Source organism: Flavobacterium artemisiae (genome assembly GCF_042678225.1).
Classification (GTDB): domain Bacteria; phylum Bacteroidota; class Bacteroidia; order Flavobacteriales; family Flavobacteriaceae; genus Flavobacterium; species Flavobacterium artemisiae.
The window spans coordinates 115,344-230,686 of sequence record NZ_JBHUDZ010000001.1 but is presented as its reverse complement, the minus strand read 5'-3'; the positions used below and the strand labels follow the sequence as shown (position 1 = coordinate 230,686).

The window sequence follows — 115,343 nt, the reverse complement described above, 5'->3', positions numbered from 1 at the left end:
TTGCTGGGTGAAAATGATGCGATTATTTCGGACAGTTTAAATCATGCTTCTATTATTGATGGAGTTCGTTTGTGTAAAGCGGCTCGTTATCGTTACGAAAACAACAATATGGAAGATTTAGAACAGCAATTAATTAAAGCTGTTGAGGCAGGAACCCGTTTCAAATTGATTGTTACAGATGGCGTATTTTCTATGGACGGTCTTGTAGCGCCATTAGATAAAATTTGTGACTTAGCTGATAAATATGATGCTATGGTTATGGTTGACGAATGTCACGCGGCGGGTTTTATTGGTGCAACAGGAAAAGGAACTCTTGAAGCAAAAGGTGTTTTAGGAAGAGTAGATATTATTACTGGAACATTAGGAAAAGCATTAGGCGGAGCGATGGGTGGATATACTACGGCTAAAAAAGAAATTATCGAAATTTTACGTCAGCGATCTAGACCTTATTTGTTTTCAAATTCGCTGGCTCCAGCAATCGTTGGTGCATCGATAAAAGTCTTTGAATTGTTAGAAAAAGATACTGCACTTCGTGATAAATTAGAGTGGAATACCAACTATTTTAAAGAGGGTATGAAAAAAGCAGGATTTGATATAATTGATGGCGATTCTGCTATTGTTCCTGTTATGCTATATGATGCTAAATTGTCTCAAACTATGGCAAACGAACTTTTGAAAGAAGGAATTTATGTTATTGGCTTCTTTTTTCCAGTAGTTCCAAAAGATAAGGCTAGAATTCGTGTACAACTATCTGCGGCGCACACTAAGGAACATCTAGACAAAGCGATAAATGCGTTCACAGTTGTCGGTAAAATGTTAAAAGTTATATAATTACCACTTTGGTCAAATTTTTGTAGGTTTTTTTTAACATTTCATTTTGTATTTAAAAATTTTGGTGTTACTTTTGCTTGTAATTAACTAAATTGTAATTAAAAAAATTAAGTATGAAACATCTTAACAAACTTTTAGTTGCTGTTTTGATGGCGATGGGTTTAAATGCTCACGCGCAAGATAGCAACAATCCATGGGCGATCTCTTTTGGGGTTAATGCTGTGGATACAAGAACAAGTTCTGGAGCAGGTAGTGGTTTCTTTGACCAACACTTCTCACAGCCTTTCGCTGTAAAAGACAACTGGAATATCCTTCCTTCTTTATCTTACATTGGTGTGTCTAGATATGTAGGTAGCGGTTTTTCTGTTGGTTTACAAGGTTCTGTAAACAAAATTGATAAATTGGTTACTTTCGCTCCAAATGCTGCAGGGCATGACGGAAGAGGTAACATTGTTACTAATCCTGGTGACTTAATGTACTACGGAATTGATGCTACTATCAAATACAGCTTCCAAGAATTAATCAAATCTAAAGTGATTGATCCTTCGTTATCTGTTGGTGGTGGATACACATTCTTCGGAGATAACAGTTTTGGAACTGTTAACCCAGGTGCTGGTATTACTTTCTGGTTTACAGATGCTATTGGTCTTGAGTTAGCTACAAGATACAAATGGGCTGTAGCTGCTAATGATGAAAAACCTCTTGACAGATCAGTTTTCCAACACACTGCAGGTTTAGTTTTCAAATTCGGAGGTAAAGATACTGACGGAGACGGAATCTATGACAAAGATGATGCTTGTCCAGATGTTGCTGGTTTAAAACAATTCAACGGATGTCCTGATACTGACGGTGACGGAATCGTTGATGCTTCTGACGCTTGTCCAGATGTATTTGGTTTAGCTGCATTAAACGGATGTCCTGATACTGACGGAGACGGAATCGCTGATAAAGATGATGCTTGTCCAGATGTTGCTGGTTTAGCTGCTTTAAAAGGTTGTCCTGATACTGATGGTGACGGAATCGCTGATAAAGAAGATAAATGTCCTACAGTTGCTGGTCCAAGAGAAAATGGTGGTTGTCCTGTTTTAGACGCTGATAAAGATGGTGTTGCAGATAAAGATGATGACTGTCCTACAGTTTACGGTCCTGCAAGTAACAGAGGATGTCCTGAAGTAACTGCTGAAGCATTAGAAGATCTTAAAGTTCAAGCTAGAGCGGTTTACTTTAACTCAGGAAAAGCTACTTTCAAAACTGGTGACAAAGAAACTCCAGCTAGATTAGATGCTATTAAAGAAATCCTTAAAAACTATCCAAACGCGAAATTCTCTATCGAAGGACACACAGATAGTACTGGTTCTGCTAAAATCAACCAAAAACTTTCTGAAGATAGAGCTGCTGCTGTAATGAACGCTTTAATTGAAAGAGGTGTTAATCCAGAAAACTTAGAGTCTAAAGGATTTGGAGCTTCTCAACCAGTTGCAAGTAACAAAACTGCTGCAGGTAAAGCACAAAACAGAAGAACAGAAATTAGACACATTGGTTCTAAATACCAAGGTAAAATCTAATTTACTTTCTAAATAAATACTAAAAGCCATTCTTAATTGAATGGCTTTTTTTATTTTTATCGTATGATAAATACTTCTTTCCTAGAAAAAATTGCTGCAGTTGTAATTCAAGATTATGGACAAAAATTAATTGAAACAACTATTGTACTTCCTAATAAAAGAGCGAAGGTTTTCTTGATTGAAGCTTTGAAAAAAGCAACTGACAAAACAATACTTTCCCCAGAAATTATTAGTATAGAAGATTTTGTGCAAGATGTTGCTGCTATCCGTTCAATAGACTCAATCGAGCTTTTGTTTGAGTTTTATGAAGTGTATTTGTCAGTTACAGAAAAACAACATCAACAGTCTTTTGAATTGTTTGCCAATTGGGCAAAAACTTTGCTGCAGGATTTTAATGAAATTGACAGGTATCTTTTAGAACCTTCTCATGTTTTGTCTTATTTAAAAGATATTGAAGATATTAAAAAATGGGGATTAGAGGTTGATCAAAAAACAAAACTGCTAGAAAATTATATAGACTTTTGGAAGCTTCTTCCGATGTATTATGATTCGCTGCATGCTCATTTATTGCATAAGTCGATTGGATACCAAGGTTTGATTTACAGAGAAGCCGTAAATAATCTTAATCACTTTTCAAATTCTTCAGGGAATCGCCATTTTGTTTTTGCAGGATTCAATGCTTTAAATGCGGCAGAGGAGAAAATTGTGCAGCATTTAATGGCTCTTGGACAAGCTAAAATTTTCTGGGATGCCGATCAGACTTTATTAAACGATCCGTATCATGATGCAGGGTTGTTTTTAAGGCGTTTTAAGGAAAGTTGGAGGTATTATAAATCAAATCACTTTGAATGGATTTTTGATGAGTTTTCGCAGTCTAAAAACATTCAGGTTATTGGAACGCCTAAAACAATCGGTCAAGCAAAATTAGCGGGAAGTATTTTAGAAAATATTATACAAGATAATCCACAGACATCGCTTGATAGAGTTGCAGTCGTTTTAGGAGAAGAAAATCTTTTGGTTCCTTTATTGTACGCACTTCCAGCTTCTGTTGGAGCTTTAAATATTACCATGGGATATTTAGGTAAAAATAATCCCTCTCAAATTCTGATTGCCAAACTTTTTAAAATGCATACCAATGCTCTTTCCCGAAAAGGAGGCAGCTATGTTTTTTATTATAAAGATGTTTTGGATATTTTGACGCATCCTTTAATCGAACCGTATGCCAATGTTTCTGCCTTAGTTCGAATTATCAAAGAGAATAATTACACTTTTATTACGCATAGTAAAATCTTAGAACTAAATCCGAAGCATTCTGATTTGTTTACGCTGCTTTTTCAGAAATGGGAATGTTCATCGATAGAAGTGCTTCAAAATATTTCGAGTCTTTTGTTGATGATAAAACAGAATTTCAGCAATGATAATGAGCAGGAAAAAATTGCAAAAGCATTTGTTTACGGAGTTTTTAAAGTCGTTAATAAACTAATTAATTATTATACAAAACATCAGCATATTGATAATATAAATACGCTTCATGCGGTTTATAAACAGATAATTGATCTGGCTGAAGTTTCTTTTGAAGGTGAACCATTGCGCGGACTTCAGATTATGGGAGTTTTAGAAAGTCGTGTTCTGGATTTTGATACCGTAATCGTTACTTCTATGAACGAGGGAATTTTTCCGGCAGGAAAATCCCAAAATTCTTTTATTCCTTATGATGTTAAGAAAGAGCTGGGGCTTCCTACTTTTAAAGAAAAAGACGCCATTTATACCTATCACTTTTATCATTTATTGCAAAGAGCAAAAAATATTTTTCTGATTTATAATACAGAAAATGATGGTTTGGGAGCAGGCGAAAGAAGTCGTTTTATAACACAGCTTGAAGTTGAAAAACAACGAAATCACAATCTTACTTTTGACATTTATAATCCGATACTTCCAGCTTCTGCTTATACACCTATTGTTGTGGACAAGTCTGATGCTGTGATGCAGCGTTTAAAAGAAATTGCTGTAAATGGTTTTTCGCCTTCGGCTTTAACGAGTTATATCCGAAATCCGATTACATTTTATTTTCAGAAGATTCTTCGGATTCGTGATGTCGAAGAAGTGGAAGAAAATATTGCGCTCAATACTTTAGGAACGATTATTCATGAAACATTAAAAGCATTGTATGATCCGTTTGTGGGCAAATTTATTTCTGAAACCGATATTTTAAATTGTTTTAAGCTGTTGGATGAAGAAGTTTTAAAACAGTTTAAAGTAGTCTATAAAGAAGGTGAAATAAAAAAAGGAAGAAATCTTTTGGCTTTTGAAGTGGCAAAACGAAATGTTTCTAATTTTTTAAAAATGGAATTGGAAGCAATTAAAAATGGCGAAGCAATTCAGATTATTGCATTAGAAAAAACATTCGAAAGACAATTGGAGCATCCTAGTCTGCCTTTTCCCGTCTTAATAAAAGGAAATGTGGATAGAATTGAAAAGAGAGATGGAAAAATTAGAATTATTGATTATAAAACCGGAAAAGTAGAAAAGTATAATGTTGTTCTTAAATCTTGGCAGGGCTTAACAAAAGAGATTAAAAACGATAAAATTATTCAGGTTCTGGCTTATGCATTTATGTATGAAGAACATGCAGGAAATCTTCCGATTGAAGTTGGAATTATTTCATTTAAAAACCTAAAATCTGGTTTTCTGCCTTTCGGATTTAAAGAAGAAAAAGAATTAAATTCGGTTGTAACGAGTCAGATTTTAAATCAATATCTGGAAGAGATTGTTTTGCTTTTACGCGAAATTTTTGATACTGCGATTCCGTTTGAAGAAAAATTGGATTAGGTTTTAGGTGTTGAATTTTACAATTTTAAGCTGTCATTTTTCATTTTAAAAGCAGAAACTATTTCATTTATAGTTATTTGGAGTTTTTTCGATTGTTGTTTTTTTAAACGATAAACAAAATCTACAATTTTTGAAGAGCAAAATTTTTAAGTTTTTTTAATGCCAAATAAAAAGAGATAAATTCTTGTAGAAAATTTCGCTAAGATTAGTGGTAAACTTTTCTTTCTTATTTGTTTTTAAATTTATTTTTCAACTAAAATTTCGAAAGGTCTTTTATGAAATTTTTAGTTTTTTAAATTTTTCAAGAATGAAAATTTGCAAGAAAAGTAGATGGAAATTTTGAATGATATTTAAACGATTATCGTGAAGGATAAAAAGAATTTAATTTTATATTTTTAGATATAAGTTGCAGTATATCAGTAAAAAATCCCGATTTTAAAAAGGAAAAGTCGGGCTTTTTTATACTAAGTATTAACTAAATATTTTTTTGAAAAAACCTTTCTTAGTTTTTTCGTCTGAGATCGTATTATTGATCGCTCCATGTTCAATACGAAATCTTCTAAATTTCATTAGTTTGACATTTAAGTCAAATCTTAATTCCTCAACAGTTTTCATTTGGATGATTTTTTTGCAAAGCTATAGAAAATCTTTTGTGAAATGCAACAAACTGCAAATGTTAATTTTAAAATTGAGTTTTATGAAACGAAATGTTAGGATTTTGATGGTATTTGTTTTTTATGTTAATTTTTTTTGAATATTTTATTCAAAAAAATACGTTTAATTATACTCTAAATAAAAGTGATTCAATGTGTTGAGGCGGTATGTTTTTTTAACAAGTGTTTATCGAACAATTGTTTTTTAATAAAATAACTTTGAACCTCCAAAACATGACAATAATAGAATATGATTGATTTACAAACACTAGTACAAGAGACTGGCGCTGAATCTGGATTGATCTTTAATATTGACGGAATCTTAAACGAATCTGTTAATTTAGAGTATGACGGAAATGTAGCAGCCATGATCGGAATGATTTTGAAGATGTGTCTAGAGATGTCTGAAGATGTTAATAATGGTGATCTTAAACAAGTTATGATCAAAAATAACGATGGTATAGTAGTGGCAAGCAAGGATCAGGATGATAATTGTATAGCCTTGCTTTCTAAAGATATTAGTAAAATGGGACTTTTGCTCCGTAAGATGGACACCATTTTCAATAATTAATTAAACCAATAAAAAAAAACATGTCAGATTTTTTACAAAATTTTCAAAACGATCTTAAAGAAAATATCAACGGCTTTATTGCTGTTTCAGTTACTGAAGTTGAAACAGGAATGGCATATTGTTCCCTAACTGTTAATCCTGATTTTGATCCGGAATTGGCATCAGCGTACAATTTAGAAGTTGTAAAAGCTAAATTAAACGCACTTAGAGCTTTAGGGTTAAACCAAAAAATAAACGATATTTTAATTTCTCTAACAGATCAAATTCACATTATTGATCTTTCTGAGGACGGAAGATATTTTATCTATTTAGCGGTTGATGCTACCAAAGCAAATCTTGGTTTGACAAGAGCAACTTTATCTAAATACAAAAAAGATATTATTTCAAAGTTATAACAATATTTTGCCCCCAAGAATGAGAAAAAGGCTATTTTAACCTCGGTTAGAAATGGCCTTTTTTGATTTGAAATAGTAATATTTTTTATTCGAAGAAATCTAATAGAATAGTTTTCAAAGCTTCTTTGTTTTCGATATGACTCATATGTCCGTCATCAAAAGAAACTAATTCTGCAGTTGTATCTTCAATCTGGGCAAGACTTTCTTCATAATTTAAAACCGGATCTTTTTTACCCAGAATTAATAACACTGGAAAAAGATTTGCTTTTAATAAAGCTTCGCGGTCTTTTCTAATTTTCATTCCTTCCAATGAAGCTATAATTCCTTGTAAAGGTGTTTTTAAGGCTTCTGTTTTTATTTTTTCAATTTCATCAATTAAAATAGTTCTGTTCTTTTCACTAAATAAATTAGCGATCGCAAGACTTACAAAATTGATATAGTTTTGTTTTACAGCTTTGATCGCTCGAGTTCTATTCAATTTTTTTTCATCACTGTCTTCTTTTGATGTCGAATTTAATAAAACTAACTTTTGAATTTTATCAGGATATAATTCGGCGAAAGCCAAAGCTACATAACCGCCCATCGAGTGGCCGACAATAGTTGCTTTCGGAATCTCTAAATAAGATAAAACTTCATTTACTACAGTCGCATTTTCTTCCATTTCGTGAACATAACCTAAACAATCTGTTTCGCCATGGCCTAATAAATCAATTGTAATTACCTGGTATTTCTCAGAAAAAAGATCAACATATTCTTTCCACATTTTTTTATTTTCTAAGAAACCATGCAGTAAAACAATTGCATTTCCTTGTCCTGAATCTGTAAAAGAGATATTGGCGCTTTTATATAGAATATTTTTCAAAATAATAGTTTTATATGTAAAAGGCAAAGGTAATAATTGATTTAACCATATCAGAAATATTAGTTCATTTCAGTTAAAAATCTAATCAATAGAGTTCAGATTAAATGAACTTGTATCATTTATACGGTTTAAAAAACGGTCATTTCTGAAATAAGATTTTGTTTTTTTATTGTAAAAACGATTTTCTTATTTTAAATTAGTCTTAATTACGTGTTTAATTGCTTTTAATTCTATATTTTTGTCGCGTTAATAATTTATCAGAATGGCATTAGTTAGTGATTTGACCACCAAAGTATTATTTGAAACAGAAAAAGGATACAGTTATCAGTGTGATTTGACAAACAGTATTATTATCAATTTTGTTGATACCATGTCTAGTTATAAAATCCAGGATTTTTTGCTTTTTCAAAGAAAGGTTAATAACGTTGATATTCTTAATATGCTTTATGACTTGTCTGATAAGTCAGATGCACAATTGATTGAAACTACTAAAAGAAATTTTTCTAGAAATCTTACTATCTGTGAAATAGTGCAGTTGAGAGAATTATTAAACGGAACAAAATTCACTCTTAGTCTGCATTCTATGCTTTGCAATATAGTAAACGTAGAGCTTATTTAGATTCTTACTTAGATTAAATCCAAATTTTCAGACACTTAGGGCTCTTCCGTCTAATTTTAGTAATTTTGTAGTATTAAAATTTAAGACTATGAAAGATTTACTAAGAACAAGCACTTCATTAACTGAAGGTGTAGAAAATATATTGAATTTACAAGCAAAATTAGAAAGCGATGCTTCAAACAAATATTTAGCTATGGCTGCATGGTTAGATAGAAACGGTTATGCAAATACAGCAGGATATTTGTATAAGCAAGCTGAAGAAGAAAGAGAGCATTTCTTAAAGATTTTCAAATTCATTACGGATATGGGAGGAATTGCAATTACTCCATCTGTTGCTGAAGTACAACAGGAATTTGCTTCTTTTAGAGAAGTATTTGAAATTGCTTTGCAAAACGAAATTGCAGTTACTCAAGCAATTAATAAAGTAGTTGCAAAATGTAGAGCTGAAAACGACTACGCTACAGAAGATTTCATGATGTGGTATGTAGCTGAGCAAAGAGAAGAAGAGAAAAATGCAAGAAGAGCTTTAGAACTTTTTGAACTAATCAATGAAAACGAAGCTACAGGCAAATTCGAATTAGATGTGCAGATAGCAAAAATCGGATAATTAAACCGAGTTTATAAAAATAAAAAGCCCTTAATAGTAATATTAAGGGCTTTTTTATTGGTTTCAGATTGGTAAACTTTTTTCAAACTTAAGTATCCGTGTTCTATAAATCAGCTTCAGAGAAGCGAAATATTGATAGAATTTTATATGTTATTGGTATAAAAGCTCCAGCGGAGCGACATATTTTTTTCACAAAGTTATGATGTTTCACTCCGCTGGAGCTCTTTTGCATTCGCAAGATTAAATTTCTATAAATATTTTACCCCGCTGGGGCTTAAAAAAGAATACTGATATAAAAAAAGCTGTCCAAAAATAGTGGACAGCCTTTGTTATTTATTCATTCATCAAAGTTTCGATCTCGTCAGCTTCAACAGGAATGTTTCTCATTAAGTTGAATGGTTCTCCTTTTTCCTGAACCACAACATTGTCTTCTAAACGGATTCCGAATTTTTCTGCTGGAATATAGATTCCTGGTTCAACCGTAAAAACCATATTAGGTTTCATTGGTTCATGAAGTAATCCGTAATCGTGCGTGTCAAGTCCCATGTGGTGAGAAGTTCCGTGCATGAAATACTTTTTGTAAGCAGGCCATTCTGGATTTTCGTTCTGAACATCGGCTTTGTCTAATAAACCTAAACCAAGAAGTTCCGAAGTCATGATTTTACCCACTTCAACATGATATTGTTTCCAAAGTGTTCCTGGCGTAAGCATTTTTGTAGCTTCGTTTTTCACTCTTAAAACCGCATTATAAACCGCTTTTTGACGATCAGAAAAACGTCCTGAAACTGGAATTGTTCTCGTCATATCGCTAGAATAATTGGCATATTCGGCAGCAACGTCCAATAAAATCAAATCTCCAGCCTTACATTGCTGATTGTTTTCGATATAATGTAAAACATTTGCATTGTTTCCAGAAGCAATAATTGGAGTATAAGCAAAACCTTTAGAACGGTTACGGATAAATTCGTGAGCTAACTCAGCTTCAACTTCATACTCCGTAACATTTGGTTTTACGAATCCTAATAATCTGCGGAAACCTTTTTCTGTAATATCACAAGCATGCTGAATCAAATCGATTTCTTCGCTTTCTTTTACAGAACGTAATCTTTGTAAAATTGGGTTGCTTTTTGCAACATTGTGTGCTGGATAACGTTCTTTCCACCATTTTACAAAACGAGCTTCACGTGTTTCTGTTTCAACAGTTGCACGGTAATGTTCGTTCGTATTGATGTACATTGTATCAGCGTATGTCATCATTTCGTTCAAAACTTTATGAAAATCTTGTAACCAATAAACAGTTCTAATTCCAGAAACTTGAAATGCACGTTCTTTAGTCAATTTTTCACCTTCCCAAACTGCAATATGATCGTTTGTTTCTCTCAAGAAAAGGATTTCTCTCTGGCTTTCGTAAGGCGCATCTGGAAACAAAAGCAAAATACTTTCTTCCTGATCTACACCGCTCAGATAAAAAATATCTCTGTGTTGTGCAAAAGGCAAAGTACTGTCGGCACTAATTGGGTAAATGTCATTTGAATTGAAAACGGCAACAGAATTAGGTTTCATTTCTGCCATGAACTTTCTGCGGTTTTTTACAAAAAGACCACTGTTTATTTGATGATATTTCATAATTATTTCATTTTTGAACTTCGAATTTCAAAATTACATATTTTAAATATATCGCGGAAAATTGATTTATTAAAGTTTTCTTATTTGTTCGGATTTTCCTCTCGCAGATTTTGCACGTTGAGCAGATAATTTTTATTTTCAAAATCTTGCCATTTTTGAGGAACGAGGAAAACTTCCAGGGAATAAGGAATTTCTACATCAAAAATAAAAATATAGAAACTTTGATCAAACATTTAAAAAAAAGAGAGAGTCTGGCTTTGACTCTCTCTCGCTTGAAATGATAAATTTTGTAGATATATTATGGTAAATATTCCATGCAAATACTATCATCTGCTCTTTTGTATAAATACCATCCACATATATTTCTCCCATAATAAGAAACTTCGTCGCCCCCGCACATAGGATACGGTACACATTTTACAGCGCCCCCGTTAATTGATTTCAATTCTTCTTTTGTCAGTTTTTGTTTTAATAGTTCTTGGAAATTTTTCATAGTGGTGTTTTTTGATTTTCCTACTCTTAAGTTTTTCGGATACGACTTTGATAAAAATACAAAATATTTCCTAAATAAATACTTACAAAAGTGAACATTGTAAGTGTTATTATTTTTTTATGGCTCAATTGAGGAATTGGGTTTAAAAAAATCTTGGGCGAGATATTAACGAAGAATCTTTGTAAGAAACTCCGAAAAAAAATCGTCAATCTTTGTCAAATTACTAGTGTGATTTCTCCTTACGTCGAAATGACAAACTATACGGACATAAAAAAACGAAGCCTTATTGGCTTCGTTTTTTCTTTTTTATATAATAAATTTTATTTCTCTTTAAGCAACTTCTCCAAAAGCGCCACTTTCTCTTTTTCAGCTTGAATTAACTGTTGGTAAAGTTTTTTGTTCTCTTCGTATGATTCAATAAGTTTATCTAGAGGATTAAAAGTACATCCCAAATTGACTGCGGAAGATGAAGAATCATTATAAGTGTTCCCAATTATATTAAAAACAGCTTCATCAGAAAAGTTTTTAATAGCTTCGGCAGAAACACCCAAAACTTCTGCAATTGCATTTAATTTTTCGTCATCAACAGTTTCGCTTCCTTCAATATTAGAAATAGTTTGCTGACTAACGCCAATGGCAATTGCAAGCGCTTCCTGCTTCATATCTCTAAGCTCTCTGATTCGGCTAATATTTCTGCCGACATGTTTTGTTTTTAATACTGTGCTCATAATTCAAAGATATTTAAAAATCTTTTATGTTTTTAGTTTCTGTACAAAACAAGATTATTCTTATGAGATACATTTTTCTAAAAAAATGATTCTATAAAAATACAATTTTTCTGACTATTGAATTGGTTTTGAATTTAGAATTGTGTAATCTTGATGAACTAATCCTTTTTATTAATGAAACTCAAAACTATACTCTTATTTTTAGTTTTAATAATTTTTGTTGGCTGTCAAAAAGAATCTTTTGCTTCGATACATTTAAAAGTGAATTTTGAAGATCCGACAAACAAAGAACTTCCTAGAATATACTGGATTTCAATTTTTAAAGATGAGAAACTTTTTAAAAGATACGGCCGATTTGAAAAACCCTACATTGAAAAAGAAATCGTAATTGATAGCTTATCTAATGGAAACTACAAATTTGTGTACGAGAATTTTCTAAATCAACAAATGCAGAAAACTATTGAAATATCTGAAAGCAAGATTTATGCGATTTCAATTCATCCAGATTATTCTAAGTATACCGACTTTATTAATGAGTCGTTCGTTAAGAATTTAAAGGAAAATGAGAAAGTCGAATTCAGTTTTGAAAGTCTAGGCTGTTTTCATTCTGCAGAAAATAAAGTTGAAATACTTAGAAAAGAAGAAAAATATTATTTTATAACCAGAGGAATAACAAAAAAACTCAGTGCAGAGGAATTAGATGTGATTATTAAAATGGAATGTGAATTAAATCTTTTGCAACGTGGAGGCTGTACAACAAAAGATCATTACACTATAAAATTTGAAAATAAGAAAAAAGAATATTTTGATAGAACTTGTGCTTGGCATGGCTGGGAAAATATGTTTAAGCAAATTAATTTGAAGGAAAAATAATTAATACTAGTAATACACAATTCAATGATTCATATAGAAAAAATCATCAAAAATTACATCGAAGGTTACAACGAATTCAATATCGAAAAAATGATAGCCGATTTTAACCAAGATATCATTTTCGAAAATGTAACAAATGGAGAAGTAAACATGTCTTTAAATGGAATAAAGGAATTTAAAGAACAAGCTGAGCAAGCTAAAAGTTATTTCTCAAGCCGAACACAAACGATTACTGCTTTCAATCATTCTGAATCTCAAACAGAAATAGAAATCGATTATCAGGCTGTTCTGGCAATGGATTTCCCTAACGGAATGAAAAAAGGAGATGAATTAAATTTAAAAGGGAAATCTGTTTTTGAATTTTCTGGTAACAAAATCTCAAAATTAACTGATTTAAGTTAGGTGAGAATACAGATAAAATGAAAGGACTATTAATTGAATGCAAAGGAATAGAAACCGATTATTTTTATATTCCTCCTTTTAATGTGAGAGAAGGTGATTTTGTCGTGATTCGATTGGATAACCATGCTGTTTCAACATATGTAGAAGAAAAACTAATCGCGATTTTTACGGGAAAAGAAAAACATGAAAATGTTACAATATACAAACCGTATACTTTTGTAAAACATTTTAGAGAATCAAGGTTTAAAGACAGGTTTTTCCCCGCAACTGTAGGCGAGTATTTATCTAAAAATGCTAATCCAAAAAGTGAATTTGCCAGCAAAATTTATGAAATTAATTGGATTAATAAAAAAACACACATTAATAGATTAGAAGGAAATAACCGGAAATTGATTTCATTGTATTCTGTATTGTCAAAAACAAATAATATTATTTTTGATTTGGCCGCACAAGACTGGGAAGGAATGGAACACGCAGCTAAAATTGTAAAAGACGAAATCGAAGATAATGGATCGGCAATATTGTTTGATTGGACGGATGATTTAAAAAACTTTAGTACAAAATACATTAAAATTGAGTGGCTGATAGATTTGGATGAGTTGAGGAAGATATTGAATTACTAAGCTGATCTATACATAAAATAAAGCATAATTTGTTGATTGTAAATGAACACCGAAAGCATAAAAGTATTAAGAAATAAAATTTCAATTCCTTTAAACAAAGCAATTGAACTTCTTAAAAAGAATAATGGTGATGTCTTACTTGCTGAAGAGAATTTTCACAATGAAAATATTATCGAAATTTGTAAAACGACCGATTGTGATAGAGAAACAGCAACAAAAGAATATCAAATTTGTAATTATGATGTGGTTAAAGCGGTTGAAAGAATTAATCAAAAACCGGTTAGAATTGGAACAGGGAAATTTTTAGATTCAAAAATCGGTTTTATTTTATGGCCTGAAAATGAAAATGGAGAGTTCTATAAAACCGAAAAAAGAAATGATGCTTTTATTGCAACAGAAGATTTTGATTTGGTCTTAGAAATTTTTGAATCTGTTTTTCCAATGCAAAATCCGTGGAATAATACAATCGAAGATCAATTTGACAGCACTGGAAATAATTTTTTCGATATCAAAACTGGTTTGCTCATTCTGCAAAAAATAAGCGAAATAAAAAGTAACGATTCGGAAGAAAATCGTTTTCTGGGAGATCTTATTGAATGGTTTAAAGATAAATTAAGTTATGCGGATTATATTGTAGTTTATGGTAATTTGTAAGTGATGCAATCAAATATCAAAATAAGAAAAGTAGAAAAGCAAGATTTAGATTTTGTCTACAAATCAATATGTGAACTCGAAAATGATGTTTTTGATTTTGAAGTTTTCGAAACGATTTTCAATGAAAATATTTCAAACCCAAAAAATGTATATTTAATTGCTGAAAGTGAAAATGAAAGTTTGGGTTTTATTACATTTCATATTCAAAATTTACTGCATCATTGTGGTTTAGTCGGCGAAATTCAGGAATTTTTTATTGATAAAAATCATCGAGGAAAAGGCGTTGGCAGAAAACTAGTTGCTGAAATTTTAAAATATGCTGAAGAAAATAATCTAAAAAGCATAGAAGTAACAACAAACAAAAAGCGAGTAGAAAACGTAGCTATTTATGAAAATCTAGGTTTTACTTTGAGTCATAATAAGTTTACGATTTCCAAGTAAAATTTACATAGCAAAAGACTAATGTAGAAAAACTGCTATTTGTTAATAGCAGTTTACTAAAATGTTCAGTATGTTTTATGACGCTCCATATTCCATACATGTACTATTTGTCGCTGTTTTGTATAGGTACCAGCCACATGAGTTTATGGTGTAAAAAGTAACTTCTTGACCATTACATAAAGGAAATGGAATGCAGTCTGCACTACCACCATTAATTGATTTTAATTCTTCTTTTGATAATTTTTTTAGATTTTTGATAAAAGATAGTTTTTGGGTTTTCATACTATATAGGTTTTTGAGATACTACTTTGATAAAAATACAAATTATTTTAAATAAATACTTACAAATTGTTATTGTTTTAATATTGGATATAGATAATTGTTGAAAAAGAGATGAAAGAATTAAATCCCAAAATAAAATATCATCTAATAGTAGGTTTGCTTATAGGTCTATGGCTTTTTGTTTTCGCTTTTATCATAAAACCTTTTGACGACGGAACTTTAAATTTTAAATCTTGGCTTTTGATCAGTTTAGGATTTAGTTTGATTGCGTTTGTATGTTATGGAGTTCTTTCGGTTCTTCAAAAAACGATTTACGACAAAGTTTCAAATTGGAGTGTCACTTTAGAAATATCTAGTATTCTCTTTTTTTACCTTATTTATTTGATTGGAGTTTATGCTTATTACAAAAGTTCAATTCTAAACGGAGGATATAGTTTTACAGAGTTTTTTGGTATGATTTTTATAAAAGTCGCGCTGATTTTAACTCCGGTAATTATCCTTGCAAGAAGATATTTATTGAAATTAATTCCGATAAAAGATGATTTTATAATATTTAGAGGAGAGAATAAATTAGATGTTTTAAAAATTAACAAGGCCGATATGGTTTGCATTTCAAACGCTCAAAATTATGTTGAGATTTTTTATATCGAAAATGATAAACTTCGGTCAAAATTAATTCGTTCCTCACTCAAAAAAGTTCAGAAAGATTTTGAGTTTTTAGTACAAATTCATCGTTCGCATTTGATAAATCCGTCGCATTTTAAATCTTGGAGAAACTCAAATACGATTATTTTGACGCAAATGGAACTTCCAGTTTCTAAAAACTATAAAGAAGCGCTGTTGGCTTTGTAAATTTCGTACCTAAAACCATGCATTTTGTACCAAAGCCAATAAAATAAAGCTTTTAGAAAAGGTTTCATTTTAGTTTTGCTTCATCAATTTTAAAACAAATTATGAAAACAAAACATTTTTGCCTGATCGGATTACTATTTTTTCTTACTAGTTATTTATTCTTTTCGAAACTTTTGCCAAGTTTAAACGAATCGATAGATTTTGCACATTGGTTTAATTTAATTGGGGCTTGTTTTTTGCTTTCTTTTAATGATGTCTTTCCCAAAAAAAGCATAAATAAAATTGCTTCTGTATTAACTATTTTAGGTGTTATTGCACATATCGGACTCTGTACAATCGATTTTATAATGTCAAGTTACGGAAATAACGAAATCGCAAAAGAGGCATTAAGTCATCAAATTACAATTTCACCATTTATTTTTTATCCGTTTATAGTTGTTGGTCCGTCTTTACTTTTTCTAGGTTTGGCACTGCATGCATTTGCTTTTATCAAAACCGAAACGGTAAAATCTTTGATGGTAATTTTGGGTTCGGTTGCTGTTGGATTTTCTTTTTTTGCTTTGAAAAATGGAATTTTAATGCTTTTGAGTTGTGCAGTTTTTTGTTTAGGATTAGGATTGTTTCTTCTTAATCAGGAAAAAGAAAACAAATAAGCACAAAGTTTGTCATTCCGAGGAACGAGGAATCTTCGTTGGTAATTCCGCAAACAGAATCGATAATCTTTGGCGAGCTACTTGTGAAGATTGCTTCGCCAGTTCGCTATCGCTCGTGTCCTCGTTCCTCGGAATGACAAAAATGATGTCAAGACCTTAGGGAAAAGTTTGTATGTGATTGAAATTACAAAAGAAAGAACTAATATTGTAAAGAAATGCTTCATAAACTGAATAAGATTTGAAAAACCATTTAAAATACCTGCTTTCTCTTTTCGCAGCCTTGCTTGTAATGGCAGGCGATGGTGTTTTGTATTCTCGATCTAATTCTCCAGAATATTATCAATCTTCTTTTGTTGTTTCACGAAAAGAAATAGATCTTAAAAATCTTCGCGTTTACGTTTTTAATCAAGTTAAAAGAGAGGGGAAAACTTTATTCCCGATAGTTTTAACGTATTTCAAGATTAACGAAATTTTTAGTCTTCAAATTCCAATTATTCTAAAAGTCTGTAAAAATCTTCGTCAAAATATAACTTCATTTATAAATCAATTGGTTTTTGTAAATGAAATAACTACTTCTGGTAACTTCAAGAAAAGTTTATACATCGCTTAAGAAAGTTCTTTCTAAGCATTGTGCTGTTATGGCACAAGATGATTCATAATGTCTAATCATTTATCATTTTAAAATGTATAAACAAACTTATAAAAAAGGTTTAGAGCAATCTAAGCCACGACTTCATTGGTTAAAACGAAAATTAATTTTAATTATGACCGCTTTCATGCTCGGAATGGCAAACGGAATGCATACTGAAGATACCAGAATTAAAGGCAATCAAAATTATACCGAACAGCATAAAAAGGATTGATGTTTTCTTAACCGCAAAGCACGCAAAGGTTTTTTATTTAAGTTATTAAATAAAAACGCAAAGTTCGCAAAGCTTTATCAATAAAAACTTTGAGAACCTTGCGTAAATCTTTGCGTTCTTTGCGGTTAAATATTAAGTAATTTAATCAACCCATTTATAATAACGCGCCCCAATCAAAACAGGAATCTCTTTTTCGATTCTATCTAAAATCCATTCTTGTTTAGGAGTTCTCACGCTTTGTTTTTGTTCTTTTTTATGAAGACTTTCATACGTATTGAAATCAATTTCTACGCTTTCCGCTAAATTTTCAAAAAGCTTCACATTTGCTAAAGCTGATTTCCATTCTGGCTGAATCGTTCCTTCAAAAACTTTCGATTTAGATCCGCTTCCGTAAGCTAGAAAACCGAATTTTTCTCCAGCTACTTCTTTATTTGTATCGTGGAAATGAGCCAAAGTAGATAATAATCCCATGAAAATGGAACCTGTATAAAGATTTCCAATTAAAGATGAAGCCAATTCAGCAGGCTGTAATTTCTCGGTTACAAAACTTCTGTAATCATCAGATTTTGCTACTTCTTTAATTTTAGTCTGATAATCTGCAGGCGCAATATCATCGGCAATAATTTTTTCTGCACTATCTAAAGCATAAATTTCAGACAACATTCTTCTTCCCTGGAAAGAATATGGCAAGTGCATCACAATGCTGTGCCAAGTATTGTATAAAGTTTCGGTAGTGTTTTTTAATTTTTTGAATGAAAAGTAAGCATTACGCGTACGATCCATATAACATTGATTCGAATATTGACCGTCAAAAACCGGTTGGTCTTTGTGGATTTCGATTTCAGCTTCTAAATTGTCAAACCAAGAATCGTTGTTTGTATTTTTAGTAATTTCTTCTTTAGAAATAGTTCGGTATGGTTTGAAGAAATCAAAAACACCTTTTGTGCTTGTTGCCCAATTGTCATCAAAAGCAATGATTTTCGGGTTTGCAGTAATTAACATTGCAACAGCTCCAGCACCTTGTGTATATTCGCCACCTGAATTTAAATCATACTTTGCAAAATCAGAAGTAACTACAATCGCTTTTTTCGTCGGATTCAATTTTACAAAATCCAAACAATTTTGCATCGCGTCAACACCGCCGATACAAGCAAAAGTGAAATCGACAACATCACATTCTGCCAGTGAATCTTCGCCAAATTTTTGCTCCATTAAACTTATTAAATAAGAAGCAATTGGTTTCGAGCTGTCAATACCGCTTTCAGTACCAACATAAATTCGGCTTATTTCTTTTAGGTTTATTTTGTTATCGCTGATAAGCTTTGTTAAGGCGTTTGCTCCAAAAACTACAGCATCTTGGTGGACGTCTGGGAAGGTCATTTTTAGTAATCCAAGACCTTTTTCTAATTTTTCTGGTTCAATATTTCTGGCAGTCGCCAAAGTTTTTATGGGTAAATGTATGTTTGCTACATCAAATGAAATAGCATCAATTCCTGTTTTCATTCTTAATTTTTTGAGCCGATAAAGGTAAAACTATGTTATGGACTGACAATTTTTTGCTTTAATAAAATTTATAGGGCGAGACACTTTTGAAGAAAACAAATCAAAACTTTGAATAAAATAACAATATGATAAATTTTTGGTAATCTACTTAGAATTGAGTTTTCTCAGAAATGCTTAAAAAGCAGGTTTTTAAAAATCCTATAATGAATTATTTTTTATTTGTTTTCTTTTTGTACGTAAAAATACGTAGAATGGCTCTATTTTAAAATCATTATAAATAACAGCGAAATGGTTGTAGTTCTTTTGTAATTGAGTTATTTTTGTCTAATTTTTTAAAACAAACTACTTAAACACTTATGGCACAATCTGCACAGTTGAATGCTTCCATCTTAAAGAAAGTAGCTATGGCTCTTTCGGGAATATTCTTAATCACGTTTTTAGCGCTGCATGTTTCCTTAAATTTTATTTCTATTCTAAGTGAAGACGTTTTCAACGAAGCTTCTCACTTTATGGGATACAATCCGCTGATTCAGTATGTAATGCAGCCAGTTTTGGCATTTGGGGTGATTTTCCACTTCGTAATGGGATTTGTACTTACAGCACAAAACAGCGCGGCAAGACCAATTGCATACGCTAAATACAACGGAGCTGCAAACGCTTCTTGGAGTTCTAGAAATATGATTATTTCTGGATTGGTTATTTTAGCTTTCTTAGGATTGCACTTTTATGATTTCTGGTTTCCTGAAGTTAGCTACAAATATATAGCAGGAACGGCGCCGGATGCTACAAGATATTATGGTGAGTTAGTTCACAAATTTCATGACCCAATCCGTACAGGATTGTATTGTGTTTCTTTTATCCTTTTAGGGTTTCACTTATGGCACGGGTTTGCATCTTCTCTTCAATCAATGGGAATGCACAACAAATACTCTAGATTTTTGGCAAAAGTTGGTTACGGATTCGCAGTTGTTGTTCCGGCCGCTTTCGTAATTATCGCATTATTTCATCATTTCAACCAATAATTAATATCAATTATAATGGCATTAGATTCAAAAATTCCAAATGGTCCTATAGCGGATAAATGGACAAATTATAAAGATCATATTAATTTAGTAAACCCGGCTAATAAACGTAATTTAGATATTATCGTTGTTGGTACAGGTTTGGCTGGAGGTTCGGCTGCGGCTACTCTAGCAGAGTTAGGATATAACGTAAAAGCATTTTGCTTCCAAGATTCACCACGTCGTGCGCACTCTATTGCGGCACAAGGGGGTATCAACGCAGCAAAAAACTATAAAGGAGACGGTGACTCAGTTTACAGATTGTTTTACGATACTGTAAAAGGAGGTGACTACCGTGCACGTGAGGCAAACGTTCACCGTTTGGCTGAAGTTTCTGCAAATATTATTGACCAATGTGTGGCACAAGGGGTTCCATTGGCTCGTGAATATGGCGGACTTCTAGATAACCGTTCTTTTGGAGGAACTTTGGTTTCTCGTACATTTTACGCACAAGGACAAACTGGACAGCAATTATTGTTAGGAGCTTATTCTGCAATGAACCGTCAGATTGGTCGTGGAAAAATCAAAATGTACAACCGTCACGAAATGCTAGACATTGTAATCGTGAACGGAAAAGCGAGAGGTATTATCGCTCGTAACTTAATCACAGGAGAAATCGAAAGACATTCTGCTCACGCAGTAGTAATTGGTTCTGGAGGATACGGAAACGTGTTTTTCCTTTCAACTAATGCTATGGGAAGTAACGCAACAGCAGCTTGGAAAATTCATAAAAAAGGAGCGTTTTTCGCAAATCCTTGCTACACACAAATTCACCCAACTTGTATTCCGGTTTCAGGAGATCACCAGTCTAAATTGACTTTGATGTCTGAATCGTTACGTAATGACGGACGTATTTGGGTTCCTGCAAAATTAGAAGATGCTCAGGCTATTCGTGAAGGAAAGAAAAAAGCAACAGATTTATCTGAAGCGGATAGAGATTATTTCTTAGAAAGAAGATATCCTGCTTTTGGTAACTTAGTACCTCGTGACGTTGCGTCTCGTGCGGCTAAAGAAAGATGTGACGCTGGTTTTGGAGTTAACAAAACTGGAGAAGCAGTTTATTTAGATTTCGCAGCAGCAATCAAACGTTACGGAACTGAAGATGCTTATGTAAAAGGTTTAGACGATAAAGATACTGCTCTTGTAACTAAATTAGGAGCTGCAATCGTGAAAAGTAAATACGGAAACTTATTCCAAATGTACTACAAAATCGTTGATGAGGATCCTTATACAACTCCAATGATGATTTACCCAGCGGTTCACTACACAATGGGTGGAACTTGGGTTGATTATAACTTAATGACTACAATTCCTGGATGTTTCTCAATTGGAGAATCTAACTTCTCTGATCACGGAGCAAACAGACTTGGAGCTTCTGCTTTAATGCAAGGTTTAGCTGATGGATATTTCGTATTGCCTTATACTATCGGAGATTATTTAGCTCCGGATATTAAAATGGGTGAAATCTCTACAGACTTACCAGAATTCGTTGAAGCTGAAAAAGCGGTTGTAGATCAAATTAATAAATTTATCAATAACAACGGTAAACATTCTGTAGATTATTTCCACAAAAAACTTGGAAAAATCATGTGGAATAAAGTAGGTATGGCTCGTAACGCTAAAGGTTTAACTGAAGCTATCGAAGAAATTGCTGCTTTACGTGAAGAGTTTTATAAAGATGTAAAAGTGCCAGGAAGCGCTAACGAATTTAATCAGGAATTAGAAAAAGCGACTCGTGTTGCCGATTTCTTAGAATTAGGAGAATTGTTCGCGAAAGATGCTTTACACCGTAACGAATCTTGTGGAGGTCACTTCCGTGAGGAATACCAGACAGAAGAAGGAGAAGCACTTCGTGATGACGATAACTTTGCATACGTTGCAGCTTGGGAGTACAAAGGAAAACCAAGTGATGCTGTATTACACAAAGAACCTCTTAATTACGAAAACATTAAATTAGTTCAAAGAAGCTACAAATAGTATTTTGAATACTGATTCATAATACTTAAAACTGATACAAAATGAAACTTACATTAAAAATATGGCGTCAGAAAAACGCCCAAGATAAAGGAGGGATTGTAGAATATCCTATCGATGGAATCGAACCAGATATGTCTTTCCTTGAAATGCTTGATGTTCTTAACGAACAATTAATCAACAAAGGAGACGAGCCTGTAGCATTTGACCACGATTGTCGTGAAGGAATCTGCGGAATGTGTTCTTTATTCATCAACGGTGAAGCACACGGACCAGACAGAGGTGTTACAACTTGTCAATTACACATGCGTATGTTCAAAGATGGTGATACGATTTTTATCGAGCCATTTAGAGCAAAAGCTTTCCCTGTAATTAAAGATTTAGTTGTTGATAGATCTTCTTTTGACAGAATTCAACATGCAGGAGGATTTATCTCTGTAAACACTTCAGGAAATACAATTGATGCAAATACAATTCCAGTTCCTAAAGACGACGCAGATAAATCATTTGATGCTGCAGCTTGTATTGGTTGCGGGGCTTGTGTTGCAACTTGTAAAAACTCTTCAGCAATGTTATTCGTTTCTGCAAAAGTTTCTCAATATGCATTATTACCACAAGGTAAAGTTGAAGCGACTGACCGTGTATTAAACATGGTTCACCAAATGGATTTAGAAGGTTTTGGTAACTGTACAAATACAGGAGCTTGTGAAATCGAATGTCCAAAAGGAATTTCTCTTGAAAATATCGCGCGTATGAACCGTGAATATTTAGCAGCAAGTTTGAAAGGATAATCAAAATCCAATCATCATATTAAAAAACGCATTCATTAATTTGGATGCGTTTTTTGTTTTAATTATTTTTTTGTTGGAAAATATTAAACACCTTATAAATCAAATATTCGATAACAGGTGTAGAATGTTCTTTTGTACATAAAAAAACTTATTGTGAAACAATAATGTCTTTTAAGGGAAGATGGGTTGGTTTAAGTTGTTCTAAATTTAAGGAATAACTTAAACAGCCAAAATTATGATTAATAGTAAATTCTCAGAACAGGTTCATATTTCAATAAGTTCCTTCGATAAAAACGTTATTTATTATGATTTGAAGCTTTCGCAGAAAATGGCCGATCATCATTATTTTTCCTTTACCTGGCAATATACAGGGAAAGCTATCATTGATCCTGAAGATCAGGAAAAAGCAATCAGCAGATATATAGGCAGTGAAGTAATTTTTACCTTCAAAGTCAACGGAATCAAACTGATGTAAAAGGAATTATTGAAGGATTAAAATCTATTGATCTTCACGGCAGCCCGGCTGGGCTTCATGTTTTTGGAATTAGTCATACAGTTCTTTTGCGTGATAATAATAAATCCAGAATTTTTCTTGAGAAAAACCTCCAGCAGATTGCATTAGAAATCTTTGCTGAAACCCAGTCGGGTGAATTTTATCAACGGGAAGCCATTGTTCCCACTTATAGAAAAGAGTTCGACTATAAACCGCAATACAACGAGACAAGTTTTGATTTTCTAAAAAGACTTTCGACACGTTACGGGCAATGGTATTATTTTGATGGAATGCGCATGCAGCTTGGTCAGACAAAAGCCAGTAATATAAAACTTATTAACGGATCATCACTGCATAAATTCACAATCGAAGCCAATTTGGTTTCGCATAAAAGCTCTTTTAGAAGCTATGATTACACAACTGCCCAGAGCATTCGAAATTCATCCGAACAAACAGATACGGGCAGCCGCGACAGATTTGCAGTCGCAATGAAATTCAATCAGGGACAAGTAACCACTAGAGAATTGAAAATTGGTGCTTATACAAATAATGCGAAAAATAAGGAAGAGCTCGAGGAAATGGTAAAACTGCAGACTCAGGCGAAAGATGCAAACAGCGTTTTCTACAGCGGTGTTTCGTACTATCCGATAGGCATTGGACAGGTTTTTAAGATTCAGAACAAAACAGTCGAACACGAATTGATAGCCATTGAAGTGACACACCATTCAGAGGTAAACGGAAATTACAGCTGTGGATTCAAAGCCATTCCTGCCGATGTTGCAGTACCTCATTATACCAATCCGGAAGTTTTTGCATTTGCAGACAGCCAGCCGGCCAAAGTAATTGACAATAATGATCCTGAAAAAATGGGGCGTATCAGGGTAGAATATTATTGGAATGGCTGGGACAATGAGAGTGACTGGATGCGCGTGGTTCAGCCCTACGCAGGCTCAGCGAAAGGTATGTATTTCAGACCCGAAATTGGCGAGGAAGTGCGCATTGGTTTTGACGGTGGTAATGCTGAATGTCCGTATGTCTCGGGAACGTATTATAACGGACAAGAAATGCCTGAGTTTTTTGATTCTGAAAATAGTATAAAGGGTTGGAAGCTCCGTTTTGGGATGCTGTTTAAGTTTATTGAAAAAATTGGAATCTGGCTTTCTGATCCTAGTGGGAACGAGATTCATCTCGATCAGGAAAATAAAAATATTAATGCTACAACTCCTGAGACTTTTACGATTAGGGCTAAAAATATTGTTTTTGAGGCAAGTGAAAGTATAACGCTTAAAGCTGGAACGGATATTACTAGTAAAGCAGATAATGATATGACCCACATGGCTGGAAATAATATAGCAATAAGTGCCGAGGGAAATATTCTTGAAAAATCTGATAACCGTACTGAGATTGCCGATAAAGATTACATCAAATCTGTTGGCGGGACAGCTGGAGAAATTGCAGGTAAAATGAATATAAGCACTACCGATGATAATATAGAACTGCACAGTGCTAAAAACATAAAAGGACATTCAGGTGAAAACTCAAATTTTAATTGAATTATGGGAATAGTAAAACAAGCAAAAAACATCACTATACAAGTCGCTCGTGAAAGTACAATAATTGTAAAAGAAAACATGGACAAAACGGCTTCAAAAGTAGTGTTAAGAACTTCAGAAGGAGATATAACAATGATTGCAGCAAAACATTTAAAAGCAAAGAGCAATGGGGATTAATTTTTATGATTATGTAAGCAAGTACGACTTTGTACCTTTTGCAGAGTTGTTAAGCAGTGAAGATTTTAAAGTTATAACAACAGGTAAAACCAGTCTTATTTCTACTGCAATAAGAAAAGAGTACCATAACAAATCAGATGTTAAAATAGAATTTAAACCTCAGACTCTCAAAAAAGAAAAAACGATATTAAAGTTTAAACTTCAAAAAGCTCATCAAACGGCAAGTGATCCTGACGGCTATTTAAGATATAAACTAACTGCCGTAAACGGGCAGGTATTTGTTTCGAACCACAATAAAAATGAAGTAGAACACGATTTAGGAATAAAAAAGTATAATGATATCATTGAGATCGCATTTAGAAAAAACCTAATGAAGGCTGTACAGTATATCGATTTCTATTTTAAAGACAATTCAAATGATTGGTTTGATCTTAAAGGGGGAATGCTTGACAAATGGGAACATTGTGGAAGGGTTACTATTGGGGCTGATAAAACTGCAATGTCTTGCCATTGTAATCGCGATTTTACGGAAGAGGAAATGATTGAAATTATATATAACCTTAGAGCCAATCAAAAGATGGAAAAAAGAAAAGAAGTCTTTTTTGATGCTGGATCAGAATTTATTTCTGTTCTTAGAATTACTGAAGGTAAACTAAATGAAGAAAAAAATAGAACTAAGATTAAATTATTTACAGATGAGTTGAATAAAATGTTTAAAAAATTTAAAATAACTTCATGCAAACGAAAAATTCATTTCCTTGGTCAAATGTATTTAGAGACAATTTATTTTAGATATACTTATGAAAGCAGATCTGTTGTGCCTGGCAATTATAGAGGAGGTGTTGCTTTTCAAGGAAGAGGGATGAAACAGATTACCCATGACTCTAATTATTTAAAATATTATGACTATATAAATGAAACCAATTATTCTCAAATATATGAGAAGTATAGTTCTAAAGACTCTAAAGGCAACATAGATGAAAGTGTAGAAAGCTGTATGAAAAATAATTTAGAGGCAAGAAATAAAGGTTTAGATAATGCTTTTTACGAAGAATTAAAAATATTTGCTAAAAAATTATCTGAAGATTTATTTCATGCATTTAATTCAGCAGGCTGGTATTCTACAATTTTTCAAAAGAAAACTTTGACTGCTATGGACAAGGGATTTTCTGATGAAATAATCAAAGAAGTTACAAAAGCAATAAATGGCGGAGATAACGGATTACAGGAAAGGATTAACTTTACTATCTGGACAAAAAACTTTTTAAACTATGACAAGAAATGTTTAAACAAGTAGTATATTCTTTTATATGTCTTTTTACTATTGAGCTTTATTCACAAAGTCAATACAAAATTCCTGTTTATGAAAACAAAAGAAAAATAGGAAATATTAATGACATAACAAGTAGTTATTGTAATGACTGCTATGCAATTTATAGATATAAGATCTTCAATAAAGATCTTTTAATAAAAATTCCTGTAGAAATAAATGAATTACAAAATGGTAAAATAGCACAAAACTATTTAAAAGGTATTTGTACAATTGTGCTAACAAAAAAAAACAAAAACACTATTATAATTAAATTTAATAGCATATATAATGGTAATAGTTATTGGCTTGATATTTCTAAAATTAATGGACAATTATATATAACAAAAAAATTTAAATATTCTAATAGCGTACATCATAAAAAAGCTGACGATGGGGATGTTGAGTCTTTTTTATCCACATTGATTTGCAGTCAATCATTGAGAATCAGAATAAAAACAGAAATTAGTTTTTCAAATCTTTTTGAAAAAGAAGATAAAAAAAATATCTGTTTTGATTGTCCGATAAATTACACAATAGATGAATGTGTGAGAACTCAACAAAAAAAGAAAAAATTTGTTTGGAAATAGTGATACAATGAATTTAATGTAAAACATGCGATTTAGTGATTTTTGATCATACTCACTGTTGCGGGCACGGATTTCAAATCCGCGCTATCGGGAAGAATATTGTATATTACTACAATGGGGCAAATGGAGAACAACAAATCCTGATTATCCGACTAAATTCAAAAAGAATTATGATAAGAAAAAGAAATAAAAAAATAACATTTATAATATTAATCATTACTGTATTATTTTCATGTCAAAATAAAGCTAAAATTCAAGTTGATAAAAATGAAAATATAAAAACCAATAAAATAAATGATGATATTAAGTTAATTGAAGATTTAAATTTTGATAATTATCCTGATACATTAAAAATTAAAAATTTAGAAAATGGAAGAAGTATTCTGTCAATACTTTTATCTGGTAAAAATACTCCTATAGTTAGTAATGAAATAATTTTTCCAATAGGAGAACTTTATTCCCAAGAAAATAAAAATAGCATCACTGTTTCTTGCAAAAAAAAGACTGTAGTTTTAGTTCAAGAGTATGGATCTGCAAGTCCTGACGGTTGGTATACATGCTACATAAATTATAATAAAGAAGCTCAAAAGTTTTATGTAGATAGTATTACTAATAGTTGGAAAAATTATAATGCAAAATCAGATATTGATTTTATAAAGTCTAGAAATAAATTAATAAAAAAAGATTTAGAAAATTTTAATTCAAAACTTGAATTTTACAATTTTAACTGATTTAGTTACAATGTAAATAGAAGGGGCATTATTTCAGTAATGATAATTGATTATCAAAAAAAATGTATTAAATAAGATATAGTATAATCGTTTTTTTTATTCTTACTTTTTTAAGTTGTAATAAAAAACTTGATAGTAAAGGAAAAAAGAAAGAAGAACTATCGGAGTTTTATCAAAAAAAGCAAGGAAAATCTGCTCTCGCAAATTTATATCCAATCGCGTAAATCTTCTTCGCAACGATAACGCGGATTTGAAATGCGTGCCCAGAAAGATTGATTGTTTTAATCGAGTTTGAAAGGATAATCAGAATCCAATCATCATATTAAAAAACGCATTCATTAATTTGGATGCGTTTTTTGTTTTTCTTTTCATTCAAAAAAGGATCGCTCTTCTGTAAATTGAATGTCTAATTTTCATACAGTGTTCATTTTTTCTTGTAGCATTTTATAATTTGAAACCAAGTAATATTCTCGTTTTTTGATTTTTTATAAGTCAAAGTCTAATTTTAACTTGCAGATTTTCAGCTTGATATTTTGAGTTGGAAGAATTTTAAAAAACGAAAAAAGTTCTCAATTTATAAAGTAATCTAATGCTAAAATGTTATGAAAAAGATTTTGATAATAATGAGCTTATGGGTTTTTTTCATTTTTTTATCCTGTAAAAAACACAAGGAAGCCGACAAAGAAATAGCAGCAGTAACCGATCAAAAAAGTGATTCGACTGATATTGCTGATGATGGATGGCCAAGAGAAGCAGAAAACAACAGAACAAAACTAGTTTATTATCAACCGCAAATAGACAGCTGGGACGATCATAAAGAAATCAAAGCACGAGTAGCTTTTTCGTTGACTCCAAAAGACGGAAAACAAGTTTTGGGAGTAGCCTCTTTAGAAGCGGCTACTTTAGTTGATAAAGATTCCCGAAGTGTTTTTTTTAAAGATATTAAAGTAACAGATGTTCGTTTTCCTGCACTTGACGATAAAAAAGCTCCAGAAATGGAAAAACTTTTTAAAGAAGTGCTTCCCAAAGGAGGCGATCCCGTTTCTATAGATCGTATTTTGGCAGATTTAGACAGAACAACAAGTCCGGCAAAAGGAATCGCAGCTCAGAATAATCCGCCTCCAATTTTTTACAGTGCAAGTCCGGCAATTTTGCTCATTGTACAGGGAGAGCCTGTTTTGGTTCCTGTAGAAAAATCAGATATACAATATGTGGTGAACACCAATTGGGATTTGTTTTTTGATAAAGCAACAAGTGATTATTATCTGCTTGCCGAAAACGTTTGGCTGACTTCTAAAAAAGTTGAAGGGAAATGGACCAAAACAACCAAAGTTCCTGATGGTTTAAAAAATCTCCCATCTGGACAAAATTTTGATGAAGTAGAAAAAATGATTCCGCCCCCATCTTCAGGAAATGTACCAAATGTTTTCTTTAGTAAAACACCTGCGGAATTAATTTTAGTAAATGGTCCTCCAAAATTTGTAAAAATACCTGGAACGCAATTATTATATATTGATAATACAGAAAATGACGTTTTTGCCAATGAAGCGCAGGGACAATATTATGTGCTTTTGTCAGGAAGATGGTTTGGTTCTAAAAGTCTGAACGGACCTTGGAGTTATGCAGGAAACAGCCTGCCAGCTGATTTTGCTAAAATTCCAAAAGACTCCCCAAGAGCAAGTGTTTTAGCTTCCGTTCCTGGAACGCAGGAAGCAAAAGATGCTGTAATGTTAGCACAGGTTCCAACAACAGCAATTATCAACAAAGCCGATGCCGAGGCAAAAGCAAAAGTAACTTATGACGGAGCTCCTCAATTTAAACCAATTGACGGGACAAAAATGCAGTATGCCACGAATACACAGGAAAAAGTCATAAAAGTGGGCGATTTGTATTATATGTGTTTTCAGGCAGTTTGGTTTATGTCGACAAGTTCGAACGGGCCTTGGAAAGTGACAGATTCTGTTCCGAAAGAAATTTATACGATTCCGCCAAGTTCGCCAGTATACAATGTAACGTATGTAACCCAAAACGTAACTGATACTACTGTAGAAAGCAGTACAACGGCTGGATATTTTGGTGCGTTTATCATTGGCGCGACAGTTGGCGCGCTTTTAACTTATGGTACAGGATTTTATTATCCGCCTTACTATTATTTTGGTGGGTTATATCCATATCCTATTTATAGACCTTGGCCATGTACATACGGTGCTGGAGCGGTTTACAATCCGTGGACAGGAGGCTGGGCGGCAGGAAGAAGAGTGTACGGGCCTTATGGATCTGCTGGAACTTCTGCTTGGTATAATCCTGCGACAGGAAGATACGGACGTTCGGCAAGTGTGCAGGGTTGGTACGGTGGCAGAACGGCTGCAGCATCATACAATCCGTGGACGGGAAATTACGCCAGAACAGCACAAGGTCATAATGCGTACGCACAATGGGGACATTCGGCCGCAACAAACGGACATGATTGGGTTAACACCGGACATGTAACCACCAGACGAGGAACTGCAGTTGCTTACAACACTTCTGGTGGAAACAAAGGCGTCATTACACACAGAAGAGGTGGAGGCACAACCATTCATACCAATAATAATATGTATGCCGGACATGATGGTCATATTTATAAAAGAGATCAAAACGGTAATTGGAGTCATTATAATAATGGAAATGGCGGATGGACACAGGCCGGAACTTTGGGAGGATCGCAAAATAAAATAGATAAATCAAAACTTGATAATTTACCAAAGAATGATAGAGGGGAGGGACTAGCCAATAAACCACTTGGAGAAAACAATCGCCTTGGTGATCGAGGAGATAATTTCCCAAAAGCAGATCAAGCACTCGGTCGTCCTGATAAGCCTTTGGGACAACCAGGCGGTGAAAATGCAACCAGAGATTTAGATCATTTTGAAAATTCGAGAATGAGAGGAGAAACCAGAAATCAAGATTTTAATAATTTCAGAAACAATAACAGCAGCTTTAGAAATGGCGGTGGAGGCGGATTTGGCAGTGGTGGTTTCCGAGGTGGCGGAGGCGGAGGTTTTAGAGGTCGAAGATAATTATAAGTACACTAATAAAGGAGATTTTCTTTAGCAAAAGCGCGGATAAAAACAGATTTAAGTATTCAACTAAAAATCCGTTTTTATCCGCGTTTTCGTGATAACGAATCCGTGTCATCAGCGTCAAAATTTATAAGCTGAAATTATTACTCATAAAATAAATCGGAAGCCCTTATTTCTTGTTTTTCTTTTCCTTCTAATTGTATAAAAGCATTTAAAATAGTGCCGCCAGTCAAATCAAAATAACTGATATTGATTTTATGAAAACCTTTTTCCAGTTTAACTGCGCCATAAGCTTCATTGGCCCAATGAATTTTGTCGTTGTCTACAATTAATTCATCATCAATAAAAAGTTTTGATCCGTCGTCTGAAAGCATAGAGAAAGTATGATTTCCTGTTTCTGGAATAAAGATATAGCCGTTAAATTTTACACCGATATAACGCTCTAATTTCGTTTTCCATTTTTCAGCGCTTATTTTGCCTTCCAAAATTCCAGATTTTATTGGTTTTGCTAATTCTAAATCTTGTATTTGTTGCAATAATTTCGAAGTAAAATAGTCGTATTTCAAACCATTTTTCTTGAGTTGCATTTTTAGAGATGGTTTCAAATCAGGATTTCGAACAATGATTTTATTGATGGAACTTCTTTTACCGCTTTCGCTGATTTGAATGGTTTTAATAATTCGGAATTCACCTTTTGGAATATGGATCGTTACAGGATTTTGGTAAAGTATAGCTGTTTCATCTGGGTTGTAGCCATCAATCGTGTAGAATATTTTTCCGTTTTTGATGGTTGGTTTAAGGTCTAAAATATATTTTTCCGCAATTAATGCCGTTTCATCAGCACCAAAAGGAGTTGGGACTTTATACAATCTTTTTTGTTGTTCTAATTTTTCTAAATGATATGGAAGCTGATTTTGAACAAAATGATCGTAATTTTTGTTTTGAGGTTCTGTCCACGCAATTTCTGCCAAAGCAAACATTCGAGGATACAGCATATAATTCAGTTTTGCTTCACTTGTCAAATATTCCGACCAAAGATTGGCTTGAACACCAATAATATATTTTTGTTCTTCAACCGATAAACTGTCAATAGGAGTTGGATTATAATGGTAGACCTTTTCTAAAGTACTTAATCTTCCAACTGTTAAAGGTTCATTTGGAGAATAACCTTGATTGTAATCAAAATAAACCGTTCCTTCCGGAGTCATCACAACGGGATGTTTTAGTTTTGCGGCATGAATGCCTCCAGATTCTCCTCTCCACGACATTACCGCTGCGTTTGGAGCTAAACCGCCTTCTAGGATTTCGTCCCAGCCGTAAATTTGTCTTCCGTTTGCGTTAAGGAATTTTTCAATTCTTTTAATGAAATAACTCTGCAGTTCGTGTTCATCTTTCAAACCTAAAGCAGCAATTCTTTTTTGGCAGTTCGGACAAACTTTCCATCTTGTTTTCGGGCATTCGTCTCCTCCGACATGAATATAATTGCTCGGAAACAATGCCATTACTTCTTTTAAAACATCTTCCAGAAAAGTAAAAGTATCGTCTTTTCCGGCACAAAAAACATCTTCAAAAACGCCCCATGATTCTACCACTTTATAATTTCGATCTGGAAAACATGCCAAATTTGGATATGCGGTAATGGCGGCCGAAGCATGTCCAGGCATTTCGATTTCGGGAATTATAGTAACGTAATGTTCTTCGGCAAATTTAACAACGTCTTTAATTTCTTCCTGAGTATAAAATCCGCCGTAGGGATTTCCGTCGAAAAAAAAGGGAGATCTTTCGAATTTATTCCCGACTAAAGTCTGCGCTCTTTTTGATCCGATTTCTGTTAGTTTTGGATATTTTTTAATCTCAATTCGCCAGCCCTGATCATCAGTTAAATGCCAATGAAAAGTATTTAGCTTATAACTGGACATTTGTGTAATAAAATCTTTTATAACATTGACAGGGAAAAAATGGCGACAGACATCTAAGTGTAAACCGCGATACCCGTATCGGGGCTGGTCTCGTACGATTACGCAAGGCAATTTTATTTCTTTTTTGGAGGAATCATTCGGTAAAAATTGCAATAAAGTCTGAACAGCATAAAATAATCCTTCTTCCTGACCGCTGACTAAAATTTTATTCGATGAAATTTCGATTTTGTAAGCCTCTTTTGATGCGAATTTTTCGCTTGTATCGAATTCAATTTTGAGGTTTGATTTTTTAGAATCTGAAAATAAATTTACTGCTGACTCAAAAATTTTAGCCGACTTTAATTCTTTAGAACTAAATTTATTGTTCTTAAAAGTAACCAGAATTTTTCCGTTTATGCGAATACTGTCTCCTGTTAATTGATAAAAATTGGGTGCAGGAATAATTGATTTATTAGGTAATAAATTTTGAGAATTCCCAATTGAGAAAGAAAACAGTAAAAACAGAAAAATGATTTTTTTCATAAGAGAAAAATTTTAAAAATGATATTTTAAAACGAAACTTAAGGATAGCTAAAGAACTTTAAAACAGGATTGCAAACCTTTTTATTGCGAGAAACTGTCTTAGGTTTCGGTGGAATTTATAATGAAATGTTTATTTTTGTAAATAGAAAAAAACAATCGGCATGAGCACTGAAAATGAAGTTTTAAATTACAGTAAAGAAGAACGTAAAAATCATATTCTAAAAGAGATCAACCTGCACACGCGTGTAAGTTTTGAAACTCTTTCGGCTAAGCTTGGCGTTTCAGAAGATACTGTACGCCGTGATATCAACGAATTGGATGCCGATGCGCTTTTAATCAAAGTAAAAGGCGGGGCGATGACAAAAGGGTATCACTATTCTTCATCCAATCAAACTTATGCTGTCGAGGCTAAACAAGTTATTGCACAAAAAGCCGTTAGTCTTCTTCATGACGGAATGGTTTTAGTTGTTGATGGAGGAACCACCATTCGTGAATTTATCCGCTTAATTCCAAACGATCTTAATCTGACTGTTTTTACAATTACAGCTCTTACGGCCGTTCAGCTCTTGGACAAGCCAAATATCAAAACTATTATGATTGGCGGCAGTATTTCTTCGTACAGTCAGATGTGTGTGAGCGGCGAAGTTTTTCAGCAATTGGCCAACATAAAAGCCGATCTTTTGGTTTTAGGAACAAATGCCTTAGACGTTGTCGGCGGTTATTCAGATTCTGATTGGGAAACCGTTCAGGTTAAAAAAGCAATGATTCAGGCTTCTAAGAAAACAGCGGTTTTGACAATTTCAGAAAAATTAAATACCGTTCTGAAAATGAAAATTGCCAACTTAGCAGATATTCATTACGTTATTACCGAAGTTGAACCTACTGACGAAAAACTAAAACCATACAAAAAAGACGTTCCGAGTCTGGTTGTAATCTAATCCCAATTTTTCACTAAAAAGTTAAGCCAGTTCTGATGAAAGATTCCTTTTAAATCTTCATCCGAATAACCGTGATTTTTAAAAATCAGAATCAGTTTCTGTAAATCTGCAATCGTATCTAAATCGTATGGACATTGTTCGGTTCCAAAAGCGCCGTCAAGGTCAGAACCGATCCCGATATGTTTGGCGTTTCCGGCAATTTGACAAATATGATCCATGTGCTGAAAAGCTGTTTCTAAACTGCAATTCATTTTTTTCGGATCAGAAATTCCTCTTACCCAATTTGGAACCATCATCCAAGCATCCAAAGCGCCTCCGATAACGGCATCTCTTTCGATTAAAGCTTTTATCATTTCGTCGCTGTATTGACGGTTATGATTTACTAAAGCTCTGCAATTGTTGTGGCTTGCCCAAACCGCTCCGTTAAAATTGTCTAAAGCCTGCCAGAAAGCATCGTCGCATAAATGGGTTGCATCTAAAATCACATTAAGACGTTCCATTTCTTTTAATAATTCGATGCCGTTTGCATTCATTTTTCCTGTTGCATCGGTTCCGTTCGCATATCTTCCCGGACCGTAGTGTGCAGGACCAACGGCTCTTAATCCGTAATTGTAAGCTCTTTGTAAATAAGAAATGTCAATAAACGAATCAGCGCCTTCTAAACTCAAAATATAGCCAATTGGTTTTTTATCGTTTGAAGTTCCGTCGTTCCACAAATCGTAATGCTTTAGTAACGAATTTTTATCTGTGATCTGCTTCATTTCGCCTGCTTCTTCCATGCTTTTGTACCAAGCGAGCTGTCCCTGTGTTTGCGCCCAGGCTTGTTCTGGAGAATTCCAACCCGGAATAATACTGTCGGGTCTTATAAAACGTGCGATTTGCGTTGCCACAACTATTCCAATATTGCCTCGGCGAAGATCAGGGAAAGAAACCGTTGCGCGCTCTCGATCTGGTTTGTCGGTCATTCCTTTTTCTAAATGACGAAGCGTTGGAACATCATTTCTTAAATCGCGGTTCCACTCCATCGCATTCATGCTGAGATCTAAGTGAGCGTCTAGTATAAACATAATCTATTTATAAAGTTTAAATAACTATTTGGGCAAATTATCTAACACATAGAAACATAGATTTTGCAAACTTAAAAAAGACGTTTCACTTGTATAAATAAACATAGATTGTGCTATGTGTGGAAACTAGTTTGTTTTATTATCTTTTTCTTTGATATTAAATTCTATGTTTCTATGTGTTGAAATTAATTTTTGTTCAATTTATTCTATGGTTTTAAATCGTATTTTTTCGCCCTCTTGCACCAACAGGCCAGTTCACATAAATTTGATGTTTTTTGTTTACGGCCTGCACATTGTCGTAAAGCGCAACAGTCGGGCAGACATGATAAGGTTCGGCATAAATAATATCTCCAATTTGATATTCATTTTCGCCTTTATTTTCGACAACCAAATGTTCTTCAGAATGTGAAATTGGAATGAGATTTTCATCACTTAAAATCACTAATCGTTTATCAATCGGATTTTCTGAAGAAACGGCTTTGTAACCAATATCGATGCAAAAAGTGCTTTTTGTTGGTTTAGAAATAATAGTTCCCACAATAACCAAAGCAGGTTTAAAATCCTGTTCGGGGAGATTGGTTTGATAATTCGAATCCCAGAAAACAAAAGTTCCTGAACTGCATTCAACATTTTCCTGTTCGGCATAAAACGGAAATGTGTTAGAACCGCCGGCGACAATTTTGATATCTTCATTTATTTTAGATGTAATCAAATCAAATGCTTTTGAAGCTTCTTGTTTTCGTTCTTCAACAGTTCCTTTTATATGTCCGTCATAAATATGAATTCCTTCAAATTTGATGTTTTCTAATTTTTGAATGTCGTTAATTAAATCTGTCCAATTTTCTGAAAGCGGAAAACCAGTTCGGTTCATTCCCGTATTTAAATCCAAATAAACCGAAAGAACTAAATCATTTTTTTTAGCAATTTCATTCAAATCAGAAGCTGTTTTCAGATTGTCTGTAATAGTTGAAAAATGAATCTCGGGAAATTTTTCAATTAACGAAATCCATCTTTCTGCTTTTAATCCAACGGGTTGATAAGCTAAAAGAATATCTTCCATTTTATGATTGGCGGCCAATTCAGCTTCAGCAATTGTGGCACATTTTACTTTTTTGATATTGTAAATCTTGAACAGTTCCAGAATCTCACCGTTTTTGTGCGTTTTAATATGCGGACGAAGTTTTTTTGTATCGCCTTTTACATACGAAATGAGCTTTTCGATATTCTGCCGCACGAGATCTTCATAAACCGCCAGAAAAGGCGTGTCTATCAAAGTTTCGGAATCTATTTTCCACCAGTTCTTCTGCATAATTTTGTTTTATCTTGCTTAGTTTTTTTGCCACAGATTAAAAAGATTTGAAAGGATTCTTTTTTGCCACAAATTGCACAAATTTCCACTAATTAAATTCGTGTAATTCGTCGTGGCTACACTTTCGATTTATTTAAATTCACACAGCTATGTGTGAGAAACGAGTTTCTTTTTAACTCTCTTGTTTATAAGTCTAAAAAACCTATGTCTCTATGTGTTTAAAAAATCTAAACGGTTAGTACAATTCAAAAAGTGCTTCCACTTCAACCGGAATATTATCTGGAAGCGAACCAAAACCTACAGCGCTTCTCACACCGATTCCATTTTCCTGACCCCAGACTTCTGCAAATAATTCGCTGCAGCCGTTTATTACGTAAGGATGTTTTAAGAAATCGGATGTACAATTAACCATTCCGAGAACTTTGATAACTCTTTTTACTTTGCTTAAACTTCCAAAATTGGTAACGATAGTAGAAAGCATTGTTAAACCAACTTGTCTCGCAGCCAGTTTTCCTGCTTCGATATCCATATCTTCACCGATTCTGCCGATAATTAAAGATTTATCGTCCTGAACGGGTCCATGTCCAGATAAATACAAATATTTTCCGTCTACTAAATACGGTTTATATATTCCTAAAGGTTGTGGCGCTGGCGGAAGTGACAAACCTAAACTTTCGAATTTTTCCTGCGGATTTAAACTCATGATTTTAATGTATTAAAGCGTTTAAAATAAATATAAATACAATTCCCAGAACCGAAACCATTGATTCCATTACAGTCCAGGATTTAAAAGTGTCTTTTAGACTAATGTTGAAATATTCTTTGAACATCCAGAAACTTGGGTCGTTTACGTGCGAACACATTAAACTTCCAGCTCCTACAGAAAGTACAAAAAGGTTGGGGTCGAGATTGCTAACTTGTAGTAAAGGTAATAAAACGCTGGCAGTCATTAATCCGGCTGCTGTTGCAGAACCAACACAAACACGAATTATGGCCGCCATCATCCAAGCCAATAAATAAGGATGAATATTGATCTGATTTAAATTGGAAACAATCGTTTCATTCACACCGCTTACAATCATCACTTCTTTTAAACAGCCCGCACCGCCGACAATTAAAACAATCAGAGCGACATCTTTGATCGCTTGTGTGTAATCCTCCATAACAGATGACATACTTCGGTTCATTTTTATTCCTAAAGTATAAGTGCAAAGCAAAAGAGATAAAAGCATGATCATACTTGGATCTCCGATAATTTTGCAGGCGGCAATCAGTTTTTCATTATCTGAAATTAAAGGGAGGAGAGAAGTAATCGTTAATCCGAAAACGGGAAATAAAGCAGAAAATAAACTTAGTCCAAAACTTGGTAATTTACCTTGGTTGGTAACTTCTTCTACATTTAAAATCTCATGATTCGATTCAGTTTGAATGTTTTTAAAAAGTTTAGAAAACCATAAACCTGCAATTAAAATAGTAGGAATGGCAATTATGATTCCGTAAATCAAAACCAATCCGATATCAGCTTTTAAAATACTGCTCAACGCCATTGGTGAAGGATGCGGAGGCAGAAAACCGTGCGCGACCGAAAGTGAAGCCAGCATCGGAATCCCTAAATAGACTTTTGATAATTTGAATTGATGTGCAACAGAAAAAATCAACGGAACTAAAAGGACAAAACCAACGCTGTAAAAAAGAGGAATACCGACAATAAAACCAGTAATCATTAAACCTAAGCGAACATATTTTCTGCCTGTCCAATTCATAACGGTTTTGGCGATTACATTGGCAGCTCCAGAGGACACGGCGAGTTTTCCGATACAAGTTCCAAAAACAATAATCAAGGTAATTGATCCGAGCATTTCACCAAGACCTTTTTGCAGAACGGGAGAAATCGTTTCAATTGGTAAACCCAAAAAAAGTGCGGCCAAAAGAGACGTAATAATAAACGCGATAAACGGATTAATTTTAAACCAAGCAATCTGTAAAATCAAGAAAACAATGCATGATGTGAGTATAAGAATGCTCATGGTTTGTAGTTGGTTTTTAGTTAGTTATAATTGTGGTTGGAATTTCAAATATATAAAATTTTTCTACACTTCGCATTTTTTTTGCAAAAACTGCATTTTTTTTGCAATGATAATGTTAAAACATTTGAGATGCAGGTGAAGTATTCGCTGATGTTTTCTACCTTTATCTAAAAATAGTGGAATATGAAAATTGCTTTAATTCAATCAGATCTTGTTTGGGAAAATTCTTTGAAAAATAGAGAAAACTTCGATTTGTTAATTAATGAAATAAAAGATGAAGTACATTTAATTGTGCTTCCAGAAATGTTTTCGACAGGATTTACTATGAATGCTGTTGCGGTTGCAGAAACCATGCAGGGAGAAACTATTGATTGGATGAAACTTAAAGCAAAACAGAAAAACGCGGCCATTACAGGAAGTTTGGTTATCACAGAAAATGGCCATTTTTACAACCGAATGTTTTTTGTTTTTCCGTCGGGCGAAATTCAATATTATGATAAACGACATTCTTTTTCTCTGGCAGGAGAAGATAAAGTGTATACGCGCGGTGAAAAGAAAGTTATTATAGATTATTTAGATTGGAAAATCTGTCTGCAGGTTTGTTACGATTTACGTTTTCCGGTTTTTGCTAGAAATGTAGAGAATTATGATCTGCTTTTGTATGTTGCCAATTGGCCAAAAGTCCGCACAAATGCTTGGGATGCATTGCTGAAAGCGCGTGCCATAGAAAATTTATCGTATACAATCGGTGTAAACAGAATTGGCCTGGATGCGAATAATTACGAGCATATCGGTCACACTCAGGCGGTTGATTTTTTAGGGAATTATATCTTAGAGCCACAAGAAAAAAAAGGTGTTTTTATCATTGAATTAGATAAAAACACCCTATATGAAACTCGTAAAAAATTAGATTTTTTGAGTGATAAAGATCAGTTTGAGATTAAGCTTTAAGGAGAATCTAAAACCAGAATTTCCTTCACAGGATTTTTAGCTCGAATCGCGATTTTTTTATATATCCATTCTGTACCATTTTTAACGGCGGTAATTGTAAGTTTGCCTTTTAATTTTTCTCCATTAATGCGAACTGATAATGTAACAGCTTTGTATTCGTCAGAAAAGGAGGTATTGCCTTCTAAAATTGCTAGTTTATCTAATGGAGCAATTTTTCCAAAATAATTTACAACCTCTTGATTCGAATTCGCTTTTTTTATTGCATTTTCATACAGTTCATTTTCAGTATAAGCTTTAGCCGTGCCGATTAAACCATCTCTGGAATTAGCGTTTAATGAAATAAAAATAATTAATGCAGCAATAATGACAAGAAAGAAAAACCAAATCCAGTTTTTTTGCAGCCAAGTTTTATTTTTAATTATTTCATCAGACATAGGAGTGCTTTAAAATTAGAATTTAAAAAGCTTTTCGTTTCTTTTCGGCTTGTTTCTTCTTTTTATCATCCGTTTTTTTCTCTACTTCCGGACTAAAAGGAATACTCAAATCGATGGTTTCTACACGATCCCAATTCGCGCGAACATCAAATTCTTCCTGATTGTAGAAAACTTCTTCAGAATAACGTTTGTCCAGATAACTTCCTGAATCGTATTTTTTGTTTTTGTTATCATCATAAATAATTCGAACCGTAAATACTTCTGGCAGGACCAAATTAAATTCTAAAGTAGTTTTTCCCTCAGAATAATCGCTTGCCAAAACAACGTCACCCTTTTTATTGGTCAGTTCTACGATAATCGGAAAACGTTTTACATTTTTTAGATTTAAAATAATATTTCCGTAATCAGATAAATCTTTGGTGCTTAATTTATAAGACAAAGTATCGTTGCTTTTTTCAAAAAAGTCGGTTAATGCGCCTGGCAAAAAGGTAAAATTGTATTTTTCTAAAGGCTCTTTTTTAAAGTCAACATACAATTTCTGATCAAAAACATCATATTCTGTTGTGAAATCTACCGCAGTAGAATCTTTATTGGTCAATTTGATTTTACTTTTATCGAATTTTACTAATGGAGTTGCTGTTTCTAAAGTAAATCGGTCTCTAAAATTTAAAGTCCCGTTTTGAACCGCAGTAATATTCAGCGTATCTTTTTTCTGGTCTTTTACTTTAACAGTATATTTTTTCTTGTATTGGTCTTTTTCTACTTCTAAAGAAAGAGAATCTGTTTTGATCGGTTTATACCAAATTTGAAGCGAATCTTTTTTTGGAAACTGTGTTATAACGGTTTCTAAAACCTGGCTATTGTTTTTTAATACAATTTTCGGCGCCGATGCTTTATAGTTTTGTTTTCCTTCGTACGGAAGTAATAATCTATTTCCAGAAGCTTGAATAGGTTTGAATGTTTTGGTCGGAAGCGTTTCCTTAAACAATTCTAATTCGTAAATAGTATCAGACGGAACGGTAATATAGTTTTTTAGAAAACCAATTTTATCATCTTTCGGATTAAACCTATTGTTGCTTCCTTTGTCTTTTAAAGCAACCAAAAGATATTTTCCTTCCTTTAAATTTTCAAATTCAAAAGAGCGAAGACTATCCAGTGTATTGGTAATATATCGTGGCAATTCTTTGTAAATAGTAGAATCCTTAAAGGTTTCATTTACTTCATAAAGCATTACCGATACAAAATTGTCGACATGTTTTTCGTAAGAATCTCTAATTACTCCTTTTAATTTCAGCGAATCAATATGTGATCCTGTAGAGAATACATATTTAAATTGGTTCAAAGGATTTCCTTCATTATTGTCCGTGATACTTTGACCAAAATTAAAACTATATGTTGTATTTGGTTTTAAGGTGTCTCTAATTTCGATTTTAATAAATTTGCTTACACCCTGTGGTGTAATCAACGGTTCGTATTTCAGCGGAGGCGAAATAATTAACTGTTTATTGGTATTTTTTAATTTGATGTATTCGTCAAATGTCAAAGTAATTTCGTTTCCTTTAAAACCAGTAGTATAGTTTTTAGGATAACTCGAAATCAAAACGGGTGCAAGAGTATCTTTTAAACCGCCTGTAATACTGCCTCGTTTAGCACAGCTTACCACAGATATTAAAATAATAAATAAAATGTATTTAAAAGTGTTTTTCAACATATCGGGTTTTCAATTTTATTGCACAAAATAACGATTATATTTGCTTTAATAGAAATATTTTATCCATTTATTAGGATTTCGGGTTTCAAAGTTTATTTGCTTTCTTCAAACATTTGAATAGGAATAATTTCTTACTTTTGAAGTTAAATATAATTTTCTACGTTTTGTTAAAAAGATTTTGTTTTGGATTTGTTGTTTTTTTGCTCATTTCTTGCAGTAAAACAGAGAAACCTATGGTGTCTTTTTATTATTGGAAAACAATATTTAAACTTTCAAAAACAGAAAAAGAAGTTTTAGAAGAGAATAAAGTTCAGAAACTTTACATTAGATATTTCGACATAGGACTTCATCCAGAAACAAAATTACCAATACCGCTCGGGCCAATACGGTTTGATGAAAACACCTCAAAATATATTATTGTCCCAGTAATCTTTATTCAAAACAAAGTCATGCTGCAATCCAATTTGGATATTGATGATTTGGTTAAAAAGACATTTGGTTTGATTGAACAGATCAATTCTAAAAATAAAATTACTTCGAGCGAAATACAAATTGACTGCGATTGGAGTTTAGACAGCAAAGAAAGTTACTTAAAATTTATTGAAGTTTTTAAGAAGATTTCGAAGAAAAAACTTTCTGCCACGATTCGGCTTCATCAAGTGAAGTATTTCAAAAAGACCAAAATCCCAAATGTAGATGCTGGAGTTTTGATGTATTATAATATGGGAAGCATAGCGCCAGATTCACTGAATTCTATTTACGATCAAAAAATAGCGGCACGATATCTTAAAAGTTTAAAAAAATATCCGCTCTGTTTAAATTATGCACTTCCAATTTATTCGTGGGCAGTTCATATTAGAAACCAAAAAGTAATTGGACTGCGATCGAAAGTGTTACGAAAAGATTTAGAAACCGATTCTAATTTTAAAAAAACAAGTGCGATATTTTTTAAGGTATTACACTCAAATTATAAAAATGGCGTTTTTTATGAAGAGAACGATTTGTTGAAATTAGAAGAAATTACGCCCGCCGATTTAAAAGAAATGGCCTCAGATTTGGAAGATAATCTTGTTGAAAAACCAAAAGAAATTATATTTTACGATTTAGACGAATTCAATTTTAATAATTATGAAAAGAATATTTTTAAACAAGTTAGTTCTTGTTTTTAGTGTTGGACTGCTTTCTGCTTTCGGAATAATTTACGCTTGCGCGGATGGCGATTGGGATTATTTCGGATTGTACAATTCTAATTTTACCCCAGAAACTTTTGCTGATAAATCGTATTCGCCTTTGTTTTTGTCAGGCGATGTTTTCTACGGAATTGGTTTTGATATGGGACACAATTCGCGCTTCAATAAAAACATAAAATCAGATTGGAATGATTATTTAAAAGGAAAAGTCGATACTGCTTCTGTTAGTTATTTTTTAATTGGTGACGATAAACCGAGATATTATTCGGACGATAAAAACACGATTAAAAACAAACAGGAAATTACAGATCTTCATGTTTTTTATAAAACAAAAAAAGCCAATTCGTCTTCTCAAAAGTGGAGTAAAAAGCTTGATTTGAAAGATGAAAAAGTAAAAAACTTTGTGGAATTTTTATACTTGGCTCAAAAAATAGAAACGGTTTCTATCGGCGAAGATTATTGGAGTTATGAAAAAGCGGCAGCTAAAACTTTTAACGACGCCAAAACGATTCAGTCTATCGAAAATGTTTACAATACACTTTCAGATCCGTTTTTGAAAAACAGATATTGGTTCCTGACCATGAAGGCCCGTTTTTACAGTAATGATAAACAAAAAGCAATTGCTTTTTTTGATAAGACCGAAAGTGCTGTTCAGAAAAATACACTTTATTATCGTGCTTGGGCGTATGTGGCAGGAATTTATTATAAGCAAAAAAAATATGCTTTGTCCAATTATATCTATGCACAGGTTTTTGATAAATGTCCAGAACTTCGTGTAGTAACGGCGTATAGTTTTCGCCCTAAAAATGAAACGGATTGGACCAAATCTTTAGCAATGGCCAAAACCAATAAAGAAAAAGCAGCGCTTTGGGCGATTCATGGTTTTTATAAAGATGAAAAACAAGCGATTCAGAAAATCTATGAGTTGGATCCAAAAAGCGAGCATTTAAATTATTTGGCAACTCGACTGGTTAACAATCAGGAGCAGGCAATTAATAATTCTTTTCAGGAAGAAAATAAAAGTGGAGATTATACTAAACAGCCTGTAAAACAAACTTTAGCTCAAAATAAAACACAAAACCAAGCTAAACTTGATAAAACTGCTTTTGACTTAATTACAAAAATTGCAACGGCAGGAAATACAGACAGACCTTATTTATGGGATATGGCGCTCGGATATCTGCAGACTTTAAAAGGAGATTATGCATCGGCGGATAAAAATTTTGATAAAGCAGCAAAAACACTTCCTAAAACACAATTGGGAAATTACCAAATCCGTTTGCTTCGCTTTGTAAATAATTTAAGTAAGATTGAAAAACTTGATGAAAACAATGTAAAAACCGTTTTAGCAGACTTAAACTGGTTGTATTTTGAACTTTCTAAAAACTATAAAGGAAACGAGTTTCGTTATCAAAACGCATCTTCTTGGAGCAGATCGTATTTGTCAACTTTATATCGTGGAAAATCTAATTTTGTAATGACCGAAATATTTGGTGAATCTCGTTACAGTTATTGGAATGACGGAAATTCTTTTTATGATGATGAAAAGAATCTTCTGGATATTAAAAATTTCCTGGCAAAACAAAATAAAACAGAAATTGAAAAAATCGGCGCTGGAATTTATAGTTTGAAACTAACTGATATTAGTCGTTTTCAAGCAGTTCAGTCGACATTTAAAAATAAAATTCCGGAAGCGATTGCTTTTATGAAGGAAACAGACACGATTCAGAATTATAATTTTTTAGGAAATCCGTTTAACGGAAGTATCAAAGACTGCCACGATTGCGATCATGCGGCTTATCAAAAAAGAAAATATTCGTATATCGATTTTCTAACCACGATACAATCTATGCAGGAAAAATTGGCGCAGAAAGAAGATGTTTACACAAACAGTCTGCTTTTAGGAAACGCTTTTTACAATATTTCACATTTTGGAAACGGACGAACGTTTTATGAAATTAATATTGTCGGCTACGGTTCTAGTCCATATTCTTTTAGAGACAAAATGAGAGAAATGATTACCAATAATACTGTTTCGAAAATGTATTACCAAAAAGCATTTGAAGCTGCAACCACAAAAGAACAAAAAGCAAAATGTATTTATTTAATGGCTAAATGCGAACGAAATGACTATTACAATAAAAAATACAGTGCTGTAAACAGTTATTGGGATATACAAGATGATAAAGTTAATTTTATCGCTTGGAACGGATTTAAAGCTTTGAAAAAAGACTATTCGGATACAAAATACTACCAAGATGTAATTGCAGAATGCGGTTATTTTAATACCTACATTAATCAATAATTATTTGAAATGGTTAATAAAATAGAACATATCGGAATTGCAGTAAAAAACATGGACGATGCCAATGTATTGTTCGAAAAAATGCTTGGTGTTCCGTCTTATAAAATGGAAAGTGTAGAAAGTGAAGGTGTGTTAACTTCATTTTTTCAAACCGGAAATAATAAAATCGAACTTTTGATGGCGACAAATCCAGAAAGTCCGATCGCGAAGTTTTTGGAGAAAAAAGGTGAAGGAATTCATCACATCGCTTTTGATGTGGATGATATCAAAGCCGAAATTTCTCGTTTAAAAAACGAAGGTTTTGTGCTGATTAATGAAGTTCCGAAGAAAGGAGCCGATAATAAACTGGTCGTTTTTCTGCATCCCAAGAATACAAATGGGGTTTTGGTAGAACTTTGTCAGGAAATAAAATAGAAAAACAGTTTTTTTGTTTTTAAATAATGTGTTGAAAATCAATTTCATTTTTAGACAAACAAAGTTTTTTTAAAATTAAATAGAAATCATGTCTTAAAATATTTGGAGTGGACGAAAAATAGTAGTAATATTGCATCCTCTTAACCGGTCCTATAGCTCAGCTGGTTAGAGCACCTGACTCATAATCAGGTGGTCCCTGGTTCGAGCCCAGGTGGGACCACTTTTTAAGAATAGAAAGCCTTTACAGCAATGTAGAGGCTTTTTTGTTTCCTTATGACTGTGTCTCGTTTTATAATCAATTAGTTTTGTTTGCTTTGTAAAGCTTAATTGATTGTAATATCATCATTTGCATCTTATCATTCTTTATTGAAGCTTTTCTCGGTAAAGAAGTTTTGAGTTTTTCAGAAACTTATAAAATCTTATTGAATCTCTTTTTTATCTGTTTTACCCAATTTCTGTTGTTTTATATTTTTTGAAATTAAAGATTATTTCGAAACCTTATTTAAAAAATTGCCTTGAGCATTATGTGAAATTCGATTACTCAAATATGTTTTAAAAGATAAAATAAGTTAAAGTGATTTATTGTTCTTGAGAGTTTATTTCTATTAGTTATTTTGAGAATGTAAATTGTTTTTACACGATTTTTTATATAACCAACCCTCGGTAAATGGTTTAAAATAACGCACTCTCATATGTTAGAATTATTCTGTTAAGTTTTTTTATTTTTTTTATGAAAAACATTACAAATTAACTTGTTTATTTCGTTTCTAGTTATATATTCGCGTTAATATTGATTGTGGATCCTCTTCATCTTCCTACAAGAAGCAAATCAAAAAAAGTGCATTAGTGCAAAAAAGAGGTATTCTAAATTTATATAGAACACCTCTTTTTTTGTTTATACTAGTCAGGCATCACAGAGAGGGTTCTAAAAAAACAATTTTACAAATTAATTATTTTTATTATGGCATTTAAAGCAATTTTAGAATTCGAAGGAAACCAGTATCAAGTATTATTCTCAAAAGTTGATATGTTAAGACATACTGATGGTAAAGGAGCCGTTTCATCTGAAATTAAAGGAGGTAGATTAAACCTAAAATTAAAATCTACAGACAACACAACAGTTATTGAGCAGGCAGTAAACAGCCAGCACAAACCAGTAAGCGGAAAAGTAAAATTCTTCAAAGCTGACTCTGAGCAGGTAATGAAAGAACTTTCTTTTGAAAATGCTTTTATTGTATTCTTTAGTGAGCAGCTTGATGCTATGGCAGAAACTCCAATGACTACTGAAATCACTTTCTCAGCAGAAAAAATTACATTGGGTAATGCAACATTAGATAATAATTGGGCTAAAATTTAATTTTTCCTATTAGCAAACAAGAAGCGGTATGTGCCGCTTCTTGTTTTTTTATACAATTTATTGAACAGAACATTGATTAGTATCGCTTCTATAGTTTAGAAATGATATTTTAGCTTAAAATGGAATTGCGGTATAATAACTTTAGACTATAATCTACTTAAGTTAAAATTTAAAAAAATCCCAAATTTATAACTAAACATATTATGATCATTCCTAAAATAATAATTGGTATTGATAGAAAAGAAATTTCGCATTTCACTACTATCGAACTTCACCAAACCATTAATAACCATCATCATTTTAAAATTAGTGTTCCGCATTCTGTGATCGAACAACCAAGAGCATACACTATGCAGAGTGCTCAAAAATGGTTGGGAGGGGTTTTACATATTGTCTTTGAAAATAACAATAATTTTTTAGGAATAGTAACAAATATTCAATATGCCCAAGAATTAGGACATGTTGGAAGCCAGATTGTTATTTCGGGTTATTCTAAAACTATACTTCTTGAGTCGGGACCAAAATTCAATTCTTGGGAAGATGTTAATTTGCATGATATCATTGAAGAAGTGATAAAGACTGCGGCTGGAGAACAATTACAAAACAGCATTAAACCTGAGTTCGGCAACAATTTAGAATATCAAACCCAATATCTAGAAACCGATTTTCAATTTATACAACGCTTAGCCAAACAATACAATGAGTGGTTGTATTATGATGGAGAAAAACTATTTTTTGGAAAGCCTAATGCCAGTTCAGAATTTACAAAATTGATTTACAACAAGGATCTTTATAACTTAAATATTTCTGTTCAGGCAATTCCTAATCAATTTGGGGTATTTAGTTATAACGAAGATGCAGACAGACTTTATCAGGCGAAGACTGGTGACCACATAGAAGGATTCCCAAAATTAGGTAATGATGCTATAACCGCTTCTCAAAAATTATATTCTACAGCATCATTTGAATACGGCAGGACTGTTGCTGGTGACGATATGCATTTACAAACGATAATGCAAAACCGTCAGCAAAGTGTAGCCGCAGAATCTAATTTTATAACAGCTACTAGTCGAAATAGAAGCTTGCGAATAGGTATGAGCATCAGCATTGACGCTATGCAGGTGAAAGACAAATTAGCGGCATTTACAAGCGGACAAGATATTAGTAAAATTAACTACGAAACAAACGAAATAGGGGTTTATATAATCACAGAAATAAACCATAAAGCCACGGATATTGGGGAGTACGAAAATAGTTTTAAAGCACTGCCTGCCAAAATATGCAAATTGCCTGAACCAAACATTAACTTTCCTATAGCTCAAATACAACAAGCCGAAGTAATAGCTAACGAAGATCCAAAAGGACAAGGCAGAATACGTGTAAAAATGCTGTGGCAAGCTGCTAAACAACAGCGTACACCATGGTTACGTGTCATGGCACCTGATGCCGGAAGCAGTGCTGAGGTTAGCACCAATAGAGGTATGGTTTTTATTCCCGAAGTAGGGGATCAGGTTATGCTGGGTTTTCACTACAACGATCCTAACAGACCATTCGTAATAGGAAGTTTGTTTAATGGTAGAACAGGAACCGGCGGTAATACAAAAAATAACATAAAAAGCATTTATACCCGTACAGGAAGTACAATCACTTTTGATGAAGGTGAATCGAGTATTTTAGTAAAAGATCCATCAGGTAATACTTGGTTTATGGATGGAAAAGGAAATATTAATGTTACTGCACCAAAAAATATTACCATAAAGGCAGGTGAGGATTTTATTGTGAGTGCAGGGAAGAATGTAAAAATTGGAGCGGGAGAAAATATGGATTGTGATGCCGGAAAAGATATTTCTCAAACAGCAGGCAATGATTTAACTCAAACAGCAAGTGGCGATATAACTGAAAGTTCTGATAATAGAAAAGAAATGGTTGATAAGGATTTTATACGTCAGGCAGACACCTCTAATATAATAGCTTCAGGCGTTAGTATTTTTAGTAATAAAGAGAACTTAACGCTTCAAAGTGGTAAAACGGTGGAGGTTAATAGTGTTGAAAAATCTAAAATGTTTTAAAATTATGGGAATCAACAAAATTTCTAAAAATAGAAAAGTGATTGTGAATCAAGACTATAATTTAACGGTAGGTGGTGAATTAAAAAAAATATCAAATCAATTTAATATTGAAGCTACTAAGGAGAATCTGGTTTTGATTTCAAATAAAAAAATAACATCTGATGGCAACAAACATTAGTTTTGGTAATTACTCGCCTCCGCCCCCGCCCAAAGGAACAGTTGATATAAGAGTTGGTGTTTTTTTTGATGGTACACAAAATAATAGAACTAATACGAACGCCAGGTTAGGAAAAGAAGGTGATAAAGGTAATAAGGCCTATAATAAATTGTCTGATAAAGATACAGATAGTTATATGAACGATTTTTCTAATGTGGCTCGCAAAGAACTTCATTACGAAAAAGACCAATATACAACTAGTTTGTATATTGAAGGTATTGGTACAGAGAACTTTGGGGAGGATTCTGACAACAAAATGGACCACGATGGTGTTGCGTTTGGAGCAGGGAAACTAGGTATTCCAGCCAAAGTAAAAAAGGGTTGCGAAGGTTTGGCAAAAAATGCTTTAAAATTACAAGGTAAAGACGAAATAAATACTCTAACTGTTGATGTATTTGGTTTTAGCAGAGGGGCAGCTGCAGCAAGAAATTTTGTTTATGAATTGAGTAAAAAAAACAGTCAAGATGTTTGGGGCTCGCAAGTACTAAAGTATAAAGTTAAATACAAAAGACTGCAGGTACGTTTTGTCGGTTTGTATGATACAGTTTCTTCTTATGATCCTGATGCTATAAAAAATCCGAACTTCGATAATGATGTAACAGAACTGCATTTGAATGATCTGAATTTAGAGATTAATGATTTGTACAAAGCAAAACACATAATTCATTTTTGTGCAGATGATGAGCATCGTAAAAACTTTATGCTTACGCCTACAAGAGTAGCTGGCGGAAAAGATTTTTACTTGCCTGGTGTACATTCTGATGTGGGCGGTTGTTATACTGATATGATGAATGAATATAAACAAATTATGGATCTTGATAACACTTGGGGAGATGGGTATGATGATGACGAATATAACGAAATACTTGACAACGATTTAAACAATCTTATACAGCAGGGTTGGTGTAGTGAAAGTGAAGTAGTTCGTCCAGACATGTGGCATCAAACCTATCTAAACCGAAAAGGCATACGTAACACTTATAGTTTTGTAACTCTGCATCTCATGGTAGAAAAACTAAATACTGAATACGCAGGCACTATTAATGTCGAAAGTTTAAATAAATATTTTGAAATACCAAAACCTACAAAACCCGATGAATTAGATTTACATAAAGTAAAGGATCGTTTAGCAGGATATATAAACGGCAGTTTACCTAAAATGGAATACTACACCAGCAAACAAATAGAAATACTTAGAAAACAAGAAAGAGAAAAAAAAATAACTACAGCAGTTTTTAACCAAATAGTATCTGACCACAATATTTTGATAAAATTAAGGCGTAAATACTTGCACTGGAATTCTCTCTTTGGAGATACTGTAGGAGCATATTTGCCCAACTATAAAATTTCAGGTAAAACGATTGTTAGAACCCGAAAAAAAGCAAAGAACTCATGAAACACATATTTCTCTATTTATTATTTACTACACTATTAACCTCCTGCCAAAAGAAAATGAAAAAATACGAATGGTTACCCGAGTCTAATGCTCCAGAATTATACCCAACTTATATTCACAATGGTCACTTTTATTTAGAGGATGGCAGCAGTGTTTACATTCCTACTTCAGGAATAAATTATAACGGCTGGGGCTATACTGGTTCTACTCATATACAAGGCGAGGACTTAAAAGCACTGCCAGTAAAAATGGATATTACTTGGGCATCCTATATAGAAAAGAAATTTTATACAGGCAGTTGGGATATGCCTATTGATACCCTAAAAAAACTCTTTGAAAAAGGCACTACTGCCTGGCGAGATGGCAGAATTTCTAATTATTCCGACATAAGAGTAGGTTGTGCACCAGGAGGAGTAGTGGTGGTTTGGGTGTATGGTGATGACCAGCAGATAGAAGTTGCTCGTTTTCAGGCTGCAGAAACACATGTGCCATTAATTGAAGTCGTACCCACAAACCCAAATCTAACTCTTGACGAATATTTTGATGTATCTAAATCAGTACCAGAAGCTTATGAAAATATTAAAAAAAATGGGATTCAATACGACGTTTGGGATATTTATAGAAAGAAGTACAATTGGCGTGCCCGAGTTGAAATTCCAAATCACAAAATCGTTAATGTAGGTTTTAATATGTTTAACGGAGAAGAAGAAACTTTGTTTAATGAAACAGTGAAAGAAAATGCTTTTAGGCCCAGAGCAATTCCCAAAGAATTAGGATTTATTTTTGAGGATAATAAAAAAGTGCAAACTGTTTTTGAAGTCAAAGATTTTGATGAAGAAGAAATCTTTCATTTATTCAACCAAGCTGATACTTTAAAACCTATAGAAATTGTTTTGCGTATGAGCGAAGATTTTAGCAATCGTAGTTTAGTTTTTAAAAATGGTGACAAAGAAATTCCTATCAGGAAAATAGATTTCGACAATATGTGGAAGTATGAAAATTAATAAAATAGAGTAAGCAAATTAGATAGAATTTATGATGCAACAACGGTATTTAAAGACAGTCACATTATTTTTTGGAATAAGTTTAATTTGCTTACTGGTAATAATCATTCCTTCAATAATTATGAAGCTTCTAAATTGGAACAATAGTCTATTCATTGACTTGGTAGCCCGATTTAGTCTATTATTCAGTCCGTTTATAATAGCAGTAATAATAATTGACAGAATTTGTGTGAGGATATTTGGAGAAAAAAAAACTAACAGAATTGAGATGTATATATTGGGAACTATACTTTTATTATTCTCCTTTTATGGAATGCTGACCTTTTTTTCAGAATTGTAGCCTAATTTTTTAACCTGCAAAACAATAAAATCCTATCAGAAAATAGATTTTGAGAATATGTGGAAGTATGAAAATTAAAAAAATGATAATCAAAAATTGAAGAACAATTAATAAAAGCGCAAATACGATACACAAAAAATGAAACCAATCTATCTAACAAAGTATCCTATAAGAGAGGGAGATACATTAGAGAGTGTTGCCGAAAAATTAAATATTGGGACAGAATATTTAAAAGAGGTACACAATGCAAAGGCTGGATTCTGGGATAAAATAAGAAGCAGGTTTCCTAAACACCTGACTGAGATTTATGTTTATTCGGATGTACTGGTTGAACAACCACCAGAACAAGATAGAAAAAAAGAAATAGTGAGAAACCTATTTCCTATTGCATTTTATACCACAAAAACATACGGTTATACCTTTGAAAATTATGAGGGAGATCATCTAAAAAATAAAATTCATTATGAGGTAGATGCGGTTTATATAAAAAATGACTTTAATTTTAAAATTATACAAATAAATCGCAAACAAGTCTATGTAAATAATAAAATGCCTGATGTAGCAGTAGAACAACTCTTAGATAAAATTGCCCAAAACATGTTTCCTATTGCGCTGCGAATTAGCGATACCGGAGAAATAAAAGCAATTGCAAACTTTGAAGAAATCAAACAACGGTGGCTTATTAATAAAGATGAACTAACAGATTATTATAAAAAAGAGTATTCAGATACAATTATAAAAAAAGCAGATTTGTATTTTAATAGCGAAAGAGAATTGATGGTAATGCTGTTAAATAATTGGTTTTTTAATCTGTTTTTTAAACGTATATATAGAAATTTTCCTGAGAAAAAAGAAATTCAATACGCAACTAAATTACCTTTTTTGTCGAAGAGATTAGTAGAATATCAAATAACGCAAACCCTGCAAGACCATTATACTAAAAGTGGTAAAGTGATAATCAATCATACAGGAAAAATAATAGACCATCGAACTATTGATGAAGTTTTGCAAAACAAAACAGTATTAGAAAAAGACCGTCCTAATATTGAATTCGTACAATCTGAAGGAAATGTACAATATAAACTCAATAGTTCTGATAATAGCATATTTTCAATTACAGGAACTTTCATTACCAAAATGAGCAACAAAAAAATCAATAAAATTCAGGTAGAAATATATCAACAATAAGTTTGTCTGAATTTAAAAAATAAAAGTATGGCAGAAAAACACGTAGTTGTTCATGGAGCAACTTGCGAGTGCAAGTTTAGCGAAACACCTAAAACCGATATTCTACAGGTAAAAACACATTCCAAACATTTTGGGAATGATAAAGATGGATCCAAAAAACTCATTGCTACCACCAAAGAAATTGGGCAGACTCTGAAGGCAAATACTTTTGGTAATTGCAAAAAGCAGCCCATGGGCTCTAGCTACAAGCCTTGTCAGGCTGTAATTACAGAGTGGAGTGGTTTTTATCAGGAAGTTACCCTCTCTAACCAAGGTCAAATACTGATTGAAGACAGCAAAGCCACCTGCCCAATAGGAGGCAGTGATTGCATAAGCATAAAAAACCACGGACAAGTTGCTGAATTAAGTAAACAAAATATAAAAAATACTAGTCCTGAAGTTGTAACTGAGTTATTTCCTGGGTTTGATTTAGATGATTCGGAAAATGATATTTTAAAAATACCTAATAATTTATAACCGAATTAGATGGAAAAGCAAGTACACATCATACCAAAAAAGGTTGAGGAAGGACAAAAATATGATCGTAAGCTAAACAGTTTAGTATTAAAAAAAGCAGAATCTTTTAATATAGTTATAAAAGAAATCGAGGATTTTAAAAAACAAAAGCCTATAGCTCCTAAAAAAATAACCAAATTATCTAAGGAGGAATATAGTAATCTAAGTAAAACAGCAAGATGGAATTATGATGTTGATGCTAAACAATATGATATTGATTTAAAAAAATACAATGAAAAATTAAAGGTATATAATGAAAATTTAAAAAAATTCGACGATTTAAACTGGACCTGGCAATTAGTATATAACGAATTAGATCCCAATAAAATAACACATTATGCTAATTTTAAAAAAGGTATTCATGAGCTTATCTCATTTCCTAAATTATTAGAAGGAGGGGGTATTGCTTGGCTCGAAGCCTGGCATGAAAATGAAAAGCCAAAAGGAATACCTCCCTTCGGGATGTATGTACAGGCAGAAGGGGTTGCCCAAATTGTTCGTGCAGAATGGACTGATTTAAGATACAACACAATTGATAAGGGTACAACAGTAGCTTTTGGATCTAAGGTTATATTACATATCTATACTGCCGGACTCTATGGCCAGGAAGTTGAGGTGCATTTGGCAGATAAAGATATATTTACGCCTAATGATAAACTAAAAATTGCTGGAGAAGATTTTTTTACCCGTGAAGTAAAGGTTTATAAACTAAAACCTAACGATATTAATAAAAAAGGCGTCGCGGGTATTCTAACAGTAGATAACGCTAAGGTAGATTATGCCCAAAAAATAGAAATAGAAGTAGTCCTTGATAAGGCGTGGATAAAAACGGCAGGAGAGAATTTACAAATATATGCTGTCGTAAAATCTATAAAAACAGGAACTTTTTTTGCGGAGTTTAGCAGAAGTTCTATACTCGTAAGTACAGATAAAAAAAGCATAACACTAGATCAAGAGCCAATTCCTGCTACCAATATGCCCTTGATTGTAGGGAATGTTGAGACTAATGTATCTGCTTTTCATCCTTGTAGATATGATTTAATTAAAGCTTCTTATTCAAAAACTGCTAATAGTTTAGGTAATGAATCATTAGAGATTGAATTATTCAATTCAAAAAAAGAAGAGGATAAAATTAAAACAAAATTAATTATGCCTGTAATTGCAGGTGTAAGAGAAGGAAGAAGAGAATTAAAAATAACCTTAGATTCAAAAACTGATGAATGTTATTTCGAAGATGATAAAGAGAAAACACATAAAGGCAGGGTAATTAACTTATCTCAAATTCATGATGCAATTGTAATAGAAGAAAGTACAAGGGTAAATGAACATAAAATATATGATAAAAACGAGTTTAAAATAGGTCAGGATACAGGCAAAGGAATTAGATTTGGAAAAGAAGAAGAAGGGCATGTAGATACTGATGACGATAATGAAATTTCAAATACGCACACTAAATCCAAAAACTCTATTAATGGTCCATTTGGAATAACTAGAGAATCAAAAACTACTGTCTTTAAAAACAAACAAGTTAGAGGCTTGTATCCTAATTCAGATACAGAATTAATACTTGATATTGGATTTGACTATGGAGATGAATCCATATCAAGTCTTTTAAAGCATATATGGCCTTTAAGAGAAAAAATTTTGCAGCACTATCCAATTGTATTACAAACATGTTGTTTTACAAAACAATTAGATGTAACAGTATATCCTGATGTAAAATGGATTTTGCAATTTGCTTATGATTGTGATCCTGAAGAATTTCAAGACATGCGAAAAGAAAAATATGATGAATATTTAGTTCGAGTTGAAAAATTAGATGATAAGGTCAAACCACAAAAACTAGACGAAAAAATACAACAATTGGACGCAGAAATTGCACAGGCAAAGAAGGATGCCAGCCAAGCTGTAGGTAAAAAGAAAGAGTCTTATAAAAAATTAGTTGCAAAATTAGAAAAATTAAATACAAAAAATAAAAACAGAAAAGACAGATATAAAGACAATAAAAAAAAGGAGAAAAAAGCATATAAAAATGATAGACCTGATTTATTTAGTTTTAAAGAAAATGTTGCATCAGGGCTTTCTGATTTAGTTTTATCATTACATGTAGAATATGATAGACCCGGAGAAGCTATCGAAGTATCAGGTAGCTATAAGCGATATGTAGAGTTAGCAAAACAATTGACTGAAGTTACCCAAATGATTGATCTTATTTTGGATGGCAAAAAGAAATCGCAAAAAAAATTAGATAAGAAATTTAAGCAAATTGATGAAAAAAGAGCGGAGGAACAACTAGAAGCAATAGGAGACGCTCTAAAAGGAAGATCTCTTTTTTCAAAAAATTTGATACCACCATCGTTAGCTGTAGTAGGTTCATGGTATGCTGAAAATCCTAAAGATATAAATATGAATCAAGTAGGGATAGTCGGTGAAATTCAAATTTTAGCGAAACCATTAATAGGGGCTGAAATTTCAATGGATTTTCTAGCATTGGCTCAAAGAGCACATCCAATAGCCCGTGGATTAATTACTTTAATAGATTTTTCAGCAGCAGTAGGTGTTGGTCCAAAAATAACATTAGAAATAGAAATAAGCGGACAAATAGAAATAGAAGGTAAATTAAGATATAATAGCGCAAGTAAAACTTCCAACTTAAATCAAAAATCTTTAGCTGGTGATGCTGAAGATGACAGTCCTTTAACCGTCAATGGGGTTTTTAGTTTAGAAATAAGAGGAAAAATTGAATTTTCTAAAAAAGCAAATTCTTATATTTTTGGAAGTGTTGAGCTATATGGAAATGCAGGTTTTGAGGTAAAAACAGGAATAACTCTTTCTGGTGCAATTAAGGCGGATGATAAAGGCTTTTTCATTGATCCTCTTCTTACATTTCACGGACTAACAGTTACAGGTATTGTCGAAGCAGGTTATAAAGTCGAAAATTCAGACGGAGGAGAATATTCTTCTGGAAGTACTGATGAAAGTTTTGAATTAGTACTAATGAATGAGTATGAAGGTAGTTTTGAAGATTCTGAGGGGAAAAAGATTCAATTTTATTTAAATTAAAATAATGAAAAATTTTTTAGTATTAATATTAATAGTTGCAAATATAGTTGCCTATGGGCAAGAAAAAAAAACAGATATGAAAACAAGCCAAGATATTTATTCATTAAATAAAGAAATAAAAAAATATGAAGAAGAACCTATGTATAAAATGATTCTTTCATCTAGTGAATGTTCATTTTCTATACTGGTTAATGATATTCCTTTGTATAAATTTTTTGGACGAAGCGGTGGTGTTGGAGCAACATCAATACCTATAAATTGGAATATTGAAAAATCTGGGAAGCAAAAGATAACAGTAAGAATGTATCCCAAGTATGCAGAAACTGAAACACCCAATCAAATATTAGGTTTAAATGCAGGTGTTAAATTTAGTATTGAAAAAGAAATTAACGGAGAAGATAAAACAATACTCGAATTTAAGACACCTTTTAAAGATTTTGACGGAAAAGGCAATGGAGGATTTTTATACCCAAATAAGGCTTACTATGAAGAAACTATATATGTGGATTTAAAAGTCCCATATGAACTATCTGTTTTGGATAATGCTGAAGTACTATTTACAACAGATTCTGAAAAACTAAAACAATTGGGAAAAGAAGTTTTAGCAAAATACAATGAGATAAGAGATATCTACATGACAGGTACAAAAAATGAACTTGCCAATATAAATTACAGTAAAGAAAAAAGATTAGCACAACAAATGTATCTCAATGAAGCAGAAATAAAAGATGGATGGGATAATGACTATCAATTTAGGACTGATGCAAATCTTGATTTTTTTGATTTGAAACCTATTGAAAAGTATGAAATGAAGTTTTATGCCGAAGGGAAAATTATTTGTTTAGAGAAAATAAACAATAAAAAATCAGCATTGTGGGGGGGATTTAAAAGAAAAGATAAAGATGTTGTTACAACTACGTATATATCAGTTTATTTGTACAAACCTAAGGGGAGTAATGAATTAAAAACTTATTGATGAAAAGAAGTCTTCCGATAAAAGAAATTTCTCCTTTGAAGATGATTATTTTTGCTTTTATGTTTATAATTAGCATTTATTCTTTGTATATTATGTTAACTGTATTTCAACCTAGAATTTCTGGTTATAGAATAAATGCTTTGATAATAAATGTTGATAGTGTTAAATCTCATAAAAATAACAATACATACCGCTATTTTGGCAAAATAAAATTTAAAAATAAAGAAGGCAATGAAATTATAGAGCATTATGGTTTTGATAGTAAACTAAACAATAATGATAGCATAAAACTCTATTATGATGAAAAATACGGCTTTTATGATTCTGAAAATCAAAATGTTTATTTGATAATTTCGGCAATTCCTTTTATAGTTTTAATAATGCTCGGCATGTTTTTTATAAGTGTTTTATTGATCGAGAGAAAGAATATTGAAAAAATAGAATAAAACCAGCCTGAATCTATAAAAATGATACGATCAAAAGATGAGATAAATCACCGCTAACGACTACTGGAACTTACAGAATAAATATTTTTTTAATCATATGATAATCAATGTGTTTGTTTTAGTGTAAACTCGCTAAAGTGTTGCGAGATTACAGAAATGGAGAGGCATTTTATTAGAGCAAAGTAATTTTGTAATATTATTCTATCAAAATAAAAATGTATTCTTTATTTTTGATGAACAATAGTGCAACCATGAAATTAAATCAAAAGGATAACAGCTATTTCATTACTTCAAAAAAGAGTTTTGAAGGACATGTTGTGAATCCTGTTTTTGTAAAACAAGCTTTTGATTTTGCTTATGAAATGGTTTATGGCGAAGGATTTCATCGAATTACAAGATCTGGTGGACAATTGAATCGAACGCCACTCGAGATTTTCCAAAATACTTTTCAAGGAAAATTGGCAGAGATTATATTATATGAAAACCTAAAACTCCAGAATATCGAAGTGGAAGAGCCTGATTTTAGTATTCATAGAAAAGGAATTTGGGATGAAACCGATTTAAAAGCAAACGGAAAATTTATATGTGTAAAGTCGGCTGCTTTTTTCTCGAACCTTTTTCTTTTAGAAACTAAAGATTGGAATTCTGAAGGAATGTATATTCCGAATCATGATATTTTGAAAACTGCGGTTTACGACTTTTTTGTTTTGGTGAGAATTAAGCCTGATATAAAAAATATTTTAAAAGGAGTTTTTGAAACTAAAGAAAATTTATGGCAGAAAATTCAAGAAACATTTTGGTTTTATGATATTCCGGGTTGCTGTTCAATAAAAACAATTCAGTACATTATTAAAAATCAATATATTATTCCTAAAAATGCTTTGCTGAATGGCAAAACAAAAATGGATGCAGCAAATTATTATATCCAATCTGTCGATTTATATCATTTAGATCGTTTGTATTCTGTTTTAAAATAAAAAATACAAAATATTAATTGTTTTGCGGTGTCCACATTTTTAAAAATTTAAACATTTTAGAATATTCTTCTCTTGGAGAAAAAACAATACAAACTTCTTGATTGTCTAAAGAAGATTCTGTTAGGATTACATTATCGGGTTCATTTTTTGCGTTTTCAAATTCCTTTTCGTTTACACTGCAAACCACTTTTTTGAAAATTCCATTTATCCATTGCTGCATATTTTCGGTATGTTCGAATTTTCTAAAACACGCCAGCGATGCATGCGCTGCGATAACAGGAACGAGTTTATCGGGAACATTCTGTTTTACTAAAATATACATTTTCATATTTGGAGTTGGGTTTTGTGGAAAAACGAAAATACCAAATTAGTTTTTTCTGAAAGGAAAATATTTAAAATAAAATGAAGTATCTTTAAGGTTAAAGACAAATTTAATCTTAAAGAAATGGATAATTTAACTCCCGAACAGAGGAGGAAAAATATGCAGGCGATAAAAAGCACGAATACCAAAGACGAAGTAAGGCTTGCAAAGGCTTTATGGAAATTGGGTTATCGGTATCGCAAAAACAACAAAAAGATATTTGGAAAACCAGATCTGACTTTTGCCAGTTATAAGATTGCCATTTTTATTGATAGCGAATTTTTTCACGGAAAAGATTGGGAAACCCAGCAGATCAGAATCAAATCGAACCGAGAATACTGGATTCCGAAAATTGAACGAAATATGAAACGCGATATTGAAGTCAATGAACATTTACTTTCTAAGAATTGGAAAGTTTTACGGTTTTGGAGTAAAGAAATCCAAAAAGAATTAGAATCTTGCATCGAAAAAATTAGACAAGAAATCGAACTTTCAAAATAATGTTTCTAAAAACTCAAACAAATCAAAATATCGAAAATTATACAAGCGCTTTAAAAGCAATTGGCGCGTTTTCGAATTTGTTTAGTTCTTCAGATAAACCTTTTATTCAATATAGAGTTGCAGAAAATGCTTTTTGTAAAGCGTTTGGTGCCGATAATCTGGCGCGCGCCGATGTGGCATATGATGCTGTAATTAATGGATGCGGTGTCGGAATTAAAACATTTGTATTAACCGGAAATTCTAAAATTGAAAAAGTTGCCGAGTTTAATTCACGAAGTTCTGAGCTAAGAATACTTAAAGGTTTGGATCTGGCAAACAAACTAGCCGATTTTAGAAACGAAAGAATCGCTTTTGCAGACCGACTTTATAACACTCAAAGCCGAGTGTATCATATTATTGGGCGTGATAAATTTCTAATCAAAGTTTTTGAAACCTCTTATGATTTAATTGATAAAACATCAATTGAAATTCTGGAAGAAACCAAAAGTTCATTAAAATTCAAAGATGCTTTAAACGAATACAATTTCAATTTTTCGAAAAGTGTTTTAATGAAACGCTTTGTAATTCCTGAAAACTGTATCGAAATTCCTGTTGAGATTTTAGATGAACCAATTAATGTACTTTTAGATTTATCGAAATCTGACATTAAAAAAGAAACTGCTTTTGCGAAAGAAAATCTTCAAAGTGCAATTGGTTTATTGACGGAAGAAGAATTGATTCCGTTTGTAGATTACGTAATTCTGCCTTTGTATTCTCCCGAAGCCAAAAAGAAGTCAAAAGAACCTATTGTTCCTGAAAAAAGTCAGTTGAATCAATGGAATGCCGGCGGAAGAAAAAGAGATCCAGGTGAAGTTTATATTGGCATACCTTCAAAAATAAGAAATAATGCTCCCGATTTTTTTCCAGAGAAAGATGTTGTTTTTAATCTTAAAATTCCGAACGGAAATATTCTTTCTGCAAAAGTGTGTCAAGATGGAAGCAAAGCTTTAATGACAAATCCAAACAAAGCACTTGCCGACTGGATGCTTCGAGATGTTTTAATGCTGCAAGAAAACGAACTCTTGACATATGGCAAGCTTAGAAAAATAGGTTACGACAGCGTTAAGATTACAAAATCTACAAATGATGATTATTTTATAGATTTTACAAAACTAGATGAATACGAATCTTTTATCGAAAAAATAACTGAAGCTCAGGATGGGCAGTTTAAGCTTTTTCTTTAGCCTTTTTGGTCTTTTTAGCTTCTACTTTTTCAAGTACCTTATATATTTCTGATGCTAGTCTTTGAATAACGGGCATGCTTACTGAGTTTCCAGCTTGTTTGTACAAATGAGAATTTGAAATCGCCGGAAGTTTAAAGTCGTCAGGAAAACCCTGAAATCTAAAACATTCTCTGGGAGTTAATTTTCTAAAACCAAAATCGGTTGTGATAAGTGGTACATTGTGTCCTCCAGTTCCCATATTAGCGGTTAGCGTAGGGCATACGCTGGATTTATTTTCACGAACATACTGTCGTCTAAATTGATAAATTCTATCCTTGTTTGTGATAGATTCTCTCAGCATATCATACATGTATTTATCTTCGTGATAATAAAACTTCTCGTCGACCTTTTCTTTGGTAATAAGATCTTTAATTGATTTCGTTAAGTCTTCTTTTTCAGGAAAATGAAACTCGAATTTATCATCTTTGATATAATCTTTATCAAAAGCTACAATGAAAATTCTTTCTCTGTTATGAGGAATGTTTCCAAAATCTTTAGTGTTGAGAACCGCACTGTCAAAAGTATAATTACGTTTTCTAATTTCGCTTTCGATTACTTTGATCGTATTTCCTTTATCGTGCCCTTTTAAGTTTTTTACATTTTCAAGAAAAATTACGTTAGGACGCATTTCATCTACAAAATCTAAAATTTTAAAAAAGTGATTTCCTCTGCTATCTTCAAAACCTTTTCTATAACCCGCAACCGAAAACGGCTGGCAAGGAAAACCTGCCGTTAGAATGTTTATTTTTTCAAGAGCGGTAACGTCTAAAGCCATTACGTCGCCTTCAATAAGATTATGTTTGAAATTGTTCTTATAAGTAGTGCAGGCATTTTTGTCAAATTCATTTGCCCATTCTAATTCAAATCCGGCATTTTTAAAACCCATGCATATACCGCCTACACCCGCATACAAACTTCCAACTGTTTTTTTCATCTATTTTGCCTGATTTATTGAATGACCTTTTGAGGTTCTTATTTTAATTATGCAAATATATTAATTCGTCAAGACTCTTTCGAAATGTAATTTCATAAAAGTTTTTTGGTTTTATTTAAAAAATACAGAATTGAGCTACGTATTTAATTTAGGATTGTACTTTATTTTGATTATTCCTGAAAATGTTAAATATTGTGCAAAGCTTTTTTGTTTTTAAAGTTGTATTTGTGCAAAAAACTTATACTTTTGTCGAAGAATTTCGTTAAAAAGTAGTTTTTGTCCGAAATTTCTATTAGTGTATTTATTAACTAAGTATTCTGTTTATCAGCAGGTAGAGTTTATGAAGAAATTACAAGCCCCATTTCTATTAATTGCTTTAGTATTACTAAATTTTTCTGTCGCTTTTGCGCAAGATCTGCCAGATCCAGATAGTCCTGGAGTTCCGGTAAATCCAGGAATTCCAATTAATGAAAATATTGTTTTCTTAATGATAGCGGGTACCGCTTTAGGAATTACAGTTCTGTATAAAAATAAAATAAGAAAAGCTTCAGTTTAATCTGAAGCTTTTTTTATGATCAAAAAAGTTTAATGACTATTTATTAATAGCGTAAAGTCTTGAGATGTATTTTCCGATAACATCAAATTCAAGATTGATTTTTGTTCCAACTTTAAAATCTTTGAAGTTGGTGTGTTCGTAAGTGTACGGAATAATTGATACGCTAAATTCGTTTGTTTTAGAATTTACGACTGTCAAACTCACTCCATTTACTGTGATTGAACCTTTTTCAATAGTAATATTGTTGAGGTTTTTGTCATATTCAAAAGTATAATTCCAGCTTCCGTTTGCTTCCTCGATCTTAATACAAGTTCCTGTTTGGTCTATGTGACCTTGTACTATATGACCGTCGAGACGATCCCCAAGTTTCATTCCTCTTTCTAAATTGACAATATCGCCAGTATTCCAATCGCCGATATTAGTTTTTAAAATCGTTTCGTCAATTGCAGTTACGGTGTAAAAAGAATCGTTTATTGCGACAACCGTAAGGCAGATTCCGTTATGCGAAACGCTTTGATCTATTTTTAATTCATTTGTTATTGAAGATTCAACTGTAATGTGAAGATTGTTTTGATCTTTTCGTATTTCGTGAATCCTTCCAAGGGTTTCTATAATTCCTGTGAACATTGTGGTTTTATTTTACTAAATTTGCACATCAAAATTAGTAATAAATACCCTGAGCTCATGAATAAAAAAGCAGAAAATATAATTGTTGGAATTTCGGTTGGAGATCTTAACGGTATTGGAAGCGAAGTTATTTTGAAAACATTCGAAGATTCTCGTATGCTGGAAATGTGCACGCCGGTTATTTTTGCAAATGCTAAAATACTTTCTTTTGTTAAAAAAAGTTTTACATCGACTGTACAGTTTCATGGAGTTGATAAATTGGATCAGGTGCTGCCGGGTAAAGTAAATGTCTTTAATCTTTGGAGAGAAGGAGTAGATATTAATTTTGGAAAAAATGACGAGAAAATAGGAGAGTATGCCATAAAATCTTTTACAGCTGCAACAAAAGCTTTAAAAGACGGTGATATTGATGTTTTGGTTACGGCTCCTATAAATAAATACAATATTCAGTCAGAAGATTTTAAATTTCCAGGGCATACTGATTATTTAGATCAGCAGTTAGAAGGAAATGCTTTAATGATGATGGTACAGGATAATTTGAGAGTGGGTTTAATCACAGATCATGTTCCGTTGAATGATGTGGCTTCTCATTTAACAGAAGAATTAATTACTAAGAAAATCGAAACCATTAAAAAATCTTTAATTGAAGATTTTAGCATCGTAAGACCGAAAATTGCAGTTTTAGGAATAAATCCGCATTGTGGAGACGGCGGTGTAATCGGAAAAGAAGATGATTTGATTTTAAAGCCAGTTCTGAAAAAAATATTTGATGCCGGTACAATGGTTTTTGGGCCATTTCCTGCAGATGGCTTTTTTGGAAGTGCTCAATATGAGAAATATGACGCAATTGTAGCGATGTATCATGATCAAGGTTTAATTCCGTTTAAAACATTGTCTTTTGGTAAAGGAGTGAATTATACAGCGGGTTTAAATAAAGTAAGAACTTCTCCTGACCACGGTACAGCCTATGATATTGCTGGAAAAGATATGGCAGATTACAATTCATTTAAAGAAGCAGTATATCTTGCGATCGATATTTTTCGCTCGCGTAATCAGTATGAGGAGATTAGCCAAAAACCTCTTAAAATAAAAGAAAAACAGTTATAAACAAAAAAAGGTGAATAAGATTATTAGATTTATAATAATTTTATATCTTTGCACCCCAATTCGGATATCTAGTTTTAGAACCGAATTGTTCAAATTGATGTTGAAATGAGCAAATTAAAAGAATTTTTAATTCCTTTCGTAGGATTAAAACTAGGAAAACACCATTTTGAGTATCAGATAAGTAATGAGTTCTTTGAGAACTTTGAGTATGATGAATTTCAAAATTCAGCAATCAAAGTAGATTTAGTTTTAGACAAGAAAAGCACAATGCTTGAGTTAGATTTTAAGCATAAAGGAACTGTAAATGTACCTTGCGATCTAACAGGAGAAGATTTTGATCTTCCTATAAAAGGGAAAATGAAATTAATTGTTCGTTTTGGAGATGAATTCAATAACGATAATGAAGAGCTGTTAATCTTGCCTCATGGAGAATTTGAGTTAGATGTTTCACAATATATTTATGAAATGATCGTGCTATCTGTTCCATCAAAACGAGTTCATCCAGGAGTAAAAGACGGAAGTCTTCAGACAGAAGCTTTAAATAAGCTGAATGAATTAAGAGTCAAAGAAGAAAAAGTAGAGAATAAAGAAGAAGATATTGACCCGCGTTGGGAAAAATTAAAGAAACTATTAACGGATAAATAATATAGTAAAATGGCACATCCTAAGAGAAAAACCTCGAAAACAAGAAGAGATAAAAGAAGAACTCACTACAAAGCTACTGTAGCTCAAATCGCTACATGTCCAATTACTGGAGAGGCACATTTATACCACAGAGCTTACTGGCATGAAGGTAAAATGTACTACAGAGGACAAGTTGTGATCGATAAATCTGAAGCGGTTGCTTAATACGTTTTTCTAAATTATACTAGAACTCTCACTTCGTGAGAGTTTTTTTTGTTGGTTATAATTTTTGTTTTTTAAGAAAATATAGACAAATTCGCTTCGTTTTTTTTTGTAATTTTCGAGTCTTTTAAAAATTTTTCAAATACAAAATATTTGAAAGGAAATAATAGAATATAATGAATACAATCACAGCCGCAATTACAGCTGTTGGAGGCTATGTTCCAGACTTTGTACTTTCGAACAAAGTTTTAGAAACAATGGTCGACACTAACGACGAATGGATTACCACTCGTACTGGAATTAAAGAAAGAAGAATTCTTAAAGATGCTGATAAAGGAACATCGTACCTTGCTATAAAAGCAGCACAAGATTTAATAGCCAAAGCTAATATTGATCCTCTTGAGATTGATATGGTGATAATGGCGACAGCAACGCCAGATATGATGGTGGCTTCTACAGGAGTTTATGTTGCAACAGAAATTGGAGCAACAAATGCATTCGCTTACGATTTGCAGGCTGCTTGTTCAAGTTTCTTATACGGAATGTCTACAGCGGCTGCTTATGTGCAGTCTGGACGTTACAAAAAAGTACTTTTAATAGGTGCAGATAAAATGTCTTCGATCGTAGATTATAAAGATAGAGCAACCTGTATTATTTTTGGTGATGGAGCGGGAGCGGTTCTTTTTGAACCAAATTATGAAGGCTTAGGTTTACAGGATGAATATTTAAGAAGCGATGGAGTTGGACGTGATTTCCTTAAAATTCCAGCTGGAGGTTCTTTAATCCCGCCTACTGAAGAAACAGTAAGAAACAGACAGCACAATATTATGCAAGACGGAAAAACTGTTTTCAAATATGCTGTAACAAATATGGCTGATGCCAGCGAATTGATTTTGCAAAGAAATAATTTGACAAATCAAGATGTTGACTGGTTAGTGCCGCATCAAGCTAATAAGCGTATCATTGACGCTACTGCAGGAAGATTAGAACTTGAAGAAGATAAAGTATTGGTAAATATCGAAAGATATGGTAATACAACTTCAGGAACACTTCCTTTAGTGTTAGCTGATTTTGAAGGCAAGTTCAAAAAAGGAGATAATGTTATTTTTGCTGCATTTGGTGGTGGATTCACTTGGGGATCTATTTACTTGAAATGGGCTTACGATAAGAAATAAATTAAAACTAAAAACGAATCATTATGGATTTAAAAGAAATTCAAAACCTAATCAAATTTGTTGCAAATTCGGGCGTTGCAGAAGTGAAGTTAGAAATGGATGATGTAAAAATCACGATCAGAACAACTTTAGAAACAAATGTAACTGAGGCAACTTACGTACAGCAATTACCAGCTCAGGCTGCTTTACCTCAAGCGGTAGTTCCGCAAGTTACTGCTCCAACAGTTGTAAATGTAACTCCAGAAGCACCAGCTGCTAACGATTCTAAATATATTACTATAAAATCTCCAATCATTGGTACATTTTATAGAAAACCATCTCCAGACAAACCAGTTTTCACAGAGGTGGGAAGTACTATTGCAAAAGGAGATGTTCTTTGTGTAATTGAAGCAATGAAATTATTCAACGAAATCGAATCAGAAGTTTCAGGTAAAATCGTAAAAATTCTAGTTGACGATATGTCTCCAGTAGAATTTGACCAACCTTTATTCTTAGTTGATCCATCATAAATAAATTTAGATTTTAGATTTTAGATTTTAGAATGGCTCGCATCGAATATTGTTAACCATCTAAAATTATCTAATTATCGAATTGTCTAATTATCTAATTAAAATAAGATGTTTAAAAAAATATTAATTGCGAATAGAGGAGAAATTGCACTTCGTGTAATTCGTACCTGTAAGGAAATGGGAATTAAAACTGTTGCGGTTTATTCTACAGCCGATGCAGAAAGTTTACACGTTAAGTTTGCAGATGAAGCGGTTTGTATTGGACCTCCTCCAAGTAACTTATCGTATTTGAAAATGTCAAATATTATTGCTGCTGCAGAAATTACAAATGCAGACGCAATACATCCAGGTTATGGATTTCTTTCTGAGAATGCTAAATTCTCAAAAATTTGTCAAGAGCATGGAATCAAATTTATTGGTGCCGCTCCTGAAATGATCGACCGTATGGGAGATAAAGCTTCTGCAAAAGCTACAATGAAAGCAGCAGGAGTTCCTTGTGTACCAGGTTCAGACGGATTACTTGATTCTTATGAGCATGCACAAAAAACAGCTGCAGAAATTGGTTATCCAGTTATGATGAAAGCTACTGCTGGTGGTGGAGGAAAAGGAATGCGTGCTATCTGGAAAGAAGATGAGCTTTTAAAAGCTTGGGAAAGTGCGCGTCAAGAAGCGGCTGCAGCATTTGGAAATGACGGAATGTACATGGAGAAACTTATTGAAGAACCACGTCATATCGAAATTCAAGTAGTTGGAGATGCATACGGAAAAGCTTGTCACCTTTCTGAAAGAGATTGTTCTGTACAACGTCGTCACCAAAAACTTACTGAAGAAACACCTTCACCTTTCATGACAGACGAACTTCGTACAAGAATGGGAGAAGCTGCTGTAAAAGCTGCTGAATTTATTAAATATGAAGGTGCTGGAACTGTAGAATTTTTAGTTGACAAACACAGAAATTTCTATTTCATGGAAATGAACACTCGTATCCAAGTAGAGCACCCAATTACAGAACAAGTTATTGATTATGATTTGATCCGTGAGCAAATTATGGTGGCAGCGGGAATTCCAATCTCTGGAAAAAACTACCTTCCAGAATTACATGCTATCGAATGTCGTATTAATGCTGAAGATCCTTACAACGATTTTCGTCCTTCACCAGGAAAAATTACTACGCTTCATATGCCAGGAGGACACGGAGTTCGTTTAGATACTCACGTATATTCTGGTTATAGTATTCCGCCAAACTACGATTCTATGATTGCTAAGTTAATTACAACAGCGCAGTCTCGTGAAGAAGCAATCAGTAAAATGAGAAGAGCTTTGGACGAATTTGTAATCGAAGGTGTGAAAACAACAATACCTTTCCACAGACAATTAATGGATGATCCAAAATATATTGCAGGAGATTATACAACTGCATTTATGGATACATTCAAAATGAATTCAATAGAGGAATAATATAAAGGCTGTCAATTTTTGGCAGCCTTTTTTCTTTTATAAGTACTTGAGAAATTCCAATCATTAAAAATTCCAAATCTCAAATCTAGAGTTTTTTAATCTTCAACGTTGGAATTTGGAATTTAAAATTTGGAATTTCACCACAAGGTTACACTTTAAGTGTATACTTATTACACACTTTATCTGCCCGTTACACACTTTTTCTTTTTTAATGTTTTAATGAGTTTTTAGTAAAAGCCTTTAAATATAGGCTTTTGCATAGTTTGGCACAGTTCTTTTCTTTTGCGGCATAATAATTTCATTACCTAAAGCGTAAACAACTATTAATCTTAAATATATACGTTATGAAAAATTTATTTTTATCAGCCGCAATTGTCTTAGGAGGTTTAACTTCATTCGCTTCAACAACACAAGTAAATAATACAATCGTAAAAACGATTTCTGTTGCAGACGAATACACAGAAATTAAATTAGAAGAATTACCAGCAGCTATTACAGAGTCTTTGAAAAAAGCTTATCCAGATGCAGTAATTACAAAAGCATATAAAAACGAACAATCACAGTACAAACTAGATGTTACTGTTGGTGACAAAGTTGGAAACCTTTTTGCTAATGCAGACGGAACTTGGATTCAAAAATAATAGTATTCAATAAAGATTCAGATGAAAATCCAGATCAAGAATACTAAAATTAAGTTAACAACATTAAAATACAACTATCATGAAAAATTTATTTCTATCAGCCGCAATCGTTTTGGGAGGTTTAACATCATTTGCTTCAACTTCGCCAATTTCAAATACAATCGTTAAAACAATTTCTATTCAAGACGAATTTACAGAAATTAAAGTAGTAGAAGTTCCTACAGCTGTAACAGACGCACTTAAAAAAGCATATCCAGACGCAGTGCTTACAAAAGCATTTAAAAATACAAAATCTGAATATAAGCTTGAAGTAACTGTTGGAGATAAAACAGGAAATCTTTTTGCTAACGCAGACGGAACTTGGATTAAAAAATAACTGAATAACTAACCCTTTAAAACTATTACTATGAAAAAGTTAATCTTATCGGCAGCAATTGTTTTAGGCAGTTTGTCGATGCACGCAGAAACCGCTGTTATTACTAATGAAATTGTAAAAACAGTTAATGATCAGGATGGATATAAAGAAGTGGATGGCGTTCCAGCTGCTGTTAAAAAATCTTTAGATGAGGCTTATCCTGGTGTAGTGCTTGAAAAAGCATGGGTAAATGATAAAAAAGAGTACAAAATTGAGGTAACCGTTCGAGGAGAAAAATCGATCGTTTACACAGATGCTACTGGTAAAATTCTTCAAAAATAATTTTAAACCACTATATTATGAAAAAGTTAATCTTATCAGCAGCGATTGTTTTAGGAACTTTGACGGTTAATGCCGCAGTTCCTCAAACAATCTCAATGACTCAATCAGTATTTGCTCAAGATGAATTTACTGAAGTTGCTTTAGATGCTGTTCCAGCAGCGGTAAAATCTACTGTAGAAAAATCGTTTCCAAACACGAAGCTTGAGAAAGCTTACAAAAACGATAAAAACCAGTACAAACTGGAAATTTCGACAGGTGATAAAAAGTATACTGTATTTACAGATGCTTCAGGTAATATCATCAAGAAATAATTAATATACAGCATTATGAAAAAGCTAATCTTATCAGCAATTGTTCTCTTAGGGGCAGTGTCGATGACAAATGCGTCGACAGTTTCTCAAGAAGTTAAGGTAACGACTATTTCTGTTCAGACAGAATATACAGAAGTTACCGCAGATGCTGTACCTGCAGCTGTAAAAACAGCTTTGCAGACTGCTTATCCAGGAGCAAAATTGGATAAAGCATTTGTAAACGAAAAAAAAGAGTACAAACTCGAAATATCAGTTGGAGACCAAAAGGCTACTGTTTACTCAGATGTCAATGGTAACTGGTTGAAAATATAATTAGGTGAATTTAGATTTATGTTTTTGGTGAAAAAGAGATTGCGACGTGCAATCTCTTTTTTTTTTGATAATTTTATGAAAAGACAAGTTTAATAGTATTATTTTAGCAAAAAAGTCAATAAAAGCAAATGCCCAAGATATTACTGATAGAAGATGACATCGCGTTTTGTAAATTATTAGAAAAATTTCTAGTCAAAAAAGCGTACGATGTAACGATTGCTTTCTCTGCTGCAGAAGCACGTGTTGCTGTTAAAAACGAATCGTTTGATTTGATTTTGACAGATCTTCGTCTGCCTGATTCTGACGGTATTGGATTGATGTCTGAATTTAAAAATTCGTATCCACATATTCCAGTAATTTTAATGACTGGTTACTCTGACGTAAATACTGCCGTAAAGGCAATAAAAAATGGTGCGGCAGATTATATCTCAAAACCTTTTAATCCAGATGAGGTTTTATTGGTTATTACCAATGCACTTCAAACACCTCAAATTCAAGAGGAGGAAGAAGTTCCTGTTAAACAAAAGAAAGCAGTTAAAAAACAAGCTTCAGGAGAGAATGAATTTGTGAAAGGAATCTCTGTAGCGTCAAAAAAACTTCTTGATCATATTCAATTAGTAAGTCCGACCGATATGTCGGTTTTGATTATCGGCGAAAGCGGAACGGGAAAAGAAATCATTGCCAAAAGTATTCATCAGCAAAGTAATAGAAAGAACAATAATTTTATTGCAGTAGATTGCGGTGCGATTCCGAAAGAATTAGCGGCTAGTGAATTCTTCGGGCATTTAAAAGGATCTTTTACTGGAGCGATAAGCGATAAAATGGGATATTTTGAAGCGGCAAATGGCGGTACTTTATTCTTGGATGAAATTGGAAACCTTTCATACGAAAATCAAATTCAGCTTTTAAGAGCACTTCAAGAGAGAAAAATTAAACCTGTTGGAAGTAATAAAGAAATAAACGTCGATATACGCATTATTACGGCTACAAACGAAGATTTGCGCGAGGCAGTAAAAAACGGCGATTTTAGAGAAGATTTATACCATAGAATCAACGAATTCTCTATTCAGTCTCCATCTTTAAAAGATCGTGATGAAGATTTAATGGTTTTTGCTGACTATTTCTTAGAAAAAGCCAATCAGCAATTAAATAAAGACATTATCGGATTTTCTCCAGAAGTGGTTTCTATTTTTCAGAATTACAGCTGGCCTGGAAATTTACGCGAACTTCAAAACTGTGTAAAACGCGCGACTCTTTTATCTCGCGGTGAATTTATTGAAAGTGACGTATTACCAGCAGAATTTTTTCAGATTCAGAAACAAACACCAGCAAGCGGCAGTTTTTCATTATCTGATAATGAAAAAGACGCTATTATTCATGCTTTGTCAAAAGCGCAGAACAATAAATCGGAAGCGGCAAAACTGCTTAAAATCACCAGAAAGACACTTTACAATAAATTGAAACAATATAATATAGAACAATAAACTTTAATTGTTTTCTAAAGTAATTCTTGTTTCAGCGATTCAAACAAAACAGCAGTTTTTGTGATCAAATCTTTGTAGACGTTCCTTAGTTCGCTCATTTTATATTCGTCTTTTTCGATTTTTTTCAAAGTATCACCAATTTCTCGCGCTTCAATTTGCTTGAACATTGGCGCAATTCTATGCGCGATAGATTTAATTTCTTCAACGTTTTTATCATTAATAGCTGTTTCTAAAAGCTCTAAATTATCAATACTACTTTCGATAAAAGATTTTATAACCTCTTTTAAGGCACTTTCGTCCTGTCCTAAAAAGTCTTTTAAGGTATCCAAAGAATACAATTGTAAAGTTTCTGACTCTTCCATTTCATTTATTTCAACATCTGGCAATTCTTCATTATCCAAAATATGCTGAATAGTTTCTAATAAAATTTTTGGAGAATATGGTTTTTGAACAACAGTCGTAAAACCAGCTTCTTTATAAATCGAAATATCCAAATCTGTTCTGCCCGTAAGTGCAATTACAGGTTGATTTTTATAAGGAATACTTTCAGATTTTTTCAATTGTTCTAAAAACATGAAACCATCAATTTCTGGCATTTGAATATCCGTAATCACAAAATCAAAAGCGGTGTTCTGAATTGTTTCTAATGCTTTGACCGCATTGCTAAATGCCAATACCTGATGATTTTCTTGTTTTAAAACGCCGCTGGTTAAATTCAGAAGATTGATGTCGTCATCGACTACTATAAATGTCTGTTTTTTAGTGTTTTTGTATAATGGTTTTTGAGTATCAATTGTAATGTCTGCAGGGGTGCTGTTATCGAATAATAAAGGAAGCTGAATTTCAAATGTACTCCCTTTTCCGAATGTACTTTCTAAACTCAATTTTCCTCCCAAAATAGAAATAATCTTTTGGCAGATCGACAATCCTAAACCGGTGCCGCCGTATTTTTTTTCGATGCCTTCGTTTGCCTGCGCAAATTCTTCAAAAACCAATTTCTGATTCCCTTTTTCAATTCCGATTCCAGAATCTTCAATCGAAATGGTAAAGAATTGTTCGTTAATCGGGTAAGCGATAATTTTTATATGTCCTTCTTCGGTAAACTTATAAGCGTTTCCGATAATATTGGTCAAAATTTGTTTTAAACGAAAAGGATCGCCTACAATTCGTTTGTTCAATTGATCATTAACATTAATTATAAGGGAAATGTTTTTGTGTTTATAAACGGTCTGAATGTTTTTGGCCACATCTTCTATAATTTCAGGAAGAAGAAATGGCACTTTTTCTACAGAAATTTTTCCAGCTTCTATTTTAGAAAAATCCAATAAATCCTGAACCAGCTGCGTAATATATTCGGATGAATTTTTTATATTTTTGATGAAATACAATTGTTTGGTATTAACATCTGAATTTCCTAAAAGTTCAGAATAACCGACAATCGTACTTAAAGGGGTTTTTAAATCGTGACTTACCGTCGAGATCAATTGTTCTCGGCTTTTCAATAAATTTTTGGTTTTGAAATTGGCAATTTCGAGCTGTTTTTTATAGAGATGTGATTTTGAATAATCGCTTACAATTAATATAGAAAAGAAAATGGTCAACAATAAGCCAATTACAGCCGAAGCCGTAACGATTTCATTAATTCTTTTTAATGATTTTTCTTTTAATGAATTGTTCTTGATAGAATTATTGATGATTTCCCTTTCAATGATTCGAAGCACTTTTCGAAGCTGATCCGAAATAGCAATTTCGTTCTGAAGCAGTTTATTTTCTTCAAAGTTTAGGGATTCTTTCTTTTTTTCGGCCTTCAGTTTTACAGAACTTAAAAGCTTTTTCGAATTCGCTAAAATAGAATCCGAGGCTTTTTTACTAAGTGTATTCGTGCTGTCGTCGGGAATATTTTGATTTAAATAATCAACATAACGTTGTAATACGCCGCGTTGATAACTTCCGAGTTGATTAGGGTTTTTTGTAAAATCCTCTAATTCAAGTTTTCGTAAATTAAACTCCATTTTGGTGATTTCGTCAATGGCGTTGTTTACAGAAGTTTCGTCATCGGCTTTGTTTTTTATTTCCCTTAATTGTTTGATGTTTTCTGATTTTTCCGAAAGCAGAAACGAAACAGTGTCCAAAAGTGTTCTTTGATATTCTGTCGAGGCAATTTGTTTTAAACTATCAATTCGAAGACGAAGAGAGTCGCTTTCGATAAGATAATTTTTGAAATCTTTTGGAGAATTGGTCTGAATGGTTTGTCTTGCCAAACCTTCTGTTTTATAAACATTAGAAAAAAGTTTGCTGACTCTTAAAATTTTCGTTTTTTCAAGTGCAATCTTATCTTCCAGTTTGTTGTAAACTACATATTCAGAATATAAAAACCATCCTACAGTTACCACCAAAGCTAATAAAGCAACATAACTGAATAAAACTTTGAGTGCGGTGTAACTTCTTTTGGTTTCCATATTTAATGTAGATATTTGGGGATTTCGGCTTTTATAAATTATTGCAATTTATCTAAAAAAATCTATTTTAGAAACAGTACAACTACGTAATTATGTTACATAATTGCTATGTTTTCAAAACAAAACAGCCGTAGATTATATAAATCTACGGCCGTTTTTTATCTTTTAAAATGAATTATAAAGTCTCGTCTAACCATTTAAAGAATTCTCCCTGCCAAACCTGAGCGTTTTGTGGATGTAAAACCCAGTGATTTTCGTCTGGAAAATACACAAAACGGCTTTTGATTCCTCTTAACTGCGCAGCCTGAAAAGCTTCTTGTCCCTGTCCGATTGGCACACGGTAATCTTTTCCGCCTTGGAAAATCAAAATTGGTTTATTCCAGTTCTGAACCAAAGTTGCTGGGTTAAACACAGTATAAGCTTTTTGAGCTACTGCATTATCTTTTTCCCAATATGCTCCGCCAAAATCCCAGTTGTTAAAGAAAACTTCTTCTGTAGTTCCTAACATACTTACAGTATTGAAAACTCCATCGTGAGCGATAAATGTTTTGAATCGGTTTTTGTGAATTCCTGCTAAATAAAATACAGAATATCCTCCGTAACTAGCGCCAACACATCCTAAACGACTTTTGTCAACATACGATTCTTTAGCAACATCATCAATTGCAGAAAGGTAATCGTCCATAACTTGTCCGCCCCAGTCTTTACTGATTTTTTCGTTCCATTCTACACCATGACCTGGCATACCGCGACGGTTTGGTGCCACAACTACATAACCTTTAGCAGCCATTAAAGAAAAATTCCAACGGAAAGAATACGATTGTGTCAATGGAGATTGAGGTCCGCCTTGACAGAATAATAAAGTTGGGTATTTTTTTGAAGCATCAAAATTTGGAGGAAGGATTACCCAAACCAGCATTTTTTTACCGTCTGTTGTAGTAACGTAACGTTTTTCTATTTTGCTTAAAGTTAATGTTTTGTACGTTTCAGTATTAACATTAGTCAATTGTTTCCAAGTGTTTTTCTTCAAATTATAAGAGAAAATTTCACCTGCATGATTCATATCAGTTCTTGTCGCGATAATATCGTCTCCAGCAAAACCAACTAAATCATTCACATCAAAATCACCATTTGTTATTTGACGAACATTGATTGCGATTTTAGTTAAACCAGGGAAATTAACAGAAAAAAGTTGTTTTGTTCCGTCAACAGGCGCTACAAAAAATACCTTTTTACCGTCTTTACTCCAGATAAAATTATCTACAGTTCCGTCCCAATTTGCTGTTAAGTTTTGTTTGATTCCTTTAAAATCAACAATAATATCGTTTTTGTCCGACTCGTAACCGTCGCGTTTCATTTGCAGCCAAGAAAGATTTCCTGTTGGCGAGAATTGCGGCGCAGTATCGTAACCTAAATTGTCTTCGGTTCTATTTATTGTTTTTTGAGTTTCTAAATTGTACTCGTAAATATTAGTGTTGGTAGAAGTTGCATAAGCCGTTCCAGCTTTTTTCTTAGACACATAAAAAATGCTTTTGCTGTCTGGAGACCAGATATAATCTTCATCTCCGCCGAATGGTTTTTGAGGCGAATCAAAAGTTTCACCTTTTAGGATGTCAATTCCTTTTGCACCGTCTTTGTTTTCTTTATAAAAAACGTGATTAAATTTACCTTCGTTCCAAGTATCCCAGTGACGGTAATCTAAACCGTCATAAATCTGAGCATCCGATTTTGTTAAGTTTGGATAAAAATCTTTTCCTAGAACTTTTTCAAGTTTTACTTCTTCATTATAAACCAAAAATTTTCCGTCTGGCGAAATATTTTTGTCAGCCAAAATATCTTTTGTGTCTTTAATTTCAACTGCATTTCCTCCTGTAACAGGAATGGTGTAAATTTTGGAAGTCGATTTGTTATCTTCAATCGAAGGAGTAGAAACTTTAAAAACTACATTTTTCGCATCTTTAGAAATACCAAGAGGTGTTACTCTTCCTAATTTCCATAACAATTCTGGCGACATTACATTCTGTCCGATAGCGTTTAAACCCATCATTATTAAAGTTGTTAATAATACTTTTTTCATAATAAAAATTCTATTTTTTGTGGGCTAAAAATACAACAATTAAATTCCAATAAATTGTTAAAATTCCAAATTCCAAACTGTCACGTTGACATCTCAAGTAACATTTTTAATTTAGAGTTTTTAAATTAAATCTGGTTTTGGAATTTTATAATTGGAATTCAAGTTAGTTTTGTAATTTAACCCAAGATTGGAATTTGGAATTTAAACATTGGAATTTATTAAAAAAATGGAACTAAGTTATTGGGAACTTAAAAATTGGTTTACGAACGTAGATTACACAATCGTCGGCAGTGGCATTGTTGGTCTGCATACGGCATTACGCTTGCGCGAAAGATTTCCGACGGCTAAAATTCTGGTTTTAGAACGCGGCATATTACCACAGGGTGCAAGTACAAAAAATGCTGGTTTTGCTTGTTTCGGAAGCCTTTCTGAAATTCTAGAAGATTTAAAAACTCATACCGAAGAAGACGTAATTGCTTTAATCGAAAAACGCTGGAAAGGATTGCAGTTGCTTCGAAAAAGATTAGGAGATCAAGCAATAGATTTTAAACCGCACGGAGGTTACGAATTGTTTTTGAAAGAAGATGAATTTGGTTTTAATGATTGCATTTCGAAAATTCCGTTTATAAATGAAGTTTTAAAACCACTTTTCAAAGCCGATGTTTTTGCTAAAGAAGTAGATCGTTTTGGGTTTGAGAATATTAATGAATATTTGATTTTTAATCCGTTTGAAGCGCAGATTGATACCGGAAATATGATGCAGGAATTATTAAAACAAGCTGTAGCGGCAGATATTTTAATCCTAAATCAACAGACGATTACGTCATATTCTGATTTAGGAAATAAAGTAGAAGTGGCGCTGCATGATTTTAGTTTTAAAACTCAAAAATTACTTTTTGCCACAAATGGTTTTGCCGAATCATTGACAAAAGGAGCCGTAAAACCAGCACGAGCTCAAGTTTTAATAACCGAACCAATTGATGGTTTGGATATTAAAGGAACTTTTCATCTGGATCGCGGTTATTACTATTTTAGAAATATCGGAAATAGAATTTTATTAGGAGGCGGCAGAAACCTTGATTTTGAAACTGAAACGACAACAGAATTTGGACAGACGAAAATTGTTCAAAATAAATTGGAAGATTTGCTGAAAAATGTAATTTTACCAAATCAGAGTTTTCAGATAGCGCACCGATGGAGCGGTATTATGGGAATCGGAAATAGTAAGAATCCTGTTGTCTCACAACTTTCTGAAAACGTATTCTGCGGCGTACGTTTGGGCGGGATGGGAGTAGCAATAGGAAGTTTAATAGGAACAGAATTAGCAGATTTAATATAATGGCAGCACCCAAAAAACCAGCACCTAAAAAACCAGTAGCAACCAAACCAAAACCTAAAACAGCTCCTAAAAAAGGAAAACGCTCTTTGGGTGAAAGAATAAAATGGTTTTTTATAAAAGCTTCTTTGTGGTTTTTCGGAATATCTATCGGATCGGTTATATTTTTTAAATATGTTCCGGTTCCGTTTACGCCTTTAATGTTAATTCGTGCCATCGAAAATAAAATGGATGGCAAAGAAGTTTATTTTGACCACGACTGGGAGCCTATTGAAAAAATTTCGATGAATTTGCAAAAAGCAGTTATTGCCAGTGAAGACGGAACTTTTCTAACGCATAACGGTTTCGATTTTAAAGCACTTCAAAAAGCCTATAAAAGCAACGAACGCGGAAGACGAATTCGAGGTGGAAGTACCATTTCGCAGCAAACAGCAAAAAATGTGTTTTTATGGCAGGGTAAAAGTTATTTCCGTAAAGGTCTGGAAGCTTATTTTACCGTTTTAATCGAAATTATCTGGGGCAAAGAACGTATTATGGAGGTTTATTTGAATAGTATCGAAATGGGCGATGGTGTTTATGGCGCGTATGCCGCAACAGAACATTGGTACAGAAGAGACGCGTCAAGTTTAACGCCGATGCAGGCGGCCGGAATTGCAGCAATTCTGCCAAATCCTCGAAAATTTAAAGCAACGGGATCTTCAAGTTATATTAATAGAAGAAAAGAAAGAATTGTTCGCGAAATGCGTTACGTTGGAAAAAAAGTAAATTACAATGGTAAAGAAAAGTAAAAAAACACTTTTTGCTTTTCTAATTTTAACAGTAACGTTGACTTTTGGACAAGGAAAAACTTCTGAAATAGGTTTTATTACCGATAATGATTTATACACATCGTCTAAAAATGATATGTATTATACAAACGGTTTAGAGTTGTTTTATCGCTATTTATCAAAAAATGATAATCCGAAGATCAATAAAAAAATAACCGAATTTCGTGTTGGGCAATATTTATACAATCCGAGATTTATAAATGAAACTGCGGTTGATATTAACGACAGGCCTTTTGCAGGCTATCTTTTTGCCGAAGCAGGAAAAAGTTTTTTCTATCAAAGTGAATCTGTTTTAAAGACCGATTTTCAAATTGGTTTTGTCGGACCAAATGCACTCGGACAAGATTTACAGGAAGGTTTTCATAAAATTATCGGCTATAAAAAAGTCTATGGCTGGGAAAACCAAATTCATAACGCGCTAGGACTTCAGGCGCATGTGATGTATTCTAAAAAATTGTTTCCTTCAAAACACAATGATTTTATAGATCTTCATTGGCAGTCAGAAGCAAATTTGGGAACTATTTTTACAGGAGTTTCAACAGGATTTATGACTAGAATTGGATTTAAAAAATTACTTCCGATTTACGATTCCAGTCTTCATGATGCATCGGTAAATGCGAATGCGCAGCCTGATATTAGAGAATTCTATTTCTATGCAATGCCAAGTGTCAATTATCAATTTTATGATGCCACGATAGAAGGAAGCATGTTTAACGATACAAGTCCGATTACTTTTGATTTGGAACCCCTTCGTTTTAATGCCGAAGCTGGATTGAAATATCGTTACAATAGTTTTAATATTTCGTATTCTTTCATATACCGTGGCAGAGAATTGAATGATCCAGGAATTGATACGAATTCTGGATATTTTTATGGTTCGATTCGATTGGGATTTTTGTTGAGGTAAATTGAAAATATGAACTCTCAAGTTATGCAGTTTGTCATTTCGAGGAACGAGAAATCTTCATAAGAAACTCCACAAAGTTTGATTTTGATTGAAGAGTTGCTCGCGAAGATTTCTCGTTCCTCGAAATGACAAAATAAAAGATAATTTCTTTTCTTACAGTTTAAAAGTTAATCCAAATTATCCAAATCCATTTCTTTACTCAATTGATCCCATTTATTATTTAGGAATTCTTTAGTTTCTTCGATAAATTTTGGATCGGCATCTTTTAAAACCTGCACTTTTGGACTTAATACCGCTTTTCCATTTTCAAAATATACATAAGCATTTACACCATTATCGCCCCAAAAGAAAGGAAAAACAATTGCTTGGTTCTCTGGGCTTTCGCTTACATATTTTTCTAAACTGATGATAAAAGCAAACATCGGAATCATTTCGACATAATTTTCGCTGAAAAACATCATTCCCCAATGCCATTCTTCTTTGGCTTCATCATAATCAGAAAAAGCCATTGCTTCAGGATAATCGATCCAGCCGTCGACAACTTCCTTATTATTTTCGTCATTATAATTACGAAGAAGTTCCTGCGTTAAAACTGATTTAGAATACATCTTTCGGCTTTCCCAAAAAATTAACCAATTTTCATTGAGCTGCGGTTCTTCGAGCGGACTGTTTAGAAATTTTTCGAGCTGTGGTTTTGTAATTTTGACTTTGCAGTATAATGAGCTTAATTCGGACATGATTTAGATTTTGTTGACTGTTATTTTTATTACAAATAAACTTTAGTATCAATTTTTTTATGGATTTACTGTGTTAAGCTTTGATAATCAGATGTTATTTATCCCAAATTTTACGAACCAATTTTATTAATGAGTTTTTACCTTTAATCTCATTTTCTTGATTTTTAATTTCTTCAAGCGAGACTGTTTTTTTATTTTCAAATTCCCATTCATCGTCGTTTGGCTGTTTTAAACCTGCTCCTCCTTTATGCGGATTTGGAATATAACCATTTGGAGGCTGAGGCAGTTTTTCTTCACATTCTTTCGAGCATAAATTGGCTAACAAAGGTAGATTATCGGTACCGACTCTTACTGTAATCCAAAGTTGGTTTGTCTCTTCATAACTTATTTCTGTTTTACAAATACTGCATTTAACGGTGGAGCTTTCGTATCTTACAGGATTATGATCCAGTAATGGAAATCCCATTCTATTTTTATAATTTCCATACAACGTTCTAGTGCTTACTCTGCTGTCTTTTAAATTTTTGCAATTTGTAATCTCGTAAGGAAACCAATGAAGATCATAAGAGGTGTACGGATCAAAATATTCAAGCGATTCCATTTCTCCAATTTCGGGTGGAATACGTTTTAATTTACTTCCATATAACCATATTTTCTTCACTTTTTTAAGTTTTGAAATGGTTCCAGGCAATGTATAAATCTGCGAATAAAGTTCGTTTCCTAATGCTTCTAAAGGGGAAAATTCTTCGAGATTTTCAGCTTCAACTTTGTCTATATATTCGCAGAGTTTGTGCCAGGCTTCAGAATTTTTGTCTTGAACATTATTTTTTATTCTTGAAATTCTATTATTCATTAAATCTTATTTTTAAAATCAAAAATTTCTAAAAAACATTTTAATGACGATTGTCACATTGAATGTAAATTTCTTCTTTTGATTTGTCTATCAATGAAATCACTGGACAGCCGAATGATTCGTAAAGAAAACCAAATACAACTGGCGGTTTATCTTTAAAAAGTTTACCTGTATACTGCTCAATGACGTTGTCAGGATTTTGATAGTTTAGAGGAGAAGGAGAAGTGCCTTCGCTTTGGCTGTATAATTTTTCAAGAATAATATCTTTTGTTTCTGCATTGAGGATAAACAGGCGACGAGCAAAAACTTCTTTCCTGCTGTCTAGATAATCTTGTATGAAATAGTGAAAATTATTGTTTTTGTAAAAATACGTACCTCCCAAAGTGGTGTTTTTCAGCAGTTTTCGATCTTCATTTTTTAAGGCTTTAGAAGGAAATTCTGCAGCGGTAGTTTTTTTCCAAGCAATAGGCGTTAAACCCTCTTTTGAAAACGGATTTTCTTTACCAACATAAACTATTGCATCGCGATAATATTCGCTGAATCCGTTAAGTAATTGTTTGTTTATAGAAAAACCAACCATGTAATCATATGGTTTATAGGGCCAGTCTTCCTGAGAAGAATAACCATTGAGTAATGCAGAAGCTTTTAAGTTTTTAATAGCAAAACGAGCGAGTTTATTTTTTCCATAATCGTAGGCAAACAAAGAGTCATTTTCTGAAATATTAATTTTAGACAGAAATTTTTTTCGCTGATTCGCTTCGAGCGTCATATACTCTGCTGATAATATTCCCCTTTCTTCGATGTTGGGTAATGCTTCGGCGTCATTTTCGTTTAGCGGATAAATGTCAGACAGCGAAATAAAAGCTATATCACTGCTGTCTTTTGGCATTATATTAAATAAATTGATGCTTTCTTTTCTTGGAGTTTCTTGATCGGTTATAGAATCGTTTTCGATATTTTCGACAGGAGCGGGAAGTGCTTCAACGCTTCCAGGCTCTTGCTTCTTATTGCAAGACAATAGTAAAAGAAATGAAAATGTAAAAATGGAAAAAGTTTTACTATTCATAAAATGGCAGTTTAAATTTTTTAATCTTTATCGATAAATGTAAGAAAATCATTGAGATAATGACTTCTGAAAAATACATTTTTTCTTTAGTCTTATAATGATAAAACTCTTAACCTTTTGATAATGTGAGGTAATGCTAAAAACTTTATTTTTAATTTAAAATTAAAGTTATGGAAATCAATTGGGGAATAATAGCAGTTGTTGCAGTGATTGTATTAGTAATTGTCATAATTACACTTCGTAAAAATCTGCGCGAGAAAAAGAAACTTGAAAATTTATTGAATAACGATTTTAAGAAAGAAGAGGAAGCAGATGTTAGTGGTGATGATCCAGCCAATGAAAAATAGGAAATTATAATTTCTGTAAAATAGATAAAAAAAACCTTGTAAATCTGTTTTACAAGGTTTTTTGTTTTGTGGAGAATACCGGATTCGAACCGGTCGCCTCTACGCTGCCAGCGTAGCGCTCTAGCCAAATGAGCTAATCCCCCAAAGTCCTAGCAAATAAAGTTAATTAATTCTCAAAAAACAAATTTCAAACGTCTTAGTCAGAATTATTTTTCAAAACCGTAACTTTACGTTTAAATCAATTTTTATGAGTTCAGAATATCAGAATGGATCTTTACAGACAACTATAAATAATACCGTTGCGACAGTGCAGTTCGGACATCCAGCGAGTAATTCTTTTCCTAGACAATTATTGAATCTATTGACTTTAGAAATTAATGAATTAAGTCGAAATGAAACAATTTCTGTAATTGTTTTACAAAGCGAAGGCTCAAAAGTATTTTGTTCTGGAGCTTCGTTTGACGAACTTTTAGAAGTAAAAAATCATGAACAAGGAATTGAATTCTTTTCTGGCTTTGCACATTTATTGAATGCAATGCGAAACTGCTCAAAAATAATTATTGGAAGAGTGCAAGGAAAAGCTGTTGGCGGCGGTGTCGGCATTATTTCGGCCTGCGATTATGTTTTTGCAACGCCCGAAAGTGCAATAAAACTCTCTGAATTGGCAATCGGAATTGGTCCGTTTGTGATTGAACCAGCGGTTTCTAGAAAAATAGGAAAACCAGCCATGACCGAAATGACACTTGCAGCAACAGAATGGAAATCGGCAGAATGGGCTTTAAAGCACAAATTGTATTCGGAGATTCACACAGCAGATAAATTAGATGAGGTTGTTGAAAATTTTGCTCAAAAACTCAGTTCGTATAATCCAGAAGCTTTGTCAGAAATGAAAAAAATAATCTGGGAAGGCACAGAAAACTGGGAATCGCTTCTTTTTGAACGCGCAGCAATTACAGGAAAATTGGTTTTGTCTGATTTTACAAAATCGGCTTTATTACAATTTAAGAAATAAGTTTTTCTGCCACAGATTATATGGATTAAAATGATTTTTAATCCATATAATCTGTGAAATCTGTGGCAAAAAAAACAAAGAATATATTTTACATATTTAAAATCTATGTGTGAAAGCGAGCTTTTTCAATAAACTTTGTAGTTGAAAATAAAAAGCTATGTTTCTATGTGTTTAAATTTTCGACATTTTTTTAGCTAACAAATATCATATTTTGACTTTAAACGTTTACGCATCTTTGTCAAAGTTTTAAACTTGACAAAGATTGTCTGATAATCAAATAAAATATTAAAATGAAACTCATTTCATTACTTCAAAAAGTCGATGTGGCAGAGAAAATAAAAGAAGCTCCAGACAGCAGTTATCAAATTGGTGTAGTCATCGGATCGTTTATTCCTTTTGTAATCTTAATCGGACTTGCTTATTGGATGTATAACCGTGCTAAAAAAAGAGATGAAAACGGTTATTAATTCGTAAATTTGCAACCTAAAAATGCAAATCGATGAGTAAAATCAGAATTACAAAACAATTTAATTTCGAAACTGGACATGCTTTGTACGGTTACGACGGAAAATGTAAAAACGTTCACGGGCACAGTTATAAATTATCGGTAACGGTTATTGGGTCGCCAATTACAGATCGATCGAATGTAAAATTCGGAATGGTAATCGATTTTTCGGACTTAAAGAAAATTGTAAAAGAAGAAATCGTCGATCAATTTGATCATGCAACTGTTTTTAATGAGACTACACCGCATATCGAATTGGCAAATGAATTGAAAAACCGCGGTCATCATGTAATTTTGGTAGATTATCAGCCAACAAGCGAAAACATGGTAATTGATTTTGCTAAAAAAATTGTGGCAAGACTGCCAGAAGGAATTTCTCTTTTTTCACTAAAACTTCAGGAAACAGAATCTTCTTTTGCAGAATGGTACGCTTCGGATAATTTGTAAAATTCCAATTTTTAAATTCCAAATTCCAATCTTCAAGGAATCTAAACCTAAAGTCTAAAACCTAAAATTCCTCCATGAAAAAAATATATTTCGCTTCTGATCAACATTTTGGTGCGCCGACTCCAGAATTGAGTTTGCCGCGCGAAAAGAAATTTGTTGCCTGGCTTGATGAGGTAAAAGAAGATGCAGAAGCTATTTTTCTTTTAGGAGATTTGTTCGATTTTTGGTTTGAATATAAAACAGTTGTTCCAAAAGGTTTTGTTCGAATTCTGGGTAAACTGGCTGAAATTCGCGACAGCAGTATTCCGATTTATTTCTTTGTTGGAAATCATGATTTATGGATGAATGATTATTTTGAAACCGAATTAAATATTCCCGTTTATCACGATAACAAAGAATTTACTTTTAACGGAAAAACTTTTTTAATTGGTCACGGTGACGGAAAAGGTCCCGGCGATAAAGGTTATAAAAGAATGAAAAAGGTGTTTACAAATCCATTTTCAAAATGGCTTTTCCGTTGGCTTCATCCAGATGTTGGAGTAAGTTTAGCGCAATATTTATCGGTTAAAAACAAATTAATCTCTGGCGATGAAGACGTGAAGTTTTTAGGCGAAGAAAACGAATGGCTGGTTTTATACGCCAAACGTAAGCTGGAAACCAAACATTACAATTACTTTATTTTCGGACATCGTCATTTACCAATGATTCTTCCGGTTGGTGAAAATTCAGAATATGTCAATCTAGGCGATTGGATCGGTTATTTTACGTACGGCGTTTTTGACGGCGAAAAATTTGAATTGAAGAAATTCGAAAAATAATTATTTTTTAGCATTCGGATAAATTCCGATTTTATGCGTTCTCAAAATATAATTTGACAATTGTTTGTTGTTTGAAAGCTGAAAACTAATCGAATTTGAAGGTCGTTTCGGCATATGACATTCAGCACAATTATCGGCTAAACGTCCAGAAACCGATTTTAAGGTTTTATCGGTATGTTTTGTTGTTTGATGACAGCTCATACAGATTTTAGAATAAGAAGCCATATTTTTAGAAGCATTCTCGTGTGGATTATGACAAGTAATGCAATCCATTTTTTCACTTTTGATAAAACATTTACTTTGCGCCATTAAGCGAAACTGGTTTCCATGAACATCAAATTGGGCAGTATCATTGATGCTTTTAGTCTCACGGTAAAAATCAGATAAATGATCGCCGGGTTTAAAGTCAAAACGTGATTTTAATTTCATTCCGTCATTTCCTGCATGACAAAGTGCACAGGCATCTAATCTTTGCTGTCTGTCCAAAGATTTGAAACTTACAATACTATTTGCTGTTTTTACATTTGGATTTTTTAAATGAAAATCGACATGTTTTTTTGCAGGCCCGTGGCAGCGCTCACAGTCAATTCCGTAAACAATTGTTTTTTTATTGATAACATCAACGACTTCCATTGACATGAAATTTTTGTCTGCCGAACTTTGATCAACAGTTCTCGAACTAATATTAGAACTATGACAAGCGTAACAGTCCTTTAAAACCATTCGGTCAAAATAAGGTTTGTCTGCTGGGAAACCGGGACTTGTTGCCCAATTATTTGCAGAATGATAAAACGAAATCGGTAATTCGTAAGTATTACCATCTTTCCAATACACAGAAGTCTGCGCATGTTTGGAGCCAAAAACAATTTCAAATTTATATCTCGCTGTTTCTTTTCCGTTTTTGTATAAAACCTGATACAAACTATCGCCATCTTTTTCCATGACAAGTTTGGTGTCTTTATCGTAAATGAAAGTATGATTTTTAGAATCAAAATCTCCTGCAACGTTTCCTAATATTGCTGGAGCAGTCGCTTTAAAATGCGAACTTTTTAAAGCCATTTCTGATTCTATTTTATGGCATTGAATGCAGCTTTCAGATCCCGCATAATCGGTGCCGCGAGGATCAATGTATTCTTCAGATTTGTTGTTGCAGCTGGCAAAACAGATTGCCAGAAAAGGTAGGACAAGTAGAAATACAGCTTTTTTCATTGCTGTAAATATACTTTTTTTTGTTTTGAATCAAAATATATTTCAATAATGAAAAAATGCTGTTAAAATATTTAGAATGTTTCTTAATTCATTCCAACTCCATAAATATATTCATCTAGCTCAATTTTAAACAAAGAGCCTTCAACTAGATCTTTAATCGATTTTAATTCCGTCATATTTACAGCCAAATCGATAGAAGTGCATGGGGTTTTCAATAAAAATTTATGACAGGAATATTTCATTTCGCAAGCTTCACAACAAGCATTTTCAATCATACTGTCTTCGATTAAATCGCAAAAATGATTTAATTCTGGAACAGTAAAATAAAAGCCGGTTTCTTTAAAAACCAATTGCACTTTGTCTGAAATAGTCGTGTTATGATCTTTCCAATAAAAAGCTATTCCAAAGTTATTATGATATATCTGCTCAATTTCTCTCATCGTAAATACTTTTATTTCAACAAATATAAATATTATTTATATTAATTCTAAATAAAAAATTCATAAAAATTTGAAAAATATTTTGAACCATATAAGTGATATAAGTTCATTATAAGTTAATTTTTTGAAATTGTTTTAAAGTAGTCACAAAAAAACTCCAGTTAAATCTGGAGTCTCTTTAAAAGATATTCATTAATTAAATGAACTTATATCACTTATATGGTTTAAAACTATTTCAACCATTTATTCATGTTTGAAAGAAATTCTTTTTGTTGGTCAACAAATAAATAATGAGAGCAATTATCAAGGAAAGCAAAATGTAGTTCGCCTGCGATATTTTTAATTGAAGTAATTTGTGCCGATGAAAAAACCCCATCGTCTTTACCGTAAATGGCAAAAATAGAAACTCCCGAAGCTTTTATTTTATTTAAGAAAGGTCTGGTGTCGATATTATTTTGTTTTTCATTTTGATAAAAAAGTAATGGAGCGTTTTTGTTTCTGATATTGGTTTTAAAAAATTCTCCAGCCTCATAATCTGCATACAATTTTTTAGATTCGGCAGTTGGATTTGGCATTTTAAAAGCGTTGTTTTCTCCCGCAAGCTCGTAGCATTTTTTGCGATATTCGGCTGTATTTTTATCTAGATTTTCAACAGTTTTGATTCTCGCTAATTGTTGAGAATCATTATTGTATTTTTTCTTCAGTGTATTTAGAATATGATCATACGTTTCCTGCTGTGAAAATAAAGCGCCTGCTAAAACCAAAGCGCTCACATTTTGCGGATATTTATTGGTATAAAGCGTACCGACCAAACCTCCAAAACTGTGACAAAGAAGAATAACTTTCTTTAAATGATATTTTTTATAAATCGCGTTTAAATCCCGAAAAGCTTCTTCATAAGTAAATGTCGCCTTTGGGTCAATAGATCTTCCTTCGCCTCTTCGGTCATAAGCAATTACATAAAATCCTTGATCGGCAAGATTTTGAGCCGTCGTTCCTTCAAATAAAGTGGCATTGCCGCTTGGACCGCCGTGAATAAAAATGAGCGGTTTATGCTTTTGATTTCCGTATGTTTTGATATAAAGATTTTGTCCTTTTGCTAAAAAGGAAAACGTTAAAAAGAAAAAGGTTATTAATAATCTCATCTAAAAAAAAATCAAAGTTTTCATCTAATCAACCATAAAGTTTGTCATTTTAAGGAAGAAACTTTACGAGTCTAAATTGAACTTATATCACTTATATGGTTTCAAAAAAAAGAATTACTCCAATTTCTGATGATCTTCCATATCTCTTTTTAGATCTAAATTTCTAAAAGTCGGAGATTTTAATGCGGTGAAAATTACAGTTAAAAGTGTAACACTTCCTCCAAAAACAACAGATGTTACTGCACCCATTAATTTGGCAGTTGCACCACTTTCGAACGCACCTAATTCATTTGATGAACCAACAAAAATGGAGTTTACAGCACCAACACGTCCGCGCATATGATCGGGAGTTTTAAGCTGTAAAATAGTCTGGCGGATAACAACTGAAATTCCGTCTGCCAGTCCGCTTAAGAATAAAGCGAAAACAGAAAGCCAGAAATAGGTTGATAATCCGAATAAGATGATCGATAAACCAAAAACAAAAATGGCGACTAAAAGTTTTTTTCCTGCATTTTCATACAAAGGAACGTAAGCAGAAACCAGCATCGTAATAAAAGCTCCAACCGCAGGCGCAGCTCTTAAAATTCCAAAACCTTCAGAACCCACTTTTAAAATATCCTGTGCAAAAACAGGTAATAATGCTACAGCGCCTCCAAAAAGTACAGCAATCATGTCAAGGGATAATGCGCCTAGAACAATTTTGTTTTTAAATACAAATGTTAGCCCTTCTGTAAGACTGTCTTTTAGAGATTCTCCAACTTTCGGATTTATGATTGGTTTTTGACTGATTTGAGATAAAGCAATTAAAGAAAGAATTGAGAATCCAAATACCAAACACATTGACCAGTGAACGCCAATCCAGTTAATTGAAAAGCCTGCAAGCGCCGGCCCCATTACAGCTCCAATCTGCCAAACCGAACTGCTCCAAGTTGCAGCGTTTGGATATACTTTTTTAGGAATAATTAAAGATAGAAGCGAGAAGATAGTTGGTCCCATGAAAGAACGTACAATGCCGCCAAAAAATACAAGAGCGTAAATCGAATACAAAATAACATGAGTAGACCAGCCTCCAATTACTTTTGGCCAAGTCAATAAGAAAAGTCCAAAACTAATTACTGAAAAACCTAAAATACATTTTACTAATAAACTCTTCTTTTCTCTTTGATCTACAATATGTCCAGCAAATAAAGACATGGAAACAGCAGGAATAATTTCCATTAAACCAATAATTCCTAACGAAAGCGGATTTTTAGTTAAACTATAAACTTCCCATTCGATTACGATAAACTGCATCGACCAAGCAAAAACCATTGCAAAACGCAGCAATAAAAAAACGTTGAATTCTCTGTAACGAAGCGCCTGATACGGATCTGGCTTATTAGATTTAATCTCTTCCATTTGTTCTAATGTCTTTCAGCATAAGCTGTGTTGAAATGTTACCGTTCCATTCATTTTCAGAAATGCAGTACGCAATTTGAAACGGATTTTGATTTTGTGCTATGTTTAATTTTTTTCCTAATCCAAACCCGATTGAAGAAATGCCTTCTGAGTTGTCCTGTTTTACAAAAAGCCTTAGATGTTCATCTTCTGAACCTAAAGTTTTGGCATAACCAGTATCTTTTACATTTGAAGTCATAAAAACGGGAGTCATATTCTGAGGTCCAAAAGGTTCAAATTGTTTTAAAATTCGAATTAATTTTGGTGTAATGTCCGAGAAATCAATTTCAGCATCAATTTCTATTTCGGGCGTTCGCATTTCAGGCAGAATAGTGCTTTCTACACATTTTTCGAAAGCATCTTTAAACGGTTTATAATTTTCTGCTTTCAACGTCATTCCGGCTGCATACATATGACCTCCGAATTGTTCCAAATGTTCTGCGCAAGCATCTAACGCATTGTAAACATCAAAACCTTTTACTGATCTTGCCGAAGCGGCATATTTATCACCACTTTTAGTAAAGACCAAAGTCGGTCGATAATAGGTTTCGATTAATCTTGAAGCTACAATTCCGATTACGCCTTTGTGCCAGTCTTCCTGAAAAACAACAGTAGAAAATCGATCTTGCTCGTTGTTATCAATAATCTGCTGGAAAGCTTCTTTTGTTATTTTTTTGTCTAGATCTTTTCTGTCCGCATTATAAAGTTCGATGTCTGAGGCAAATTGCTGTGCTTGTTCAAAATCGAATTCAGTTAAAAGTTCAACTGCATGATTTCCGTGTTTTATTCTTCCCGCAGCGTTGATTCTTGGAGAAATAATGAAAACCACATCGGTTATGTCCAGAACTTTCTTTTTTACCTGATGAACCAAAGCTTTTATTCCTGGTCTTGGTTCGCTGTTGATGACTTTTAATCCGAAATAGGCTAGAACACGATTTTCGCCAGTAATAGGAACGATATCTGCAGCAATTGCCGTAGCAACTAAATCTAAATACGGAACTAAATCTTCAATAGTTTCGTTTCTATTTCGACCCAGAGCTTGAATCAGTTTAAAACCAACCCCGCAGCCGCACAGTTCATCATACGGATAATCGCAGTCTTCTCTTTTCGGATCTAAAACGGCAACAGCGTCGGGAAGAAATTCGCCCGGACGGTGGTGGTCGCAAATAATAAAATCAATGTTTTTGGCTTTTGCGTAGGCAATATGATCAATTGATTTAATGCCGCAATCCAGAGCGATAATTAATGAGATTCCGTTATCATCTGCGTAATCTATTCCTTTATATGAGATTCCGTAACCTTCGGCGTAACGATCCGGAATATAAGTAGCAATATTTGGATAATGTGATTTTAAATACGAAGAAACCAAAGAAACCGCCGTTGTTCCGTCAACATCATAATCACCAAAAACCATAATGTTTTCTTGATTTTCGATTGCCTGTTCTATTCTTGAAACCGCTTTATCCATATCTTTCATCAAATACGGATCATGAAGATGTTCTAAAGACGGACGAAAGAAATTCTTCGCAGCATCAAAAGTTTCAATTCCACGCTGAATCAAGAGGGAAGCAACAAAATCTTCTACATTTAAAGCTTGGGCCAAATGTTTGATTTTTTCTTCAGAAGGTTTTGGTTTTAAAGTCCAGCGCATTTTTTTTATTGTAGATTGTTGATTTTAGATTTTAGATTTGAAAAACCAAAAATCGTTTAATCGGGTAGGTAATTTTTTTTGCCACAGATAAAAATGATTTAAAAGATTATTTTTTGCCACGAATTACACGAATTTCCACTAATTTAATTCGTGCTAATTGGTGAAATTCGTGGCAACTTTCATATTAATCTGTGTTAATCCTTTTAATCTGTGGCAGAATATTTGTTTTAAACTTTGTCAAAGTTTTTAAGAGTTAGATTGCAAGTTTAGAAAATCTAAAATCTACAATCTGAATTCTAAAATATATTATTTCGCTTCTAATGCATTTCCTTCGAACTTAATTCCGTCCCAGCCTAAGTTGATGAAATTTCTAATGTTCTGATGATTGGTTCCGTTTGGATCACCTAAAACTTCTTCAAAATAAAAAGCGCCAAAACAAGCTAACGTTTCTTCTTTGCTTAAGTTTTGAAGTTTTGCGAAAGAAAACAATTTGCAAGAACCTGAGTTTTCGCCTGCTGCGTTATGTTGTGTTCCGTTTTGAAAAGCAGTTGGAGTAAAGTTGTAGTTTTCTTCGATTACTGCAATAGTTTCAGGAAATGTGATTTGTGTTGGAGTTTGTTTTACTTTTTCTAAAAAGGCTTGAATGCTCATATTATAGGGTTGTTTTTTTTGCCACAGATTAAGAGGATTAAAAATGATTTTGTTTTTGCCACGAATTACACGAATTACACGAATTGAATTAGTGAAATTGGTGGAATTCGTGGCAAACTTTTTAATTAATCTGTGATAATCATTTTAATCTGTGGCTGAAATAATTATTTATTCTTCTTCGTCTTTTGAATATTTACTTTTTTTGGCTTCTTTCTCTATTGTTTTTCCAGCCACAACCACAACGATTTCTCCTCTTGGAGCGGTTTTTTCAAAATGTGCTAAAACTTCTTTTGCGGTTCCTCTCACGTTTTCTTCGTGTAATTTTGATAATTCTCGCGAAACACAAACTTGTCTGTCTTCTCCAAAATATAGAATAAATTCAGCTAAAGTTTTGACTAATTTATGTGGAGAAACATATAAAATCATCGTGCGCGTTTCTTCGGCTAAAGCCAAAAAACGGGTTTGACGTCCTTTTTTCTCTGGGAGAAAGCCTTCAAAAATAAAACGATCATTTGGTAATCCGCTGTTTACAAGAGCGGGAACAAAAGCCGTAGCGCCAGGAAGACACTCTACTTCGATTTTATTTTCTACACAAGCGCGTGTCAATAAAAATCCTGGATCTGAAATGGCAGGTGTTCCAGCATCCGAAATTAAAGCAATAGTTTCGCCAGCTTTTAATCTTGCAATTAAATTTTCGGTTGTTTTGTGTTCGTTGTGCATATGATGGCTGTGCATGTGCGTGCAAATTTCAAAATGTTTCAACAGTTTTCCGCTGGTGCGTGTGTCTTCCGCCAAAATCAAATCGACTTCTTTAAGAATCCTGATGGCACGAAAAGTCATGTCTTCAAGATTGCCGATTGGCGTTGGAACGATATATAATTTGGACATAATTTAATTTTAATATTTTAAACACGGATTGCGTGAATTGGCACAAATTCTGGTTTTTTGAAAAAATTACACCAGCATATTAATTGGTGAAAATTCTTGAAATTCGTGTTTTAAGAAAATTTCTTCTCAATAATTGCTAGAAAACGCTCTGCATAATCGTCTTTTCCTTCCCAATTATTGTAATCTGGTTTTACCATATTTTCTATAAAATCTTTTGCTTCGCTAAAAGAATCAAAAGTCAGTAATTGGTTTAATACACGACTGTAATCTTCGGCACTGTTTCCGAAAAGGTTTTTAGTGAATGCTATTCTGTCGTTTAAATCTATATGGAAGCCTCTTGCTAGTTTTTCGTTTAAAGTTGTTGCTTTTGCTTCGGCAGGTTTTTCTGTAACCGCAGTTTCAACAGTCTTTCTTTCGTTAAATTCTGAAATTGATGGAGGAGGATTAACGGCTTCAAAACTATCCACTTTTACAAACTGAGCATCAGCATAGTTGATTCCGAAATCTTCAAATAAAATAGTTGGAATAGGAGAGGCAGCTGTTTTTGGCTCTTCTTTGACTTCTTCTTTAGCGACTTCTGTAATTTCTTCTGTTTCTAATTCAAAAGCAGGTTTGAAATCTGGAATTGGTTTTAATTCGCTAAAAGTCCTAAAAGAATTTTCTTCTTCGGGTTTAATTTCTTCTTTAGACTCAATTACTGGTTCTTTTGTTTCTTCAATAATTGTTTCTTCAATTACAGCAATCGGTTCTTCTTTTATTTCAATAGCGGGTTCTTCAATAACTTCAACTTCTATTGTTGGAATTTCTTCGGTTTCTTCTATTTTATTTTCTAAAACAATTTCTTCTACAGGAACGGCTTCAATAACTTCTGGTTCTGGAGCGGTTTCAGTTAAAACAGTTTCTGGTTTTACCGCAGTTTCAACTTGAGCCGGAATTTCAATTATTTCTTCTTTATTGAAAATAGTTTCAATTTGAGATTCGATTTCGGCGTGCCCAATAGTTGGTTTCACTGCTTCAAAATTTTCATCTACAAATTTTAATACCGCCAATTTCTCGTATAATTTCTGCGTTTCAAGATACAATTGATTGATATCAGATTTGTTCTTGAGCTTTAAAATTCGGTGTGCAATGCTGATTAAATCGGCTTCCAATTTTTTTTTCATAACTATTGAAATTATCGTGAATAGGGTATTTTAGTATATTTTGTAATTGATTGTCTTTATTCTCTGCAGAATTCTAAGTGTTATTTTTTATTTCTGTTAATAAGCGATCGTGAATTCCCGATTTGATAAAAATTTTCTACTTTTGAAAAACGTAAAAGAGCAAAATTTTACACTCATTTATTACCAGTACAAAGTAATAAAAACTATTCATTTTTAAAGGTAGAAAAATACAAAATGTTTCTCGAAAATACAGTAAATCACAAAGAACAATTTGGGTGGATTGAAGTTATTTGTGGATCAATGTTTTCGGGTAAAACCGAGGAGTTAATCCGAAGACTTAAGCGCGCCCAGTTTGCCAAACAAAGAGTCGAAATCTTTAAACCCGCTATTGATACTCGTTATCATGACGAAATGGTGGTATCTCATGATGCTAACGAAATTAGATCAACTCCAGTTCCAGCAGCGGCGAATATTTTGATTCTGGCGCAAGGCTGCGACGTAATCGGAATTGACGAGGCACAGTTTTTTGATGATGAAATTATCACTGTATGTAACGATTTGGCTAATCAAGGAATTCGTGTAATTGTGGCTGGTCTGGATATGGATTTTAAAGGAAATCCGTTTGGCCCAATGCCAGGACTTATGGCGACTGCAGAGTATGTGACTAAAGTTCACGCCGTTTGTACACGAACAGGAAATCTGGCTAATTACAGCTTTAGAAAAACAGCTAATGATAAATTAGTAATGCTTGGAGAAACAGAAGAGTACGAGCCGCTTAGTCGTGCAGCGTATTTTAATGCCATGAAAAAAAATCAAGAAAAATAGATTATTAGACTAATAACACAAGTATGAGAAAACAAAACATCCTCTTATTAATTATTATTGTAGTTGCATTGGGGCTGGCTGTTTTCTTTCAGCTGTTTCTTTCTAAAAATTCAGATGAGGTAAATACAGAAGTAGTACAATTAGTTGAAAAATATAATAAAAACTGTCCGCTGGCTATTCAGGAAGGAATTCGCTTGGATAGTGTTACTCTTCATGAAGAAAGAGTCGTAAAATACAATTTGACCTTGTTAAATGTCGAAAAAGAATCGGCAGACATAACTGTTATTCGAGAAGAAATAAGAAAAAGTCTTTTAAGTACGGCAAAAGCAAATCCGGGACTTCAGGTTTTTAGAGATAATGATTATACTTTGAATTATAGTTACAGCGACAAGAAAAAGGTTTTTTTATTTGATGTCAAGATATTGCCGGACGAATATAAATAATTATACTTTTGTTGGTATTAGAATAAAACCCGACAGGTTTCAAAAACTTGTCGGGTTTTGTATAAAGTTTAGTCTGAAAAATTAAATCTTCTTTCTCATTCTAGCCACCGGAATATCCAATTGTTCACGGTATTTGGCAATAGTTCTTCTAGCAATCGGATAACCTTTTTCTTTTAAGATATCTGCCAATTGATCATCTGGAAGCGGTTTTCTTTTGTCTTCTTCCTCAATTGTATTCTTAAGAATCTTTTTGATCTCCAAAGTCGAAACATCTTCTCCCTGATCATTTTTCATTGCTTCAGAAAAGAATTCTTTGATCAGTTTTGTTCCGTATGGTGTTTCAACATATTTACTGTTGGCAACGCGCGAAATTGTCGAAATATCCAATCCAACCATATCGGCAATGTCTTTTAAGATCATTGGTTTTAGCTTGGTTTCGTCGCCGTCTAAGAAATATTCTTCCTGATAATGCATAATCGCATTCATCGTTACAAAAAGTGTTTCTTGACGTTGTCTAATCGCGTCAATAAACCATTTTGCCGAATCCAGTTTCTGTTTGATAAACTGAACCGCATCTTTTTGTGCAGTCGATTTATCGCGTGAATCTTTATAGGTCTGCATCATTTCCTGATAATCTTTAGAAACGTGCAGGGAAGGAGCATTTCTTCCGTTTAGCGTTAATTCTAACTCTCCATCAACAATTCTGATGGCAAAATCTGGAACTACATTTTCTGTAACTTTATTGTTTCCTGCGTAAGATCCGCCTGGTTTTGGATTCAGTCTTTCGATCTCGTGAATTGCTTTTTTAAGCTGTTCGTTCGAGACGCTGTATTTCTGTAAAAGTTTATCGTAATGTTTTTTAGTAAAAGCATCAAACTGATTTTCGATAATGTCAATTGCTAAATCAACATATTCGGTTGGTGTTTTGTGCTTTAATTGCAATAAAAGACATTCCTGTAAATCACGCGCTCCAACTCCCGAAGGCTCTAGTTCGTGAATTACATGAAGCATTTTTTCGACCATTGCTTCGTCAGTATAAATTCCCTGCGTAAAAGCCATGTCGTCTACAATATCCGGAATGCTTCTGCGGATATAGCCCATATCATCAATACTTCCAACAAGGAATTCAGCAATTTCTCTTTCCTGATCATTCAGGATAAAAGTATTCAGCTGATTAATCAAATCCTGATGAAAACTTATCGGAGCCGCAAAAGGAGTTTCGCGTTCTTCGTCATCGCTGTAATTATTTACCTGAGTTTTATAATCTGGTGTATCGTCGTCGCTTAGATATTCGTCAATATTAATGTCGTCCGCTTCGATTCTGTCTGATTCGTTATCATCATAATCGTCGTAGTCGTCATTGGCAAATTCATCAGCTTCGTATTCGTCTTCTTTTCCAGCTTCAAGCGCCGGATTTTCGTTCATTTCTTCCAATAAACGCTGTTCAAAAGCTTGCGTAGGCAATTGAATTAACTTCATCAGCTGGATTTGCTGTGGAGATAATTTTTGAGATAATTTTAAATTTAAAAATTGCTTAAGCATAAAAAAAGTTACTAAGATACTAAGGCGCAAAGGCACAAAGTATCTTATTATTGACGGATTAAATTCGTATTAAAATTATTTTATCTATAGTTTTAAAACCTTTGAGCCTTTGTACCTATGTACCTCAGAACCTTTGATTAAAATTCTGCACTTCCAGGAGTTCTTGGGAAAGGAATTACGTCTCTAATGTTTGTCATTCCAGTTACAAACAATACTAAACGTTCAAATCCTAAACCGAAACCGGCGTGTGTTGCAGAACCAAATCTTCTGGTGTCTAAGTACCAGTATAATTCTTCTTTGTCAATTCCTAACGCTTCCATTTTTTGAACCAGAACATCGTAACGCTCTTCTCTTTCAGAACCACCAACGATTTCTCCAATTCCAGGGAAAAGGATATCCATTGCGCGAACCGTTTCTCTTCCTGGCTCTGTATTGTCGTTCAAACGCATGTAAAACGCTTTAATGTTTGCTGGGTAATCGTATAAAATTACTGGGCATTTAAAGTGTTTTTCAACTAAATAACGCTCGTGTTCAGACTGTAAATCTGCACCCCATTCGTTGATTAGGTAACTGAATTTTTTCTTTTTATTTGGAGTGGAATCTCTTAAGATATCAATTGCTTCAGTATAAGAAACACGTTTGAAGTTGTTATCTAGAACAAAGTTTAGTTTTTCTAACAACGCCATTTCGCTTCTTTCTGCTTGTGGTTTTGATTTTTCTTCTTCTAAAAGTCTTCCTTCTAAGAAAGCTAAATCATCTTTACAGTTGTCTAAAGCGTATTTAATTACATACTGAATAAAATCTTCAGCCAAATCCATGTTGTCATCAAGGTCGTTGAAAGCAACTTCTGGTTCGATCATCCAAAATTCTGCCAAGTGACGAGAAGTATTTGAGTTTTCTGCTCTAAAAGTTGGTCCAAAAGTATAGATCTGACCCAAAGCCATAGCAAAAGTTTCACCTTCTAATTGTCCAGAAACTGTTAAGTTGGTATGCTTTTCAAAGAAATCTTGTTTGTAATCAATATTTCCTTCTTCATTTTTTGGAAGATTATCCAATGGTAAAGAAGTAACTTGGAACATTTCTCCAGCACCTTCAGCATCAGCTCCAGTAATAATTGGCGTGTTTACATAAACAAAACCTTTATCTTGAAAATATTTGTGAACCGCATAAGACAATACCGAACGCACACGCATAATCGCACCAAATGCATTCGTACGCACACGTAAATGTGCTTTTTCACGTAAAAATTCTAAACTAGGTCTGTTTCTTAATTGAATTGGATAAGCTTCTGCATCAGAATCACCAAGAATTTCTAATTTAGAAACCTGAATTTCGTATTTCTGTCCCGCACCTTTACTTTCTACCAAAGTTCCGATTACAGAAATCGAAGCACTTGGAGTAATTCTTTTTAAAGTCTCTTCTGGAGTATTTTCAAAATCAACTACACATTGTATATTATTAATTGTAGAACCGTCATTAAGCGCGATGAACTGATTATTTCTAAAAGTTCTCACCCATCCTTTTGCATTCACTTCCTGTAGCGTCGTCGTACTGTTTAATAAGTCTTTAACCTTTGTGTGTTTCATTGTTATTTAAGATTTTTAGATTGCTGATTTTACATTAAATAGAATCAGTGTTTTTTATATCGAATTGCAAATATAAACGATAATAATTAATTTTTGAAGCTGTTTCCCGCTCTCTGCTATATCTTTCTATTTTTAAAGAAAAAATAGAAAGGATGCCGCTTCGATCGGGGCTAGGATATTCGTTTTTAAAAGAGCTTTTTTGTTATCTCGGCTTTATAAATGATTCCAAATAAAGAATGTAAAATCTTTGCCAAAAATTGCTACAAATAAAATTGTCATTACAAATGAAATTAAAAAAGCTTTAAGCATTTGTCCATTTGGAAGAAGATCTAAATTTTTTAGAATTAATTTGATAATCACTCCTCCAATTAGTGTGTAAGTGAAAATACAAGCCCAATAGAGAATCGTATATCCAATATTAAAGATCTCTGAAATACCATCTTGCCCTTCGGCATGACAATTTATACTGCATAAAATTACAAAGACAGGTATTAATATTGTTTTCTTTATCACTTCTTGTCATTAAGATTTTAAAATTATTACTTTTTCAAATTCTCTAACTCGTAATTTCTAAGATTTCTTTCTATTCTTTTTTATTTCTAGAGATGATTTCATTACGAAAATGAAAACGCATCAAATAAAAAAAGCATTGCCAAAATTGTTACTACAAATGAAATAGAAAATGCCTTAAAGGTTTGGTTTTTTATTAAAAGCTTGTTTTTCTGTAAAATAAATTTCACAATCGCCCCTCCAATTATTGTAAATGTAAAAATCCAAAAGCAAATAAATAAAAGCTGTATAGCGTTTATAAATTGCCCCAAACCAGCTTGTCCTTCCGCATAACAACTTACATTAAACAGAAATAATAAGGCAAGAATTATTACACTTTTCTTCATGTTTTTAATTGGTGTAAATGCGTGAAATTAGTGGCAAAAAAAACTTATTTCTCCAAATTCTCCAATTCCTCTTTCTTAGTTTTCTTCTTCTCAAAAGTCAACACCAAAGAAGGCAATACAACTAAATTAGCAAACATTGCAAAAGCCAAAGTACAAGAAATCAATCCTCCTAAAGCAATTGTGCCGCTAAAGCTTGATAATGTAAAAGTTGCAAAACCTAAAATCAAAACCACTGAAGTATAAAAAGTACTGATTCCCGTTTCTCTTAAAGCACTGAAAACAGATTTTTTCACTTTTCCGCCACTTTGTAATAAGTCATGTCTGTATTTTGCCATAAACTGAATCGCATTATCAACCGAGATTCCGAAAGCGATACTGAAAACTAAAATCGTCGATGGTTTTAACGGAATTCCGAAATAACCCATTAATCCCGAAGTAATACAAAGCGGTAAGATATTCGTAATTACAGAAGCCATTACCATTTTGAACGAACGGAATAAATATAAAATCAGAGCGGCGATTGTCAAAATTGCGAAAATCAACGATTCGATTAAGTTGTCAACCAAATACGAAGTTCCTTTTTGAAAAACCAATGCTTTTCCGGTAACGGTAACTTCAAAACGGTCTTTCGGGAAAATTTCATCAATTTTAGAATGTAATTTTTTCTCGACTTTTGCCATTTCATCCGTTCCGATATCTTTCATGAAAGTCGTGATTCTGGCATATTGTCCAGTCGAATCTACGTAAGCTTTCATTAGATTTTCTTTGCTGTTTTTGGTCGCGTTTTTAGCATAACCCAAAATAAAGGTTTGCTCCTGTGAAGTTGGCAATTGATAATATTCAGGATTTCCGTTGTAGAAAGCCTGTTTTGCATATTTAACCAAATTCACCACCGAAACTGGTTTTGCCAATTCTGGAATTTCAGCAATTGTATTTTGTAATTCGTCCATTTTACGAATCGTCGAAGGCTTCATAACACCTTTTTTCTTTTTGGTGTCAATCATGATTTCTAACGGCATCACGCCATTGAATTCTTTTTCGTAAAATAAAATATCTTTAAAGAAAGAAGCGCTTTTTGGCATTTCGCCAATCAAACTTCCTGAAACTTTCATTTGTGAAACTCCAATTACACTGAAAACCAAAAGTAATCCGTAAATGATATAAACGAATTTTCGCTTTGATCGAACTAGATTTTCAACCACATTTAATAATGTTGAAATATAGGTTTTAGTCAAATGATATAAATGCTTTTCTTTTGGTAATGGCAGGAAACTGTAAATAATCGGCACGATGAAAAGTGTCAATAAATAAACAGAAATCACGTTGATCGAAGTCACCATTCCAAATTCGAAAAGAAGATCATTTCCTGTAATCATAAACGTCGCAAAACCAATAGCTGTCGTTAAGTTTGTCATCAAAGTCGAAACTCCGATTTTAGAAATAACACGTTGTAAAGCTTTTGCCTGATTATTATGTAATTTGATTTCCTGCTGGTATTTATTAATCAGGAAAATACAGTTTGTGATTCCGATTACGATAATCAGCGGTGGAATAATCGCCGTCAAAATCGTGATTTTATAACCAAATAATCCCAGCGTTCCGAATGACCAGATTACGCCGACAATTAAAATACAAATCGAAATAAAAGTAGCTCTAAACGAACGGAAAAAGAAAAAGAAAATCAATGAAACCGTTAATAAAGCCGCGCCGATAAAAAGACCGATTTCGCCTTTCATGTTATCCGCATTGATCGTTCTTATGTATGGCATTCCCGAAACGCGAAGATCAATTCCCGTAGTTTTTTCGAATTTATCGATTTTCGGAACTAAATTTTCAAGAATAAAAGTTTTTCTTTCAGCCGTATTTACCAATTTTTTATTCATGTAAATAGCCGAACGAACGCTGCCGCTTTCTTTGTTAAATAATAATCCTTCGTAAAAAGGTAAATTATTAAATAAATCATGCTGAACGCTTTTCAAATATGCAGGATCCAGAGTTTTACTTTGATCAATAAATGGAGCTAAAACAAATTTTTCGTTTACAGTATCTTTTTCAAGTTTTTTTAAATCATTTAAAGAAACAACCAAATCAACTTCTTTCGATTCTTTTAAGCCTGTCATCAATTCGTTCCAGGCTGCGTAATTTTTAGGTGTAAAAAAGTTTTTATCCTGAAAACCGATCACAATTAGGTTTCCTTCTTCACCAAACTTGTCAAGAAATTTTTGATATTCTTTGTTTGCAATATGATCTTTTGGAAGCAGATTTGCCTCGGTATAAGTCATAGAAAGGTTTTTCCATTGGTAACCAAGGAAAATGGTTAGCGCAGAAAGTATAACTAATATCGTAATTCTGTTTTTAAGTATAATTCGGGCCAATTTCTCCCAAAATCCTACTTGAATAGCATTTTTCATAATTTTTCTAAAATGGATGCAAATGTAGTGAAAAGTGCTCGAAATGTTAAATAAACGGCGCTATTTTACTTAATGTTAACACAAATTGAGAAGTTTTCAGTTTGTGATAATTTCTTTCTTTTTGATGATAGAACCATTACTTTTCTCATATTTGTATCGAATTTATAACGAGACAAAAAGAAAATAGTTACAATGACACAAAATAATTCGATCACTTTTATTTTCTTAGCCATAATGCTGCTTTTGGTAATCATCATCTGTTTAATGGTTTTTCAATTAATGAAAGCCAAAAAAGCCAAGGACGATGCTGAACAGAGTTTTTATGCGCTCGAAATGAAAGTAAACGATTTGCAGCTGGAAAATCTGGAATCGAAACTAAATCCGCATTTGTTTAAGAATATTTTGAATTCGATTCAGTCGCACGCGTATCAAACTTATTTTGCTTTGGATAAATTGGCCAATGTTCTGGATTATATTTTATACGAAAGCAAAAAGAAATTTGTAACGGCAAAAGAAGAAATAGATTTTGCAATGAATTTGATTGAAATCAATAAAATCAAAATAAGTCCGCTTTTTGAATTGAAGATTAAGAAAAACATCAACGAAGAAGATAAATTATACGAACAGCCTTTGCTTGCGCCGCTTATTTCTATTGACTTGATCGAAAATGCCTTTAAACATGCCGATCTTCAAAGTGCAGATGCTTTTATTTCGGTTGTTTTTGAATTTAAAGACAATGCTTTTTTTATGACGGTTTCTAATAAAATCTCTGATAAAAAAGTACTAAAAAAGGAACGAGGCGGTTTTGGTCACAATACCTTAGAACATCGTCTTAGAATTATTTACAAAAACAATTTTAAACTGGATCGTTTTATTGAAAACGACGTTTACATTGCTCACTTAAAAATTGATTTACTTGAATACAAAACTGAAATGCTTACTGCTGGATGATGAACTTCCGGGATTAACGTATCTTAAAATGCTTTGTGAGCAGATACACGAAATTGAAATTGTAAAAACATTCAATAATCCTGAGAAACTTTTAGCCGAAATTCCCGAAATCGATTTTGATCTTTTGATCTCTGATATCGAAATGCCTGGAATTGACGGACTCCATCTTGCGTCTAAACTTCAAAATAAACTGGTGATTTTTTGCACCGCTTACAAAGATTACGCAGCCGAAGCTTTTAATATTGATGCGGTAGATTATATTACAAAGCCTGTAAAATTAGAAAGACTCCAAAAAGCGATTTCAAAAGCACTTGAGCGATTTAATAAACCAGAAGCAGCTAAAAAATTTATTCAGTTAAATACAGACAGAGGAAAAACGCTGTTGTATTTTAATCAAATTATGTACATAAAAACGGCTTTGAGCGATAGCCGCGACAAAACTGTTTTGTTGGAAGACGGCAGTTTTTTGAATTTAAAAAACATTAAATTTGATACACTTTTGGAAGAATTGCCAGATGCTGATTTTTGCCGTGTAAACAAAAAAGAAATTGTTGCCGTAAAGGCCATTAAATTTTTCAATCATAACGAAATTGTACTGCATCATTTGGAGAAAAATGATAAAAATACTACGGTTTTATTAAGCGAAACCTATCGTTCTGATTTTTTGAAAAAGGTAAAAATATAACTTATTACAAACTTTTTCGGTCTTATTACATAGTTTAAAAATTAGCTTTAAAATTGCTTTTTCACGTAAAACTGACTTCTGATATTTGCCCAATAATTTAAAAAAATGGGTTATGAATAACTTTAAAAACTCCATATTCTACATTACAGTAATCGGTGGCTTTACTGCATTAATATATTGGATAATTTCTCAAGGCGCTTCACTTGAGGTAGGTCGAAATGTTGTAGTTAAACAGATAGAAAGCAATCATTGGAATGATTTCCTGCATTCTATGGTTGATAATTTACAGCATCCTTTAGCAATATTATTGGCGCAGATCGTGACTATTATTTTAGTTGCCCGATTATTTGGCTGGTTTTTTAGAAAAATCGGACAGCCGTCTGTAATTGGAGAAATGATCGCCGGAATTGTTCTTGGGCCGTCATTAGTCGGAATGTATTTTCCGGAGTTTTCAGCAGCATTATTTCCAAAAGAATCTTTAGGAAACCTTCAGTTTTTAAGCCAGATTGGTTTAATACTTTTCATGTTCGTAATCGGAATGGAATTAGACTTGAAAGTATTAAAAAATAAAGCACACGATGCAGTTGTAATTAGTCATGCAAGTATTGTAATTCCGTTTGCATTAGGTTTAGTTTTGGCTTATTTCATTTACGGTACTTTTGCCCCAGACGGTGTAGCGTTCTCTTCTTTCGGATTATTTATGGGAATTGCGATGAGTATTACGGCATTTCCGGTTTTGGCAAGAATAGTGCAGGAGCGAGGTCTTCAAAAAACAAAACTCGGAACCATTGCGATTACCTGTGCGGCGGCAGATGATATTACAGCTTGGTGTATTCTAGCGGTTGTAATTGCAATCGTAAAAGCAGGTTCATTAGCAAGTTCACTTTATGTAATTGGTCTGGCAATTTTGTATGTAATTATTATGTTGAAAATTGTTCGTCCGTTCTTAAAACGTGTTGGAGATTTAAATTCAACTCGCGAAAGTTTGAACAAACCAGTAGTTGCAATTTTCTTTATTACACTTTTAATTTCGTCTTACGCTTCAGAATTAATCGGAATCCATGCTTTATTTGGAGCTTTCCTTGCTGGAGCAATTATGCCGGAGAATAACAAATTCAGAAATATTTTTATCGAGAAAGTAGAAGACGTTTCGATTATTGTTCTTTTGCCTTTGTTCTTTGTATTTACAGGTTTAAGAACGCAGATTGGCCTTTTGAACGATCCTGAATTATGGAAATTGACAGGTTTGATTATCGCGGTAGCAGTAGTGGGGAAATTCTTCGGAAGTGCTTTGGCAGCAAAATTTGTTGGACAAAACTGGAAAGACAGTTTAGCAATTGGTGCCTTGATGAATACACGTGGTCTAATGGAATTGGTCGTTCTGAATATTGGTTACGATTTAGGAGTTTTATCTACAGAGATTTTTACAATGATGGTAATCATGGCCTTGATCACAACTTTTATGACAGGTCCGGCTTTAGACTTCATCGGATTTATATTTAAAGATAAAATTACCACTGTGCCGCAGGAAATCGGAAACAAAAGTAAATTCAAAATCCTGCTTTCATTTGCTACACCTGAAAAAGGCAAAAAGCTTTTGAAAATCGCTAATAGTCTGGTGAAAAAACAAGCAGATAATTCGATCGTTACTGCGATGCATTTATCTCTTAGTACAGAAGTACACTCGTTTGACGTAAAAGATCACGAGCGAAAAATGCTGATGCCGGTTATTGAAGAGTCTGAAAAATTGAACCAGAGTATGGTAAGTCTTTTCAAGGTCACAAATGATATTGATACCGATATTATTGACACGGCGAATCACGGCGAATACGATTTATTATTAATTGGTTTAGGTCAATCTATTTTTGACGGAACACTTCTTGGAAAAATCTTAGGTTTTACAACAAGAATCGTAAATCCGGATCGTCTTATTGATAAGTTTACGGGAAAAGAAGGTTTGTTTGAGAATTCTCCTTTTGATGAAAGAACACGTCATATTATTGCAAAAAGCAGAATGCCGGTCGGTATTTTTATTGATAAAGATTTTGAAGAAATGAATCAGATCTTTATGCCGATTTTTGATAAAGAAGATGCTTTCTTAATTGATTATGCGAAGAAATTAATCAATAACAATGGTTCTCAAATTACGGTTCTTGACGCTGGCGGACAGGTTAAAAATATGAGAGAGATTCAGGAAAGCATTCGCTCGATCGAACAAATTGCCCCAAATCATATTATGGTGATGAATGACAGAACCATTAAAAAAGAGTTTCTTGAAACTCAGAATTTAATGATCATTAGTCTTGAAAGCTGGAAAAAATTAATCGAATCACAAAGTATTTGGTTAAATAATACACCATCAGTTTTGATTCTAAAACCTTGAAAAATTTAAATTTCAAATTTAAAATCCCAAATTCCAATTGATTGTTGGAGTTTGGGATTTTTTTTCGTCGCGAATTCACGAATTTATCGCTTTTCTTCACAAAGTTTTTTACGATAAATTGCACAAACTTCTAAATATAATTACATAGTAATTCGTGAAATTCAACGGATAAATTTTCAAAGTTAAAATAGAAATTCGTGAATTCGTGGCGGAAAAAATGGGATTTAAATTAAAGTCCCAAATCAATAACATAAGAAATCTTAACGGCAATATTATCTTCAAACTTCTTTAACTGATTTGGTCCATAACGGTAAAAACCGCCTAAACCAAAACCTTTATAAATCTTGTTCAACTCAATTCCAGATTCGAAGAAACCTTTTTCAAGTGTTTTGTATTCTTGTCCAATATGCTGTTCAGGATTTTCCATGCTTCCCCATGCCATTCTAGTAACTAAAACTAAAGAAGGGCGTACTTTTTTCAATATTTTAATTCGGTCAAAACCATGTTTAATCTGAAAAATTAAATATTGGCTTGAGAAAAACTCATTAAAATACATTGTTTCAAAAGCATTTCGACCGGAAAAAGTAATACGCTGAACAACCGTTTCTTTTGTCAAGTTGTTTGGCGAAGTGTTGTACAAATGCGTAAGCGGTACATCGCCGTTTGCATAACCTGCCTGAAGCAGTAAACTTGTTTTTTGACGGTTTAAGTATTTTTTCTCGTACTCTGCTTTGAAATCTATTTTACTGAAAGTGAAATCATTTGCAAAAACATTCGGTAAAGATTGTGTATACTGAAAGGTAAATCTCGGGAAACGTTTGTCGGCTTCGTTTCTGCCTGTCGGAGTTTGCATCACATCACTAAAAGGCGTCCAAACAATAGATAACACTGCCGTTGTCATGATGTAACTTGAATAAAGTCTTCCGTTAAGATTAAATAAATAATCAAATTTAGGTTCTATATAATTTCGGGAAACCTCTAAAACAGCTTCTGTTTTCGGGATAATTTTAGTTTGAATATTACCGCGCCAGCCAGAGTATTCGTAAAAAGTACTGATGTTAATTGGTCGCGGATCGTAAATTTTAAAAACACGTTTATCTACTGCAAAAACGGTACTTGCAATTTCGCGCACATCATCGGCGTAATAACCGTTAAACCATGTATTAGTGTGTTTGTCCAATAAAACACCGCCTCCTAAACTATATTTAAAAGCGCCGTCCTTTGTACCATAAGCAGTGTAGCCTTCAATTCGGTAGTTTTTAGAAAAACGTTCGTTGGTAATACCGCCTAATCCAAGTCGGAAACCTTCGTAATTATTATAACTTATAATTTTCTTTAAATCAAGATCAACAGGTCCGATAGGATAAAATCCGTTAAGGATTTTTCGACCAATTCCCAATCGTTTTTCAATTCTATTGCTTACAGAAATACTATCAAGAAGAACATAGGTTTTTTGGCTCTTTTCGTCAAGATTTTCTTTTCGGTAAGCTTCCCAGAAACTTTCTGGTTTTTGTGCCGCGTCGTCTTTAATTTCGATGTAAAGCGAAGCATTTTTTATAGGTTCAGTAGTATTGACACGAACATCAAAACTATTACTTTCAGAAATCAGGTACGTAAAATCGGAAGCCACTTTTTTTCTTGGCTCAAAATTTTCCTCGACATCACCGTCAAACTGAATCGTTCCGCCTAGAATTTTAATGTCATCGTCATTTTTTCCTTTTACAATTTTGAAAGTAGTATTGCTTTGAAACCAGATTTTATCTTTCGGAATATATTCAAATTCATGAACCCCGCTAATGTCCAAAACACCTTTTATTCTCATAACGGCTTTAGCAACAGCAAAATTTTCTTTATCAATATATAATACACCTTCTAAACGAGAAGCTTTTCGTTTTCGTTTTGGTTTAAAATAAATCATGTAGGCATCACGGCCTTTAATGCTTACCGTGTCTAGAAGTTTATAAGCATAATTAGAAGGAGCATTGCCTGCAATCGGGTTTTCATATTTTGTTTCAAGCAATTCATATTTCGGATCATAGATAGAAATAGATTGAAGATTAAAGGCAATAACTTCGTAAATAGGCTGTTTGAATCCAGCCATTTTGGTACCTAGGATAGTTTCTTTTAATTTATTATTTCCGAACTGATATTGCGAAACTTTCTCAGTCTGAAATAAATGCTGTTTGCTTATAATTTCTTTGAATTTATAATCAGAAGAATCAATATGGATGATCTTTTTATCTAGATCTTTGTAAGCTGCCGAAGAATCGATGCGGCCGTTTATAGAATCTGGATTCGCAGTTACAATAAGTTTATTGTATGTTTTATATTCAAATGTCTTTAGTTTTTTCTGCGGATCATTCAAAGATTTGCTTGCTATTGCTTTTCTGATAATAGTAAGCGCCGGATTTTCATTAGAAACCACCACTTCCTTTAAATCATCTGTTTTCTGTAAAAGTGTTACAGCGTAGAATTTTTTGTTAGTAATTAAAGGAATAGTTTTAGTTTTAAAACCAATGTAAGATACCGTTACACTTGTCGCAGAGGTACTGATTTTAAAAATAAATTTCCCATCAATATCAGTAATAGTACTATTATTTTCTGAAGTAGTGATGGTGGCAAACGGAAGTGGTTTATTGTTTGAGTCAGTTACGATACCATTTATTTGAATTTGCGCCTGAAGGGTCAGCGTAAAAAACAAAGTCAAAAAACAAAATAGCTTCATACAGAGAGATATAGTTTCAAAAACGAAAAGGGTTTAATTTTCGTATGCAAAAATAGCAATAAAAAAATCCGTCTGGTACAATTAACCAGACGGATTTTTATTTTATAACGAATCTAACTTACACTTTCATGATTTCAGCCTCTTTTGCGACTAATAATTCATCAATTTTTTTAATATAAGCGTTTGTTAAGTTCTGAACTTCTTCTTCTGCAGATTTGCAAATGTCTTCAGAAGTACCTTCTTTTTCTAATTTTTTGATATCCGTATTTGCATCTTTACGAGAATTACGAATACCAATTTTAGCATCTTCAGCTTCAGCTTTTGCTTGTTTAGCCAAATCACGACGACGCTCTTCTGTCAATGGCGGTACGCTGATAATTACCATATCACCATTGTTCATTGGGTTAAAACCAATGTTGGCAATCATAATAGCTTTTTCAATTGCTTGCAGCATATTTTTTTCAAAAGGCTGTAAAGTAATTGTTCTAGCATCAGGAACACTGATTTTTGATACTTGAGAAAGTGGTGTTGCAGCACCATAATAGTCTACAAAAACACCTCCAAGCATTGCTGGAGAAGCTTTTCCTGCACGAATGTTTAGAAATTCTTTTTCTAAGTGTGCAATAGTACCATTCATTGACTCTTCAGTACTTTCTAAAATAAAATCTATTTCTTCAGTCATTTTTTTTAGATTTTTAGATTTTTAGAAAACTCCATTTTAATAAAAAAACAGAATCTCTAATTTACTAACGAATATAATTTAATTTTTTAAGATTGCTTTTTAATAATTATAGAAAATCAGAAAGTCTAACGCTTCTAAAATTCTAATAATCTAAGCGATCTATATATTTACTACAGTTCCGATATTTTCTCCTTCGCAGATTTTCAATAAGTTTCCGATTTTGTTCATGTCAAAAACTACAATTGGTAATTTATTTTCCTGGCTTAAAGTAAAAGCAGTAGTATCCATTACATTTAATCCTTTTTTGATTACATCGTCAAACGAAATAAAATCAAATTTTACAGCCGAAGCATTTTTTTCAGGATCAGAATCATAAACTCCATCAACACGTGTTCCTTTTAAGATCACATCAGCATTAATTTCGATACCTCTCAAAACTGCAGCAGTATCAGTTGTAAAATATGGATTTCCTGTTCCGGCACCAAAAATTACAATTCTGCCTTTTTCAAGATGACGGTCTGCTCTTCTTTTAATGTAAGGTTCCGCAATAGATTCCATTTTCAAAGCAGTCTGCAGACGTGTTTTCATGCCTTTGTCTTCAAGAGCGCCTTGTAATGCCATTCCGTTAATTACCGTCGCAAGCATTCCCATATAATCGCCTTGTACTCTGTCCATTCCTGCACTTGCACCTGCAACCCCTCTAAATATATTTCCTCCTCCGATAACAATCGCAATTTCTACCCCTTTGCTATGAATCTGTTTGATTTCATCTGCATATTCGGCTAATCTTTTCGGGTCAATACCGTATTGTAAATCACCCATTAGCGCTTCGCCGCTAAGTTTTAGAAGAATTCTTTTATATTTCATGTGTGTGTTGCGTTAATTTGTGCAAATATAGACATATTCTCATTTTTAAAAATAATGTTTGCAAAAATAATTTCTGTCTATATTTGAATGACGTTTTTTTATTTTTGTAAGAATTAATTTAAAAAGTGCTCTTGCGTATAAACGGAAATAAATAAACCTAAAAATAGTAATTGAAAATAATAAAATATGATTTGTACACTTTATTCACACCAAATTGGTTTTGATAAAATTGTGGAGACACTCAAAAGCAGTTATCCAAAAGCGAGCGTTGAAATCAGTCATCAAGCTGGATCACAAACAGCCTCTGTAGATGTAAAAGGCGGTTTGTTGAGTTCTGGAAGTAGATTTACAATACAATACCGCGAGCGAGAAGAACCATCTTATCAAATTCCGGATACTGATAATTGCGCTTTGACGGGAAATCTTAGAGGTTTGTATGGATATGTAGATTCCTTACATTCAAAAAATGAAAAAATTAAGTCTTTGTTTCTGCAAAAGATCCAGACCATAAATTCTGAGTTTTCAATCAATCAGGAAAAAGGAGAGACAAAAGATTTAAAAGAACTGATCCAAAAACTGGCAAAAGATTTTGAAGCGGTCCTTTTTGTACAGCCCAAAACAATTATCAGTAAAGCAGACCAACAGCATTTTTTAGATCAAAATTTGGATTTGCTTTTGGATAATAATGGAGATTGTGATGTTGAAAATCTAGAAGTAAAAATAAACAGCATTTATTACGATAAACAACCCGAAGTAATAACCGAGGAGCAGAAAAAATGGAAAACTGACAGCGAAAAAATTCTGCAAGAACGAGCTATTAAAATCAATAAATACCTGCCTTTTATAGAAGCAGAAGAGGATGTTGTTTTGAGAACTCCAAGAGAAATAGCCGAACGTATTTGTGTTCTGGCGATGACGAATTTAGTTGCTTTTAATACCATTTCAAGTGAAGAAGCCACGGAGTACTTGCAAAACTATAATTTATGGGATGTGGTAACGCCGAATGAAAAAGATTTTCTGGCGAATCCGACAGAGCAGAAAAAAAGCAGCGAATCTTGGAAATGTGAATGTATTTGGGTTTTGATGTTTGCACTCAATAAAATTGATGATTTAGGATTTCCAGATGTTTTGTGCAGTTTAAATGATATTGCAGAAGAAGACTATCCAGTTGGCCCGGATAAAGATCCAAATGATTTTATCAATTCTGTTTTTAATGCTAAAAGCAAAAACGAAATATTAGCCATAAACGATTTGTATTATAGATTAGACTGGGCTTGTGTAGATGCACGATTAAATGGAGAAGAAATGACGGAAGTTCATCCAGGCGTTGTCTACGAACGTCATTATGCTTTAAACTGGCTTATAAATTATGGTGAAGCCGATTGGGATGATGTAACCTGCGATACCTAGAATTTAAAATATTGGGATTAATGATTTTTGTCTTGAAGATTTATACTCTTTAATTATGACAAAAGTCATTATCCTGTGTTTGTAAAATTGCTTAAATTTATCATACCAAAAAAAACAAGTATGAAAAGCATCGTAGCCAAAGCGTTATTCAATAGCCACTCTTATATTGAATACAGAAAATTAGTGACCGATTTATTGTCTGAAGGAAAATCTACAGGAAACGAACAGTCTGAAAGTCTGACCAATTATTCTAAACTGAATGAAGCCAGAATGAACAGATTGGAGAAAACCGTAAAAATTTCGGAACCAATTATTGATAAACTTCAAAAATTGAATAATCATTATATCTGGCTAGTGCTTTCTGAAGGCTGGTGTGGTGATGCCGCACAGATACTTCCGATTTTAAATAAAATGGCACTTAATTCAAACAAAAAAATCGATTTACGAATTGCGCTTCGTGATGAAAATGACGATCTAATGAGCCAATATTTGACAAATAACGGAAGAGCAATTCCTAAAATAATTGTTATTTGTAAAGAAGCCGGAATTGTTCGTGCCGATTGGGGACCGAGACCTAAAGGAGCGACAGAACTAATGACAAATTATAAAAGAGATTTTGGTGTTATTGACGAAAAAATAAAAACAGATCTTCAGTTGTGGTATTTAGCAGATAAAGGAGTTTCGGTTCAGGAAGAACTGGTCGAGATTATGGAAAATATAAAATACAACCGATTATAATTTAAGAAAACGCTTTAATTTATTGGGGTTTTTGGCTAAGTTGTTGGAAAACAAATAATTTGGTTAATAAAATTATCTTAAAGTGTTTTTTTATTGCTCCAAGTTTTGTAACTTAGTAAATATAATCCCACATCTATTATAACTTTCTGATTTACTCTTTTTATTGGTGTCTATTTAATGTTTAATAATTAAAAAATACACTATTATGAAAAAGTTATTCGAAAGATTTTATGATTTCTTTTCTACATTATTATTTGGAGGGAAAAGTGTGCCTCACTATTAATTAAAATAAGTATGAGATAGTATTACTTATTTTTAAAAGCCTGGCACATTATTAACTCTAATAATGTGCTTTTTTTTAATCATCTAAAATTAAAAAGTGACCAAAGAAACTCCAAAACTTATACTTCCTATACTCTTGTAATCATAAAGTTTAAAGTCATAATCAGAAATTTCTATAAAAAAAGTCCTATCGTCTGAAGTGATTCCGAGTCTGCCTTTTTTGTAGACACCACTCAAATTGCCGCGTCCCAAAGCAAAACCTTTTCCATATCCTAACTGCAGTGTAATTCTGGTATTATTGGCAACTTCTGGACTTAAACCAAAATTTAAGTAAACAGGAACTGCGACCAATTTTTCATTCCATTTCCAATCCAATCCACTGTGAATTCCTAACATTATCCATTCTTTGTAATGTACGCCATAGCCTAATTTTGAGCCAACACCGTCTGGCATAAGCCAAGGGCGTCCCTCTCCGTTGTAATCGTCAGAATTGTTATAATCTTGATTTCCGGTTATCGAAGCTGTAACATCAAATTGAATGTAAGTGAAGTCTTTTTTCGTTTCTTGGGCAAAAACGGTAAATTGAGTACAGAAAAATGTAATAATCGCGAGTAAAAAATATTTCATAAAATTGGTTTCAAGTCTGCTGTTGTTTAGAAGAATAATTATTCAGCCAGCTACGAACAGGTAAAAAGATTTTATGTGAAGATATTTAAAAAAGCGAAAGTATTAAGGTACTATTATTGAAAGAATTAACAATTGATGTTAACAATCATTAAGACATACTTTCTTCAAACAAAGTAATATCAATTGCATTTTTTACATCATAATCGCCGATTTTAGTTCGGCGTAAAACAGTTAAATGCGAACCAGAATTCATTGCTTTTCCAAAATCATAAGCTAAAGAACGAATGTAAGTTCCTTTGGAGCAAACCACTCTAAAATCTACTTCAGGTAATGCAATTCGAGTAATTTCAAATTCGTGGATTGTTGTTTTTCTGCTTTCAATTTCGATGCTTTCGCCTGCGCGTGCATGTTCATACAAACGAACACCATCTTTTTTAATAGCAGAAAAAATAGGCGGTTTTTGATCGATTTCACCTAGAAATTGTTTTACCGTTTCATGAATCAAAGCTTCATCGATATGATCGGTTGGAAAAGTTTGATCAATTTCGGTTTCTAAATCGTAAGATGGAGTAGTAGCACCGATGTAAAAAGTTCCAGTATATTCTTTGGCTTGACCTTGTAATTCTGAAATTCTTTTGGTGAATTTTCCAGTACAGATTAATAAAAGTCCCGTTGCTAAAGGATCTAAAGTTCCGGCATGACCAATTTTGAACTTTTTTGGAAGTCCAACTTTATTAATCAAAAGATATTTTAATTTATTGACAGCTTGAAACGAACTCCATTTTAATGGTTTGTCAATCAATAAAACTTGTCCGTTTAAATATTCTTCAGGTGTCATTTAATCTATTTGTTTAAAGAAAAATAAGCCAATAAAAGCATTCCTGCAATAATTCTGTAGTATCCCCAAGGCTTAAAACCGTATTTTTTAATCACACCAATAAAAGATTTTATTGCTATAATGGCAACTACAAAGGCAATTACATTTCCCATCAGAAACAATTTAAGATTGTCTGGTGATTGTGTTAGTAATTCATATCCTTTAAGCTGCGAAACTTCATATGTTTTTAGCAGTAGAGAATAAGTGGTTACAGCCAGCATTGTTGGAACAGCAAGAAAAAAAGAGAATTCAGCTGCAGTTTGTCTATCTAATCCTTGTTGCATTCCTCCAATAATTGAAGCGGCAGAGCGACTTGTACCAGGCATCATTGCCAGACATTGCCAAAAACCAATTGTTACAGCTTTTTTTATTGTAATATCTTCTTCGTGAATAATTGTTGGGTTTTTAAATTGCTTATCAATAAAAAGCAAAATGATTCCCCCAAGAATTAATACAATCGCAATTGGAATAGGATTTCCGAGAATTGCATCTATTTTGTCATCAAATAATTTTCCTAAAATTAAAGCTGGAATTACTGCGCAAGCCAATTTTACATAGAAATTGATTTTACTAAAATCAAAAAACTTTTTCCAATATAAAACGACAACAGCCAAAATAGCTCCAAATTGAATGGAAACCTGAAATAATTTTACAAAATCATCTTCCTGTATTCCAAAAAAAGAACTTGTAAAAATCATGTGTGCGGTAGAAGAAACAGGAAGATATTCTGTTAAGCCTTCTACAATTGCAATAAGAATTGCTTGTAAAGTATTCATTTAGAATTTTAGATTTTAAATTTTAGATTTTAGATTATTTACTTCGCATTGCTTAGTCGCCTAAAATCTATAAACCTATTATTTTGATTTTTTGAAAATAGAATAAATCGTGATTCCGAAACCAATTAAAACAGTTGTTGGTGCCAGACGAATTCTTCTGAAGTTAAAAATAGCCTCGTTATAAACATTAGGATCTTTACTTCCTCCGCCGGCCATTAGAATGAATCCGATTGCGATAACAGCAATTCCGATCAAAAGAATTTTATAATTGATATCGTCAAAAAGAAATTCTTGTTTTACTGGTTGTTGCTGCTCTTCTTTATAATTGTTTTTCATTTTTATTTTTTTGTGGCCTGAGCAAAGTCGAAGGCATTTTTAATCTAAAATCTACAGTCTAAAATCTAAAATTAGTAAAGATCGTCGGTTCTTAAGTTCAAGAAACGCTGTGTTGCAAAATGCGTGCTTATCCAAGTAATTAAAACACCTAATCCAAAAACAGCAAGTAAAACTAAAGCAATTAAAACTTTGTCTTCAAGAATTCCTAAACCTGGGAAATTGGTTTCTACATAAATTAAAAGAGCGATTAAAGCGATAATTGCCAATCCAGCACCCAGCATTCCTAGTTTTACACTTCGCATTACAAAAGGTTTACGAATAAAAGCTTTTGTAGCGCCAACCATCTGCATGGTTTTGATGATAAAACGATTTGAATGTATAGATAAACGAAGTGAACTATTGATTAATAAAACCGCAATTACAGTAAGGAAACCGCTGATAATCAAAATCCACATACTTACTTTTCTAATGTTGTCATTTACTAGATTTACCAATTGTTTGTCA

The 115,343-nt window shown here is 33.0% G+C and carries 114 protein-coding genes and 2 tRNA genes (2 of these 116 cut by a window edge); 73 read left to right on the top strand and 43 right to left on the bottom strand.

Annotated elements, in window-relative coordinates; genetic code table 11:
• The 5 genes from kbl to ACFSC2_RS01035 form a co-directional block, all read left to right on the top strand.
• On the top strand, window positions 1–831 hold the 3' portion of the coding sequence (gene kbl / locus ACFSC2_RS01055) for a glycine C-acetyltransferase (RefSeq protein ID WP_379817397.1). Its footprint begins 363 nt before the window's first position; only the last 831 of its 1,194 coding nucleotides appear in the window; the start codon falls outside the window, past its left edge; the stop codon is at window positions 829–831.
• Window positions 832–944: 113 nt separating this feature from the next.
• On the top strand, window positions 945–2,396 hold the full coding sequence (locus ACFSC2_RS01050; protein ID WP_379817396.1) for an OmpA family protein: 1,452 nt from the start codon (window positions 945–947) through the stop codon (window positions 2,394–2,396).
• 63 nt (window positions 2,397–2,459) lie between these two features.
• On the top strand, window positions 2,460–5,225 hold the full coding sequence (locus ACFSC2_RS01045; protein WP_379817395.1) for a PD-(D/E)XK nuclease family protein: 2,766 nt from the start codon (window positions 2,460–2,462) through the stop codon (window positions 5,223–5,225).
• A gap of 903 nt (window positions 5,226–6,128) precedes the next feature.
• A complete protein-coding gene (locus ACFSC2_RS01040) occupies window positions 6,129–6,449 on the top strand; it encodes a roadblock/LC7 domain-containing protein (protein ID WP_379817394.1) in 321 nt (106 codons plus the stop codon).
• A 20-nt stretch (window positions 6,450–6,469) separates the two neighbouring features.
• Window positions 6,470–6,844: a hypothetical protein gene (locus ACFSC2_RS01035; RefSeq protein ID WP_379817393.1), complete on the top strand. Its 375-nt coding sequence runs from the start codon at window positions 6,470–6,472 to the stop codon at window positions 6,842–6,844.
• An 85-nt stretch (window positions 6,845–6,929) separates the two neighbouring features.
• On the opposite strand, the gene ACFSC2_RS01030 is transcribed toward ACFSC2_RS01035, so the two are convergent.
• Window positions 6,930–7,706, bottom strand: coding sequence for an alpha/beta fold hydrolase (locus tag ACFSC2_RS01030; RefSeq protein ID WP_379817392.1), 777 nt, complete (start codon window positions 7,704–7,706; stop codon window positions 6,930–6,932).
• A gap of 262 nt (window positions 7,707–7,968) precedes the next feature.
• Here ACFSC2_RS01030 and ACFSC2_RS01025 point away from each other — a divergent pair, with 262 nt between their 5' ends.
• Both ACFSC2_RS01025 and ACFSC2_RS01020 read left to right on the top strand, forming a co-directional pair.
• Entirely contained in the window at window positions 7,969–8,325 is a 357-nt protein-coding gene (locus ACFSC2_RS01025; RefSeq protein ID WP_379817391.1) for a hypothetical protein, read from the top strand.
• 88 nt (window positions 8,326–8,413) lie between these two features.
• A complete protein-coding gene (locus tag ACFSC2_RS01020) occupies window positions 8,414–8,932 on the top strand; it encodes a ferritin (protein ID WP_379817390.1) in 519 nt (172 codons plus the stop codon).
• A gap of 333 nt (window positions 8,933–9,265) precedes the next feature.
• Here ACFSC2_RS01020 and ACFSC2_RS01015 read toward each other — a convergent pair whose 3' ends face one another.
• From ACFSC2_RS01015 to ACFSC2_RS01005, 3 genes are all read right to left on the bottom strand, one after another.
• Window positions 9,266–10,558, bottom strand: coding sequence for an aminopeptidase P family protein (locus tag ACFSC2_RS01015; RefSeq protein ID WP_379817389.1), 1,293 nt, complete (start codon window positions 10,556–10,558; stop codon window positions 9,266–9,268).
• 298 nt (window positions 10,559–10,856) lie between these two features.
• The gene (locus ACFSC2_RS01010; protein WP_379817388.1) at window positions 10,857–11,051 is read right to left on the bottom strand and encodes a bacteriocin; all 195 of its coding nucleotides are present in this window, start codon (window positions 11,049–11,051) and stop codon (window positions 10,857–10,859) included.
• Between the two features lie 320 nt (window positions 11,052–11,371).
• Window positions 11,372–11,779 carry a helix-turn-helix domain-containing protein gene (locus ACFSC2_RS01005; RefSeq protein ID WP_379817387.1) on the bottom strand — a complete coding sequence of 136 codons (408 nt, stop codon included), beginning with the start codon at window positions 11,777–11,779 and terminating at the stop codon, window positions 11,372–11,374.
• Between the two features lie 174 nt (window positions 11,780–11,953).
• Here ACFSC2_RS01005 and ACFSC2_RS01000 point away from each other — a divergent pair, with 174 nt between their 5' ends.
• Genes ACFSC2_RS01000 through ACFSC2_RS00980 form a run of 5 tightly spaced genes read left to right on the top strand, consistent with a single transcriptional unit; the run spans window position 11,954 to window position 14,772 of the window.
• Window positions 11,954–12,652: a hypothetical protein gene (locus tag ACFSC2_RS01000; RefSeq protein ID WP_379817386.1), complete on the top strand. Its 699-nt coding sequence runs from the start codon at window positions 11,954–11,956 to the stop codon at window positions 12,650–12,652.
• A gap of 24 nt (window positions 12,653–12,676) precedes the next feature.
• Window positions 12,677–13,054, top strand: a complete 378-nt coding sequence (locus ACFSC2_RS00995; protein ID WP_379817385.1) for a nuclear transport factor 2 family protein — start codon at window positions 12,677–12,679, stop codon at window positions 13,052–13,054.
• A gap of 17 nt (window positions 13,055–13,071) precedes the next feature.
• Entirely contained in the window at window positions 13,072–13,677 is a 606-nt protein-coding gene (locus ACFSC2_RS00990) for a hypothetical protein (RefSeq protein WP_379817384.1), read from the top strand.
• Window positions 13,678–13,719: 42 nt separating this feature from the next.
• Window positions 13,720–14,331, top strand: coding sequence for a hypothetical protein (locus tag ACFSC2_RS00985; protein WP_379817383.1), 612 nt, complete (start codon window positions 13,720–13,722; stop codon window positions 14,329–14,331).
• 3 nt (window positions 14,332–14,334) lie between these two features.
• On the top strand, window positions 14,335–14,772 hold the full coding sequence (locus ACFSC2_RS00980) for a GNAT family N-acetyltransferase (protein ID WP_379817382.1): 438 nt from the start codon (window positions 14,335–14,337) through the stop codon (window positions 14,770–14,772).
• A 75-nt stretch (window positions 14,773–14,847) separates the two neighbouring features.
• Here the strand turns inward: ACFSC2_RS00980 and ACFSC2_RS00975 are convergent, their stop codons facing one another.
• Complete coding sequence (locus ACFSC2_RS00975) at window positions 14,848–15,054, bottom strand: bacteriocin-like protein (protein ID WP_379817381.1); 207 nt, start codon at window positions 15,052–15,054, stop codon at window positions 14,848–14,850.
• A gap of 111 nt (window positions 15,055–15,165) precedes the next feature.
• Here ACFSC2_RS00975 and ACFSC2_RS00970 point away from each other — a divergent pair, with 111 nt between their 5' ends.
• The 4 genes from ACFSC2_RS00970 (at window position 15,166) to ACFSC2_RS00955 (ending at window position 17,422) form a co-directional block, all read left to right on the top strand.
• Entirely contained in the window at window positions 15,166–15,906 is a 741-nt protein-coding gene (locus ACFSC2_RS00970; RefSeq protein WP_379817380.1) for a LytTR family transcriptional regulator DNA-binding domain-containing protein, read from the top strand.
• Window positions 15,907–16,007: 101 nt separating this feature from the next.
• Window positions 16,008–16,559, top strand: coding sequence for a hypothetical protein (locus tag ACFSC2_RS00965; RefSeq protein WP_379817379.1), 552 nt, complete (start codon window positions 16,008–16,010; stop codon window positions 16,557–16,559).
• Between the two features lie 238 nt (window positions 16,560–16,797).
• On the top strand, window positions 16,798–17,169 hold the full coding sequence (locus tag ACFSC2_RS00960; RefSeq protein WP_379817378.1) for a hypothetical protein: 372 nt from the start codon (window positions 16,798–16,800) through the stop codon (window positions 17,167–17,169).
• A gap of 73 nt (window positions 17,170–17,242) precedes the next feature.
• On the top strand, window positions 17,243–17,422 hold the full coding sequence (locus tag ACFSC2_RS00955) for a hypothetical protein (protein WP_379817377.1): 180 nt from the start codon (window positions 17,243–17,245) through the stop codon (window positions 17,420–17,422).
• A 141-nt stretch (window positions 17,423–17,563) separates the two neighbouring features.
• Here ACFSC2_RS00955 and ACFSC2_RS00950 read toward each other — a convergent pair whose 3' ends face one another.
• Window positions 17,564–18,925, bottom strand: a complete 1,362-nt coding sequence (locus tag ACFSC2_RS00950) for a hydroxymethylglutaryl-CoA synthase family protein (protein ID WP_379817376.1) — start codon at window positions 18,923–18,925, stop codon at window positions 17,564–17,566.
• Window positions 18,926–19,281: 356 nt separating this feature from the next.
• On the opposite strand from ACFSC2_RS00950, the gene ACFSC2_RS00945 reads away from it, so the two are divergent.
• The 10 genes from ACFSC2_RS00945 (at window position 19,282) to ACFSC2_RS00900 (ending at window position 30,663) form a co-directional block, all read left to right on the top strand.
• The gene (locus tag ACFSC2_RS00945) at window positions 19,282–19,947 is read left to right on the top strand and encodes a succinate dehydrogenase cytochrome b subunit (RefSeq protein ID WP_379817375.1); all 666 of its coding nucleotides are present in this window, start codon (window positions 19,282–19,284) and stop codon (window positions 19,945–19,947) included.
• A 15-nt stretch (window positions 19,948–19,962) separates the two neighbouring features.
• A complete protein-coding gene (locus ACFSC2_RS00940; protein WP_379817374.1) occupies window positions 19,963–21,963 on the top strand; it encodes a fumarate reductase/succinate dehydrogenase flavoprotein subunit in 2,001 nt (666 codons plus the stop codon).
• A gap of 41 nt (window positions 21,964–22,004) precedes the next feature.
• Window positions 22,005–22,751 (top strand): succinate dehydrogenase/fumarate reductase iron-sulfur subunit, encoded by a 747-nt coding sequence (locus ACFSC2_RS00935; protein ID WP_194140466.1) that lies wholly within the window; start codon window positions 22,005–22,007, stop codon window positions 22,749–22,751.
• Window positions 22,752–22,986: 235 nt separating this feature from the next.
• Window positions 22,987–23,226, top strand: a complete 240-nt coding sequence (locus ACFSC2_RS00930; protein WP_379817373.1) for a hypothetical protein — start codon at window positions 22,987–22,989, stop codon at window positions 23,224–23,226.
• A gap of 86 nt (window positions 23,227–23,312) precedes the next feature.
• Window positions 23,313–24,797, top strand: a complete 1,485-nt coding sequence (locus ACFSC2_RS00925; protein WP_379817372.1) for a type VI secretion system Vgr family protein — start codon at window positions 23,313–23,315, stop codon at window positions 24,795–24,797.
• A gap of 3 nt (window positions 24,798–24,800) precedes the next feature.
• On the top strand, window positions 24,801–24,974 hold the full coding sequence (locus ACFSC2_RS00920) for a hypothetical protein (protein WP_379817371.1): 174 nt from the start codon (window positions 24,801–24,803) through the stop codon (window positions 24,972–24,974).
• Window positions 24,964–26,271 (top strand): hypothetical protein, encoded by a 1,308-nt coding sequence (locus ACFSC2_RS00915; RefSeq protein ID WP_379817370.1) that lies wholly within the window; start codon window positions 24,964–24,966, stop codon window positions 26,269–26,271. The genes ACFSC2_RS00920 and ACFSC2_RS00915 overlap by 11 nt, the downstream gene beginning before the upstream one ends.
• Window positions 26,256–26,873, top strand: a complete 618-nt coding sequence (locus tag ACFSC2_RS00910) for a hypothetical protein (protein ID WP_379817369.1) — start codon at window positions 26,256–26,258, stop codon at window positions 26,871–26,873. Before ACFSC2_RS00915 ends, ACFSC2_RS00910 begins: the two co-directional genes overlap by 16 nt.
• 35 nt (window positions 26,874–26,908) lie before the next feature.
• Window positions 26,909–27,604 (top strand): hypothetical protein, encoded by a 696-nt coding sequence (locus ACFSC2_RS00905; protein ID WP_379817368.1) that lies wholly within the window; start codon window positions 26,909–26,911, stop codon window positions 27,602–27,604.
• 602 nt (window positions 27,605–28,206) lie between these two features.
• On the top strand, window positions 28,207–30,663 hold the full coding sequence (locus ACFSC2_RS00900) for a hypothetical protein (protein ID WP_379817367.1): 2,457 nt from the start codon (window positions 28,207–28,209) through the stop codon (window positions 30,661–30,663).
• A 146-nt stretch (window positions 30,664–30,809) separates the two neighbouring features.
• On the opposite strand, the gene ACFSC2_RS00895 is transcribed toward ACFSC2_RS00900, so the two are convergent.
• Entirely contained in the window at window positions 30,810–33,107 is a 2,298-nt protein-coding gene (locus tag ACFSC2_RS00895) for a family 20 glycosylhydrolase (protein ID WP_379817366.1), read from the bottom strand.
• 161 nt (window positions 33,108–33,268) lie between these two features.
• On the opposite strand from ACFSC2_RS00895, the gene ACFSC2_RS00890 reads away from it, so the two are divergent.
• Complete coding sequence (locus ACFSC2_RS00890) at window positions 33,269–34,045, top strand: DeoR/GlpR family DNA-binding transcription regulator (protein ID WP_379817365.1); 777 nt, start codon at window positions 33,269–33,271, stop codon at window positions 34,043–34,045.
• On the opposite strand, the gene ACFSC2_RS00885 is transcribed toward ACFSC2_RS00890, so the two are convergent.
• The 4 genes from ACFSC2_RS00885 to ACFSC2_RS00870 all read right to left on the bottom strand — a co-directional run bounded on the left by ACFSC2_RS00885 (window position 34,042) and on the right by ACFSC2_RS00870 (window position 38,448).
• Window positions 34,042–35,112: a dipeptidase gene (locus ACFSC2_RS00885; RefSeq protein WP_379817364.1), complete on the bottom strand. Its 1,071-nt coding sequence runs from the start codon at window positions 35,110–35,112 to the stop codon at window positions 34,042–34,044. The two genes, ACFSC2_RS00890 and ACFSC2_RS00885, sit on opposite strands and share 4 nt — an antisense overlap.
• 214 nt (window positions 35,113–35,326) lie before the next feature.
• Window positions 35,327–36,421, bottom strand: a complete 1,095-nt coding sequence (locus tag ACFSC2_RS00880; protein WP_379817363.1) for a D-TA family PLP-dependent enzyme — start codon at window positions 36,419–36,421, stop codon at window positions 35,327–35,329.
• 235 nt (window positions 36,422–36,656) lie between these two features.
• On the bottom strand, window positions 36,657–37,124 hold the full coding sequence (locus tag ACFSC2_RS00875) for a RidA family protein (RefSeq protein WP_091135337.1): 468 nt from the start codon (window positions 37,122–37,124) through the stop codon (window positions 36,657–36,659).
• Window positions 37,125–37,128: 4 nt separating this feature from the next.
• Window positions 37,129–38,448 (bottom strand): GntP family permease, encoded by a 1,320-nt coding sequence (locus ACFSC2_RS00870; RefSeq protein WP_379817362.1) that lies wholly within the window; start codon window positions 38,446–38,448, stop codon window positions 37,129–37,131.
• Between the two features lie 183 nt (window positions 38,449–38,631).
• On the opposite strand from ACFSC2_RS00870, the gene ACFSC2_RS00865 reads away from it, so the two are divergent.
• On the top strand, window positions 38,632–39,399 hold the full coding sequence (locus ACFSC2_RS00865; RefSeq protein WP_379817361.1) for a nitrilase family protein: 768 nt from the start codon (window positions 38,632–38,634) through the stop codon (window positions 39,397–39,399).
• Here the strand turns inward: ACFSC2_RS00865 and ACFSC2_RS00860 are convergent.
• Both ACFSC2_RS00860 and ACFSC2_RS00855 read right to left on the bottom strand, forming a co-directional pair.
• Window positions 39,396–39,833, bottom strand: a complete 438-nt coding sequence (locus ACFSC2_RS00860) for a cytochrome c oxidase assembly factor Coa1 family protein (protein ID WP_379817360.1) — start codon at window positions 39,831–39,833, stop codon at window positions 39,396–39,398. The two genes, ACFSC2_RS00865 and ACFSC2_RS00860, sit on opposite strands and share 4 nt — an antisense overlap.
• A 22-nt stretch (window positions 39,834–39,855) precedes the next feature.
• Entirely contained in the window at window positions 39,856–41,544 is a 1,689-nt protein-coding gene (locus ACFSC2_RS00855; RefSeq protein WP_379817359.1) for an Ig-like domain-containing domain, read from the bottom strand.
• A gap of 233 nt (window positions 41,545–41,777) precedes the next feature.
• Between ACFSC2_RS00855 and ACFSC2_RS00850 the strand changes: the two genes are divergently transcribed.
• From ACFSC2_RS00850 to ACFSC2_RS00780, 15 genes are all read left to right on the top strand, one after another.
• Entirely contained in the window at window positions 41,778–42,713 is a 936-nt protein-coding gene (locus tag ACFSC2_RS00850) for a hypothetical protein (RefSeq protein WP_379817358.1), read from the top strand.
• A complete protein-coding gene (locus ACFSC2_RS00845) occupies window positions 42,673–45,039 on the top strand; it encodes a hypothetical protein (RefSeq protein ID WP_379817357.1) in 2,367 nt (788 codons plus the stop codon). The genes ACFSC2_RS00850 and ACFSC2_RS00845 overlap by 41 nt, the downstream gene beginning before the upstream one ends.
• 9 nt (window positions 45,040–45,048) lie before the next feature.
• Window positions 45,049–45,453, top strand: a complete 405-nt coding sequence (gene mce, locus ACFSC2_RS00840) for a methylmalonyl-CoA epimerase (RefSeq protein WP_379817356.1) — start codon at window positions 45,049–45,051, stop codon at window positions 45,451–45,453.
• 146 nt (window positions 45,454–45,599) lie between these two features.
• Window positions 45,600–45,673: transfer RNA gene (locus tag ACFSC2_RS00835), tRNA-Ile, on the top strand.
• Window positions 45,674–46,414: 741 nt separating this feature from the next.
• Entirely contained in the window at window positions 46,415–46,810 is a 396-nt protein-coding gene (gene tssD / locus ACFSC2_RS00830; RefSeq protein WP_379818551.1) for a type VI secretion system tube protein TssD, read from the top strand.
• A gap of 203 nt (window positions 46,811–47,013) precedes the next feature.
• Window positions 47,014–48,879, top strand: coding sequence for a type VI secretion system Vgr family protein (locus ACFSC2_RS00825; protein ID WP_379817355.1), 1,866 nt, complete (start codon window positions 47,014–47,016; stop codon window positions 48,877–48,879).
• Window positions 48,880–48,883: 4 nt separating this feature from the next.
• On the top strand, window positions 48,884–49,057 hold the full coding sequence (locus ACFSC2_RS00820; protein WP_379817354.1) for a hypothetical protein: 174 nt from the start codon (window positions 48,884–48,886) through the stop codon (window positions 49,055–49,057).
• A complete protein-coding gene (locus ACFSC2_RS00815; RefSeq protein WP_379817353.1) occupies window positions 49,041–50,492 on the top strand; it encodes a T6SS phospholipase effector Tle1-like catalytic domain-containing protein in 1,452 nt (483 codons plus the stop codon). The genes ACFSC2_RS00820 and ACFSC2_RS00815 overlap by 17 nt, the downstream gene beginning before the upstream one ends.
• A gap of 56 nt (window positions 50,493–50,548) precedes the next feature.
• Window positions 50,549–51,496, top strand: coding sequence for a DUF2931 family protein (locus ACFSC2_RS00810; protein ID WP_379817352.1), 948 nt, complete (start codon window positions 50,549–50,551; stop codon window positions 51,494–51,496).
• A gap of 478 nt (window positions 51,497–51,974) precedes the next feature.
• A complete protein-coding gene (locus tag ACFSC2_RS00805; protein WP_379817351.1) occupies window positions 51,975–53,024 on the top strand; it encodes a hypothetical protein in 1,050 nt (349 codons plus the stop codon).
• Between the two features lie 27 nt (window positions 53,025–53,051).
• On the top strand, window positions 53,052–53,540 hold the full coding sequence (locus ACFSC2_RS00800) for a DUF4280 domain-containing protein (RefSeq protein ID WP_379817350.1): 489 nt from the start codon (window positions 53,052–53,054) through the stop codon (window positions 53,538–53,540).
• Between the two features lie 9 nt (window positions 53,541–53,549).
• Window positions 53,550–56,642 carry a hypothetical protein gene (locus ACFSC2_RS00795; RefSeq protein WP_379817349.1) on the top strand — a complete coding sequence of 1,031 codons (3,093 nt, stop codon included), beginning with the start codon at window positions 53,550–53,552 and terminating at the stop codon, window positions 56,640–56,642.
• A gap of 4 nt (window positions 56,643–56,646) precedes the next feature.
• Window positions 56,647–57,618, top strand: coding sequence for a hypothetical protein (locus ACFSC2_RS00790; protein ID WP_379817348.1), 972 nt, complete (start codon window positions 56,647–56,649; stop codon window positions 57,616–57,618).
• Complete coding sequence (locus ACFSC2_RS00785; protein ID WP_379817347.1) at window positions 57,618–58,064, top strand: hypothetical protein; 447 nt, start codon at window positions 57,618–57,620, stop codon at window positions 58,062–58,064. The genes ACFSC2_RS00790 and ACFSC2_RS00785 overlap by 1 nt, the downstream gene beginning before the upstream one ends.
• A 215-nt stretch (window positions 58,065–58,279) precedes the next feature.
• Complete coding sequence (locus ACFSC2_RS00780) at window positions 58,280–59,041, top strand: hypothetical protein (RefSeq protein WP_379817346.1); 762 nt, start codon at window positions 58,280–58,282, stop codon at window positions 59,039–59,041.
• 13 nt (window positions 59,042–59,054) lie between these two features.
• Here ACFSC2_RS00780 and ACFSC2_RS00775 read toward each other — a convergent pair whose 3' ends face one another.
• Window positions 59,055–59,369, bottom strand: coding sequence for a peptidyl-tRNA hydrolase (locus ACFSC2_RS00775; RefSeq protein ID WP_379817345.1), 315 nt, complete (start codon window positions 59,367–59,369; stop codon window positions 59,055–59,057).
• Window positions 59,370–59,486: 117 nt separating this feature from the next.
• Here ACFSC2_RS00775 and ACFSC2_RS00770 point away from each other — a divergent pair, with 117 nt between their 5' ends.
• Window positions 59,487–59,903 (top strand): very short patch repair endonuclease, encoded by a 417-nt coding sequence (locus ACFSC2_RS00770; RefSeq protein WP_379817344.1) that lies wholly within the window; start codon window positions 59,487–59,489, stop codon window positions 59,901–59,903.
• Window positions 59,903–61,126: a restriction endonuclease gene (locus ACFSC2_RS00765; RefSeq protein ID WP_379817343.1), complete on the top strand. Its 1,224-nt coding sequence runs from the start codon at window positions 59,903–59,905 to the stop codon at window positions 61,124–61,126. The genes ACFSC2_RS00770 and ACFSC2_RS00765 overlap by 1 nt, the downstream gene beginning before the upstream one ends.
• Here the strand turns inward: ACFSC2_RS00765 and dcm are convergent.
• Window positions 61,110–62,099, bottom strand: coding sequence for a DNA (cytosine-5-)-methyltransferase (dcm, locus tag ACFSC2_RS00760; protein WP_379817342.1), 990 nt, complete (start codon window positions 62,097–62,099; stop codon window positions 61,110–61,112). The genes ACFSC2_RS00765 and dcm overlap by 17 nt on opposite strands.
• 340 nt (window positions 62,100–62,439) lie before the next feature.
• Here dcm and ACFSC2_RS00755 point away from each other — a divergent pair, with 340 nt between their 5' ends.
• Window positions 62,440–62,655: a hypothetical protein gene (locus ACFSC2_RS00755; protein WP_379817341.1), complete on the top strand. Its 216-nt coding sequence runs from the start codon at window positions 62,440–62,442 to the stop codon at window positions 62,653–62,655.
• 36 nt (window positions 62,656–62,691) lie between these two features.
• On the opposite strand, the gene ACFSC2_RS00750 is transcribed toward ACFSC2_RS00755, so the two are convergent.
• A complete protein-coding gene (locus ACFSC2_RS00750) occupies window positions 62,692–63,282 on the bottom strand; it encodes a riboflavin synthase (RefSeq protein WP_379817340.1) in 591 nt (196 codons plus the stop codon).
• 57 nt (window positions 63,283–63,339) lie between these two features.
• Between ACFSC2_RS00750 and pdxA the strand changes: the two genes are divergently transcribed.
• The 12 genes from pdxA to ACFSC2_RS00690 all read left to right on the top strand — a co-directional run bounded on the left by pdxA (window position 63,340) and on the right by ACFSC2_RS00690 (window position 71,822).
• Window positions 63,340–64,389, top strand: a complete 1,050-nt coding sequence (gene pdxA, locus ACFSC2_RS00745; RefSeq protein WP_379817339.1) for a 4-hydroxythreonine-4-phosphate dehydrogenase PdxA — start codon at window positions 63,340–63,342, stop codon at window positions 64,387–64,389.
• Between the two features lie 105 nt (window positions 64,390–64,494).
• On the top strand, window positions 64,495–65,034 hold the full coding sequence (locus ACFSC2_RS00740; RefSeq protein ID WP_379817338.1) for a YceD family protein: 540 nt from the start codon (window positions 64,495–64,497) through the stop codon (window positions 65,032–65,034).
• A 9-nt stretch (window positions 65,035–65,043) separates the two neighbouring features.
• On the top strand, window positions 65,044–65,238 hold the full coding sequence (gene rpmF, locus ACFSC2_RS00735) for a 50S ribosomal protein L32 (protein ID WP_008465217.1): 195 nt from the start codon (window positions 65,044–65,046) through the stop codon (window positions 65,236–65,238).
• Between the two features lie 173 nt (window positions 65,239–65,411).
• Window positions 65,412–66,410 (top strand): beta-ketoacyl-ACP synthase III, encoded by a 999-nt coding sequence (locus tag ACFSC2_RS00730; RefSeq protein WP_379817337.1) that lies wholly within the window; start codon window positions 65,412–65,414, stop codon window positions 66,408–66,410.
• 23 nt (window positions 66,411–66,433) lie between these two features.
• Window positions 66,434–66,919 carry an acetyl-CoA carboxylase biotin carboxyl carrier protein gene (gene accB, locus ACFSC2_RS00725; protein ID WP_379817336.1) on the top strand — a complete coding sequence of 162 codons (486 nt, stop codon included), beginning with the start codon at window positions 66,434–66,436 and terminating at the stop codon, window positions 66,917–66,919.
• 108 nt (window positions 66,920–67,027) lie between these two features.
• Complete coding sequence (accC, locus tag ACFSC2_RS00720; RefSeq protein WP_379817335.1) at window positions 67,028–68,377, top strand: acetyl-CoA carboxylase biotin carboxylase subunit; 1,350 nt, start codon at window positions 67,028–67,030, stop codon at window positions 68,375–68,377.
• Between the two features lie 344 nt (window positions 68,378–68,721).
• Window positions 68,722–69,018: a hypothetical protein gene (locus tag ACFSC2_RS00715; protein WP_379817334.1), complete on the top strand. Its 297-nt coding sequence runs from the start codon at window positions 68,722–68,724 to the stop codon at window positions 69,016–69,018.
• A gap of 79 nt (window positions 69,019–69,097) precedes the next feature.
• Window positions 69,098–69,394: a hypothetical protein gene (locus ACFSC2_RS00710; protein ID WP_379817333.1), complete on the top strand. Its 297-nt coding sequence runs from the start codon at window positions 69,098–69,100 to the stop codon at window positions 69,392–69,394.
• Window positions 69,395–69,424: 30 nt separating this feature from the next.
• Window positions 69,425–69,715, top strand: a complete 291-nt coding sequence (locus ACFSC2_RS00705; RefSeq protein WP_379817332.1) for a hypothetical protein — start codon at window positions 69,425–69,427, stop codon at window positions 69,713–69,715.
• Window positions 69,716–69,732: 17 nt separating this feature from the next.
• Window positions 69,733–70,026 carry a PepSY-like domain-containing protein gene (locus tag ACFSC2_RS00700; protein WP_379817331.1) on the top strand — a complete coding sequence of 98 codons (294 nt, stop codon included), beginning with the start codon at window positions 69,733–69,735 and terminating at the stop codon, window positions 70,024–70,026.
• A 15-nt stretch (window positions 70,027–70,041) separates the two neighbouring features.
• Window positions 70,042–70,338, top strand: coding sequence for a PepSY-like domain-containing protein (locus ACFSC2_RS00695; protein ID WP_379817330.1), 297 nt, complete (start codon window positions 70,042–70,044; stop codon window positions 70,336–70,338).
• Between the two features lie 128 nt (window positions 70,339–70,466).
• Window positions 70,467–71,822, top strand: coding sequence for a sigma-54-dependent transcriptional regulator (locus tag ACFSC2_RS00690; protein WP_379817329.1), 1,356 nt, complete (start codon window positions 70,467–70,469; stop codon window positions 71,820–71,822).
• Window positions 71,823–71,836: 14 nt separating this feature from the next.
• On the opposite strand, the gene ACFSC2_RS00685 is transcribed toward ACFSC2_RS00690, so the two are convergent.
• Together ACFSC2_RS00685 and ACFSC2_RS00680 are read right to left on the bottom strand one after the other, a co-directional pair.
• Complete coding sequence (locus ACFSC2_RS00685; RefSeq protein ID WP_379817328.1) at window positions 71,837–74,281, bottom strand: ATP-binding protein; 2,445 nt, start codon at window positions 74,279–74,281, stop codon at window positions 71,837–71,839.
• Window positions 74,282–74,456: 175 nt separating this feature from the next.
• Window positions 74,457–76,358 (bottom strand): S9 family peptidase, encoded by a 1,902-nt coding sequence (locus ACFSC2_RS00680; protein WP_379817327.1) that lies wholly within the window; start codon window positions 76,356–76,358, stop codon window positions 74,457–74,459.
• Between the two features lie 226 nt (window positions 76,359–76,584).
• On the opposite strand from ACFSC2_RS00680, the gene ACFSC2_RS00675 reads away from it, so the two are divergent.
• From ACFSC2_RS00675 to ACFSC2_RS00665, 3 genes are read left to right on the top strand one after another with little or no spacing between them, the layout of a single operon-like run.
• Entirely contained in the window at window positions 76,585–77,697 is a 1,113-nt protein-coding gene (locus ACFSC2_RS00675) for an NAD(P)/FAD-dependent oxidoreductase (RefSeq protein ID WP_379817326.1), read from the top strand.
• Window positions 77,697–78,482 carry a monofunctional biosynthetic peptidoglycan transglycosylase gene (gene mtgA / locus ACFSC2_RS00670; RefSeq protein WP_379817325.1) on the top strand — a complete coding sequence of 262 codons (786 nt, stop codon included), beginning with the start codon at window positions 77,697–77,699 and terminating at the stop codon, window positions 78,480–78,482. Before ACFSC2_RS00675 ends, mtgA begins: the two co-directional genes overlap by 1 nt.
• Window positions 78,466–79,428, top strand: coding sequence for a lipid A deacylase LpxR family protein (locus tag ACFSC2_RS00665; RefSeq protein WP_379817324.1), 963 nt, complete (start codon window positions 78,466–78,468; stop codon window positions 79,426–79,428). The genes mtgA and ACFSC2_RS00665 overlap by 17 nt, the downstream gene beginning before the upstream one ends.
• A gap of 167 nt (window positions 79,429–79,595) precedes the next feature.
• Here the strand turns inward: ACFSC2_RS00665 and ACFSC2_RS00660 are convergent, their stop codons facing one another.
• The 3 genes from ACFSC2_RS00660 to ACFSC2_RS00650 all read right to left on the bottom strand — a co-directional run bounded on the left by ACFSC2_RS00660 (window position 79,596) and on the right by ACFSC2_RS00650 (window position 82,084).
• Window positions 79,596–80,165 carry a hypothetical protein gene (locus tag ACFSC2_RS00660; RefSeq protein WP_379817323.1) on the bottom strand — a complete coding sequence of 190 codons (570 nt, stop codon included), beginning with the start codon at window positions 80,163–80,165 and terminating at the stop codon, window positions 79,596–79,598.
• A gap of 94 nt (window positions 80,166–80,259) precedes the next feature.
• Window positions 80,260–81,018: a leucine-rich repeat domain-containing protein gene (locus tag ACFSC2_RS00655; RefSeq protein WP_379817322.1), complete on the bottom strand. Its 759-nt coding sequence runs from the start codon at window positions 81,016–81,018 to the stop codon at window positions 80,260–80,262.
• 40 nt (window positions 81,019–81,058) lie between these two features.
• Window positions 81,059–82,084, bottom strand: coding sequence for an oxidoreductase (locus tag ACFSC2_RS00650; protein ID WP_379817321.1), 1,026 nt, complete (start codon window positions 82,082–82,084; stop codon window positions 81,059–81,061).
• A 170-nt stretch (window positions 82,085–82,254) separates the two neighbouring features.
• Here ACFSC2_RS00650 and ACFSC2_RS00645 point away from each other — a divergent pair, with 170 nt between their 5' ends.
• Window positions 82,255–82,431 carry a hypothetical protein gene (locus ACFSC2_RS00645; RefSeq protein ID WP_379817320.1) on the top strand — a complete coding sequence of 59 codons (177 nt, stop codon included), beginning with the start codon at window positions 82,255–82,257 and terminating at the stop codon, window positions 82,429–82,431.
• 69 nt (window positions 82,432–82,500) lie between these two features.
• On the opposite strand, the gene ACFSC2_RS00640 is transcribed toward ACFSC2_RS00645, so the two are convergent.
• Window positions 82,501–82,574 (bottom strand) — tRNA-Ala (locus ACFSC2_RS00640).
• Between the two features lie 104 nt (window positions 82,575–82,678).
• On the opposite strand from ACFSC2_RS00640, the gene ACFSC2_RS00635 reads away from it, so the two are divergent.
• The 4 genes from ACFSC2_RS00635 (at window position 82,679) to ACFSC2_RS00620 (ending at window position 85,213) form a co-directional block, all read left to right on the top strand.
• Window positions 82,679–83,443 carry an enoyl-CoA hydratase/isomerase family protein gene (locus ACFSC2_RS00635; RefSeq protein WP_379817319.1) on the top strand — a complete coding sequence of 255 codons (765 nt, stop codon included), beginning with the start codon at window positions 82,679–82,681 and terminating at the stop codon, window positions 83,441–83,443.
• Window positions 83,444–83,733: 290 nt separating this feature from the next.
• The gene (locus tag ACFSC2_RS00630; RefSeq protein ID WP_194140427.1) at window positions 83,734–83,910 is read left to right on the top strand and encodes a hypothetical protein; all 177 of its coding nucleotides are present in this window, start codon (window positions 83,734–83,736) and stop codon (window positions 83,908–83,910) included.
• A 32-nt stretch (window positions 83,911–83,942) separates the two neighbouring features.
• Window positions 83,943–84,395 carry a 6-pyruvoyl trahydropterin synthase family protein gene (locus ACFSC2_RS00625; RefSeq protein ID WP_379817318.1) on the top strand — a complete coding sequence of 151 codons (453 nt, stop codon included), beginning with the start codon at window positions 83,943–83,945 and terminating at the stop codon, window positions 84,393–84,395.
• A gap of 74 nt (window positions 84,396–84,469) precedes the next feature.
• Entirely contained in the window at window positions 84,470–85,213 is a 744-nt protein-coding gene (locus tag ACFSC2_RS00620; RefSeq protein WP_379817317.1) for a UDP-2,3-diacylglucosamine diphosphatase, read from the top strand.
• On the opposite strand, the gene ACFSC2_RS00615 is transcribed toward ACFSC2_RS00620, so the two are convergent.
• The 8 genes from ACFSC2_RS00615 to ACFSC2_RS00580 all read right to left on the bottom strand — a co-directional run bounded on the left by ACFSC2_RS00615 (window position 85,214) and on the right by ACFSC2_RS00580 (window position 93,797).
• Window positions 85,214–86,422 carry a cytochrome c3 family protein gene (locus ACFSC2_RS00615; protein ID WP_379817316.1) on the bottom strand — a complete coding sequence of 403 codons (1,209 nt, stop codon included), beginning with the start codon at window positions 86,420–86,422 and terminating at the stop codon, window positions 85,214–85,216. It lies immediately after the preceding gene.
• An 83-nt stretch (window positions 86,423–86,505) separates the two neighbouring features.
• Window positions 86,506–86,862, bottom strand: a complete 357-nt coding sequence (locus tag ACFSC2_RS00610) for a hypothetical protein (protein ID WP_379817315.1) — start codon at window positions 86,860–86,862, stop codon at window positions 86,506–86,508.
• Between the two features lie 230 nt (window positions 86,863–87,092).
• The gene (locus ACFSC2_RS00605) at window positions 87,093–88,007 is read right to left on the bottom strand and encodes an alpha/beta hydrolase (RefSeq protein WP_379817314.1); all 915 of its coding nucleotides are present in this window, start codon (window positions 88,005–88,007) and stop codon (window positions 87,093–87,095) included.
• 114 nt (window positions 88,008–88,121) lie between these two features.
• Window positions 88,122–89,405, bottom strand: coding sequence for an MFS transporter (locus ACFSC2_RS00600; protein ID WP_379817313.1), 1,284 nt, complete (start codon window positions 89,403–89,405; stop codon window positions 88,122–88,124).
• Window positions 89,392–91,095 (bottom strand): single-stranded-DNA-specific exonuclease RecJ, encoded by a 1,704-nt coding sequence (gene recJ / locus ACFSC2_RS00595; RefSeq protein WP_379817312.1) that lies wholly within the window; start codon window positions 91,093–91,095, stop codon window positions 89,392–89,394. Before recJ ends, ACFSC2_RS00600 begins: the two co-directional genes overlap by 14 nt.
• Before the next feature lie 306 nt (window positions 91,096–91,401).
• The gene (locus tag ACFSC2_RS00590; protein ID WP_035681760.1) at window positions 91,402–91,746 is read right to left on the bottom strand and encodes a HopJ type III effector protein; all 345 of its coding nucleotides are present in this window, start codon (window positions 91,744–91,746) and stop codon (window positions 91,402–91,404) included.
• Between the two features lie 168 nt (window positions 91,747–91,914).
• Window positions 91,915–92,634: a 16S rRNA (cytidine(1402)-2'-O)-methyltransferase gene (rsmI, locus tag ACFSC2_RS00585; RefSeq protein ID WP_379817311.1), complete on the bottom strand. Its 720-nt coding sequence runs from the start codon at window positions 92,632–92,634 to the stop codon at window positions 91,915–91,917.
• A 110-nt stretch (window positions 92,635–92,744) separates the two neighbouring features.
• The gene (locus tag ACFSC2_RS00580) at window positions 92,745–93,797 is read right to left on the bottom strand and encodes a hypothetical protein (protein WP_379817310.1); all 1,053 of its coding nucleotides are present in this window, start codon (window positions 93,795–93,797) and stop codon (window positions 92,745–92,747) included.
• A 234-nt stretch (window positions 93,798–94,031) separates the two neighbouring features.
• On the opposite strand from ACFSC2_RS00580, the gene ACFSC2_RS00575 reads away from it, so the two are divergent.
• Both ACFSC2_RS00575 and ACFSC2_RS00570 read left to right on the top strand, forming a co-directional pair.
• On the top strand, window positions 94,032–94,622 hold the full coding sequence (locus tag ACFSC2_RS00575) for a thymidine kinase (RefSeq protein WP_095928508.1): 591 nt from the start codon (window positions 94,032–94,034) through the stop codon (window positions 94,620–94,622).
• 23 nt (window positions 94,623–94,645) lie between these two features.
• Entirely contained in the window at window positions 94,646–95,065 is a 420-nt protein-coding gene (locus ACFSC2_RS00570) for a hypothetical protein (protein ID WP_379817309.1), read from the top strand.
• Window positions 95,066–95,146: 81 nt separating this feature from the next.
• Here the strand turns inward: ACFSC2_RS00570 and rpoN are convergent, their stop codons facing one another.
• From rpoN to ACFSC2_RS00545, 5 genes are all read right to left on the bottom strand, one after another.
• Window positions 95,147–96,607: an RNA polymerase factor sigma-54 gene (gene rpoN, locus ACFSC2_RS00565; protein WP_379817308.1), complete on the bottom strand. Its 1,461-nt coding sequence runs from the start codon at window positions 96,605–96,607 to the stop codon at window positions 95,147–95,149.
• A 137-nt stretch (window positions 96,608–96,744) separates the two neighbouring features.
• Window positions 96,745–98,193, bottom strand: a complete 1,449-nt coding sequence (asnS, locus tag ACFSC2_RS00560) for an asparagine--tRNA ligase (protein WP_379817307.1) — start codon at window positions 98,191–98,193, stop codon at window positions 96,745–96,747.
• 213 nt (window positions 98,194–98,406) lie between these two features.
• On the bottom strand, window positions 98,407–98,706 hold the full coding sequence (locus ACFSC2_RS00555) for a hypothetical protein (RefSeq protein WP_379817306.1): 300 nt from the start codon (window positions 98,704–98,706) through the stop codon (window positions 98,407–98,409).
• Between the two features lie 101 nt (window positions 98,707–98,807).
• Window positions 98,808–99,089 (bottom strand): hypothetical protein, encoded by a 282-nt coding sequence (locus tag ACFSC2_RS00550; protein WP_379817305.1) that lies wholly within the window; start codon window positions 99,087–99,089, stop codon window positions 98,808–98,810.
• 44 nt (window positions 99,090–99,133) lie between these two features.
• Window positions 99,134–101,500 carry an efflux RND transporter permease subunit gene (locus ACFSC2_RS00545; protein ID WP_379817304.1) on the bottom strand — a complete coding sequence of 789 codons (2,367 nt, stop codon included), beginning with the start codon at window positions 101,498–101,500 and terminating at the stop codon, window positions 99,134–99,136.
• Between the two features lie 192 nt (window positions 101,501–101,692).
• Between ACFSC2_RS00545 and ACFSC2_RS00540 the strand changes: the two genes are divergently transcribed.
• From ACFSC2_RS00540 to ACFSC2_RS00530, 3 genes are all read left to right on the top strand, one after another.
• Complete coding sequence (locus tag ACFSC2_RS00540) at window positions 101,693–102,451, top strand: sensor histidine kinase (RefSeq protein WP_379817303.1); 759 nt, start codon at window positions 101,693–101,695, stop codon at window positions 102,449–102,451.
• Window positions 102,417–103,136 (top strand): LytR/AlgR family response regulator transcription factor, encoded by a 720-nt coding sequence (locus ACFSC2_RS00535; protein ID WP_379817302.1) that lies wholly within the window; start codon window positions 102,417–102,419, stop codon window positions 103,134–103,136. Before ACFSC2_RS00540 ends, ACFSC2_RS00535 begins: the two co-directional genes overlap by 35 nt.
• 112 nt (window positions 103,137–103,248) lie before the next feature.
• Window positions 103,249–105,519: a cation:proton antiporter gene (locus ACFSC2_RS00530; RefSeq protein ID WP_379817301.1), complete on the top strand. Its 2,271-nt coding sequence runs from the start codon at window positions 103,249–103,251 to the stop codon at window positions 105,517–105,519.
• 229 nt (window positions 105,520–105,748) lie between these two features.
• Here the strand turns inward: ACFSC2_RS00530 and ACFSC2_RS00525 are convergent, their stop codons facing one another.
• The 3 genes from ACFSC2_RS00525 to pyrH all read right to left on the bottom strand — a co-directional run bounded on the left by ACFSC2_RS00525 (window position 105,749) and on the right by pyrH (window position 109,793).
• Window positions 105,749–108,244 (bottom strand): DUF5686 family protein, encoded by a 2,496-nt coding sequence (locus tag ACFSC2_RS00525; protein ID WP_379817300.1) that lies wholly within the window; start codon window positions 108,242–108,244, stop codon window positions 105,749–105,751.
• Window positions 108,245–108,362: 118 nt separating this feature from the next.
• Window positions 108,363–108,926, bottom strand: a complete 564-nt coding sequence (gene frr / locus ACFSC2_RS00520) for a ribosome recycling factor (protein ID WP_379817299.1) — start codon at window positions 108,924–108,926, stop codon at window positions 108,363–108,365.
• A 159-nt stretch (window positions 108,927–109,085) separates the two neighbouring features.
• Window positions 109,086–109,793, bottom strand: a complete 708-nt coding sequence (gene pyrH, locus ACFSC2_RS00515) for a UMP kinase (RefSeq protein WP_135222951.1) — start codon at window positions 109,791–109,793, stop codon at window positions 109,086–109,088.
• A 186-nt stretch (window positions 109,794–109,979) separates the two neighbouring features.
• Here pyrH and ACFSC2_RS00510 point away from each other — a divergent pair, with 186 nt between their 5' ends.
• Window positions 109,980–111,203: a DUF4272 domain-containing protein gene (locus tag ACFSC2_RS00510; protein ID WP_379817297.1), complete on the top strand. Its 1,224-nt coding sequence runs from the start codon at window positions 109,980–109,982 to the stop codon at window positions 111,201–111,203.
• Between the two features lie 120 nt (window positions 111,204–111,323).
• Complete coding sequence (locus ACFSC2_RS00505) at window positions 111,324–111,941, top strand: thioredoxin family protein (protein ID WP_379817295.1); 618 nt, start codon at window positions 111,324–111,326, stop codon at window positions 111,939–111,941.
• A gap of 372 nt (window positions 111,942–112,313) precedes the next feature.
• Here ACFSC2_RS00505 and ACFSC2_RS00500 read toward each other — a convergent pair whose 3' ends face one another.
• The 5 genes from ACFSC2_RS00500 to ACFSC2_RS00480 form a co-directional block, all read right to left on the bottom strand.
• Window positions 112,314–112,850, bottom strand: a complete 537-nt coding sequence (locus tag ACFSC2_RS00500) for a hypothetical protein (RefSeq protein WP_379817294.1) — start codon at window positions 112,848–112,850, stop codon at window positions 112,314–112,316.
• A gap of 148 nt (window positions 112,851–112,998) precedes the next feature.
• Window positions 112,999–113,688 (bottom strand): tRNA pseudouridine(55) synthase TruB, encoded by a 690-nt coding sequence (gene truB, locus ACFSC2_RS00495; RefSeq protein ID WP_379817293.1) that lies wholly within the window; start codon window positions 113,686–113,688, stop codon window positions 112,999–113,001.
• A gap of 5 nt (window positions 113,689–113,693) precedes the next feature.
• Window positions 113,694–114,503 (bottom strand): undecaprenyl-diphosphate phosphatase, encoded by an 810-nt coding sequence (locus tag ACFSC2_RS00490; protein ID WP_379817292.1) that lies wholly within the window; start codon window positions 114,501–114,503, stop codon window positions 113,694–113,696.
• Between the two features lie 78 nt (window positions 114,504–114,581).
• Complete coding sequence (locus ACFSC2_RS00485) at window positions 114,582–114,839, bottom strand: DUF3098 domain-containing protein (RefSeq protein WP_379817291.1); 258 nt, start codon at window positions 114,837–114,839, stop codon at window positions 114,582–114,584.
• A 71-nt stretch (window positions 114,840–114,910) separates the two neighbouring features.
• Window positions 114,911–115,343 carry the end of a cell division protein FtsX gene (locus ACFSC2_RS00480; protein WP_379817290.1) on the bottom strand. 443 nt of this gene lie beyond the right edge of the window, so 433 of the gene's 876 nt are visible here — the last part of the coding sequence; the start codon falls outside the window, past its right edge — the gene reads right to left on this strand; the stop codon is at window positions 114,911–114,913.

What these genes read in the sequence shown, in the direction of transcription:
- ACFSC2_RS01050 (WP_379817396.1), top strand. Translation starts at nt 945, where the DNA reads ATGAAACATCTTAACAAACTTTTAGTTGCTGTTTTGATGGCGATGGGT.
- ACFSC2_RS01045 (WP_379817395.1), top strand. Translation starts at nt 2,460, where the DNA reads ATGATAAATACTTCTTTCCTAGAAAAAATTGCTGCAGTTGTAATTCAA.
- ACFSC2_RS01040 (WP_379817394.1), top strand. Translation starts at nt 6,129, where the DNA reads ATGATTGATTTACAAACACTAGTACAAGAGACTGGCGCTGAATCTGGA.
- ACFSC2_RS01035 (WP_379817393.1), top strand. Translation starts at nt 6,470, where the DNA reads ATGTCAGATTTTTTACAAAATTTTCAAAACGATCTTAAAGAAAATATC.
- ACFSC2_RS01025 (WP_379817391.1), top strand. Translation starts at nt 7,969, where the DNA reads ATGGCATTAGTTAGTGATTTGACCACCAAAGTATTATTTGAAACAGAA.
- ACFSC2_RS01020 (WP_379817390.1), top strand. Translation starts at nt 8,414, where the DNA reads ATGAAAGATTTACTAAGAACAAGCACTTCATTAACTGAAGGTGTAGAA.
- ACFSC2_RS01015 (WP_379817389.1), bottom strand. Translation starts at nt 10,558, where the DNA reads ATGAAATATCATCAAATAAACAGTGGTCTTTTTGTAAAAAACCGCAGA.
- ACFSC2_RS01010 (WP_379817388.1), bottom strand. Translation starts at nt 11,051, where the DNA reads ATGAAAAATTTCCAAGAACTATTAAAACAAAAACTGACAAAAGAAGAA.
- ACFSC2_RS01005 (WP_379817387.1), bottom strand. Translation starts at nt 11,779, where the DNA reads ATGAGCACAGTATTAAAAACAAAACATGTCGGCAGAAATATTAGCCGA.
- ACFSC2_RS01000 (WP_379817386.1), top strand. Translation starts at nt 11,954, where the DNA reads ATGAAACTCAAAACTATACTCTTATTTTTAGTTTTAATAATTTTTGTT.
- ACFSC2_RS00995 (WP_379817385.1), top strand. Translation starts at nt 12,677, where the DNA reads ATGATTCATATAGAAAAAATCATCAAAAATTACATCGAAGGTTACAAC.
- ACFSC2_RS00990 (WP_379817384.1), top strand. Translation starts at nt 13,072, where the DNA reads ATGAAAGGACTATTAATTGAATGCAAAGGAATAGAAACCGATTATTTT.
- ACFSC2_RS00985 (WP_379817383.1), top strand. Translation starts at nt 13,720, where the DNA reads ATGAACACCGAAAGCATAAAAGTATTAAGAAATAAAATTTCAATTCCT.
- ACFSC2_RS00980 (WP_379817382.1), top strand. Translation starts at nt 14,335, where the DNA reads ATGCAATCAAATATCAAAATAAGAAAAGTAGAAAAGCAAGATTTAGAT.
- ACFSC2_RS00975 (WP_379817381.1), bottom strand. Translation starts at nt 15,054, where the DNA reads ATGAAAACCCAAAAACTATCTTTTATCAAAAATCTAAAAAAATTATCA.
- ACFSC2_RS00970 (WP_379817380.1), top strand. Translation starts at nt 15,166, where the DNA reads ATGAAAGAATTAAATCCCAAAATAAAATATCATCTAATAGTAGGTTTG.
- ACFSC2_RS00965 (WP_379817379.1), top strand. Translation starts at nt 16,008, where the DNA reads ATGAAAACAAAACATTTTTGCCTGATCGGATTACTATTTTTTCTTACT.
- ACFSC2_RS00955 (WP_379817377.1), top strand. Translation starts at nt 17,243, where the DNA reads ATGTATAAACAAACTTATAAAAAAGGTTTAGAGCAATCTAAGCCACGA.
- ACFSC2_RS00950 (WP_379817376.1), bottom strand. Translation starts at nt 18,925, where the DNA reads ATGAAAACAGGAATTGATGCTATTTCATTTGATGTAGCAAACATACAT.
- ACFSC2_RS00945 (WP_379817375.1), top strand. Translation starts at nt 19,282, where the DNA reads ATGGCACAATCTGCACAGTTGAATGCTTCCATCTTAAAGAAAGTAGCT.
- ACFSC2_RS00940 (WP_379817374.1), top strand. Translation starts at nt 19,963, where the DNA reads ATGGCATTAGATTCAAAAATTCCAAATGGTCCTATAGCGGATAAATGG.
- ACFSC2_RS00935 (WP_194140466.1), top strand. Translation starts at nt 22,005, where the DNA reads ATGAAACTTACATTAAAAATATGGCGTCAGAAAAACGCCCAAGATAAA.
- ACFSC2_RS00930 (WP_379817373.1), top strand. Translation starts at nt 22,987, where the DNA reads ATGATTAATAGTAAATTCTCAGAACAGGTTCATATTTCAATAAGTTCC.
- ACFSC2_RS00920 (WP_379817371.1), top strand. Translation starts at nt 24,801, where the DNA reads ATGGGAATAGTAAAACAAGCAAAAAACATCACTATACAAGTCGCTCGT.
- ACFSC2_RS00915 (WP_379817370.1), top strand. Translation starts at nt 24,964, where the DNA reads ATGGGGATTAATTTTTATGATTATGTAAGCAAGTACGACTTTGTACCT.
- ACFSC2_RS00910 (WP_379817369.1), top strand. Translation starts at nt 26,256, where the DNA reads ATGTTTAAACAAGTAGTATATTCTTTTATATGTCTTTTTACTATTGAG.
- ACFSC2_RS00900 (WP_379817367.1), top strand. Translation starts at nt 28,207, where the DNA reads ATGAAAAAGATTTTGATAATAATGAGCTTATGGGTTTTTTTCATTTTT.
- ACFSC2_RS00895 (WP_379817366.1), bottom strand. Translation starts at nt 33,107, where the DNA reads ATGAAAAAAATCATTTTTCTGTTTTTACTGTTTTCTTTCTCAATTGGG.
- ACFSC2_RS00890 (WP_379817365.1), top strand. Translation starts at nt 33,269, where the DNA reads ATGAGCACTGAAAATGAAGTTTTAAATTACAGTAAAGAAGAACGTAAA.
- ACFSC2_RS00885 (WP_379817364.1), bottom strand. Translation starts at nt 35,112, where the DNA reads ATGTTTATACTAGACGCTCACTTAGATCTCAGCATGAATGCGATGGAG.
- ACFSC2_RS00880 (WP_379817363.1), bottom strand. Translation starts at nt 36,421, where the DNA reads ATGCAGAAGAACTGGTGGAAAATAGATTCCGAAACTTTGATAGACACG.
- ACFSC2_RS00875 (WP_091135337.1), bottom strand. Translation starts at nt 37,124, where the DNA reads ATGAGTTTAAATCCGCAGGAAAAATTCGAAAGTTTAGGTTTGTCACTT.
- ACFSC2_RS00870 (WP_379817362.1), bottom strand. Translation starts at nt 38,448, where the DNA reads ATGAGCATTCTTATACTCACATCATGCATTGTTTTCTTGATTTTACAG.
- ACFSC2_RS00865 (WP_379817361.1), top strand. Translation starts at nt 38,632, where the DNA reads ATGAAAATTGCTTTAATTCAATCAGATCTTGTTTGGGAAAATTCTTTG.
- ACFSC2_RS00860 (WP_379817360.1), bottom strand. Translation starts at nt 39,833, where the DNA reads ATGTCTGATGAAATAATTAAAAATAAAACTTGGCTGCAAAAAAACTGG.
- ACFSC2_RS00855 (WP_379817359.1), bottom strand. Translation starts at nt 41,544, where the DNA reads ATGTTGAAAAACACTTTTAAATACATTTTATTTATTATTTTAATATCT.
- ACFSC2_RS00850 (WP_379817358.1), top strand. Translation starts at nt 41,778, where the DNA reads ATGGTGTCTTTTTATTATTGGAAAACAATATTTAAACTTTCAAAAACA.
- ACFSC2_RS00845 (WP_379817357.1), top strand. Translation starts at nt 42,673, where the DNA reads ATGAAAAGAATATTTTTAAACAAGTTAGTTCTTGTTTTTAGTGTTGGA.
- mce (WP_379817356.1), top strand. Translation starts at nt 45,049, where the DNA reads ATGGTTAATAAAATAGAACATATCGGAATTGCAGTAAAAAACATGGAC.
- tssD (WP_379818551.1), top strand. Translation starts at nt 46,415, where the DNA reads ATGGCATTTAAAGCAATTTTAGAATTCGAAGGAAACCAGTATCAAGTA.
- ACFSC2_RS00825 (WP_379817355.1), top strand. Translation starts at nt 47,014, where the DNA reads ATGATCATTCCTAAAATAATAATTGGTATTGATAGAAAAGAAATTTCG.
- ACFSC2_RS00820 (WP_379817354.1), top strand. Translation starts at nt 48,884, where the DNA reads ATGGGAATCAACAAAATTTCTAAAAATAGAAAAGTGATTGTGAATCAA.
- ACFSC2_RS00815 (WP_379817353.1), top strand. Translation starts at nt 49,041, where the DNA reads ATGGCAACAAACATTAGTTTTGGTAATTACTCGCCTCCGCCCCCGCCC.
- ACFSC2_RS00810 (WP_379817352.1), top strand. Translation starts at nt 50,549, where the DNA reads ATGAAAAAATACGAATGGTTACCCGAGTCTAATGCTCCAGAATTATAC.
- ACFSC2_RS00805 (WP_379817351.1), top strand. Translation starts at nt 51,975, where the DNA reads ATGAAACCAATCTATCTAACAAAGTATCCTATAAGAGAGGGAGATACA.
- ACFSC2_RS00800 (WP_379817350.1), top strand. Translation starts at nt 53,052, where the DNA reads ATGGCAGAAAAACACGTAGTTGTTCATGGAGCAACTTGCGAGTGCAAG.
- ACFSC2_RS00795 (WP_379817349.1), top strand. Translation starts at nt 53,550, where the DNA reads ATGGAAAAGCAAGTACACATCATACCAAAAAAGGTTGAGGAAGGACAA.
- ACFSC2_RS00790 (WP_379817348.1), top strand. Translation starts at nt 56,647, where the DNA reads ATGAAAAATTTTTTAGTATTAATATTAATAGTTGCAAATATAGTTGCC.
- ACFSC2_RS00785 (WP_379817347.1), top strand. Translation starts at nt 57,618, where the DNA reads ATGAAAAGAAGTCTTCCGATAAAAGAAATTTCTCCTTTGAAGATGATT.
- ACFSC2_RS00780 (WP_379817346.1), top strand. Translation starts at nt 58,280, where the DNA reads ATGTATTCTTTATTTTTGATGAACAATAGTGCAACCATGAAATTAAAT.
- ACFSC2_RS00775 (WP_379817345.1), bottom strand. Translation starts at nt 59,369, where the DNA reads ATGAAAATGTATATTTTAGTAAAACAGAATGTTCCCGATAAACTCGTT.
- ACFSC2_RS00770 (WP_379817344.1), top strand. Translation starts at nt 59,487, where the DNA reads ATGGATAATTTAACTCCCGAACAGAGGAGGAAAAATATGCAGGCGATA.
- ACFSC2_RS00765 (WP_379817343.1), top strand. Translation starts at nt 59,903, where the DNA reads ATGTTTCTAAAAACTCAAACAAATCAAAATATCGAAAATTATACAAGC.
- dcm (WP_379817342.1), bottom strand. Translation starts at nt 62,099, where the DNA reads ATGAAAAAAACAGTTGGAAGTTTGTATGCGGGTGTAGGCGGTATATGC.
- ACFSC2_RS00755 (WP_379817341.1), top strand. Translation starts at nt 62,440, where the DNA reads ATGAAGAAATTACAAGCCCCATTTCTATTAATTGCTTTAGTATTACTA.
- ACFSC2_RS00750 (WP_379817340.1), bottom strand. Translation starts at nt 63,282, where the DNA reads ATGTTCACAGGAATTATAGAAACCCTTGGAAGGATTCACGAAATACGA.
- pdxA (WP_379817339.1), top strand. Translation starts at nt 63,340, where the DNA reads ATGAATAAAAAAGCAGAAAATATAATTGTTGGAATTTCGGTTGGAGAT.
- ACFSC2_RS00740 (WP_379817338.1), top strand. Translation starts at nt 64,495, where the DNA reads ATGAGCAAATTAAAAGAATTTTTAATTCCTTTCGTAGGATTAAAACTA.
- rpmF (WP_008465217.1), top strand. Translation starts at nt 65,044, where the DNA reads ATGGCACATCCTAAGAGAAAAACCTCGAAAACAAGAAGAGATAAAAGA.
- ACFSC2_RS00730 (WP_379817337.1), top strand. Translation starts at nt 65,412, where the DNA reads ATGAATACAATCACAGCCGCAATTACAGCTGTTGGAGGCTATGTTCCA.
- accB (WP_379817336.1), top strand. Translation starts at nt 66,434, where the DNA reads ATGGATTTAAAAGAAATTCAAAACCTAATCAAATTTGTTGCAAATTCG.
- accC (WP_379817335.1), top strand. Translation starts at nt 67,028, where the DNA reads ATGTTTAAAAAAATATTAATTGCGAATAGAGGAGAAATTGCACTTCGT.
- ACFSC2_RS00715 (WP_379817334.1), top strand. Translation starts at nt 68,722, where the DNA reads ATGAAAAATTTATTTTTATCAGCCGCAATTGTCTTAGGAGGTTTAACT.
- ACFSC2_RS00710 (WP_379817333.1), top strand. Translation starts at nt 69,098, where the DNA reads ATGAAAAATTTATTTCTATCAGCCGCAATCGTTTTGGGAGGTTTAACA.
- ACFSC2_RS00705 (WP_379817332.1), top strand. Translation starts at nt 69,425, where the DNA reads ATGAAAAAGTTAATCTTATCGGCAGCAATTGTTTTAGGCAGTTTGTCG.
- ACFSC2_RS00700 (WP_379817331.1), top strand. Translation starts at nt 69,733, where the DNA reads ATGAAAAAGTTAATCTTATCAGCAGCGATTGTTTTAGGAACTTTGACG.
- ACFSC2_RS00695 (WP_379817330.1), top strand. Translation starts at nt 70,042, where the DNA reads ATGAAAAAGCTAATCTTATCAGCAATTGTTCTCTTAGGGGCAGTGTCG.
- ACFSC2_RS00690 (WP_379817329.1), top strand. Translation starts at nt 70,467, where the DNA reads ATGCCCAAGATATTACTGATAGAAGATGACATCGCGTTTTGTAAATTA.
- ACFSC2_RS00685 (WP_379817328.1), bottom strand. Translation starts at nt 74,281, where the DNA reads ATGGAAACCAAAAGAAGTTACACCGCACTCAAAGTTTTATTCAGTTAT.
- ACFSC2_RS00680 (WP_379817327.1), bottom strand. Translation starts at nt 76,358, where the DNA reads ATGAAAAAAGTATTATTAACAACTTTAATAATGATGGGTTTAAACGCT.
- ACFSC2_RS00675 (WP_379817326.1), top strand. Translation starts at nt 76,585, where the DNA reads ATGGAACTAAGTTATTGGGAACTTAAAAATTGGTTTACGAACGTAGAT.
- mtgA (WP_379817325.1), top strand. Translation starts at nt 77,697, where the DNA reads ATGGCAGCACCCAAAAAACCAGCACCTAAAAAACCAGTAGCAACCAAA.
- ACFSC2_RS00665 (WP_379817324.1), top strand. Translation starts at nt 78,466, where the DNA reads ATGGTAAAGAAAAGTAAAAAAACACTTTTTGCTTTTCTAATTTTAACA.
- ACFSC2_RS00660 (WP_379817323.1), bottom strand. Translation starts at nt 80,165, where the DNA reads ATGTCCGAATTAAGCTCATTATACTGCAAAGTCAAAATTACAAAACCA.
- ACFSC2_RS00655 (WP_379817322.1), bottom strand. Translation starts at nt 81,018, where the DNA reads ATGAATAATAGAATTTCAAGAATAAAAAATAATGTTCAAGACAAAAAT.
- ACFSC2_RS00650 (WP_379817321.1), bottom strand. Translation starts at nt 82,084, where the DNA reads ATGAATAGTAAAACTTTTTCCATTTTTACATTTTCATTTCTTTTACTA.
- ACFSC2_RS00645 (WP_379817320.1), top strand. Translation starts at nt 82,255, where the DNA reads ATGGAAATCAATTGGGGAATAATAGCAGTTGTTGCAGTGATTGTATTA.
- ACFSC2_RS00635 (WP_379817319.1), top strand. Translation starts at nt 82,679, where the DNA reads ATGAGTTCAGAATATCAGAATGGATCTTTACAGACAACTATAAATAAT.
- ACFSC2_RS00630 (WP_194140427.1), top strand. Translation starts at nt 83,734, where the DNA reads ATGAAACTCATTTCATTACTTCAAAAAGTCGATGTGGCAGAGAAAATA.
- ACFSC2_RS00625 (WP_379817318.1), top strand. Translation starts at nt 83,943, where the DNA reads ATGAGTAAAATCAGAATTACAAAACAATTTAATTTCGAAACTGGACAT.
- ACFSC2_RS00620 (WP_379817317.1), top strand. Translation starts at nt 84,470, where the DNA reads ATGAAAAAAATATATTTCGCTTCTGATCAACATTTTGGTGCGCCGACT.
- ACFSC2_RS00615 (WP_379817316.1), bottom strand. Translation starts at nt 86,422, where the DNA reads ATGAAAAAAGCTGTATTTCTACTTGTCCTACCTTTTCTGGCAATCTGT.
- ACFSC2_RS00610 (WP_379817315.1), bottom strand. Translation starts at nt 86,862, where the DNA reads ATGAGAGAAATTGAGCAGATATATCATAATAACTTTGGAATAGCTTTT.
- ACFSC2_RS00605 (WP_379817314.1), bottom strand. Translation starts at nt 88,007, where the DNA reads ATGAGATTATTAATAACCTTTTTCTTTTTAACGTTTTCCTTTTTAGCA.
- ACFSC2_RS00600 (WP_379817313.1), bottom strand. Translation starts at nt 89,405, where the DNA reads ATGGAAGAGATTAAATCTAATAAGCCAGATCCGTATCAGGCGCTTCGT.
- recJ (WP_379817312.1), bottom strand. Translation starts at nt 91,095, where the DNA reads ATGCGCTGGACTTTAAAACCAAAACCTTCTGAAGAAAAAATCAAACAT.
- ACFSC2_RS00590 (WP_035681760.1), bottom strand. Translation starts at nt 91,746, where the DNA reads ATGAGCATTCAAGCCTTTTTAGAAAAAGTAAAACAAACTCCAACACAA.
- rsmI (WP_379817311.1), bottom strand. Translation starts at nt 92,634, where the DNA reads ATGTCCAAATTATATATCGTTCCAACGCCAATCGGCAATCTTGAAGAC.
- ACFSC2_RS00580 (WP_379817310.1), bottom strand. Translation starts at nt 93,797, where the DNA reads ATGAAAAAAAAATTGGAAGCCGATTTAATCAGCATTGCACACCGAATT.
- ACFSC2_RS00575 (WP_095928508.1), top strand. Translation starts at nt 94,032, where the DNA reads ATGTTTCTCGAAAATACAGTAAATCACAAAGAACAATTTGGGTGGATT.
- ACFSC2_RS00570 (WP_379817309.1), top strand. Translation starts at nt 94,646, where the DNA reads ATGAGAAAACAAAACATCCTCTTATTAATTATTATTGTAGTTGCATTG.
- rpoN (WP_379817308.1), bottom strand. Translation starts at nt 96,607, where the DNA reads ATGCTTAAGCAATTTTTAAATTTAAAATTATCTCAAAAATTATCTCCA.
- asnS (WP_379817307.1), bottom strand. Translation starts at nt 98,193, where the DNA reads ATGAAACACACAAAGGTTAAAGACTTATTAAACAGTACGACGACGCTA.
- ACFSC2_RS00550 (WP_379817305.1), bottom strand. Translation starts at nt 99,089, where the DNA reads ATGAAGAAAAGTGTAATAATTCTTGCCTTATTATTTCTGTTTAATGTA.
- ACFSC2_RS00545 (WP_379817304.1), bottom strand. Translation starts at nt 101,500, where the DNA reads ATGAAAAATGCTATTCAAGTAGGATTTTGGGAGAAATTGGCCCGAATT.
- ACFSC2_RS00540 (WP_379817303.1), top strand. Translation starts at nt 101,693, where the DNA reads ATGACACAAAATAATTCGATCACTTTTATTTTCTTAGCCATAATGCTG.
- ACFSC2_RS00530 (WP_379817301.1), top strand. Translation starts at nt 103,249, where the DNA reads ATGAATAACTTTAAAAACTCCATATTCTACATTACAGTAATCGGTGGC.
- ACFSC2_RS00525 (WP_379817300.1), bottom strand. Translation starts at nt 108,244, where the DNA reads ATGAAGCTATTTTGTTTTTTGACTTTGTTTTTTACGCTGACCCTTCAG.
- frr (WP_379817299.1), bottom strand. Translation starts at nt 108,926, where the DNA reads ATGACTGAAGAAATAGATTTTATTTTAGAAAGTACTGAAGAGTCAATG.
- pyrH (WP_135222951.1), bottom strand. Translation starts at nt 109,793, where the DNA reads ATGAAATATAAAAGAATTCTTCTAAAACTTAGCGGCGAAGCGCTAATG.
- ACFSC2_RS00510 (WP_379817297.1), top strand. Translation starts at nt 109,980, where the DNA reads ATGATTTGTACACTTTATTCACACCAAATTGGTTTTGATAAAATTGTG.
- ACFSC2_RS00505 (WP_379817295.1), top strand. Translation starts at nt 111,324, where the DNA reads ATGAAAAGCATCGTAGCCAAAGCGTTATTCAATAGCCACTCTTATATT.
- ACFSC2_RS00500 (WP_379817294.1), bottom strand. Translation starts at nt 112,850, where the DNA reads ATGAAATATTTTTTACTCGCGATTATTACATTTTTCTGTACTCAATTT.
- truB (WP_379817293.1), bottom strand. Translation starts at nt 113,688, where the DNA reads ATGACACCTGAAGAATATTTAAACGGACAAGTTTTATTGATTGACAAA.
- ACFSC2_RS00490 (WP_379817292.1), bottom strand. Translation starts at nt 114,503, where the DNA reads ATGAATACTTTACAAGCAATTCTTATTGCAATTGTAGAAGGCTTAACA.
- ACFSC2_RS00485 (WP_379817291.1), bottom strand. Translation starts at nt 114,839, where the DNA reads ATGAAAAACAATTATAAAGAAGAGCAGCAACAACCAGTAAAACAAGAA.